Below are 115,343 nucleotides of genomic sequence, written 5' to 3'. Positions count from 1 at the left end.
CACTTGGGCGATGTACGAGAAATACCCTCATATCAAACAAGTGGGTTTGTGCCATTCCGTGCAAGGGACGGCGGAAGAGCTGGCTCGCGACCTTGATATCCAATACTCAGACCTTCGTTACACCTGTGCAGGCATTAACCACATGGCTTACTACCTGACGCTCGAAAAGAAAAACGAGCAGGGGGAGTATGTCGACATTTATCCTGAACTGCTTAAGGCATTTGAATCGGGCAAAGCGCCGAAGCCGGGTTTGCACCACAATGGTCGCTGCACCAACCTAGTCCGCTACGAGATGTTTAAGAAGTTGGGCTACTTCGTAACGGAATCTTCAGAACATTTTTCTGAATACACGCCATATTTCATTAAGCCAAATCGCCCAGATTTGATTGAACGTTATAAAGTGCCACTTGATGAATATCCTAAACGTTGTGTAGAACAAATTGCAGACTGGAAAAAAGACCTCGAAGACTTCAAAAACGCGGATCAAATCACCGTCAAAGAGTCGCATGAATACGCGAGCACTATCATGAACTCGATTTGGACAGGCACGCCGAGTGTTATCTACGGCAACGTGAAGAACGAAGCGTTGATTGACAACTTACCGCAAGGTTGTTGTGTGGAAGTGGCTTGTTTGGTGGACGCAAACGGCATTCAACCTATCAAAGCAGGACGCTTACCAAATCACTTAGCGGCATTAATGCAGACCAACATTCATGTTCAAACGCTGCTGACAGAAGCCATCCTCACGGAAAACCGTGACCGCATTTACCATGCCGCCATGCTTGACCCTCACACTGCAGCAGTGCTTGGACTCGAAGAGATTTATGCCCTTGTTGATGACTTGATAGAAGCACACGAAGGTTGGTTGCCAGCGTGGGTGCATCAGTAAATCCAGACTCACAAAACCAATATCAATAAAAACGACAATAACGTGAATATACTGCGCCTTCTCGATGAGGGGGCGTAAGGAGTAACAAATGAGTATCTCTATGAATACCAAGCTGAGCTACGGCTTTGGCGCATTTGGTAAAGACTTCGCTATCACCATCGTTTACATGTATCTGATGTTCTATTACACCGACGTTGTTGGCCTCTCGGCTGCTGCGGTGGGGACCATCTTCTTAATCGCGCGTATTTGGGATGCTGTGAACGATCCGATTATGGGCTGGATCGTGAATAACACCCGCTCTCGTTGGGGTAAGTTTAAACCTTGGATCTTAGTCGGCACGCTCACCAACTCAGTTGTGTTAATCATGCTGTTTAGTGCGCATCACATAGAAGGGCCATGGCTGATCGCTTACGCCGCGGTTACTTACATCTTATGGGGCATGACTTACACCTTGATGGACATTCCTTTTTGGTCACTGGTTCCGACATTAACATTGGATAAACGTGAACGTGAAGAGTTGGTTCCTTATCCACGATTTTTTGCCAGCCTTGCATGGATTGTTACCGCTGCTATTGCTATGCCGTTTGTGAATTATGTTGGTGGCGACGACAAAGGGTTTGGTTTCCAAGTGTTTGCCATTTTGCTTGTCGGTTGTTTCCTCGTATCCACTTACGTCACGTTACGTAATGTGAAAGAGCGTTACTCAACCAGCAACCTTGACGTGACGAAGCCTGAAGAAAAAGTCTCACTGAAGAAGCTCCTTTCTCTTATCTACAAAAATGACCAACTGACCAGCGTGCTTTGTATGGCACTGTCATACAACCTCGCTACCAACATCATCACAGCCTTTGCGGTTTACTACTTCACCTATGTAGTCGGAAACGAAGAACTTTTCCCTTACTACATGGCTTATGCTGGTATTGCGAACCTAATTACACTGGTGTTGTTCCCTAAATTGGCGCAAATGTTCTCACGTCGGGTTTTATGGGCGTGCGCATCGAGCTTCCCGATCCTAGGCAGTGCGGTACTTATCTATGTAGGCATGTACGACAAACAAAGCATTCTGCTGATTTCTACTGCGGGCGTGTTATTGCAAATCGGTACGGCGCTATTTTGGGTACTCAACGTCATTATGGTGGCGGATACAGTGGACTATGGTGAGTACAAACTGGGATCTCGCTGCGAAAGTATTGCTTACTCAGTACAAACGCTGGTGGTTAAAGCAGGGTCTGCTTTTGCGGCTTTCTTTATTGGTATCGCACTTACCGCAGTGGATTATGTACCGAACATGGAGCAAAGCCCTGAAACCGTGTTTGGCATGCAATGCATCATGGTTGGTTTGCCTGCGTTCTTCTTCGCTATCGCTTTGGTTGTGTACTTCCGCTTCTACAAACTCAACGGTGCTTACCACCAAAAAATTCAGGATCATCTGACCGAGAAATACGACCATATTGTGGCCAATGATTCTGATGAGAAAACGAAAGTCTCTCCAGAATCCATTCAAGCGGTTTAACGCACCTTACAGCTATTAAAAATTAACATGCCGGTGTCTTCATTTCATGTCGCCGGCAGCATCCCGAATAAACGTTATCCAATAACCACGCTATCCCTACGAGAAAAAAATGAAACTGAAAATACTTGCTTCAGCGATTCTTGTCGCCCTTGTTTTGTCCGGTTGTAATAGCTCGTCTGATGATGATTCTTCGAAAGGCGATAACCTTGTCTCAAATTCTACCTTTGAAAATGACGGTTTAGGATGGAGCTACTGGTTTGCCAATGTGAAGTATGAAGATGCTTATGTTGGTGAGTCGATGGCGAGGATTGCCACCGGAACCAACCATCATGTGAGCCAAACAGTCACCATTCCAGAGACGGGTTTTTATGATTTATCCGCCCACATCAGCAGCCCAAGTGATGACGCCATTCTTGGCTTAAGTAACCTGATCGATGAGGTTCTCGTCAGCCAAACGATTGAAAAAACCAAAGACGAAAATACAGAAGGGGAACTATATAAGCCAAATACTCTGCCTGCTATTCCACTAGAGAAAGGTGAGCAAATTAAAGTCTGGTTTACAGGGTCTGATGTCGGAGGGGTGAGCGTCGACAGTGTGTCTTTAGTAAGAGTGAACAAGAGCCAGCCTGTTAGTTTTAATCAAATCATCCAATTTAAAGCCGCGCAACAGGTCGGTGTGACGGGCATTGATAAAACTCAGCGAACCGTCGAGTTCCAAGTCCCTTATGGCACCGATTTAAGTGCCATAACGGTGAGTACACTTTTGGTTTCTGAACAAAGCCGACCAAATTTGGATGTGGGTGAAGTTGTGGACTTTACTCAACCAGTGCAAGCGGTAGTAACAGATGCAAGTGGTAAAGAAGAAAAATGGACATTAACGGCGATTGAAAAAGAGAAGCAGGTTGTCGTCACTTCGTCCAATCAGAAGCTTCAAGATTCGTTTGAATGGGCAATTGATAAAACACGTCGTTTTGTTATGACTGGGCAGCATGATCTGGTTAACCGTGATGAGAATAATAATGATGGTGATGGTACGGCTGATTACATCCCATCTTATTGGGCTGGCTATTTTGACCGAACGGCTTTCTACTCTCGCGACTTCTTACATCAAGCTAGCGGAGCCAAAATCGCAGGTCTAGATGCCGAAAACTTTTCGATGTTTAAGACCTTCGCTAAGCATTCTACCGAATCGAGAAAATGGTATACCTTGTGGGCGGTTAACTTTGATGGCACGCCACATACCATTGACTACAAAGATGACAGCTGGTTTGTACGTGAAGTACCTGCTCAATTTGAGTTTGTAGAAAAAGCATGGAAGCAATATCAATGGACAGGAGACAAGCGTTACATCGAAGACCCAGATTTATGGCGTTTTTACACCAAGGTGCTAACGGACTATATCGCGCTTCACGACGATCAAGACCCTAACGGTATTGCCGAAGGTTATGGTGGTATTTTTGAAGGCTCCGCAACTTACAATGAGCGTGGCGAATTCCCAATCGAAGCCGGTGATGGCATCGGCTCTCAATACCAAGCTACGGTAGCGTATGCTGCAATGTTTGGGGCTCGAGAAGAGTACAGCGAGGCGGCGCTTTGGCAAGAGAAAGCACAGCAACTTAAAGACTTCTTTAATGAAGAATGGAGTATTGCGGATCCAAATAAACCGTTGGATAACTACGTTAACATCGTTCAGCGTGATGGTTTCCGTATGAATGACTTCGGTAAAGAAAACAGTTGGTTCATGCCAATGAAGCTGATCACTGAACCTGGAGAGCGTAACAACCGCTACTTAGACTTTATTGCAGAAAATCTGGGTGATGGAATTGGAAGTACGACGGAAGCGCCATACAACATTGAGGCTTACACTTATATCCCTGAAACCTACTTCCCTTACAATCGCAATGCGGAAGCATGGAAATGGATGCAGTACATCATGGATATCAAAGACGAGCCCCATGAGCGTCCAACTCAAGGTACCAACGGTGACTATCCTGAAATCTCATTTACCTTTATTTCGAATACCATTGAGGGGTTGATGGGCATCAAGCCTGATGCGGCAAACCATCGAGTCGTAACTGCATCTCACCTCACGGATGATATTGACTGGTTGCAAGTTGAGCAGCTTCCGATGGGAGAGCACGAGCTAACTTTACGTCATGATGGCTTAGAGCGATCGACACTTACCAATACCTCTGAGGAAAACTTAGAGTGGGAAGCTTGGTTCTATGGCGATTACCCGACACTTATCGTTGACGAACAGTCTGTTTCTGCCAAGCACAAATACGTGAACGGACAGAAGGTGAGTTATGTAATTGTCACGCTTACCGCCAACTCAAGTGTTGAAGTTCGAAAGTAGTCTGAGTCACCACTGCGAATAACCACAAAGCCTAGTGCACCATCACTAGGCTTTTTGCTATTCGCTGTCTCGTCGGGAAATGCGCAACCGCATCACTTTTCTTAAAAAAACACTAAACGTTTCTTTAATTTGGTCGATAAGTATCCAAAGCCTTAATTTCAGGACCAATATTTGTGGCGATCACCGTTAATACCAATGTGGCAGCACTTGTCGCACAGCGTCATTTGACCAGTGCAACCGATATGCTGAACCAATCCATGGAGCGTTTGTCTTCAGGGAAGCGTATTAACAGCGCGAAGGATGACGCTGCGGGTCTGCAAATCTCCAACCGCTTACAATCGCAAATGCGTGGTTTAGATGTTGCCGTGCGCAACGCGAACGATGGCATTTCCATCATGCAAACTGCGGAAGGCGCGATGAATGAGGTGACTAACATCATGCAGCGCATGCGTGATTTGTCGCTCCAGTCAGCCAATGGCTCAAATAGCAAAGCGGAACGCACTGCGTTGCAAGAAGAGGTCTCTGCACTTAACGATGAGCTAAACCGCATTGCGGAAACTACTTCTTTTGGTGGGCGTAAACTGCTCAATGGCAGCTTTGGTAAGTCGGCATTTCAAATCGGCGCTGCGTCAGGTGAAGCCGTGCAAGTTGAATTAAAGTCGATGCGCAGTGATGGCATTGATATGGGCGGCTTTAGTTACATTGCAAACGGACGTGCAAGCTCTGATTGGAAAGTAAAAGACGGTGCGAATGATCTTGGTATGTCATTTACGAATCGTTTTGGTGAGACGGAAACCATTCAAATTAATGCCAAAGCTGGCGATGATATCGAAGAGCTTGCGACTTATATCAATGGTCAAACTGACAAAGTCACGGCATCTGTGAATGAAGAAGGTCAGTTACAGCTATTTATGGCTGGAGAAGAAACTTCAGGAGCTTTATCGTTTTCAGGTGATTTAGCCAGTGAACTGGGGTTACAGCTAAAAGGTTACGATGCGGTTGATAACATCGACATTACGTCTGTCGGTGGTGCGCAACAAGCCGTGGCCGTCCTAGATACAGCGATGAAGTACGTTGATAGCCATCGTGCCGAGCTAGGTGCCTATCAAAACCGCTTTAATCATGCGATCAATAATCTGGATAACATCCACGAAAACCTAGCGGCTTCGAACAGCCGTATTCAAGATACCGACTACGCCAAAGAAACCACGCAAATGGTGAAGCAGCAGATCTTACAACAGGTCAGTACTTCTATTCTGGCACAAGCAAAACAAGCGCCAAACCTTGCTTTGACGCTGCTTGGTTAATGGTTCGCACCACACGAATTTAACGCAAAATCAGCCTGTATCGACAATTCGAAAAGAAGCTTTAGCGAAAAATGAAAGTTTTTTTGCTTTTTTATCCGCTTCGTCACGATTACCCCTCCAAACGAATTATTTTCAAAAAAATCTAAAAATTTTTCTAAAGAAAACAGGGCATGCGCCGTTAATAAAAGTAACTTTGAGAGAACTACTTGGTTTTCCGAGACGTCGGAAACCGCTACATCGGAAAATCAATTGGAGAAATCACCATGGCAGTGAATGTAAACACAAACGTATCAGCGATGACCGCTCAGCGTTACCTAAACAACGCAAACTCAGCACAACAAACTTCTATGGAGCGTTTGTCTTCAGGTTTCAAAATCAACAGCGCAAAAGACGACGCTGCGGGTCTTCAAATCTCGAACCGCTTGAACGTACAAAGCCGTGGCCTGGATGTGGCTGTTCGTAACGCGAACGACGGTATCTCTATTGCACAAACTGCTGAAGGTGCAATGAACGAGACAACCAACATCCTGCAACGTATGCGTGACCTATCTCTTCAATCTGCGAACGGCTCTAACTCAAAATCTGAGCGTGTTGCGATTCAAGAAGAAGTAACAGCACTAAACGACGAACTAAACCGTATCGCTGAAACGACATCTTTCGGTGGTAACCGCCTACTTAACGGTACTTACGGCACTCAGTCTTTCCAAATCGGTGCGGACAACGGTGAAGCAGTAATGCTTAACCTAAAAGACATGCGCTCAGACAACCAAATGATGGGCGGCGTGAGCTACCAAGCTGACAACGGCAAAGACAAAAACTGGAACGTTGCTGCTGATAAATCAGACATGAAAATCAGCCTAACAGACAGCTTTGGTCAAGAACAAGAAATCAACATCAGCGCGAAAGCGGGTGACGATATCGAAGAGCTAGCGACGTACATCAACGGTCAAACAGACCTAGTGAAAGCGTCAGTAGACCAAGACGGTAAGCTGCAAGTGTTTGCGGGCAACAACAAAGTGGAAGGCGACGTTGAATTCTCTGGCGGCCTATCTGGTGAGTTAGGTCTAAGCGACGGTAAGAAAGTAACGGTTGATACTATCGACGTAACATCAGTAGGTGGTGCACAAGAGTCTGTAGCTATCATTGATGCGGCATTGAAATACGTAGACAGCCACCGTGCAGAGCTAGGTGCTTTCCAAAACCGTTTCAACCACGCAATCAGCAACTTGGATAACATCAACGAGAACGTGAACGCGTCGAAGAGCCGTATCAAAGATACCGACTTCGCGAAAGAAACGACTCAAATGACCAAGTCACAAATTCTATCTCAAGCGTCAAGCTCAATCCTTGCGCAAGCGAAACAAGCGCCTAACTCAGCGCTAAGCCTACTAGGTTAATTTTCAACCTAAAGGCAAGAACCTCATTGGCTCGTGGTGAGAGATGAGCGAGTAAACCCAGCTTCGGCTGGGTTTTTTTATGTCTGATTTTTTATTTTAATCGAGTGTTATTTATCCCCAATCGTAATATTAGAGATTCATCACACTTCATTAAGTCGAAGAAAATAATCGCAAAAAATTGAAATTTTCTCCTAAAGGATATTTATAGGCCGCCGTTAAAGGGACTGAGAGAAATGAGATGTACCTAAGTGAGGTGAGAGACACGACGGTACATCAACTAAAGCCTTAAGGAGATCAACTATGGCGATTAACGTTAATACTAACGTTTCTGCGATGACCGCACAGCGTTACCTAAATCAGGCGGCTGAAGGTCAACAAAAATCAATGGAGCGTTTGTCTTCGGGTTATAAAATCAATAGCGCGAAAGACGATGCTGCCGGTCTACAGATTTCTAACCGTTTGAACGCACAGAGCCGTGGTCTAGACATGGCTGTGAAAAACGCGAACGACGGTATTTCTATTGCACAGGTTGCTGAAGGTGCAATGAATGAATCTACCAACATCCTACAACGTATGCGTGACCTATCGCTTCAATCTGCGAACGGTTCGAACTCAAAATCAGAACGTGTAGCGATCCAAGAAGAAGTTACAGCGCTTAATGACGAACTAAACCGTATCGCTGAAACAACCTCTTTCGGTGGTAACAAGCTTCTTAACGGTACTTACGGTACTCAATCTTTCCAAATCGGTGCGGACTCTGGTGAAGCGGTCATGCTTTCTATGGGTAACCTACGTTCTGATACTTCTGCAATGGGCGGTAAGAGCTATGCAGCAGAAGACGGTAAAGATGCATCTTGGGCGGTTGGTGACAACACTGAACTTAAGCTGAACTACACCAACAAGCAAGGTGAAGAGAAAGAGCTGACTATCACTGCAAAGCAAGGCGATGATATTGAACAGCTAGCAACTTACATCAACGGTCAAAGCGACGACGTTAAAGCGTCTGTTGGTGAGGACGGTAAGCTGCAAGTATTCGCTGCTACTCAAAAAGTAACAGGTGATGTTGAGTTCTCTGGCAACCTAGCAGGTGAAATTGGCTTCGGTGATGCTAAAGACGTAACGGTTAAAGACATCGACGTAACGTCAGTTGCAGGTTCTCAAGAAGCGGTAGCTATTATCGATGGCGCACTAAAATCAGTAGACAGCCAACGTGCGTCTCTTGGTGCATTCCAAAACCGTTTCAACCACGCAATCAGCAACCTAGACAACATTAACGAGAACGTTAACGCGTCTAACAGCCGTATTAAAGATACTGACTACGCGAAGGAAACAACGGCGATGACTAAGTCGCAGATCCTTCAACAAGCAAGTACTTCAATCTTGGCACAAGCGAAGCAGTCACCATCTGCGGCGCTGAGCTTGTTGGGCTAATTGGGTCGACTCAGCCTAGTGATACCATCACCAAAGCGATAGACCTAATCGTTAGCTCATAAGGTGGAAGGGAGATTGTAATGGAAATATCCTCCTACGCATCGAACATCCAGCCTTACGGCACACCGAGTGGCACAAAAGTTGCTAAAGAAAATGGCATAGGCACGCCTAGCACAGCAAGTTCAACCGGTAATACTTCGCCTGTAAAAGCGAAGGAAACCGAACGTGACCTCTCTGTTCAAGCTGCGATTGAAATGGCGGAATCCCGCCAAGAGCTGAACAAAGAAGAGCGCGAGAAAATGGTTGAGCAAATGAATGAATTTGTGAGCGCCATGAATAAAGGAGTGGCGTTTCGAGTCGATGAAGAATCGGGTCGAGACGTCGTGACGATTTACGAAGCCACAACCGGTGATGTAATTCGTCAGATTCCTGATGAAGAAATGCTAGTGGTATTGCGTCGCCTAGCTGAGCACACAGCTAACCGCGGTTTGTTAGTTGAAAAGGTGTAAGTCGTTTTTGAGGTGATTTGATGAGTTTAGGCCCTTTGGGGATGTCTGGTGGCATGGATATCAATTCCATGGTCAGCAAAATTGTAGATGCCGAGCGTGTGCCAAAGCAGCAACGCATCGACAACGAGCGTACGACAATTGACGCCAGCATCAGTGCCTACGGGCGACTCAGAGAATCGTTGGATACGATGAAAAATCTCATGACGAACTTTCGTCAGGAGAAGGCGTTTGCCGTTCGTTCTGTAGAGACAACGGACGACGCAGTCGTATCTGCGACCGCAACTACTGACGCTATAGCCGGTAAGTATGCTATCGATGTGTTGCAGCTTGCACAGAGCCATAAAGTGGCTTCTGACGTTCTGCCAGAAGACGCTAAGTTTGGTCCTGGTAAGCTGCAGATTTCTCTTGGTGATGACACCTTCGACGTTAATGTCCGTTCTAGCTCTAAGCTAGTTGATGTCGTTCGTGGAATTAACGGCGCTAAGGATAACCCTGGCGTACGTGCTTCCTTAATTAACGACGTAGAAGGGCCGCGTTTGATCCTTGCTTCGAACCTGTCGGGCAAGGACCATCAACTTAAAGTCAGTGTGGACGCCGAAGCCGGCAGCCCTCTGAAACATTTCGAATACAAAACACTGGAAGACCGAGTGAATGCGCTTGAAGAAGCACGTGAAGCGGCTGAAGCAGTGTTAGGGCCTCTAAAAGCGCCTGAAACCGATGCAAACCAACCGGAAGCGTTGGATGCAGACGGCAATCCTATACCTCCTGAAGAACAACAAGCGGCAGAGAATGTGCCAGATGGCGCAACGGATGAATCGATCTCTGCGGCCGGTGCTGCCGCTGCGAAAGCGGGTCAAGAAGCGATAGAAAAAGCCAATCAACGAGCGGGTATGCGTCCGCAAGACAGTATCCCTGGCTGGACTGAAACCGCTTCAGGTACACTCCTCGATTCTTACCGTCCACCGGAATTAGAGTTGGACGAAGATGCGATCGCCAAAGCGCCAGACGTACCGGGCTGGAACAATACCGCCTCAGGTACGTTGACTGATTCTTACGTCACAACCAAAGAAGCCAAGCAGCAATTAGAGCAAGAAAAAGCCGAGATCGAAGAAAAGATTGCGGATGAAAAACAAGCGCTTGACCAAAAAGTGGAACGTGGAGAACTGACAGAAGAACAAGCAAAGACCATCCATCGCGCTAAATTAGAACCCGAAGAGCGTGAACGTCTTGAAAAGATAGATGTAGCAGAAGCTAAAATTGCTGAGGCTCAAAAATCCTTCGAGGCTTACACCGGTATGGCTCAAGTCCAAGCAGGACAAGACTCCATGGTGATGCTGGATGGTGTTGCGCAGTTGTCGAGTCACAACAACGTCATTGAAGATGCGATTGAGGGCGTGAACCTCACTTTGAAAGGCAAATCAGAGCTGGGTAAACCGCCTGCTGAAATTGGTGTTGAATATGACCGTCAAAGCGTGCGCTCAGATATCGAAAGCTTTGTTTCGGCTTACAACGCGTTCTATCAAACATCCAAAGCATTAGCGAATGTCGACCCAACGACAGGTCAACGCGGGCCTTTAGCGGGTGACAGTACTGTTCGTAATGCTGATTCTCGGTTGAAATCGGTCTTTTCGACCAACATTGAAAAAGCACCAGAAGACCTAAAATCGCTGACTGAATTTGGCATTACTACGACTCGTCAAGGTACGCTAGAAATCAACTACGACATGCTTGATCGTCAGCTGAACAACAACTTCAACGAGTTAGAGAAGTTCTTTGGTGGCAATACCGGTTTTGCCAAACGTGTGGAAGATGCGATTCAAGGCATCACGGGTTTCACTGGCAGTATCCGTACTCGTGAAAAAAGCCTGACTGAACAAAATTATCGTCTGAGTGATGATCAAGCGGCACTCGATCGCCGCATGGACAGTTTAGAGAAGCGCACTCATGCAAAATTCGCTGCCATGCAAGACGCTACTGGCAAGATGCAAGGCCAACTTGGAGCGTTAATGAACGCGCTGGGCTAATAGATGCGAAATGAAATTATTGAAATAAGTGATATTGATCAACTAATTACGCAAGAACTGGAAAAAGTCGACGTTAATGCTGAAGAAATTCAACGTTTGGTCGATATCAGGGAACGGTTATTGCAAAACCTGCTACCCATTGTCGAGAGCAATCCGGTGCTAAAGCAGGAAGCAGAATGGCAAAACTTGCTTATTCGTACCAAAAGAATTGTCGAGCTGATGCAGGCAGAGACTTCTAACGTGGGTAAAGAACTTCATAAGTTCCGTTATGGTCAGCGTTCGCTTCAGCAGTACAAAAAATTTATATAAAAGAGGAATACTATGCGCGGTTCTTTGCAAGCATACAAAAAGGTATCAGTCGACAGCCAATTGAGCGCGGCTTCTCCGCACAAAGTCATTCAAATGCTAATGGCGGGTGCAATTGAGCGTCTGATCCAAGGTAAAGCAGCAATGCAAGCAGGCAATATTCCTGCAAAAGGTGAGCGTCTGGGTAAAGCATTGGACATCATCATCGCACTGCGCAGCTGTCTGTCGATGGACGACGGTGGTGATATTGCATCAAACTTAGATTCACTTTACGAGTTCATGATCACTCAGATCTCGGCAGCGAACCACCAAAACGATCCTCAACCGATCGACGACGTTATCGACATTATTCGTGAGATAAAATCAGCTTGGGACCAGATCCCGGCTGAATTCCACAACCTAACAGCTGCTGAAGTAGGCATTTAATAATCAAAACAATACCTTACTTAAATAGTAGGGTATTGCGTCTGATTGCACAGAAAGTTATTCAGTAAAGTTACAATCAAGTTCACACCTCTTTATTGCTTGGTTGCCTTATTTTTTTATTCAAATAAAATAGAAGTCATTAGTGGCCCCTAATGGCTTTTTTTTGTTGCTGATTTTCCTATTTTGTCTATCGTTAATTGAGAGTGGTCCCCCCTTTTTACACTCAATTGCGCAAATCAAGGTCTGGCCGCAACACACCCATAATAAAGGCAATCATTCTTACTTATGCAAGGTTTGGCAAAGCTGCTTGTAATTGATGACGATGCACCAAGTCGTTTAAATATAAGCAATATATTGGAATTTGTTGGAGAAAGTTGCGAAGCGGTCAGTTCTGACCAGCTAGGCGATGTAGACTGGTCTAGCGTGTGGTCAGGTTGTATTGTCGGTAACATCTCGGCGGGTAGTGCTGCGACAACAGTGATGGCTCACCTTAATGAAGCCTACCATATCCCACTTCTCATCTTGGGCTCGTTTCCGCTGCCTGTTGATGACTTGCCAAATTTCGTTGGGGAGTTAGAGCAACCGCTGAACTACCCACAACTTAGCGAAGCACTGCGTCACTGCAAAGATTTCCTTGGTCGCAAAGGCGTTAACGTTGTTGCAAGCGCACGCAAAAATACTCTTTTCCGTAGCCTTGTAGGCCAAAGCCGTGGCATTCAAGAAGTTCGTCATTTGATTGAACAAGTTTCTAATACTGAAGCAAACGTCCTGATCTTGGGTGAATCTGGCACGGGTAAAGAAGTCGTCGCACGCAATATTCATTACCATTCTGCTTACCGTAATGGTCCGTTTGTGCCAATTAACTGTGGCGCAATTCCGCCAGAGCTGTTGGAAAGTGAACTGTTTGGTCATGAGAAAGGTGCTTTCACGGGGGCATTGACCTCGCGTAAAGGCCGATTCGAATTGGCAGAAGGCGGTACGATCTTCCTTGATGAAATTGGCGATATGCCAATGTCGATGCAAGTGAAGTTACTGCGCGTTCTACAAGAGCGTTGTTTTGAACGTGTAGGTGGTAACACCACGATTAAAGTAAACGTTCGTGTTGTAGCAGCAACGCACCGCAACCTAGAGAACATGATCGATGATGGCACATTCCGTGAAGATCTGTTCTACCGCCTCAATGTATTCCCAATCGAGATGCCGGCGCTGAAAGCACGTAAGCAAGATATTCCATTGCTACTGCAAGAACTGATGACGCGTTTGGAAGCCGAAGGTGGGCAACCAATTTGCTTTACGCCTCGTGCAATTAACTCCTTAATGGAACACAACTGGCCGGGTAACGTTCGCGAGCTTGCGAACCTTGTTGAACGCATGATTATTCTGTACCCGAACAGTTTGGTCGACGTAAACCATCTGCCAACCAAGTACCGTTACAGTGATATTCCTGAGTTCCAACCAGAAGGTAACCCATTTACTTCGGTTGAAGAACAAGAGCGTGACGTGTTCCAAGATATCTTTTCTGAGAACTTCAGTTTTGAAGATCAAAGCGATCTAGACCACAACATGAATGCGCCTCAAGCACTGCCGCCAGAAGGCGTGAACTTGAAAGAGCTATTAGCCGATATGGAAGTCAATATGATCAGCCAAGCGTTAGAAGCGCAAGGTGGTGTGGTTGCACGAGCAGCAGATATGCTTGGAATGCGACGCACGACTTTGGTTGAGAAAATGCGTAAATACAACCTACAACGATAGGTAAAGTCTGACGTTCATACGCTTAAACTCTGAACGTTTTGTTATCTTTTCTGACAATAAAACCGCACTTTTCTTAGTGTCAACTTCTTGTCGATAACATAACGCTATGATAAATATAGAAAACAGCTTGGTATGCTAATTGCTTACCAAGCTGTTTTAGTATTTAAATGGCGATATTTCGACAGGCAGTGAATGGACAATAACACCAACCAATCCCATTTAGACTCAGTAGAGAATCAAGTAGAGCGTTACAAACAAGTTTTGGACGTGATGCCTGCTGGTGTGATCTTGCTCGATACACACGGTGTTGTGCGCGAAGCGAACCCAGAGGCACATCGAATTCTAGAGATTCCACTGGTCAACGAGAAATGGTTCAACATCATCCAAGCGGTCTTTGATCCGCGTGAAGATGATGGTCATGAAATCTCACTGCGTAACGGACGTAAAGTTCGCTTGGCGATCTCCGCTTCGGCGACGGGACAGCTGATTCTGATCACCGACTTGACCGAAACACGCTTGCTGCAATCACGCGTGAGTGATTTGCAACGACTGTCCTCCTTAGGTCGCATGGTGGCGTCTTTGGCTCACCAAGTAAGAACGCCGTTATCAAGTGCCATGCTATATGCATCAAATTTAGGTGCGCCAAATCTCCCTCCAGCGACAAGAGAGCGATTTCAAAGCAAATTAATGGATCGACTGCACGATTTGGAGAAGCAGGTTAATGATATGCTGCTTTTTGCCAAGGGTGGTGATAATAAAGTCATTAAGCCATTTAACATTGCTCAGCTTGTTGCGGAATACCAGCCGATGGTGGAAACCGCGCTGAAGAACAATAACATTGACTACTTCTTAGAAGTGGAAGAAGAACAGACTGAGCTGTTAGGCAATGCTAACGCCATTGCATCCGCACTGAGTAACTTGGTGATGAATGCGATTCAGATGTCTGGAAAGGAATCACAAATAGATGTCTTTTTCCGCCCGGTTAACGGTGAACTGCGCATTTCTGTGCAAGACAGCGGGCCGGGAGTACCAAAAGAACTACAAGCCAAGATTATGGAGCCGTTTTTTACCACGCGTTCTCAAGGAACCGGGTTGGGGCTCGCTGTAGTTCAAATGGTTTGCCGTGCCCATGACGGTCGATTGGAACTCATTTCAGAGCAGGGCGATGGAGCCTGCTTTACTATGTGCATTCCGCTAGAGCGAGTGCAAGCAGATACTGGAGAATCATAATGGCGCAAAGCAAAGTGCTGATCGTAGAGGACGATGAAGGTCTTCGTGAAGCCCTAGTAGATACTCTGGCTCTGGCAGGGTACGAATGGTTAGAAGCCGATTGTGCAGAAGATGCGTTAGTAAAACTAAAGTCAAACGCGGTCGACATCGTGGTTTCTGACGTACAAATGGCAGGCATGGGCGGTTTGGCTCTGCTACGCAATATCAAACAGAATTGGCCGAACTTACCCGTTCTTCTTATGACGGCTTACGCAAACATTGAAGACGCAGTATCAGCAATGAAAGAAGGTGCTATTGATTACATGGCGAAGCCATTTGCACCAGAAGTACTGCTGAACATGGTGAGCCGTTACGCACCAATTAAGAGTGACGATAACGGTGACGCGGTCGTGGCGGACGAGAAAAGTCTGCGCCTACTGGCTTTGGCTGACAAAGTCGCGCGCACCGATGCAAACGTGATGATCTTGGGCCCAAGCGGCTCTGGTAAAGAAGTGATGTCCCGTTACATCCACAATGCGTCTAATCGCAAAGATGGCCCTTTTGTCGCAATCAACTGTGCAGCAATCCCAGACAACATGCTTGAAGCGACGTTGTTCGGCTACGAGAAAGGTGCGTTTACCGGTGCGGTTCAAGCGTGTCCGGGTAAGTTTGAGCAAGCACAAGGCGGTACGATTTTGCTGGATGAAATCAGTGAAATGGACTTGAGCTTACAAGCGAAACTGCTACGTGTTTTACAAGAGCGAGAAGTGGAGCGTTTGGGTAGCCGCAAGAGCATCAAGCTCGACGTGCGCGTTCTTGCCACTAGTAACCGTGACCTCAAGCAGTACGTCTCAGAGGGCAACTTCCGTGAAGACTTGTACTACCGCTTGAACGTATTCCCAATTTCATGGCCAGCACTTTGTGAACGTAAGGGGGATATTGCGCCACTTGCAACGCATCTTGCTGAACGTCATTGCAGCAAAATGGGCATGCCAGTACCTAAGTTCTCACCAGTTGCATTAGATAAACTGCTTCAATATCCATGGCCGGGTAACGTTCGTGAGTTGGATAACGTGGTTCAGCGAGCACTCATTTTGAGCGAAAACGGTGACATCGATGCAGAACACATTTTGTTGGAAGGTGTAGATTGGCAAGATGCAAGCAGCCTACAATCTGTTGTGCAAAATGCTGAGGTTTTGGTTCCCGATGTTAAGCCTGTCGCGCAAGTGGATCCGATCAATCGTGTTGCCGCTGGTGGTGAAGGCCTTGGTGGTGAACTACGTGACCAAGAGTACGCGATCATTTTGGAAACCTTGATCGAATGTAACGGCCGCCGCAAAGAGATGGCAGAGAAATTAGGTATTAGTCCACGTACCCTGCGTTACAAACTCGCCAAAATGCGTGACGCTGGTATCGATATTCCTGCTTAGTACTCACATCAATAGCCATAGGACAAAAGTGTGGGTACACTACGGCACTATTGTCTTATGGCACAGTAATTGCTGTGTCAATAATCAGTTTTAGTTAATAGTCAAACTTTTGGCTTAGAGGTGACAATGAAAGTTGATGGTATTCAAGCACAAATGCGCGCCATGATGGTGGAAGCGACCAACACCGCTCCCGTTGCAACTGGTGCGAAAGTAGGGGCGGATTTTGGCGATCTCCTCACTAAAGCCATCAATAACGTTAACTCACTTCAAAAAACATCCGGCGACCTGCAAACGCGTTTCGATCGTGGTGACGCTGATGTTTCCCTTTCTGACGTTATGATTGCTCGTAACAAGTCCAGTGTTGCATTTGATGCCACTGTACAAATCCGCAATAAGCTCGTTGAGTCCTATAAGGATCTCATGAACATGCCAGTGTAATTTAGGTAATAAGTGTGGCAGACAAGTCTACAGATTTAACCGTCACCGATGGCGGCGCAGATGGTGCACTGATCGCTGGCTCAGATTTGGATGTGGATAGCCAAAACCCAGATCTTGAAGAGCGTAGTGCGTCAAAATTCGATATGGCAGTAGGTGACCTCGATTTACTTCGACAGGTTGTGCTTGTGCTGTCTATCTCTATCTGTGTTGCGTTAATCGTGATGCTGTTCTTCTGGGTGAAAGAGCCGGAAATGCGCCCTCTAGGTGCGTATGAAACCGAAGAATTGATCCCAGTGCTGGATTATCTTGATCAGCAAAAAATCAACTACAAGCTTGATGGCAACACCATCTCGGTTGAGTCGAGTGATTACAACTCGATCAAACTCGGCATGGTGCGTTCAGGTGTGAACCAAGCGACTGAGGCGGGTGATGATATTCTGCTGCAAGACATGGGCTTTGGTGTATCACAACGTTTGGAGCAAGAACGTTTGAAGCTCAGCCGCGAGCGCCAACTTGCGCAAGCGATTGAAGAGATGAAGCAAGTGCGTAAAGCACGTGTGCTTCTTGCTTTGCCAAAACACAGTGTGTTCGTACGTCACAACCAAGAAGCGTCTGCTTCGGTATTTTTGACACTCTCTACTGGCACAAGCCTTAAGCAACAAGAAGTTGACTCCATCGTAGACATGGTGGCGAGTGCTGTTCCTGGCATGAAGACGTCACGTATTACGGTGACCGATCAACACGGTCGTCTATTGAGCTCAGGCTCACAAGATCCTGCCTCTGCGGCTCGTCGTAAAGAGCAAGAACTTGAACGCAGTCAAGAACAAGCGCTACGAGAAAAAATTGATTCCGTCCTGCTGCCAATCCTAGGTTTTGGTAACTACACCGCGCAAGTAGACATCCAAATGGATTTCAGTGCGGTAGAGCAGACTCGCAAACGTTTCGACCCAAATACACCAGCGACACGAAGCGAATACGCACTCGAAGATTATAACAACGGTAACATGGTGGCAGGCATTCCTGGCGCTTTGAGCAATCAACCGCCCGCGGACGCGTCTATCCCACAAGACGTCGCGCAGATGAAAGATGGCTCAATTACCGGCCAAGGCTCGGTGCGTAAAGAATCAACGCGCAACTTTGAACTCGATACCACCATCAGTCACGAACGTAAACAGACTGGTACATTGGCACGCCAAACCGTTTCTGTAGCTATCAAAGACCGTCGCAGCGTGAATCCAGACACGGGTGAAGTCACTTACACTCCAATGTCAGAATCTGAAATTAATGCGATTCGTCAAGTGCTGATCGGTACGGTTGGTTTTGACCAAAATCGTGGTGACTTACTCAATGTCTTGAGTGTGAAGTTTGCCGAGCCAGAACTTGAGCAGATGGTCGATCCACCGATTTGGGAACATCCGAACTTCAATGATTGGGTTCGTTGGTTCGCAAGTGCATTGGTGATCATCGTTGTGGTCTTGGTGTTGGTTCGCCCAGCATTGAAGAAACTGCTCAACCCAGCGAGCGACGACGAAGACGAAATGTACGGACCAGATGGCTTGCCAATTGGTGCGGATGGCGAAACCAGCCTGATTGGTAGCGACATCGAAAGCGGTGAACTGTTTGAGTTTGGTTCAAGCATTGATTTGCCTAACCTTCACAAAGATGAAGATGTATTGAAAGCGGTTCGCGCTCTGGTTGCAAACGAGCCTGAACTTGCCGCTCAAGTTGTGAAAAATTGGATGAATGACAATGGCTAACGATATCGTTCCTCAAGATGAAAATGGCGGATTGCCGGTAGAATTTGATGCGTCCACCATTACTGGTGAAGAAAAAGCAGCCATCTTATTGCTCAGCCTGAATGAGAGTGACGCCGCTGGCATTATTCGTCACCTAGAACCCAAGCAGGTTCAGCGTGTGGGCAGTGCAATGGCAAAGGCAAAGGACCTTAGCCAAGACAAAGTCTCAGCGGTTCATCGAGCGTTTTTGGAAGACATCCAGAAATACACCAACATTGGTATGGGCAGCGAAGACTTTATGCGTAATGCTCTGGTTGCTGCACTGGGTGAAGACAAAGCGAATAACTTGGTTGATCAAATCCTATTGGGTACCGGCTCGAAAGGTCTGGATTCATTAAAATGGATGGACCCTCGCCAAGTGGCAAGCATTATTGTCAACGAACACCCGCAGATCCAAACGATAGTTTTGTCTTACTTGGAAGCAGACCAGTCCGCAGAAATCTTATCTCAGTTCCCAGAGCGTGTGCGCTTGGACCTGATGATGCGTATTGCCAACCTAGAAGAAGTTCAACCGTCTGCACTGGCAGAGCTGAACGAAATCATGGAGAAACAGTTCGCAGGCCAAGCGGGTGCACAAGCCGCGAAGATTGGCGGCCTGAAGGCAGCGGCAGAAATCATGAACTACCTAGACAACAACGTCGAAGGTATCTTGATGGAACAAATTCGCGACCAAGACGAAGACATGGCGACACAAATCCAAGACCTTATGTTCGTATTCGAGAACTTGGTGGAAGTGGACGACCAAGGTATTCAGAAATTGCTGCGTGACGTTCCACAGGACGTTCTGCAACGTGCACTTAAAGGTGCCGACGACTCTCTACGTGAGAAAGTCTTCAAGAACATGTCTAAGCGTGCAGCTGAGATGATGCGCGACGATATCGAAGCAATGCCTCCGGTTCGCGTAGCAGACGTAGAAGCGGCGCAGAAAGAAATCTTGGCGATTGCTCGTCGTATGGCTGACGCTGGCGAAATCATGCTGTCTGGCGGCGCAGACGAGTTCTTATAATCCTTTCTTATTCCTCCTGCTTAAGTGGGAGGAATGCACTTCCTTAGTCGCGCATTTTTCAAAGCACTTTATTTTTAATATCAATTTCAACATAGACAGATTGTAGGTTAAGCATGGCTGGCGATAGAAAACGTGGATTTATCCGTCCTGATGAAGACGATGCGATGATCGAACCGCAGCGCTGGGGGTTGCCTGATTATGGTGAGCCGAAAGCAAAGCAAGCCAAGCAAACTGCGTTCAACTACGATCCAGGTTGGGTGCCAAACTTTGACGAACCAGAAGAAGAGCAAGCGCTTGAGCTGACAGAAGAACAGATTGAATTGATCAAGCAGGGCGCTTATCAAGAAGGTCTGTATCAAGGTCAAGAAGCAGGCTTTAAACAAGGCTACGACAAAGGCAAAGAAGAAGGCATTCAAGCAGGACATGCAGAAGGTCTGGAGCTCGGCAAAGTTGAAGGCGTGACGGCAGGACAAGAGTACATTCAGCAGCAAGTCGAAACCTTCATGAACTTGGCAAACCAGTTCGCTCAGCCTTTGGAGCTCATGAACGCTCAGGTTGAAAAGCAGCTGATAGACATGGTGTTGTGCCTAGTCAAAGAAGTCGTACACGTGGAAGTGCAAACCAATCCTCAAATTATTCTCGATACGGTGAAGCAGTCTGTCGAAGCGTTGCCTATTTCTGGTCATCCAATCACCTTGCATTTGAACCCCGATGACGTCGCGATCATCCGTTCTGCATATGGTGAAGAAGAGCTCGATTGCCGTAACTGGACGTTGGTCTCTGAACCGGCGCTAAACCGTGGCGATGTACAAATTGCAGCGGGTGAATCGAGCATTAACTACCGCATGGAAGAACGCGTAAAAAGCGTGTTGAACAGCTTTTGTGGTGCAAATCGCCATCAAGGGAGCGAGTAATCCATGCAAGCCTTGGCCGACCGCTTAAAAAACTACAAAGTTGAAGGTTTAACCACACGCCCTGTTGCTTCCGGCAAGCTTGTGCGTGTTGTTGGCTTAACTTTGGAAGCGACGGGTTGCCGTGCGCCAATTGGCAGTTTGTGTTTGGTCGAAACCATGTCCGGTCATATGGAAGCGGAAGTAGTGGGCTTTTCTGGAGACAATCTTTTCTTAATGCCGAGTGAGCAAATCACAGGCATCTTACCAGGGGCGAAAGTGACACCTTTGACCAGCGAGGCCGGTCTGCCTGTTGGTATGGAACTACTAGGTCGCGTGATCGACGGTGTGGGTAACCCACTGGACGGTCTTGGTCCGCTTTACACCGAACAACGGGCTTCGTTCAATGCCGAACCTATTAACCCATTGGCACGTAAACCGATATCCGAACCACTCGACGTCGGCCTGAAAGCTATCAACGGTTTATTGACGGTAGGTAAAGGCCAGCGTATTGGTCTGTTTGCCGGTTCTGGTGTGGGTAAGTCCGTTACTCTAGGTATGATGACACGAGGCACGACGGCGCAAGTTGTTGTCGTTGGTCTGATTGGTGAGCGTGGACGTGAAGTAAAAGAATTCATTGAAGAGATTCTGGGTGAAGACGGACGCCGTCGCTCTGTTGTGGTGGCTGCTCCTGCCGATGCTTCACCTTTAATGCGTTTGAAAGGCTGTCAAACTGCCCTGACGATTGCCGAATACTTCCGTGACCAAGGGTTAGATGTTCTTCTATTGATGGATTCACTGACTCGTTTTGCTCAAGCACAGCGCGAAATTGCACTGTCAGTCGGTGAGCCTCCTGCAACCAAAGGTTATCCGCCTTCGGTGTTTGCGAAACTACCGGCGTTGGTAGAACGTGCGGGTAATGGCAGTGATGACCAAGGTTCGATTACCGCTTTCTTTACTGTTTTAACCGAGGGTGATGATCTACAAGATCCGATTGCCGATGCGTCACGTGCGATCCTCGATGGCCACATCGTGTTATCCCGAGAAATGGCCGATGCGGGCCACTACCCAGCGATTGACGTTGAGAAATCGGTGAGCCGCGTTATGCCGCAAATCACCACCGAAGAACACGTATTGATGTCGAAAGCTGTGCGCCAAGTGCTCTCCATTTGCCGTAAAAACCAAGACTTGGTGTCGATTGGTGCGTACAAGCCGGGTACTGATCCAGCGATCGATGGTGCGTTTACCCTCAAGCCAAGATTGGACGAATACCTACAACAACGTATGAAAGAATCCGTACCATACGATATGTGTGTCAATATGCTGAAAAGCATTTTAGGTGGGTAATAGCGCATGAATAACGCGATGGAATTCCTACTTGATCAAGCGAAAGAGCGTGAAGACCAAGCGGTGTTGGCACTGAACAAAGCACGCTCAGAGCTTGAAGATTACTACCGCCAAGTCGAACAGATTGAAAAGTACCGTTTAGATTACTGCCAACAATTAGTCGATCGCGGTATGGCAGGTCTGACGGCCAGTCAATATGGTCACTTAAACCGATTCTTAACCCAACTTGATGAGACTCTATCCAAGCAAAAGCAAGCGGAAAACCACTTCAAAGAGCAAGTCGTCAACTGCCAAGACTATTGGTTAAACATGCGTAAAGAGCGAATGTCTTATGAGTGGATGATTGATAAGCGTGAGAAAGAAAAGCAAATTGCGGAAGCTAAGCGAGAGCAAAAGCAAATGGATGAGTTCTCTACTTTACTGTATAGCCGAAAACCGCAACGTTTTTAAGCGTCTCCTGTCGCTATGTAGTATTGTTTTTGTTGGCTACATGTCGACGGATTCAAGCAAAGTGACTTTAACCGAGTCTTGCTCGATCAACTCAAACACTTTTGGACGAATGTTGCTAATCCACCAATCATTGTAAGTGTCCGCATAAAGTCTCTGACGATCGGCTTCGCTATCAAATTCTCGTAACCACACAAAATAATCGTGCCCATCTTCGCCAGTGTGAACGTAAGTGTTCAATACGCGCATGCCTTTTGAACGTTGGTAGGGTAACAACTCGTTTTTCATCCACGCTAACCATTGTTCTGTTTTGCCTGTTTTGATTTTGTATTGGCGTAATTCTGTTACTTTCACAGTCGGTCCTCGTCGGTTGAGCAAGGTTACTGTTTACGCCTTGAAAGCGTTTGAGTCAAATTCATCGCACTAAGCCGTTTCTTCTAAGGTTGATCTTGATTCCATCATTCAATCTGGCCTGATGAGCGTCAGAAAACTCACGTTATGCGTTGGCGTGATTTTTGCAATTCTATTTGCCAAACGGGTTCTCCAATCACCTAATTTTGCCATGCAAGGCAATCCGGCAGCTGAATGATTCACGCTGACGATAACGAGAGTGTCTATATGAATGTGAATTTGTCGAATGTTTCTGCAACCAGTAAGTCATCGGTTTCCGATGCGTCTTCAAAAATTGATGCAGAAAACCCTGAAAGCAAAGGTTTTTTTGAAACCTTAGCTGGGGTATTTACGGATTCACAAAAAGCAGAAAAAGCCGTCGCGAAGTCTGACACGCCAGAAGCATCAACAGAAATTGAAAGCGAAAGCCTGAAAGTGGCCTCGACAGGCTCCGAAGGTGAGAGCCAAGAAAAAGTCACAACAGAAGGTGAGAAGACCACGTCAACCGAATCGACCGATGCGTTGCTGATTCAAGGCGAGACAAAGGCAACAAGCGATCAAGGTAGTAAAGCGACGCCTGCAGACTCTGATGTTGACACTGTTGGGGTAAATTCATCGGTTTCACAGAGCGGCAGTGAAGTCCCTGTTAATACAAAATTTGATTCTGGCCACGCAGGGCATACGTCCGTGGTGGCGAGTGAGACTCAAAAGAACATATCCGATACTCAAGTACAAAGTGATAACGTAAAGAGTGCGATGGGAGAAGGTCAACAGTTGCTTGGTCGAATTGAGCAAGCAAACCAAGCGCTAAAAACTAATGAGTCTTTAGTTGATAGCGGCAAAGCATTGCCACCAGAGGCAGCATTTGCAGCAAAGTCAATGATGACAGTGGATGGTAAGCCGTTATCACCAGAGCAAAAGATCGAACTAGCAGCGTCAAGTACGTTACCGCAAGGTGAGATTACCGTGTCGAAACGAGGTGAAACGGTGACTTTGGATGCCGACGGTAAACCAATTGGCCCACACCCTAAGACAGAAGCACAAATTGATTGGAATTCGCCGAACACTCAAGCCATGCATGCAGAAGCAACCGTAAACGCGACGACGCAAGCCGCGGTTAACGGCCAAGTTGTCACACAAGGTGAGCAGCCGATTATTGGATCTGAGGCGTTTCAAAAGACCTTGTCAGCCGACACTGAAACGGTTGACGTAAAACGTATCTCTATCGATGAACTACACGTCATCGATACAAAGTTAGCGCAAGGAAAGCCGCTTTCTAAGCAAGAGAACGATATCATTGAAGGGCTAAAAACGGGCGAACTTATTGCGGATATTCCAGAGCAAGAGTTGGCTCAGTTTGTTGCCTTACCGAGTGATGTAAAAGTCGCAATGGCAGAACATCAAGCAGCTCAACACAATTCTAGAACGGTTGCTTCAACGGTGACCGCTCAGCAAGCGCATCAACTTGCCGCACAGGAACTAAAGCATACGACCGCACAAGTGAACGCTCAAACTGCAGCTACGCTAAATGTCGATAAAGCTGCAATGTCTGTGATGCCAGAGGCACTAGCGGCTTCAACGATTAATCCTGTGAATCAAGCAGCATCGAGTGCTGAATTGAGTAAGAAGGTCATGAATGCTGGCCTTGCTGCTGGCGCATTAAAAGGTGCTGCGAATAAGCAAGATAAACCGGAACCACAACCTAGTTTAGCGGGACAAATTCAAGCGGCAACAGGTCAACAAGGTATGACAGGTCAGCAACAAACAAGAGTGGATGCCGCTCAGCAAGCTCAGTTGCCGTTGCAACTAACCAAAGAGCTGGCGAATGATCAAGTCGCTGAGAAAGTGCAAATGATGATGTCGAAGAACTTAAAGAACCTCGATATCCGTCTTGACCCACCAGAACTTGGTCGTATGCAGATCCGCATGACAATGAACAACGATCTTGCCAACGTTCATTTTACGGTAGCAAACCCACAAGCACGCGACTTGATTGAACAAACACTGCCTCGTCTAAGAGAAATGTTGGCGCAGCAAGGCATGCAACTGGCGGATTCTTCAGTGCAACAACAAAGCAGTGGTCAGCAGCAAGGTGGCTATGCGAATGCGGATCAAAATGGTCAAAGCGGACAAGGTCGTGGATTTTCTGGCCAGTCAGATGAAAACTTTGATGCCGACGTGAATCTTGATTTGAATGTGGCCTCAAAGCGTGATGGAATTAGTTTTTACGCATAAAATAACGGCCTAGAAAAAGCAGAACAATAAGAGACAGTAATGGCAGAAGAACAGCTACAAGGTGTTGATGCACCGAAAGGAAAAGGCAAACTACTGGTCATCATCATTGCGGTAGTGGTGTTGCTTATCGGTGGTGGTGCAGCAGCCTTCTTTTTAATGGGTTCTGACGAGCCTGCGCAAGCCGCTCAAACTCAGCAAGCGCAAGCCACGACCGCTGCAGAGCCCATTGCTTACGTTAACATTGCACAACCGTTTATTTTTAACGTGACGGGTGACCGTCGCGACAGACTGGTACAAATCAAAGCACAGCTGATGGTGCGCGGTAGTGAAAATGAGCAATTAGCTCGTTACCATTCCCCACTAATTGAAAGCTCTTTGTTGTCGACTTTCGCATCGGCAACCGTAGAGCAGCTTCGTTCACCTACGGGTCGTGTGGAACTGCGAGATCGCGCTTCAGACGACATCAAAGCGGCATTGAACGCGGCAGTTGGTAAGCCAGTGATTGAGAAAGTACTGTTTACAGATTTTGTAATTCAATAGGTAAAACGTGACCGATCTATTAAGCCAAGACGAGATTGATGCGCTCCTGCATGGGGTTGACGATGTTGATGACGTCGATGAACCCATAGATGCCGGCGACGAAAGTGCCGTCAGTTTCGATTTCTCGTCTCAAGACAGGATTGTCCGTGGTCGGATGCCGACGCTCGAACTTATCAATGAGCGCTTTGCACGACACATGCGAATCAGCCTGTTTAACATGTTGCGTAAAACCGCTGAGGTGTCGATTAACGGCGTACAGATGATGAAATTTGGTGAATACCAAAATACGCTGTACGTTCCGACCAGTTTGAATATGGTGCGTTTTCGTCCACTCAAAGGCACAGCCTTGATCACCATGGAAGCACGTTTGGTGTTTATCTTGGTTGAAAACTTCTTCGGTGGTGATGGTCGTTTCCACGCCAAAATCGAAGGCCGAGAATTCACGCCAACCGAACGTCGCATCATTCAGCTTCTGCTGAAAATTGTTTTCGAAGATTACAAAGAAGCGTGGTCGCCAGTGATGGGGGTGGAATTTGAATACCTCGATTCCGAAGTGAACCCAAGTATGGCAAACATCGTGAGTCCGACCGAAGTGATTGTCGTGAGTTCATTCCACATCGAAGTTGATGGCGGTGGCGGTGACTTCCACGTAGTGATGCCTTACTCCATGGTTGAACCAATCCGCGAACTGCTTGATGCAGGTGTGCAATCCGACAAGATGGAAACTGACGTTCGTTGGAGCTCTGCTTTGCGCGAAGAAATTATGGATTGCCCAGTTAACTTCCGTGTGAACTTGTTAGAGAAAGACATCTCTCTTCGCGATTTGATGGAACTGCAGCCGGGTGATGTTATCCCGATTGAAATGCCAGAACACGCGACTATGTTCATCGAAGATTTGCCGACTTACCGTGTGAAAATGGGACGTTCTGACGACAAGCTTGCCGTGCAAGTTTCTGAAGAAATCGAGCGTCCACACGTAGTCAAAACTGATTTAGCCTTCTTGGGTAAAGACATCATGTCTGAACTTGAGAATGACGACGATACAAACGATTAAAAATCCTTGCTAAAACAAGCCGCCAAAATGTCTCTCTCAATGTCATTGATGGCGAGACTCAAAAAGGCGTAAGCAAGGCTTAACACAGGACAGAAAAATGGAACCAAGTGACGATCAAAAGCTAGCAGACGAATGGGCAGCCGCTCTTGGTGAAGACCCGTCAGCACCTTCAATCGATGTTGATGAGATACTGGCAGCGCCACTGGAAGAGTTAAAAGATACTTCTGCTCCAATTACGGAAGATGAGCGTCGTAAACTCGACACCATCATGGATATCCCAGTGACCATCTCGATGGAAGTGGGTCGCTCGCAAATCAGTATCCGTAACCTGCTGCAATTGAACCAAGGTTCGGTTGTGGAACTTGACCGTCTAGCTGGTGAGTCATTAGATGTATTGGTTAACGGTACTTTGATTGCTCATGGTGAAGTCGTTGTCGTCAATGACAAGTTTGGTATTCGTCTGACCGACGTGATCAGCCAAACTGAACGCATTAAAAAGCTGCGCTAATATGAGCAGTTCAATCAAAACGCGATTGAAGCAAATTACAGGAGCACTCGGCTTAATGCTGAGTGCTCCTTATGCATTTGCAGCCGCGCCAACGAGTCTAGATTTAGCAACCACGTTAGGTTCTTTAGTGCTTGTGATTGGTGTGATTTTATTACTGGCTTGGTTGCTAAAACGCATGCAAGTTCCAGCGATGGGGCAACAGAAAGGGCTGCGTATTGTCAGTCAGTTACCAGTCGGTACCAAAGAGCGCATTGCGGTTGTTCAGGTTGGTGAAGAACAGTTCTTGGTTGGCATTACAAGCCAATCTATCCAAACCTTGGCCAAGCTTGAAACGCCATTGAAAGAGGAAGCGTTGGCGACCAGCGCATTTGCTAGTCAATTTAGCCAACTGATAAAAAAACATGACAAAGGATAATTCAATCCGCCTGATGCTGAGCACCTTTATGTTGCTCATTGGCGTGCTGTTTTCTTCGCTTTCTTTTGCACAAGCAGAGGAATCATCATTGCCTGCCAATTTAGCGCAGGGCGACAGTGTGACGGTTAAGGCAATGGAGGGTGAGTCAGGCTCAAGCCGCAGTATGTCGGTGGGTAATGGTGGCGGTATTCCTGCCTTTACCATGACGACCAACGCCGACGGCAGTGAAGACTATTCAGTGACGTTACAGATTCTTGCCTTAATGACCATGCTTGGCTTCTTGCCAGCGATGGTGATTTTGATGACGTCGTTTACCCGTATTGTGGTGGTGATGTCGATTCTGCGACAAGCCATGGGTCTACAACAAACGCCTTCTAACCAAGTCATCATCGGTATCGCGCTCTTCCTGACTTTCTTTATCATGTCGCCTGTTTTGAATGAGATTAACGATCAAGCGGTTCAACCCTATTTGAATGAGCAAGTGACGGCTCGTGAAGCCTTCGACGCTGCACAGGCGCCGATGAAAGCTTTTATGCTCAAACAAACTCGCATCAAAGATTTGGAAACCTTCGTGACTATGTCAGGTGAAGAAGTGACCAACCCAGAAGATGTCTCGATGGCGGTCTTGATCCCAGCTTTCATTACCTCTGAACTTAAGACGGCATTCCAGATCGGCTTTATGCTGTTCTTACCGTTTTTGATCATCGACCTGGTTGTTGCTTCTGTTTTGATGGCAATGGGTATGATGATGCTATCGCCAATGATCGTATCGCTGCCATTTAAGCTGATGCTGTTTGTACTGGTGGATGGGTGGAACTTGATATTGTCGACACTTGCCGGCAGTTTTGCCCTTTAGATTGGCCACGGAGAGAAGAGGGTAAGACATGACTCCAGAAATGTTTGTCGAGCTTTTCCGTGAGGCACTTTGGATGGTGCTGATCATGGTGTGTGCCATCATTATCCCCAGCTTGCTGATTGGTCTAGTCGTGGCGATTTTCCAAGCGGCAACCTCCATCAATGAACAGACGCTGAGTTTCTTGCCGCGTTTGATTGTCACTTTGTTGGCTCTGATGTTGTTCGGCCACTGGATGACGCAAATGCTGATGGAATACTTCTACGGCCTGATAGAACGCTTACCACAGGTGCTTTACTAGAGGCGCGTATGGAGTATCCAACTCATATCGTCCTCGACTGGATCGCAAACTACTTCTGGCCCTATACCCGTATCTCTGCCATGTTGATGGTGATGACGGTAACTGGGGCACGCTTCGTCTCACCTCGAATTCGCTTATACCTTGGCTTAGCGATCACCTTCGCGGTTGCGCCTGCTATTCCCGCTGTGCCACAAGACATTGAATTGCTCTCTTTCCGTGGTTTCATGACCATCGCTGAGCAAATCATTATTGGCGTTGCCATGGGCATGGTGACTCAATTTATGATCCAAACCTTTGTTCTGCTTGGTCAGATCCTCGGTATGCAATCGAGCTTGGGTTTTGCCTCCATGGTTGACCCTGCGAATGGACAGAACACGCCACTGCTTGGTCAGCTCTTTATGTTTTTGGCAACTATGTTCTTCCTTGCCACCGATGGGCACTTAAAAATGCTGCAGCTGGTGGTGTTCAGTTTTAAAACCTTACCAATTGGTTCTGGCTCATTAGGAAGTGTCGACTTCTATGAGATGGCGAGTTGGCTAGGCATCATGTTTAAAACGGCATTGAGTATGTCTTTATCTGGCATCATCGCATTGCTTACCATCAACTTATCATTTGGTGTAATGACGCGTGCTGCACCGCAGTTGAATATTTTCTCACTCGGTTTTGCATTCGCTTTGATGGTGGGCTTGCTGCTTTGTTGGTACATTCTGGCGGGTTTATATAGCCATTATGAATTGTTCTGGGCTGTGGGTGAGGAGCAGATTTGTAACCTCATTCGCTTGAATTGCTAGGAGGCTGGATTGGCAGAGTCAGACGGTCAAGAACGCACCGAAGAAGCCACCCCCCGACGGTTACAACAAGCCAGAGAGAAGGGGCAAGTTGCTCGATCTAAAGAGCTCGCATCCGCCTCTGTGCTGATTGTGGGCGCGATCGCCTTAATGTGGTTTGGTGATGCTTTAGCACGCTCACTGTTTTCTATCATGAGCCGTTTATTTGATCTCAAGCGAGAAGAGATCTTTGATACTGCAAAGTTGTTTGATATTGCGTTTGGCGCGATGACAGATTTGCTGTTTCCACTGTTTTTGATTCTCATCACCTTGTTTGTTGCTGCCATGATTGGAGCCGCAGGGGTCGGGGGCATCAGTTTTTCTGCTGAAGCGGCAATGCCAAAACTGTCCAAAATGAACCCGCTTAGCGGTTTAAAACGTATGGTTGGTATGCAGAGTTGGGTGGAGCTTATCAAGTCCATCCTGAAAGTCGCACTTGTTACGGGGATGGCAATATACCTCATTCAAGCCTCACAAGCGGACTTGATTCAACTCAGTATGGATGTGTATCCGCAAAACATTTTCCATGCTTTGGATATCCTACTCAACTTCATTTTGCTTATCAGTTGTTCGTTGTTAATTGTGGTCGCGATCGATATTCCCTTTCAGATCTGGCAGCATGCCGATCAACTTAAGATGACCAAGCAAGAGATTAAAGACGAATACAAAGAGACCGAAGGCAAGCCAGAAGTAAAAGGGCGTATTCGCATGTTGCAAAGGGAAGCCGCACAGCGTCGAATGATGGCGGATGTCCCGCAAGCGGACGTTATCATTACCAACCCTGAGCACTTTTCGGTAGCACTGCGCTATAAGCAGAAAACGGACCGTGCGCCTGTGGTGATCGCCAAAGGTACTGACCACATGGCGATGAAAATCCGAGAAGTGGCGCGCGAACATGACATTACCATTGTACCCGCTCCACCACTGGCGCGTGCGCTTTATCACACCACTGAATTAGAACAAGAAATACCCGACGGACTGTTTACTGCCGTTGCACAAGTTCTCGCATTTGTGTTCCAGCTTAAGCAATATCGTAAACGTGGCGGTCAGCGACCTAAGATCCAAGATTACGATTTGCCAATCCCACCGGAACATCGCCACTAATGAAAATAATTGCATGGGTGAAGTAGACAAAAATTCGCATTAGATCAAAGGATTGTGATTTCTTTGAGCGATTAGTCATTATTTTGGCGTTAATCATGGTACACACATTGCTTATAACGCGTTAATCAACAACAATACCTAAACTTTTAGGCTAAAGCCGTCGCGTAGTACTCATTATAAGCGTTTAATTACTGCTTTCAGTTACGTGATGCTCCAGACCGATTGAGACACCTCGCAGTATGAAGTTAAGCCTGCCATTTGCAGATAAATTGCCAAAGATCCCACAGCGTTCCATGCCTGCCATTGGTGCGCCTGTTATGGTACTGGCCACCCTTGCGATGGTGGTTTTGCCTATTCCTGCGTTCCTGCTGGATTTATTCTTCACCTTTAACATCGCCTTAGCCATGGTGGTGTTGTTAGTGACCGTTTACACACGTCGTCCACTCGACTTTGCTGCATTCCCAACTGTACTGCTTATTGCAACCTTATTGCGCCTTGCATTGAACGTGGCGTCTACGCGTGTGGTACTTCTTTACGGTCATGAAGGGGGCAACGCCGCTGGTAACGTAATCGAAGCATTTGGTAACGTTGTGATTGGCGGTAACTACGCCGTGGGTTTGGTCGTATTCCTAATCTTGATGATCATTAACTTTATGGTCGTCACCAAAGGTGCGGGTCGTATTTCTGAGGTAAGTGCTCGCTTCACACTGGATGCCTTACCGGGTAAGCAGATGGCGATCGATGCAGACTTGAACGCCGGTTTGATTGACCAAGACCAAGCACGCATACGCCGTTTTGAAGTGACCAAAGAAGCCGACTTCTACGGTTCAATGGATGGTGCGTCTAAGTTTGTTAAAGGCGATGCGATTGCCGGTATCTTAATCCTGTTCATCAATATCATCGGCGGTTTGTCGATTGGTATGGCACAGTATGGTTTGGGCTTCTCTGAAGCGATGCAAATCTACACGCTCCTGACCATTGGTGACGGCCTGGTGGCACAAATTCCATCGTTGCTACTGTCTATCGCTGCAGCGATGATGGTAACGCGTCAAAATACTGATGAAGACATGGGTGAACAGCTGATTTTCCAGATGTTCGACAACCCGAAAGCCCTCATGATCACCGCTGCCATTCTTGGTGTGATGGGTATCGTGCCTGGTATGCCGCATTTCTCGTTCTTGTCATTAGCCGCTGTTGCTGGTGGTGCTGCTTACTGGCTTGATAAGAAGCAAAAACAAAAAGCCAAAGAACCGGCCTTACCCGCCAAAGCGGAAGATGGCAGCGAACCCATTTCTCAACGCGAATTGTCATGGGATGATGTACAACCAGTCGATATCATCGGTCTGGAAGTGGGCTACCGTTTGATCCCATTGGTGGACCGAGACCAAGGTGGTGAGCTGCTTGAGCGTGTCAAAGGCGTGCGTAAAAAGCTCTCTCAAGATTTTGGCTTCCTAATCCCGGCAGTACATATCCGTGACAATCTCGAACTGACGCCAAACAGCTATCGCATTACCTTAATGGGCGTTGCTGTTGGTGAAGCCGAAATTCGCCCTGACCAAGAGCTGGCAATCAACCCTGGTCAGGTTTACGGCATGATTGAAGGCGAACCAACCATGGACCCAGCGTTTGGTCTTGAAGCGGTTTGGATTCGTGAAGAGCAACGTGAACATGCACAAGCTCTTGGTTATACCGTTGTTGATTCTTCAACTGTATTGGCGACGCACCTAAGTCAACTACTCACCAACAACGCATCACAGCTGATTGGTCATGAAGAAGTACAGAACCTATTGGAAATGCTTGGTCGTAGCGCACCTAAGTTGGTGGAGAACTTCGTCCCTGATCAACTGCAATTAGGTGTGGTGGTCAAAGTGCTACAAAACCTACTTAACGAAGCCATCCCTATTCGCGATATCAGAACCATAGTGCAGACCTTGGCCGAGTACTCGAGTAAGAGTCAAGAACCTGACATTTTAACGGCAGCGGTGCGCATTAGCTTGAAGCGACTAATTGTTCAGGAAATCAATGGTATAGAACCAGAGTTGCCGGTGATAACACTCATTCCTGAACTGGAACAAATATTGCATCAAACCATGCAGGCATCAGGGGGCGAATCTGCGGGCATAGAACCGGGGTTAGCCGAGCGACTTCAGTCCTCCTTGAGCCAAGCGACACAAGAGCAAGAACTGAAAGGTGAGCCTGCGGTTCTGCTGACGTCTGGCGTATTGCGTTCCACACTGGCGAAGTTTGTTAAGAACACAATACCTAACCTCCGCGTACTGTCTTACCAAGAAATACCGGACGAGAAACAGATCAGAATTGTGCAAGCCGTGGGTAACTGATCCCGCGCATCATTAATGGATTCATAGTTTGAAGATTAAACGATTTTTTGCCAAAGACATGCGAACGGCGCTGCTCCAAGTGAAAGAAGAACTTGGTGCAGAAGCGGTGATCATGTCGAATAAGAAAGTGGCGGGCGGTGTTGAGATCGTTGCGGCAATAGATGGTGAGTCGAATGCGGCACCGTCTTCGCAAGCGCAGTCGCTTCCTAATCGCAGCGCAGCTCAATCGAATCGTTATAGCGAACCTCGTCAAATGTCATCATCTGCGTCTGAGCGTTATCAAGATCGCCGTTTAGATGAAGACAGAATCAGCCTAAACGCGAACAATGAAAAATCAGGCTCGATGACAAAACGTTTCGCGAACATGCTCAAGCAATACAGTGGCGGTGCCGCTGAGTCAGATGACCACGTAGCGGAAAATGAAGATTCGCTATCGGCATTGTTGCAACGCCAAAATAAGCATCGTGAAAGCTATAACCAAGAAAAGCCAGCGCCTTACCAACCAGACTCGCCCTTGGCGAAGTTGATTGCTCAAGACAGCCGTTTTGAGCGTCCGACGCCAAAGTTGGACCCAACCCGCTACGATCGCCGCCGTCCTTCGGATGAGCGTGAAGACGCAGCGGATGAGCTGGAGAACATGCGAGAAGAGATGACATCAATTCGTCGTCTGCTTGAGCACCAAGTCTCTGGTTTGATGTGGCAAGAAGTTGAGCGCCGTGAGCCTCTAAGAGCCATGCTGATCAAACGTTTAGAGCGAATGGGTGTGTCCCCGGAGCTTGCGGATCAAATGGCATGCTATATCCCAGAAGACACTAAACCAGCGCGAGCGTGGAAAGCACTGCTTTCTCTTGTTGCAGATCAAATCACGATTCCAAAACAAGATATTTTAAAGCGTGGTGGCGTGGTTGCACTGCTTGGCCCGACAGGAGTGGGTAAAACCACGACCGTTGCGAAGCTGGCAGCACGTGCGGCGATGGAGTTTGGTGCCGATAACGTAGCCCTTGTGACAACAGATACATATCGCATAGGTGCACATGAGCAGCTCTCAATTTACGGAAGAATTATGGGTTGTCCCGTAAGAGTTGCTAAAGATTCTAACGAGTTAGCCGATGTTATATATCAGCTACGAAACAGAAGACTGATTTTGGTCGATACGGCAGGGATGGGGCAGCGAGATGTAAGGCTCTCTGAACAGCTTGATACCCTGATGCAAGAGAGTGGTGAAGTGATTCACAGCTACCTTGTTTTGCCAGCTACCGCTCAACGTCGAGTTTTGCAAGAAACACTGGATCATTTCCGACGCATTCCGCTGTCGGGCTGTATTTTGACTAAGCTTGATGAATCATTGAGCTTGGGTGAATTTATCAGCGTCGTGATTCAGAATGCGATGCCAGTGGCATACATCGCCAATGGTCAGCGCGTGCCAGAAGACATTGTGATAGCACAACCAAAATACATGATTGCGAAAGCAAATGAACTGTTAGAGAAGTCGACAGAGAACGAACCTCACTTTTGGAACAGTGACAGCGAAGGACTCTAGGGCGGCGGACTACTATGACTGAGAATATGATACACGATCAAGCAAGCGGCCTCCGTCGCTTAACACAACCATCATTGACTAAAGTAATTGCTGTTACTGGCGGCAAAGGTGGTGTGGGTAAATCAAACGTAACACTGGGTCTGGCGATCTGTATGGCTCGCCAAGGCAAGAAGGTGATGGTTCTCGATGCTGACCTAGGTCTAGCCAATGTTGACGTTATGCTCGGAATCCGTTCAAAACGTAACCTTGGGCATGTCCTTGCGGGTGAATGTGAGCTAAAAGATGCGATTGTTGAAGGCCCTTATGGTATAAAGATAGTCCCTGCAACTTCTGGCACACAAAGCATGACCGAGCTATCTCCTGCTCAACATGCTGGACTCATCCGTGCATTTGGTAGTCTTGAAGAAGAAATGGACGTACTGCTGATTGATACAGCAGCGGGCATTTCTGACATGGTGATTAGTTTTTCACGAGCAGCTCAAGATGTTGTGGTTGTTGTCTGTGACGAGCCGACTTCTATCACAGATGCCTACGCATTAATCAAGTTGTTGAGTAAAGAACATCAGGTCCAACGCTTCAAAGTTGTTGCAAATATGGTCAGAAGCTACCGTGAAGGCAGAGAATTATTCGCAAAGTTGACGCTAGTCACAGAGCGCTTCTTGAATGTCAGCCTTGAACTCGTAGCATGTATTCCATTAGATGATAAAGTACGACAAGCCGTTAAACGACAAAAGATCGTTGTGGATGCATTCCCTCGTTCTCCAGCGGCTTTAGCAATCAGCTCATTAGCGAATAAAGCACTAACGTGGCCACTGCCGAAAACACCAAGTGGACACCTAGAGTTCTTTGTAGAAAGATTGCTAAATCGTACCGAATTCACAGAGGACCCTTTTGGTGAATAAAGCGATTACCTATGACCAACATGGCAAGTTTAATAGCCAGCAGGCGTTCATTGAACGTTATTCTGTGTTGGTCAAGCGTATTGCTCACCACCTGTTAGGCCGTTTGCCGCCGAGTGTTCAGGTAGAGGATTTAATTCAGGCCGGCATGATCGGTCTTATCGAAGCTCAGCAGAATTATGATGGTTCTAAAGGTGCGAGCTTTGAAACTTATGCAGGTATCCGTATTCGCGGTGCAATGTTAGATGACATTCGCAAAGGCGACTGGGTACCTCGTTCTGTTCATAAAAATAATCGTGAAATTAACCAAGCGGTAGCGGAGCTGGAAGGCATCTTAAATCGCGACCCGTCTGACTCTGAAGTCGCAGCGCATCTTGGTATGACACTAGATCAATACCACAGTGCGTTGACCGACATAAATTGTTCAAGGTTAGTGGGTATCGAAGATTTAGGTGTTTCTGATGATGTGATTTCACCAGCGGACGAAACCGATGACAGCAACCCATTTAAGGGCGTAGCTGATGAATCGTTTCGAAAAGCACTGGTTGAATCAATAAAACAGCTTCCGGAGCGTGAAGCTTTGGTACTTTCGCTTTATTATGACGAAGAACTCAATTTGAAAGAGATTGGCGATGTGTTGGGCGTAAGCGAATCTCGCGTAAGCCAAATACTGAGTCAAGCGATGCAACGTTTACGCACCAAGCTCAGTGCGTGGACACAAAATGACTAAACACACTGATTTTACGATTCAGTGGAGGCAATTTTGAATAAAAACATGAAGATCCTTATTGTTGACGATTTCTCAACAATGCGCCGTATTGTTAAAAACCTGCTTCGTGACTTGGGTTTCAATAACACTCAAGAAGCGGACGACGGTTTAACTGCATTACCAATGCTGAAAAAAGGTGACTTCGATTTTGTTGTAACTGACTGGAATATGCCAGGTATGCAAGGTATCGACTTGCTTAAACACATCCGTGCAGATGCAGAATTAAAGCACCTTCCTGTTCTTATGATCACAGCAGAAGCTAAACGTGAGCAGATCATTGAAGCAGCACAAGCAGGCGTTAACGGCTATATCGTTAAGCCATTTACCGCTGCAACACTAAAAGAAAAATTAGATAAAATTTTCGAACGTTTATAACTCTCTCTTTTTCTTTGTTACTCGAGTCATCACTCCTAATACCTAATACAAAAGGGTGGCTCGGTTGACGCTCAAAAAAGCAAAAGAAAGCACTAAACGTAAAAAAGGGTCTATTCAGGATGATCTCACTAGAGCAGGCGAAGTCGCTCGTTCAGATGCTAGAAAACGGGGAACAGGACCAAGCTAACACGCTTGTTGCCTCGATATATGAAGGCGACGGGAATCCGATGCTTAAAGAAATCGGAACATTAACCCGTGACCTTCATGATTCACTTAAGCAGTTCAACCTCGATCAGCGCATGACAGAAATTGCAAAAGCCGAGATACCGGATGCAAGAGACCGTCTGCAATATGTGATTGATAAAACTGAGCTGGCAGCAAACAAAACGATGGATGCGGTTGAGTGCTGTTTACCTATCGCTGATAACCTGCATGAGTGCCTTCAACAAGTTCGACCTCAGTGGAACGAACTCATGTACGGACGCATTGAATTAAGCGATTTCAAAACACTTTGTCACCGTATCGATGAACTGTTAGTTCAAGTCGAAGGTGACAGTACTGAGTTGCGCGGTCAACTGACCGAAATTCTTATGGCACAGGACTTCCAAGACTTAACGGGTCAAATTATTCGCCGTGTGATCACGCTTTCTAATGAAGTGGAAGATCGCTTGGTTGAGATCTTGACCGTCTTTTCTGCAAATAAACCAGAAGAACAGACTCAAGTTTTGCCAGAACCGTCAGATAAAAAGATTAAACAATCAAGCGAAGCTGAAGGCCCTATTCTGAATCCGGAACTTAGGGAAGATGCGGTTTCATCGCAGGACGAAGTCGACGATTTGTTGTCCAGTCTTGGATTTTAAAGGTAACGTATGAGCTACGATTTAGACGAAGATATTCTTCAGGACTTTCTCATTGAGGCTGGAGAAATCCTAGAGCTGCTGTCTGAGCAGCTGGTTGAACTGGAAAATAACCCAGAAGACAAAGATCTCCTAAACGCGATTTTCCGCGGCTTCCACACCGTAAAAGGTGGTGCTGGTTTCCTATCATTAGCAGAGCTTGTTGACACTTGTCACGGTGCTGAGAACGTGTTTGACGTGTTAAGAAACGGTCAGCGTTCTGTATCGCCAAGCTTGATGGACACCATGTTAAAAGCGCTGGATACAGTCAATACGCAATTCCAAGCGGTGCAAGATCGTGAGCCACTAGATGCGGCAGATCCAGCATTGTTGGAAGAGCTTCACCGTTTGTGCAAGCCAGAGTCAGAAGACGAGGTTGTTACGGTCGCAGAAGCACCAGTTGCAACGCCAGAAATTCCTGAACCTGCTATCGAGCAGCCTGCTGTGCCAGTAGAGGCAAGCACAGCTCCAGTGAGTGTTGGGTCCGTGGATGAAATTACTCAAGACGAGTTCGAGAAACTGCTTGATGAACTGCACGGCAAAGGCTCAGCACCAGGTGCATTGACGCCTGTACCGGCTGCTCCTGCAACGCCTACTCAATCGAATGCTCCGGCAACCGATAGCGGTGATATTACTGACGATGAGTTCGAGAGGTTACTCGACGAGCTACATGGTGTTGGTAAGAGCCCATCTGCTTCTGAAATTGCTCCAGTTGAGCCGCCAAAAGCGGCAGAACCTGCTGCGCCAGCCGGCTCTGCATTTTCGAACGACAGCGATTTGATGACGGATGAAGAGTTTGAAAAACTCCTCGACGAATTGCATGGTTCAGGCAAAGGTCCTTCTCTTGAAGAGCTCGATTTTGCGACTAAGCCTGCATCAGCAAACGTTGTTCCAGAAGCGTCAAAAGCGGAACCCGCTCCAGCTCCTCAACCATTTCCAGTAGCGGCTGCGCCTTCTCCTGCACCTGCTTCTGCTCCTAAGCCAGAAGCAAAACCGGTTGCGGTAAGAGAAGAAGCGAAAGCGCCAGCGGTTAAGAAACCACAAGCAGAAGCTACTGTACGTGTTGATACTTCGACGCTAGACACCATCATGAACATGGTTGGTGAGCTTGTATTGGTGCGTAACCGTCTACTAAGCCTGGGTTTGAACAGCAACGACGAAGAAATGTCGAAAGCGGTAGCAAACCTAGACGTCGTGACTGCAGACCTTCAAGGTGCAGTGATGAAAACGCGCATGCAGCCAATCAAGAAAGTATTTGGTCGTTTCCCACGCGTTGTTCGCGACTTGGCGCGTAACCTAAATAAAGACATCGTGCTTGAAATGCGCGGTGAAGAAACCGACCTAGATAAAAACCTAGTAGAGGCGCTAGCGGATCCATTGATCCACTTGGTGCGTAACTCGGTTGACCACGGCATTGAAATGCCAGACGACCGCGCGAAAGCAGGTAAATCTCGTACTGGTAAAGTTATCCTATCTGCGTCACAAGAAGGCGATCATATCGAACTGGCTATCGTTGATGATGGCGGTGGTATGGATCCGAACAAACTTCGTGGTATCGCCGTGAAACGCGGCATGATGGACGAAGATGCTGCAGCGCGTCTGTCTGACAAAGAGTGTTTCAATTTGATCTTTGCTCCTGGTTTCTCAAGCAAAGATAAGATTTCTGATATCTCAGGTCGTGGTGTTGGTATGGACGTGGTAAAAACCGCGATCAATACACTAAACGGCTCTATCGATATTGACTCTGAATTAGGTAAGGGTACGAAGATTACGATCAAAGTACCGCTGACACTGGCAATTCTACCGACGCTAATGGTTGGCGTTGGCGGTCACCCATTTGCACTACCTTTGGCTTCCGTTAACGAGATCTTCCACTTAGATCTTAGCCGCACGAATGTGGTAGATGGCCAGTTGACGATCATCGTACGTGATAAATCTATTCCACTGTTTTACTTGCAGAACTGGTTGGCTTCTAAGTCTCCACGAATACAAGAACGTACGGGTCACGGTCATGTTGTTATCGTACAGATCGGCAGCCAACGTGTTGGTTTCGTGGTGGATACGCTTATCGGCCAAGAAGAAGTGGTTATCAAGCCATTAGACAATCTATTGCAAGGCACGCCAGGTATGGCAGGTGCGACGATTACCAGTGATGGCCACATCGCATTGATTCTTGATGTGCCAGACCTACTTAAGCAATATGCTGCGGCTTCACGCATTTAAGCGAAGCTGGGGTTTATAAAAGGAATAAAATGGCGATTAAAGTACTAGTCGTTGATGATTCGAGTTTTTTCCGTCGTCGCGTAAGCGAAATCATCAACTCAGAATCGCGCCTAGAAGTGATTGACGTTGCGGTTAACGGCAGAGAAGCGGTAGAAAAAGCCAAATCTCTCAAGCCGGACGTCATCACGATGGATATTGAAATGCCAGTCATGGACGGTATCACTGCCGTTCGTGAAATCATGGCTGCGTCTCCTACGCCAATCCTGATGTTTTCGTCCCTGACGCATGATGGGGCGAGAGCGACACTTGATGCACTAGACGCTGGTGCGTTGGATTTCTTACCGAAGAAATTCGAAGACATCGCACGTAATCGTGATGAAGCGGTATCGCTGCTTCAACAGCGTGTGATCCAAATCGCTTCCAAGCGTGCGTTTATGCGCCGTCCTATTGCGAAACCAGCGACGACAACAGCTAATTCGACAACTCGTCCGTTAGCGTCTCGTGCGGCCACGCCAATGGCATCTGCGCCAAATCGCTCTATGGCAGCGAAATTCCGTGCGTCTGGTAAGAAGTATCAGTTAACGGCTATTGGCACTTCAACCGGTGGCCCCGTTGCGCTGCAAAAAATTCTAACTCGTTTACCTGTAAACTATCCGCACCCAATCGTGCTTATCCAACATATGCCTGCGACTTTTACCGCGGCGTTTGCGAGTCGTCTAAACACGCTATGCAAAATCCAAGTGAAAGAAGCGCAAGATGGTGATGTGTTGCAAGCTGGCGTTGCTTATCTTGCCCCAGGCGGCAAACAGATGATGGTTGATGGTCGTGCTGGTGCTGCTCGTCTTCGTATTATTGATGGTGGCGACCGTATGAACTACAAACCTTGTGTTGACGTAACGTTTGGCTCGGCGGCAAAAGTCTACGGCGACAAAGTCTTGTCGATGGTACTGACTGGCATGGGTGCTGATGGTCGTGAAGGTGCGCGTATGCTGAAATCGGCTGGCTCAACTATTTGGGCTCAAGACGAAGAAAGCTGCGTCGTCTACGGCATGCCTCAAGCGGTTGCGAAAGCGGGTATATCCACTGAAGATTTACCTCTCGACCGTATTGCTGAGCGCATGCTGGTCGAAGTCGGCTTAGCGTAGGAAAAATCATGATCGTTTGGAGTGTAGCAAACCAAAAAGGTGGGGTAGGCAAAACGACATCAACTGTGACGTTAGCAGGCCTATTAAGCCAAAAAGGTCATCGTGTCTTAATGGTGGATACGGACCCACATGCGTCACTGACCACGTACCTTGGTTATGATCCTGATGCTGTGACGTCGAGCTTGTTCGACCTTTTTCAGCTCAAGACGTTTACTCGTGAGACGGTAAAACCGTTGATCGTAGAAACGGGTCTTGACGGCATGGACATTATCCCTGCGCACATGTCATTAGCCACGCTCGACCGTGTAATGGGTAACCGCAGCGGAATGGGGTTGATCTTAAAGCGAGCTCTACAAGCCGTTGCTCAAGATTATGATTATGTGTTGATCGACTGTCCGCCAATTCTTGGTGTGATGATGGTGAACGCACTAGCAGCGAGTGATCGCATTTTAATTCCGGTACAGACTGAATTTTTGGCCATGAAAGGTTTAGAGCGCATGATTCGCACGTTAACCATCATGCAAAAATCTCGTCCGGGCGGGTTCAAAGTGACTATCGTGCCGACTATGTACGATAAGCGCACGAAAGCTTCGTTGCAGACGTTAACACAGCTGAAAAAGGATTATCCGAATCAGGTGTGGACCTCAGCGGTGCCGATTGACACAAAATTCCGTGATGCAAGCTTGAAGCATCTGCCAGCATCGCATTTTGCTTCTGGTAGTCGTGGCGTGTTTGCATACAAGCAACTGCTAATTTACTTGGAGAGGTTAGCGTTCGATGAGCAATAACGACGTACTTTCCAGTGAACAAGCACTTGATGACTACTTCAGTGCTTTGCTTGGCGAAGAGGTCGAAGTTATTGAGCAAGAAGAAGCACTTGACTTGCTCGCTCAAGAACTATCATCTGCAGAGCCAGAGCCAGAGCCAGAGCCAGAGCCAGAGCCAGAGCCAGAGCCAGAGCCAAAATTGCAACTGCATTATGCTGAACCCGAGTCTTACCAATACAGCGAAATGTATTCTCCAGCATTGGAAGCGCCCAATCTGGAGGATGTACAACGATTATTAAGCCAGCTTGAATCTACAAATGTCGTAGCAGAGTTGGATATCGATGACATTCTGGAACAAAACACCATTGATATAGCTGCTGAAGCAAAGTCAATCGTACAAGAACCAGTTATCGAAATCGAAACGGCGGTTGAAGCCGTGGAAGAAATCCAAGAGTGGAACATTGAAGAAGATTCAGTGCCTGCGATTGAGGTTGAACAACCCGAACCAATCTGGGTTCAACCAGAAGTTGAAGTGGTTGAACCAAAGTTTGATGCCGATGTGGAAATTGAACAACGCATCGAGACAGAAACAGAGCTGGAGACCGAAGCGGGAGCAAAGCTTCCTGATGCTTGGGAAAGCACACAACGTAGTGAAGACTTTCAAGTGTTGTACTTTGATGTAAACGACGTGACGTTCGCTGTACCGCTTGATGAGCTTGGTGGTATTCATCGCATCACAGAGCTCAATCACTTAATCGGTCGACCTGCTTGGTATTTGGGTTTACAAACCAGTCGCGAACAGCAATTTGATGTCGTAGACACTGCAAAGTGGGTGATGGCAGATAAGCTTCGTGATGAAGACTACAAAGAGAATTACCAATATGTCGTCATGCTTGGTGAAAGCATGTGGGGGTTGGCAAGTAACCAGTTAATGGGAACTGAAACACTCAATATCGACAAAGTCCGTTGGCGTGAACAAGCCGGCAAACGCCCTTGGTTAGCGGGTATGGTGAAAGAAAAAATGTGTGCTTTAATTCATGTCCAAGCACTTATAGACATGCTAAACGCCGGTTTAGATGTAAAATCACTGAATTAGATTTTGGTCGGGAACGACATTAACGAGGATTAACTATGTCTCAAGCTTTTGAAGTTGAAGTGAAGAAAGATACATCGAACGACGAAGTTCTTCAGTGGGTGACGTTCCAACTTGAAGAAGAAACTTATGGCATCAATGTGATGCAAGTTCGTGAAGTGCTTCGCTACACAGAAATCGCTCCAGTTCCGGGTGCGCCAGATTACGTACTAGGTATCATCAACCTGCGTGGTAACGTGGTTACCGTTATTGATACTCGCTCTCGTTTTGGCTTAATGGAAGGCGAAGTGACTGACAATACACGTATCATCGTGATTGAGTCTGAGCGCCAAGTTATCGGTATCCTAGTCGACAGCGTTGCTGAAGTGGTTTACCTACGTTCTTCTGAGATCGATACAACCCCATCTGTAGGTACTGACGAAAGCGCTAAGTTCATTCAAGGCGTAAGCAACCGTGATGGTAAACTGCTTATTCTTGTTGATTTGAACAAGCTACTAAGCGATGACGAATGGGATGAGATGGCTCACCTATAATTGGCTGATGAATCATGGCTGAAGAAACCTTCCTATCTTTGCCGCTATTTGCAGGCGGCTTGGCTTTTGTATTTCTGATTCTGCTTTTAATGCAGTTACGCGTGCGTGCTGGCTTACAAAAGCAAATGGATCAGCAGCGCGCTCATGCGCGAAATGCTGAGAAAGAAGTACAAAAGCTGAACAAACAACTGTTGGAAGTGCGTTCTGTGGTGGTTGGTTTAGGCCAAAAAGTCACTGAACAACAAGATGTAATTCAACATCTTAATGAACGCATTCGCGAACTAGAACACGCAGATACAGACGGAAGACTGTATAGTCGCGCTTCAAAAATGGTTCAACTTGGTGCTGATATCAACGAGTTGATTGAAGAGTGTGAATTGCCGAAAGCGGAAGCTGAATTAATGCTGTCTTTGCAGAAGAAACTTGCAGGGAAAGAGAAAATTCCACCACTAAGCAGTCAACCCTCTGATGACCCGACTTATCCACCTCGTGGAAGACGTCGATAAAAGATGAAAAAAGAAGCTTCGGCTTCTTTTTTTATTTTTAAAATAAAAACTTATAATCATTTATGGTTAATTTTATTAAAATGTGACTATAAGTTAACAAAAACTCACGAACTTACATACATCATCGCTTTCTTATCCTGTTTTGTCACAACTAAGCTGTGTTAATATAGCCGCTCATTCATTTTTTAGTTGAAGCCCTATGTTAGAAGTCTCTAACCTAACTGCGATCCGTGACGAAAGGGTCCTGTTTGAAAACCTGCAATTTGAAATTAAGCCTGGTGAGCTTGTCCAAATAGAAGGACGAAACGGCACAGGTAAAACGACATTGCTGCGAATCATTATCGGGTTAGGGGACAGAGAAGAGGGCATCATCAAATGGAAAGGCGAAATCACGGAAAAATCTCGTGACGTCTTTCATCAAGACTTGCTCTTCCTTGGGCATCAAACTGGCGTAAAACGCGAGTTGACGGCATTCGAAAACCTACGCTTTTATCAATCTATTCACAATAACCGTTCTTCTGATGACGAAATCTTTGCTGCATTGACTCAAGTTGGTCTTGCAGGTAGAGAAGATGTGCCTGTAGCACAACTTTCTGCCGGTCAGCAACGACGTGTTGCGCTTGCTCGATTGTGGTTGAGTAAACAAATTCTATGGATTTTAGATGAGCCGTTGACGGCAATTGATAAACAAGGTGTGAAGGTGCTTGAATCATTGTTTGCAAATCATGCTGATAATGGTGGCATCGTTATTCTGACTACACACCAAGATATGTTTGCAGATAGCTCTAAACTTAGAAAAATAAAATTGGGTGATTAGTATGATTTCGTCCATGACCACCATTATCCGCCGTGAGTTGTTGATTGCATTTCGTCGTCAGGCAGACATCCTGAACCCGCTGTGGTTCTTCATTATCGTGATCACACTTTTCCCTCTTAGCATCGGTCCAGAGCCTAATTTGTTAGCACGTATTGCAGCTGGCATCGTTTGGGTTGCTGCGTTGCTGTCTGCCTTATTATCATTAGAGCGTCTATTCCGTGATGATTTTCAAGACGGTGCGCTAGAGCAAATGATGCTGATGCCAATTCCGTTGCAACTTGTTGTGATTTCTAAGGTCATAGCACATTGGTTGTTAACTGGATTGCCGCTAATTCTGATTAGCCCATTATTGGCGATTCTGCTTTCTCTTGATTTCAATACTTGGTTGTCTGTGGTTTTGACACTCGCGATCGGAACTCCGACGCTAAGTTTTATCGGTGCCATTGGTGTGGCGCTGACAGTTGGGTTACAAAAGGGCGGCGTTCTTCTAAGTTTGCTTATTCTGCCGCTCTACATCCCAATTCTGATTTTCGCTACATCCGCGATTGATGCTGCAGCATTAGGTATCGCGTATAACGGACAACTGGCTATTTTAGGGGCCATGTTGATGGGGGCCGTCACCCTCACCCCGTTTGCTATCAGCGCGGCGCTAAGAGTTAGTGTTAACTAACTCAGTAAAGTGCGGATTAAGCGTCGTTTGATCAAAGAATTATTATTAAAGCACTGCTACGGTCTCGACCCTCTAGACAGTGTCCCTGAAGTAAGAGTGAGAACTTAACATGTGGAAATGGCTACATCCTTATGCCAAGCCTGAAGCAGCTTATCACCTAAGTGGTAAGTTTCTCCCTTGGTTTTCTGTTTTGGCCCTCGTATGCCTGTCGGTTGGTACCGTATGGGGGCTTGCGTTCGCGCCTTCGGACTACCAGCAAGGCGACAGTTTCCGAATCATCTATATTCACGTGCCTTCAGCCATTTGGTCGATGGGTGTTTACATGTCGATGGCCATTGCCGCATTTATTGGTTTGGTTTGGCAGGTTCGCCTTTCAGAAATGGCCGCACTCGCTATGGCACCAATTGGTGCAGTGTTTACTTTTATCGCTTTGCTTACTGGCGCGGTGTGGGGAAAGCCAATGTGGGGCACTTGGTGGGTATGGGATGCACGCCTAACCTCAGAACTCATTCTTCTATTCCTGTATCTTGGTGTTATTGCGCTGTATCACGCGTTTGACGATCAAAAAACCGCCGCAAAAGCCGCTGGTATTCTTGCGATTGTTGGCGTTGTTAACCTACCTATCATCCACTTTTCTGTGGAGTGGTGGAACACGCTACATCAAGGCGCAACCATTACGAAATTTGAAAAGCCATCCATTTCATCCAACATGCTTTGGCCGCTGTTGTTGAACATCTTTGGCTTTGCGTTCTTCTTTGGTGCAGTGACTATGGTACGTTTCCGTAATGAAATCATCAGTAAAGAAAGTCACCGTCCTTGGGTTCGCAAACTCGCATCTGAAAAAACTCAGTGAGGTAATTAATCATGCATTTTGAATCTCTGAGCGAATTACTTGCCATGGGTGGCTACGCATCATACGTATGGAGCGCGTTTGGTATTACTTTCTTGTCTATGCTGATTCTTTTGATTTCAAGCGTCCGTCGTGGGGATGCGTTATTGAAAGAAGTTCAAGCAAAAATTGACCGCCAAGCGCGTATCGACGCGGCGAAGAATATGGAGAACACGTTATGAACCCGAGACGTAAAAAGAGGCTGGGCATTGTCCTCGCTATCTTTATCGGCATCAGTGCAACCATTGGTTTGATGTTGTATGCGCTTAACCAAAATATGGACCTTTTCTATACTCCAACAGAGTTAGTTAATGGTAAGCCTGATGGTACGAAACCGGAAGTCGGTCAACGCTTGCGTATCGGCGGTATGGTTGTTGTGGGTTCAGTTCGCCGCGACCAAGACTCTCTGAAAGTGCGTTTTGATCTACACGACGTGGGTCCAAAAGTGACGATCGTGTATGAAGGTATCCTTCCAGATTTGTTCCGTGAAGGTCAGGGTATCGTAGCTCAAGGCGTACTTAAAGATGCAACAACGGTTGAAGCGTTTGAAGTGCTAGCGAAGCACGACGAAGAGTACATGCCACCTGAAATTGCAGAAGCGATGAAGAAAACCCATGAGCCTTTGCAGTACACCACTGAACAAAAACAAGGAAGCGACCAATGATTGCTGAAATCGGTCACTTTGCCCTCATTTTATCGCTTGCGATGGCAGTACTGCTAAGCGTACTGCCGTTATGGGGCGCATCAAACAATAACACGATGCTGATGAATACAGCACGACCGCTATCTTGGTCGATGTTCATCATGCTATTTTTCTCATTCGTGATCTTATGTTGGGGTTTCTATACCAATGATTTCACGTTGCAATACGTGGCAAGTAACTCAAACAGCCTACTACCTTGGTACTACCGTCTAACGGCAGTTTGGGGCGCGCACGAAGGTTCACTGTTGCTTTGGGTGCTTATCCAAGCTGGTTGGACTGTGGCTGTAGCGACATTTAGCCGCGGTATGCCACAAGAATCGGTTGCACGTGTGCTTGCTGTAATGGGCATGATTTCAGTTGGTTTCTTGCTGTTCATCATTCTTACTTCAAACCCGTTCCTACGTACGTTGCCATTCTTCCCTGTTGATGGTCGTGACCTGAACCCACTTCTTCAAGATCCGGGTTTGATTGTTCACCCGCCAATGCTTTACATGGGCTATGTAGGCTTCTCGGTTGCGTTCTCGTTTGCGATTGCTTCTCTAATGACAGGCCGTCTTGATACGGCTTGGGCTCGTTGGTCTCGCCCTTGGACTACAGCTGCATGGGTTTTCCTAACACTAGGTATCGCACTAGGCTCTTGGTGGGCGTACTATGAACTTGGCTGGGGTGGCTGGTGGTTCTGGGATCCAGTAGAAAACGCATCATTCATGCCTTGGCTAGCGGGTACGGCTCTCATGCACTCTCTAGCGGTGACGGAAAAACGCGGTACGTTTAAAGCATGGACAGTATTACTGGCAATTTCTGCATTCTCATTAAGTTTGCTTGGTACCTTCTTGGTTCGTTCCGGTATTCTGGTGTCGGTACACGCATTCGCGTCTGACCCATCTCGCGGTATGTTTATCCTAGGTTTCCTCGTTTTCGTCATTGGTGGTTCACTCCTGTTATTTGCAGTGAAAGGGGCGGCGGTTCGGGTTCGCGGTAACTTTGATTTGGTTTCGCGTGAGAACGCGCTACTTGGGAACAACGTGCTTCTGATTGCTGCACTGGTCGTCGTACTAGTTGGTACATTGCTGCCATTAGTTCACAAACAAATTGGTCTTGGTTCAGTATCTATTGGTGCGCCATTCTTCGACATGCTGTTCGCATGGTTGATGATGCCGTTTGCCTTCCTGTTAGGTATTGGTCCTATGATTCGCTGGAAGCGCGATAATCTATCTAAGCTTATTAAGCCGATGATTGTTTCCGGTGTGCTTGCCTTCGCATTAGCGGCAGTGTGCGTGTTCCTGTTCGCAGACTTCTTCTCAGTGATGGCTTACATCGGTTGGGTAATGGCAATCTGGATCATTGCAATGCATTGCTTTGAATTGTACGAGCGTGCGACGCACCGTCACAGCTTTGGTGAAGGTGTTCGTAAATTGCAACGCAGCCACTGGGCAATGATGCTTGGTCACATTGGTTTAGCCGTTACTGTGATTGGTATTGCGATGGTGCAAAACTACAGCATCGAACGTGACGTACGTTTGGCGCCTGGTGAGCACTTCAAGATTTACGGTTACGATTTCTACTTCTCAGGTCTACGTGACAAAGATGGTCCAAACTACGATGGTTACATCGCGGACTTCGAAATCACCAATGATGGTAAGTACGTGAACACGCTACACGCTGAAAAACGTTTCTACCGCACGGCGAAGTCGATGATGACTGAAGCGGCTATTGATCGCGGAATTACTCGTGATTTGTACATCGCGATGGGCGAGCGTCTAGACGACAACCGTTCGTGGGCAGTACGTATTTACTACAAACCATTCGTTCGTTGGATCTGGGCTGGTTCATTGATCATGTCTTTAGGTGGTGCGCTTGCTATCTCTGATAGACGTTACCGCTTCCGCAAGACGGCTAAGAAAGACGGAAAGTCAAAGCTAGCGGAAAAGGAAGCATAATATGAATAAGAAAGTCTTATTTATCCCGTTGGTCGCTTTTATGGTTTTGGCGGGTATCTTCGCGACTCAGTTGGTTCGTAACCAAGACGGCGACGATCCAACAAAATTGGAATCAGTACTGGTAGGTAAGCCAGTACCTGAGTTCCACCTAGAAGATTTAGCGGAACCGGGTAAGCAATACGACCAGTCGATCTTTAAAGGTGAGCCGCTGTTGCTTAACGTTTGGGCGACTTGGTGTCCAACTTGTTACGCTGAGCACAAATACTTAAACGAACTTGCAGGCAAAGGCGTGAAGATCATCGGTATGAACTACAAAGATGATCGTAATAAAGCGATTGGTTGGTTAAACGACCTTGGTAATCCATACCTAATCAGCTTGTTTGATGGAAGCGGCATGTTGGGCCTAGACCTTGGTGTTTACGGCGCTCCTGAAACGTTCATCATCGATGCCAATGGTGTGATTCGCTACCGTCATGTTGGCGACGTGAACCCTCGTAACTGGGCTGAGACCCTAGAGCCGCTTTATACCAAATTGGTTGAGGAGGCGAAGCAATGAAAAAGTTTATTCTAGCGGCGCTCGCTGCGATGACATTTTCGCTTGCAGCACACGCTGCAATCGAAGTGTATGAGTTTGATAACTTAGAGCAAGAACAACAGTTCAAAGAGCTCGGTCATACGCTTCGTTGCCCTAAATGTCAGAACAACACGATTTCTGACTCAAACGCAGAGCTTGCTCAAGACCTGCGTCACAAGGTTTATGAAATGACCAAAGACGGTAAGTCTAAAGATGAAATCGTTGACTACATGATTGCCCGTTACGGTAATTTTGTGACTTATAACCCTCCGTTTACCATGGCAACCGCGATTCTTTGGCTTGGTCCATTTGCTGTTGTTTTAGGTGGCTTTGGTTTGATCGTGCTTCGCAGCCGTAAAGCCAAAGTAAAAACTGTTCAAGATAGCGATGAAAATTGGGATGAGAACAAAGAAGCTCGTCTTAAAGCGCTACTTGATGAAGAGAACAACGGAGATAAGAAGTAATGACACTATTTTGGATTTCTACCGTTGTTTTAACGCTGATTGCTTGCGTGTTGGTCGCTTTGCCACTGCTAAAGCAAAAAGCAAACAACGATGAAGTATTACGTGACGAGCTAAACAAAGCGTTCTATAAAGACCGACTTTCTGAGCTTGAAGAAGAAACCGATGAAGGCTTGGTCGAGAGCCAAGACGAGTTGATCTCTGATTTGAAACAGTCGCTACTGGATGACATCCCAAGTGAAAAAACACAAGGTGAAACCAAAGTTTCTCCAATGGCGGTATTGATTCCTTCGGTTATTTTAACAGTGGTATTGAGTTACGGTCTTTACTACAAGTTTGGTGCTTCTCAGGACGTTGTTAAGTGGCAGGAAGTCACGTCAAACCTACCTGAACTTTCGAAGAAGTTGATGTCAGCATCGTCTGAGCCTTTAAGCGAAGACGAAATGGATGACTTATCGTTAGCACTTCGTACGCGTCTGCATTACCAACCAGATGATTCAACAGGTTGGCTGCTTCTTGGGCGTATCGCTCTGGCTAATCGTGATGTCACAACCTCGATTGATGCAATGGAGAAAGCGTACAAGCTGGAGCCGAAAGATCCTGACGTACAACTCGGTTACGCTCAAGCTTTAATGCTGTCTCAAGACGAGATGGATCAAGCGACAGCACGTTCTCTGCTTGGCAAGCTAATGCAGCAAGACTATGTCGACCTACGTGTATTCTCGCTGTTGGCATTCGATGCGTTTGAGCGCCAAGATTTCCCTGCAGCGATTAAATACTGGGGCATCATGCAGCAGATGATTGGTCCAGAGGATAGCCGTTACGAAATGCTAGGTCGCAGTATCGAAAGTGCGCGTAAGCAAATGGGTGAGGCGGTGTCTCCAGATAAAAGCGTGGCAGTGACGATTAACGTTGCTCCAGAAGCTCAATTGGACCCAAATGCAGTATTGATTGTATCTATTCATCGCGCAGACGGCTCCCCAATGCCAGTTGCAGCAGCGCGCTATCCACTAGGGACTTTCCCTCGTACCGTGGTTTTAGACGACGGTAATGCGATGATGGAAGGGCAGAAGCTGTCGTCGTTAGAGAAACTGATGGTACGTGTTCGTATCGACTCTGACGGTAACGTAGCGACTCGTGACCATGATTGGTACGGCGAAAGTGAAGCGGTTGAATTTGGTCAACCAGTGGATGTGATGATCGATAAGCAGTATCAATAAATCTATCCTGTCTCTGATAGTGGACACTTTGTGATTGTCCTATCGCTTTTGTGGTATGACTACCAACTATCGAGTAGAATGATGAAGGCCAGCGCTTGCTGGCCTTTCTTTATTTATATACCCAAGTGACTTTTTAAGAGCAGTATCGCGTACATCAATCTTTAAGGTTGCTTAGGTATATTAATCGTCGTTATGGAACGCAGAATGTATAACAAGGGTAAATCCACCTTCTTGTTGTTGTTTGCAGTTGGAATGGTTGGCTGTTCGACTGCGCCTGAAGAGGCGGCAACAGAAGAAAACGAAACGAATCAAACGACTTCTGGTGTTTATGATCCGTTAGAAGGCTTCAACCGCGCGATGTGGGAAATCAACTACGATTACCTTGATCCGTATTTGGTTCGTCCTATCTCTCTTGCGTATGTGGACTACACGCCAGTCCCAGTTCGCTCAGGTATCGCAAACTTTTTGGCGAACTTAGATGAGCCAGCAAGCGTGGTTAACAATTTGGTAATGGGAAACGGCACTAAAGCGGTCGATCACTTTAACCGATTCTGGATTAACTCGACTTTTGGTGTACTTGGCTTATTCGATATCGCGACAGCGGCGGGTATCACCAAATACGATAACAAAGAGTTCAGTAGTGTGGTGGGTCATTATGGAGTAGGAAATGGTCCTTACTTCATGGTACCTGGCTACGGCCCATATACGTTGCGCGAAGTAACAGATACGGTAGATGGTATGTATTTGCCGCTTTCTTACCTTAACTTCTGGGCTGGTCTTGGTAAGTGGGCATTGGAAGGTATGGAAAAGCGTGCACTGATTGTTCCACAAGAAGCGCAGTTAGAAGCCTCTCCAGACCCATACGTATTAACGCGTGATATTTATCTTCAGCGTCAAGATTTCAAAGCAGAAATCAACAATACGGATGAAGTGAATGAGGACGAAGAAGCGTACTTGGACGAGTACTTAGAAGAAGACTTCTAAACGTTTTCTACAGACAAACAAAAAGGCTTGGTGAAAACCAAGCCTTTCTTTTTTATCGGTAACTTTCTTTTATCGATAAATAGCGTTTAGATTAGAACTTGTAGTTCGCTTGAACACCGATTAGCCAAACGTTGCCCGTTACCTCACCTTCAAATGCACCACCGAAAACGGCTGCTTCGTTATCAGATGCATCACGAGGTTCGCTGATTGGCGCATCTTTCGCAAAGATGTAAGTAAAGCCAGCGTCTAGAGTTAGGTTTTTAGACCATTCATAGCCTGCACCAACACTTAGCCATAGACGGTCAGTCTCTGGAATTGTTGTTGTACGGTACTTGTCATCAACTGCAGACATGTCGTAAGCAACGCCTGAGCGCAATGTCCATTTTTGGTCAAGCTTGTAAGTCGTACCTACAGCAAAGCGGTAGTTATCTTCCCAGTTTTCCGATTTGATTAGATCAGATGAATCAGGGAAATCTGCCACTAGCTCTTTAAAGCTGCTCCAATCTGTCCAGTTAATGCTTGCGTGTACTGCTAACTGGTCATTTAGTTGGTGGAAGCTCGCTAGTTCAGCTGTCGCTGGCAAGGTAAGGTCCATTGAACCTGCTTTTTTCGCGTTAGGGTTCACTGGGTTGAACGCAAGACCATTCGCGTGACCTTCTAGGGTCAGATCTACCGCTGATTTATATGCGAAACCGATGCGGTTGTTATCATTGATCTGCCATGCAGTACCCACTTGCCAACCCCAAGCGGTGTCATCACCTTCCATGTATTTAAGTGTTTGACCCGGTAAAGTCGGTTTCACTAAACCCATCTGAGGTGGCATTACCGCGCCAATGCTACCATCTGCGATGATGTAACGGATACCACCACCAATGCTTACCGCTTCATTTAGTTTGTAAGCCGCGTTCAGGTTCGCTTCCATCGACGTTACGCTAGCTTGGTTACCAAAGTTTGCTGCAGCAAAATCTTTACCTAGGTCCGTTTCCATACCGTAGTTAGTGCCAAATGCTAGACCAATAGCAAACTTGTCGTTGTACTGGTGAGATAGGTAGAAGTTAGGGATAACAGCATCGTGTGCAAAGTCATGTGAACTTGCTTTATTAGAACCATTTACAAATGTCGATGTGCCATCAACATCAATATTAGGGTTTACATAAATAGCGCCAACAGACACTTGTGTGCCTTCTAGGTACGTTAGCATTGCTGGGTTACGCCACTGTGCACCTGCGTTATCAGCCATCGCTGCTTCACCAGCGTATGCACGACCTAGGCCAGTCGCAGAGTATTCTGCAAGTTGGAAACCTGCTGCGTTTGCAACGCCTGAAGTGCTTAATAGGCCGAATGCCACTGCTGCTGAAAGGAGAGTCTTGTTGGTTTTCATTGTAATGTTCGCTGAGTTATTTATAACGTGGGGCGAAAGTTTACGTCTAGAGTTATTACTTTAAAAATGAAAATCCAATAAAACAGTGTTTTCAGGTTAATTATCTATTGGTAGTTAAATATGCAGTTAATTTATCTAACTGTAAAGGCGTTGTGAAGAAGTTTCAGCGAACAAGTGTGAGTCCTAATAACCGCATTTAGTTACACGTGTGCGCTCAGATTAGGTGAGGGGTAAATGATAGATAAGAAAAAAGGCTGGAATTCCAGCCTTTTATATAGAGAGTGTTTATATTAGCTTCATGCGTAATGCTTAGAAGCTGCGGCTGTATTGTAAGCCGAATAGAATCGCATCTGCGCGAGTTGTACCTGTAAAGGAGCCTGTTGGAGCACTTGTCTCTACAACATCTACATCTTTACCTACCAGATATGTAAAGCCAAGATCGATGTTCGAGCTTGAATCTAGATGATAAGTGAAGCCACCAGAGAACCATTGACGATCAGAATCAGGTACAGAAACTGAAGTTAGGTCAGCTTGAGCACTTGTGTCGTACATGTAGCCCGCACGTAGTGTCCAATCATTATTTAGGTAGTAAGTACCACCAATAGCGTAGTGCCAACCATCTTGCCATTCATACGGCTTGTCGTAGCTACCAGTTAGAACGGAGTCTTTTAGATTGCGGAATTCGATTTGATCGAACGTACCCCAACCGATGTATTGGATGCTGTAGTGAACCGCAAATTTAGTATCTTGAATTTTGTGGTAGCCAGAGAACTCTGCCATATCAGGTAGCGGAAGAGTAATCTTTTGGCCCTTATCGTCTTTAGCTTCCATTTCTGGGCTGTAACGGTAAGAGAAACCAAAACGGTTGTTTTCATCTAGCTCAAATACAGTACCTACGTTGAAACCAACAGCCCAACCATCTGCACCATCTACATCTAGAAGAGGCATTGGTAGAACTTCTGCTTCACGTTTCATTGTACCTTGACCGTAGATTAGGTCGATGCCAGCACCGAAGCTCCATTGGTCGTTTAGACGGTAAGAACCCGCTAGACCAAAGTTTGCGCTTTTCACATCTGTAAGGCCGCCGTATTCGCGAGCAGCAAAGCTGTCATCAAATTCAGTTTTAGTACCGAAGTTTGAGTATGCGTTTACACCCCAAGCGAATTTGTCATTAACAGGAACGATTAGGTGGATATTTGGTGCGATAGAAGTGTCACCTGCATCGTCATAGTTAGATGATGTACCTAGAGGAGCTGTTACGCCGCGGTACGTCGCATCTTTAACTTCAATCATTGAAGTAATGCTTTCAAAACCAAGCGACAGTTCCATTTTATCAAATAGAGCCATTGCTGCTGGGTTACGAGCCATTACAGATGCGTTGTCTGCAATTACTGCATCACCTGCGAATGCACGACCGATACCAGTCGCTGATTGTGCGTTTAGCTGGAAACCAGCTGCCATTGCTTGACCAGATGCCATTGCAACCGTCACTGCTAGGAGAGTCTTTTTAAACAGACGCGTATTCTGAGTCATTTTTTATTCCTTATGGGTTTCGTCTCTTTGGACGATAAGTTGAGCATTTGCTCAGTGGCGCAGATAGTAGTATTAAGAGTGGACCATACAAATCCGACCATTGGATAAATTTGAATAAAAATTGCAGAAATGATGTCTAAATGTCGGGAAATTGCATCTAAAGTGCATAATTTAGAGTTTTGACTCTAAACTTAATTGGTGGGATGAATGTTTTTATTGGTATCTATAAGAAAAAGCCGCTAAATTTCGAGATTTAGCGGCTTTTCACGTTTTATCGATGCGGTATTAAGGAACTTGTTACATAGGTTCCATCATCGGAGCAAGCTTAGCTGCGATAGCATCGATATCTTCGCCATTGCTACCAACAAGAATCATACTGGCTTTGCCCACCGGTTTCACAACACCACTCATACCATCTTTATCAAAGTCGACTTTCTGGTCACTCTTCACATCAGTCACAAACATGGTGACTCTGCCTTCTTTACCTTGGAAGACGACATGAAGAGCATTGTTCGACTCACCAAAACCACAATGGTTTAGGTAGTAAACGTGATATGGAAAATCACCGTTTATTTGGTAATGGAAAGGCATCATTTTCGCGTTGACTTGTTTATTCGAAACATCTTCATCGATGTTACGGACAAACGGTTCTTCTGCCACTACGTGTTTCATTGCGGTGTCTGCCAGACTTGCTTGCGCTGGAGAAACAATAACGTTACCCCAGTTAATCTGACCTACAAGTAAACCAGCAGTAAATGCAACGGATGCCGCCAAAGCCATCGCTTTACGAGCGAAATTAGGTCTGACTATCTTTTCATCTTCTAATGCATTTGATGTTTGGTTAAACAAAATCTTGTCGGCGAGATCTTCTGGCACATCCACATTCATGGCTTGCTTAATCTTTAGATCGAGGTCCAAAACGTCTTCAACAAACTTACTGTTAGCGTCGTTCTCAGCTAAAGCTTGCAGAATCTCTTCATCCTTCTGTTTTGGATCCGACAAAATACGACGACGAAATTCTAAATCATCCATTTTTTTGTCCTCTCTGAGTATCTTGAGAATCCAACATCTCTTTTAGTTGATTGCGGGCGCGGAAAAGGCGCGTCATTACCGTGTTTTTGTTCAGCTCCAAAATGTTACCGATTTCTTCTCCGCTGAAACCGCCTACAACTTGGAGGAACAAAGGTTCACGATATTCGACATCAAGCTTCATTATTTGAGCTTGTAGCCATTCCTGCTGATGATGTGGGTCATCGCTGACTTTAGCATCATTGCCATAGTCATCGATATCAACCAAATCAAATTGTTTGCGTTCGAAGCGGCGCGCATTTTCTCGTCTCAGAATGGTAATAAGCCAAGATTTCGCAGCCTTTTCATCTTGAAGGCTATCGAGAGACTTCCACGCACGCAGACAGGTTTCTTGAACCAAATCTTCTGCAACCGCCTTTTCCTTGCATAACCAGTATGCGTAGCGATATAAGTCTCTGTGATAGCCCCGAACAAGAGCTTCGTATTTTCTTTGTCTGTCCATATCAGAGTTGACCGGACTGTCGGAATTTTTCTTTCCAAACATTTTAAATATTGCCACAGGAGCCTCCGTCTTGCTCTGTGAGGTCATATATACCGCTTATATTTATAATCGATCCGACTACACTTTTTGTAGTTTAGCAGCAGCACAATATACGTCTTCAACGATCAAGCACTTATTTGAAGTGATGATAATTTATTTTTTATTGTTGTCAGTGAGGCGTTTTACCTCATTTGGTTGACTACTTGGTCAGTCTTCAAATCCTATTCCTGCAAGAAACCATAAAATCACCATAAAAATTGATCTATTTCAAAATATCATACAGTGAAGGGGCTATAGTACATCTTGTCATCTAGTTAGTCATTGCGACTAACATGTTGAGCAAGATGACACTTCCTTTTGAAGGCTGACTTTACTTTCTCCTAATCAGGAAACTGATTAATTTTACAATTGGCGTATGTTAATTGTTTTATAGATATTCCGACCACACAATATTGTGTGGTTTTTTTTTGCTTCAATTTTACCCACAGCACACTTCTTCTCTTTTTAAGTCACTATAGTTAAGCAATCTTAATCGCATAAGAATCAATGAACTAGAGTAATAGATCTACTCGCTTCACGTTTATTTAAACGCACGTTTGATAAATTTAACAAGTTGATTACAATGCATGAGGTCAGACCTCTTGTATTTAAGGAGAAACAATGGGCAAGCAGGAAGTAAAAACACGCCATGGTGAACGTGTTGCTATTGTCGCAGGGCTCCGAACTCCCTTTGCTCGTCAAAGCACTGAGTTCAGCCAGGTGCCAGCGGTCGATTTAGGTAAAATGGTAGTGAGCGAAATGCTTGCTCGCACAGATATCGACCCTAAGTTAATTGAACAAGTGGTATTTGGACAAGTGGTTCAAATGCCAGAAGCACCAAACATCGCACGAGAAATCGTATTGGGGACGGGTATGCACATTCATACCGACGCTTACAGTGTGACTCGCGCATGTGCGACCAGCTTCCAAGCTGCTGTCAATGTTGCCGAAAGTATTATGGCTGGCAGCATTGATGTGGGGATTGCTGGTGGTGCGGACTCTTCTTCTGTGTTGCCTATTGGTGTATCAAAAACGCTGGCTGCTAATTTGCTGGCGCTCAGCAAAACCAAAACGCTGGGTCAAAAGCTCAACATTCTTAAAAAACTCAGCTTCAAAGATTTGATGCCAGTGCCGCCGGCAGTGGCTGAATACTCGACGGGTCTCTCAATGGGTCAGACTGCCGAGCAAATGGCGAAGTCACACGGAATTACTCGTGCAGAGCAAGATGCGTTGGCGCACCGTTCTCACTCTCTAGCTTCGCAAGCTTGGAAAGACGGCAAAATCCAAGACGAAGTGATGACTGCTTTCCCAGAACCTTACAAAAAATGGATCTCTGAAGATAACAACATTCGTCATGATTCGACATTAGAAGGTTATGCAAAATTGCGTCCGGCTTTTGACCGCCAATACGGTAGTGTAACAGCCGCAAACAGTACGCCATTAACCGATGGTGGTGCCGCTGTGATGCTAATGCGTGAAGGTAAAGCGAAAGAGCTTGGGATGGAAATTCTTGGCTACATTCGCGGTTATGCATTCTCGGCTATTGGCGTCGAAATGGATATGTTGATGGGGCCAACTTACGCGACATCGAAAGTATTAGAAAATACCGGATTGGAACTTTCAGACCTCACGCTTATTGATATGCATGAAGCGTTTGCTGCTCAAGCACTTGCAAATGTGAAGATGTTTGCTTCTGATAAATTTGCCCAAGAGAACCTAGGTCGCTCGAAAGCGATTGGCGAGATCGACATGGACAAATTCAATGTCCTTGGCGGTTCAATTGCTTACGGTCACCCATTTGCTGCGACTGGCGCTCGTATGATGACACAAACGTTACGTGAGCTGAAACGTCGTGGTGGTGGTCTTGCGTTGAATACTGCGTGTGCCGCAGGTGGTCTTGGTGCAGCAATGATTTTGGAGGTTGAGTAATGAGCGAGCAAAAAGCATTTAGTCTAAAGATTGATGAGCAGAACATTGCTTGGCTAGCCATCGATGTGCCAAACGAGAAAATGAACACGTTGCAAGCGGCATTTGCAGATGAGATGAAAGAGATTTTCGCTCAACTGAAAGACACCAACGGCGTAAAAGGGATGATCATCCATTCCTTAAAACCAGATAACTTTGTTGCGGGTGCCGATGTACGCATGCTCGAAGCGTGCACGACGGCAAGTGAAGCTGAAGCCTTAGCCAAGCAAGGCCAAGACTTGTTCCAGCAGCTGTCTGAGCTGCCTTACCCGGTTGTCGCAGCGATTCATGGTCCATGTCTGGGTGGCGGTTTAGAGCTTGCTCTCGCGTGTGACTACCGAGTGTGTACTGATTCCGATAAAACGCGTCTTGGTTTGCCTGAAGTGAAACTTGGTTTGCTGCCTGGTTCTGGTGGTACTCAACGTCTTCCACGTTTAATTGGTCTGTTGCCCTCGTTAGATTTAATCCTTACAGGTAAACAACTGCGTGCGAAGAAAGCGAAAAAATTGGGTGTGGTTGACGCATGTGTGCCAGAGACTGTCTTGCTTGATGTCGCGAAGATGCATGTCGAAAAAGGCAAGAAGAAAGGCAAACAAAAGCAATCGACCAAAGAGAAATTGATGTCGGGCAGCGGCTTAGGTCGTAAGTTTGTGTTTGAGCAAGCAGCGAAAAAAACTAATGAAAAAACGCGTGGTAACTACCCTGCAACCGTGGCTATCCTAGAAGTTATTCAACACGGTCTTGAGAAAGGTTTTGCTCAGGGCCAAGAACTTGAAGCAAAGCGCTTTAGCGAATTGGTGATGAGCTCTGAATCAAAAGCATTACGCTCTATTTTCTTTGCTACCACTGAAATGAAGAAAGAGAATGGTACAGAGGCTGAGCCCGCATCGGTCGGTCGAGTTGGTGTACTTGGTGGTGGTTTGATGGGGGCGGGTATTAGCCACGTTTCCGTCGCCAAAGCAAAAGTGCCAGTGCGTATTAAAGATGTTAGTAACGACGGTGTGCTTAACGCATTGAACTACAACTACAAGTTGTTTGATAAGCAACGTAAGCGCCGTATTATCTCGAAAGCGGGTCTGCAAGCGAAGATGCTGCAACTGTCTGGCGGTATTGACTTTACAAGCTTCAACCATATTGATGTAGTAATTGAAGCTGTGTTTGAAGATCTTGACCTTAAACAGACGATGGTTGCGGATATTGAAGCGAATGCGAAACTAGACACTATTTTTGCGACCAATACGTCTTCTTTGCCGATTCACAAAATTGCGGAAAAAGCAGAGCGTCCAGAAAACATCGTCGGTTTACACTATTTCAGCCCGGTAGAGAAAATGCCGCTGGTGGAAGTGATTCCTCACGAGACGACGTCGGATGAAACCATTTCTACCGTGGTTGCGCTTGCGAAGAAACAAGGTAAAACGCCAATCGTTGTGAAAGATAAAGCAGGCTTTTACGTAAACCGTATTCTTGCACCTTACATGAATGAAGCCGCACATATCTTGTTGGCAAATGAGCCAATCGAACAACTGGACAATGCACTACTCGATTTTGGTTTCCCGGTTGGCCCAATTACTTTGCTTGATGAAGTTGGTGTCGATATTGGCGCGAAGATCATGCCAATCTTGGTTAACGAATTGGGCGAGCGATTTAAAGGTCCAGACGTATTCGAAACACTACTGAACGACGGTCGTAAAGGTCGTAAGAGTGGTAAAGGTTTCTATACCTATAAAGGTAAGAAGAAGGAAGTTGATAAGTCAGTGTACAAACTGCTGAACTTAACGCCTGAATCAAAACTGAGCGACAACGACATTGCTTTGCGCTGTGTGCTGCCAATGTTGAACGAAGCCGTTCGTTGTTTGGATGATGGGATCATCCGCTCGCCACGTGATGGTGATATCGGCGCGATCTTCGGTATTGGATTTCCCCCATTCTTAGGTGGCCCATTCCGTTACATGGATCAATTCGGTTTGAAAGAATTGGTTGAGAAAATGAACGAGTTTGCATCGAAATATGGTGATCGTTACGCGCCATGCGATGGCTTACTCACTCGTGCGGGTGAAGGTCGTAACTTCTACGATTAATGGCTAGCGCTAAAAATAGAAAGGCTTGCGTGATGCAAGCCTTTTTTGTGTTTAAGATTATGAGACGTTATTTCTTCTTGTCTTTTTTGTCCTTGTCGTGACCTTTGCCTGGGTTGTTATCACCGTGGACACTAGAATTACCTTTGTGGTCTTTGTCATGCTTCCCTGAGGAGCAATCGTCAGACTTTATTGATACGTTATCACCATCAAGGCGCAAACAGTCTTCACTTAGTTCGAAATCGTCACCCTTAATTGTGATGTCTGCATGGGCAACAGGCGCGAGTGGTATAAGTACAGCAGCAAGTAAAAGTAGCTTTTTCATTTAGTCCTCGTGTTTGCATATTTATTGAACAAGGTAATTACAGCATAAACTAAATTACTACTTTTACCATTTCATGCCAATTATGCATTTGAGTCTCTTATCCGAGACCACAATCTTTTGGTCGTAATTGAAACTCTTCAATCGACCCAATTTCTAAACCAAGATTAACTCGCGGAGCATCTGCGTGTGCTATACCTTGCGAGTGCATGACCAAACGGTTTGCGGTGCGCGGTTTTAACTCGTTGACAACAAAGCGGATCATATCGGTACGAGTAAGCCCTTTAAGCTCTTCTAGTACTTTTTCACGTTGATTGAAATCCGTGTCTTTGTTGCCAATAGCGACCCACAAGCGCTGAGCTCTACCACGCAATGTTGTGTCGGGCGTTGCTATTTGATTCCATAAACCTCGCTTGCTGCTGTGCCACTGGTATTCATTTAGCTCTAGCAATACCATGTAGAAAGCGTTCAAAAACTCATCAATTGATGTGACCAATTCAGCGGGAGCGGCATTTGGAGACTGAACGTACAGCACAATACCTGGATGGCGATTGAGAGGCATATTTCCCGTACCGACCATATAGCCAAGTTGCTGCTTGGTGCGGATTTCATGGAAGAAGGTCGCCGACATCAGATGGTTAGCCAGTGTATACAAGGCGATATTGCGTGGCTCGATATCTTCACATTGGTGGTAAATCACCACCGCGGAATCTTGCTGATTACAGTGGACTTCACGTTGGAAACTGCCATTTTCGCCAAGCATGACCAACGGACGGAGTGCCTCTTCGTAGCGTTGTTCTTTTACTCTAAGGGCATCTTTCAACGTTGTTGCCATCTCTTTTGCGTGCTGACGCTGCCAGTCGCCGTAAACGAACATTTCTACATGCAACTCGGCCAAAATTGATTCAACAAACACCGACAGTTCATCCACTTCTATTTCTTCCAGCGCTTCAACGAGTGTTGCGAAAGGCGGATTGTTGGGTTGAAGAAGCCCAGTCAGTGCATTGAATAGCTGCGAAATAGGGCGGTCCTGAGATGAATTTCGCCAATTACGTAATAGTTGTTGTTTGATGGTTTCGAATCGAGCAGGGCTGAACTCACGTGCCGCGAAGCGATGCAGAATCATTTCTAACAGCTGAGGCAATTTCTCGCTAAAACCTGATAGCGTCAGAGTAACACCACCTTGGTGAGCGTACATGTTGTAACCCATACCTGCGATTTCAGCTTGATAGGTCTCTTTCGCTAATGAATCAAGGAACATCTCAACACATAGGCGTGTTTTCACGATGTTTTTCGGTGAAGCGACGGCGTGCGAGCTGTCGATAGCGACATACACGACGCCTTTTGGCACTCGGAATTCGTCATCTTGCAAATGCCATAAACGGAAGCCTTCGACATCTTCCACTAATTCTGGCAATGAGCCACCATTTTCAAACGGTTTTGGATCGAGCTCGTAGCAAATGTATGGGTTCTTTTCTGGGAGAACGAATTGCCAACTAGGATCGATTTGTTGATATAAACGACGTTGTTCATCGTTGAATGGATGCACTGAGTAGGGCGTGAAATACCATTCTGCGGTTTGGTTGTACTCTAATCCTTTGGCAATCAGAGTCACACGAACATTTTCGATGTTGAGGTAGTGCAATAAAGAGCATTGTAGCTCTTCATCATACCCTGTCATTTTGTAGTCACCGTAAACCGTGTCTTCCGGCTGATAGTGCTGCATGTTGATCACAAGGTGGCTGACCAAATCCATCGGACGAGATGGTTCTTGAAAGCGGAAGGCAGACTCCAGCACTGCTTGTTTTTCAAGGTAACGCCATTCATCCATCCCATCTTGTTTGATCATAGACAGGTACTGGAATACGGCTTGAATGATGTTATCGACATAATCCAAGCCATCTTGGGTCAATGTGCAGCTGACTGTGAAGTCTCGGTAATTGCTGCCGCTTGCACCTCCTCCGGCAGATAAGGATGTAATCCAACCTTTGTTTTTCAGCTCTAGCATCAAACTGCCTTCGCCTTCATAACCCAACAAATGCGCAAAGTAGGAGAGGGGTTTCGCGCCGTAATGCTCATCCATCCCTGGCATCGAGAAGGTTAAGATCAGTTTACGAAATTCTTTAATCGGTTCGACTTGAACCAAAATGCCGGTGCTGTCTTCGTTACCTATAGGTACATCAATCGATTTTCCGTGTAATTGATGATTTGGAATGTCAGCAAACATGGTTTCTACCCAAGCTTGCTGTTCATCAAGAGATTGAGGACCAAACAAGGTCAATGTCATCAAATCAGCGGAATATTGCGAGTGGTGAAACTCGACTATCTCGTCGCGAATCGATTTGCCATCGCGATCGCCGAGGGTTTCCAAGTTGCCGACAGAGAACTTAGAAAACGGATGATCAGGGTTGATGACCTCTTTGTTTACTTGATATAGACGGCGAGAATCGTCGTTCAGTTTGAGCTTGTATTCGGAGTCGACAGCTTGGCGCTCTTTGTCTAACGCTTCTTCATTAAACAACGGTGCGGTGAAGAATTGGCTGAAACGGTCAAGCGCGGTTTCAAACGCTGTGGGGGTGACGTCAAAGAAGAAACAAGTATGCTCTGTTCCCGTCCAAGCGTTATTTGTGCCACCGTGTTGACTAATATAACTTTGAAACTCGCCAACTTTAGGGTATTTTTCCGTTCCCAAAAAAAGCATGTGTTCTAGGTAGTGTGCCAGACCTTGACGATCATTTGGGTCATCAAAGTGTCCAACATTTACTGCCAAGGCTGCTGCCGACTGTTGAGCGGTGTCGGAGTGGATCAGCAACACGCGCAGTGCATTACTCAAGGTAATGTAGCGGTATTGATTTGAATCGTTTGGACTTAAGTGCACGATGCGTCTCCAGATTTCGCATTACAGTAATGATGAACCCCGAATGGGGCGGCGCAAAGTTTGCGCTTCGACAAATACTGCTTGCCGTATTTTTGTTATTCGTAAGAGTACTGCATAAGCCCAATAGCCAATGCTATGGGGTTCGAGCTATTTGAAGGAATGCACTGAGTTCATAACTTCATCGTAGAATGTGATGAACTGAGTCTATTCTTTTTAATAGATTGTTAAGAAAGTCGCTATCTTTAGCAAGCGAATTGGTATAATGAACCGATAATTATATCAGTATTTTTGTTTCGACATTATTAAAGTTAGCCCGCTATCCGTATAAAGATAGCAGTCAACCTTTTGGTAGCGTTAGCTATCCCTAGGAAATAACATGAAAATATTTATCTTGCGTCACGGTGAAGCGGAACATTTCGCGGATACCGATGCAGAAAGACAACTGACCCAAAGAGGCAGAACTGAATCGGAAGCAGTTGCCCGAGCATGTAAAGAGCAAGGTTTTGCTCAATTCGATAAAGTGCTAGTCAGTCCATACATCCGAGCGCAACAAACATGGCAAGAGATCAGCGTCCATTTCTCGGCGAAAAGTATTGAGACTTGTGAAGACATCACGCCATACGGTCAATCGGACCATGTATTTGATTTTGCCAATGCATTGATTGAGGTTGAGAAGTTGGAATCACTTCTGTTTGTGTCGCACTTACCGCTGGTGGGGTATCTCACTTCTGAGTTTGTGAAAGACATGACACCACCGATGTTCCCAACATCTGGCTTGGTGTGCATTGAATACGATCCGCAAACACAACGCGGTGAAGTGTTGTGGCATATCACGCCATAGAACACTCGCTCTCGGGATCAGGACTCGAGAAAAACAAAAAGGCAGGGTTAACCTGCCTTTGTCGTTCTTGTTCGTCAGCGAAACACTTTCGCAGTCGGTGGTTTATTTCTCTGGAATAGACAGTAATACCAGTAGCGCACCGTCTCCGCCAAACTCTAAAGGCGCTTGGTGGAATGCCATCACGTCTGGGTGTTGAGCAAGCCACAGCGGTGCTTTCTGCTTCAAGATGTGCTTACCAATGCCGTGTTGAACACACGCACAGTGGATTTCGTTTTTGACACAGTAAGCGATCATCGCGCCGAGCTCTCGCTTAGCTTCCAGTTGGGTCATACCATGCATGTCTAGGAAAACATCAGGTACGTACACACCACGGCGCAGACGTTTCACTTCATAAGTTGAGACATCATCACGCGCGTAGCGAGTTGGTCCATCCGCATTTAAGAGCGGGACAAACTCATCGGAAAAGTAAAACTCAGAATCACTCGCTTCACGGTTTGAGCGCGTGATTTCTTTTTGCTTAGTATTTTTTTTTGGTTGCTGGATTATGGTATCCTGTCGCAACTTTTTTACGCCCTGTACTGCATCCTTAAACAAGGCGAAATCGTCATCGTGTTCGGTGTCTTTTTTGCTCATTAGGTAAACAATTTCATTTTTACAATTTATGGCAGTATTGTAGCGCTTTTCGGAGGCAATTTTGGATAAGATTTTTGTAGAAGAGGCGGTATCGGAACTGCATACCCTTCAAGATATGATTCGTTGGACGGTCAGCCGCTTTAACGCCGCTAACTTGTTTTACGGTCATGGTACTGATAATGCGTGGGATGAAGCGGTTCAGCTTATCCTACCGACATTATACTTGCCGATTGATGTGCCTCCGCATGTATTGAACTCTCGCCTAACGACAAGCGAGCGTCTACGTATTGTTGAGCGCGTAGTAAAACGCATCAACGAGCGTACACCAACTGCATACCTAACGAACAAAGCATGGTTCTGCGGTCTTGAGTTCTTTGTTGATGAGCGTGTACTTGTGCCACGTTCTCCAATCGGTGAATTGATTCAAGCGGAATTCCAACCTTGGTTGGTGGAAGAGCCAACTCGCATCATGGACCTATGTACGGGTTCTGGCTGTATCGCGATTGCTTGTGCGCACGCTTTCCCTGAAGCAGAAGTCGACGCGATCGACATCTCTACAGACGCCCTACAAGTGGCTGAACAAAATGTACAAGATCACGGTATGGAGCAGCAAGTGTTCCCAATCCGTTCAGATTTGTTCCGTGATCTGCCAAAAGAGAAGTACAACCTGATCGTGTCTAACCCACCTTACGTGGACGAAGAAGACATGAACAGCCTACCAGACGAGTTCACGCACGAGCCTGAGCTAGGTCTAGCCGCGGGTACTGACGGTCTAAAACTGGTTCGTCGTATTCTTGCCAACGCTCCAGACTACCTAACAGAAAACGGTATTCTTATTTGTGAAGTCGGTAACTCGATGGTTCACATGATGGAACAGTACCCTCAGATCCCATTTACTTGGGTCGAGTTCGAGAACGGCGGTCACGGCGTATTCATGCTAACACGTGATCAGTTAGTTGAATGTGCAGAAGAGTTCAAACTGTACAAAGACTAAGTCTGTCTAAGCAAACCAGTCGAACAAACAATGAAAACACCGAGCCTAGTGCTCGGTGTTTTTTTATCCGCTTCGCAGTGAGCTTGAAAATTCAGGCTGATTTGTTTTTTCCGCCAAAACGGGCTTTACATCAAAACGTAATACCGCCACTATGAATTCACGAAGAATTGATAAGCAGTTGCGCTCCCACAGTTCGAGCGTGGCGACAATAATTTGAGGAAGTAATGGCAGGAAACAGTATCGGACAACATTTCCGAGTGACGACATTCGGGGAAAGTCACGGTATCGCACTAGGATGTATCGTAGACGGATGCCCTCCAGGTTTGGAAATCACTGAGGCAGATCTGCAAACGGATCTCGACCGTCGCCGTCCTGGCACATCACGTTACACCACACAGCGTCGTGAACCGGACGAAGTAAAAATTCTTTCTGGCGTATTTGAAGGTCAAACTACAGGTACTTCAATTGGTTTGATGATTGAGAACACTGACCAGCGTTCTAAAGACTACTCAGACATTAAAGACAAGTTCCGTCCAGGACATGCTGATTACACTTACCACCAAAAATACGGTGTGCGCGATTATCGAGGTGGCGGCCGTTCGTCTGCTCGTGAAACGGCAATGCGTGTGGCGGCTGGTGCAATCGCTAAGAAATACCTGAAAGACGAGTTCGGTGTAGAAATCCGTGCTTACTTGTCGCAAATGGGTGACGTTTCAATCGATAAAGTGGATTGGAATGAAATCGAAAATAATGCGTTCTTCTGCCCAGATGCAGACAAAGTAGAAGCATTTGACCAACTTATCCGTGACCTGAAAAAAGAAGGCGACTCCATTGGCGCAAAAATTCAGGTTGTGGCAACCAACGTGCCTGTTGGTCTTGGTGAGCCTGTATTTGATCGTTTAGATGCAGACATCGCACACGCGCTAATGAGCATTAATGCGGTGAAAGGCGTGGAAATCGGCGACGGTTTTGACGTGGTAAACCAAAAAGGCAGCGAGCATCGTGATACGCTTTCTCCAGAAGGCTTCGGCAGCAACCACGCAGGCGGCATTCTGGGCGGTATCTCTACCGGCCAAGAGATTGTGGCAAACATCGCGCTTAAGCCAACCTCAAGCATTACGGTTCCAGGCGAGACTATCACTAAAGAAGGTGAACCAACTCAGTTGATCACTAAAGGTCGTCATGACCCATGTGTGGGTATCCGCGCCGTGCCTATCGCGGAAGCGATGCTGGCTATTGTCGTTATGGATCACTTGCTACGTCATCGTGGTCAAAACCATGGCGTAAAAACCGAGACTCCAAAGATTTAAGTTTGAAACTTAACTCGATAGAAACGCAAAAGGCTGCTCAGTGAGCAGCCTTTTTAATAGGGTTTCAATTGGTTTCGAATCCAATTAGTGAATCGAACCTTCGGTTTCCAAGTGGAATGAAGGTAAGCGCCATTTGAATCGAACTGCAGCCATACGGAGCATATAACCAGTAATCAGAGTCACAATCGTCGCGGTTACGTCAGGTACGTTGAACTCAAGTAAAGCTAAGTACAAGCCCGATGCAATAAGTGCCACAGAGGCGTAAAGCTCTTCATGCAACACAAGCGGTGTTTGACGACAAATCAAATCGCGTAGCAGACCGCCAAATACACCAGTGACTAGTGCAGACACCATACAAATGCCAGGGTGTAAGCCCATGCCAATCGCTACCTTGGTACCGATGATGCTAAATACGATCAAGCCCAGCGCATCCAAACGGATAAATAGCCCTTTGAATTTAATCACCCATTTCGCTAAGCCAGTCGTCAGTACACCAGCTACACAAGTGATTGCCAAAAACTCGGGATTTTTCACCCAACCTAGTGGGTAGTGGCCAAGAAGAATGTCGCGCACCGTACCGCCGCCAATAGCCGTTGCACTCGCTACCAACATAACACCAAACCAATCCATTTTTCTTCGGCCGGCACTCAATGCACCAGTCATGGCTTCAGCCGTGATACCAATGATGTACAACACACTTAGCAGCATAAGGGGACACTCAAATAAAAGGGCTCTGTCATGGTCCTTGAGATTAAGGAAAACAGCAGCAAAACTTACCAACAAGATTTAAACCTTGGGGAGAGGCTTAAACCCAAAAGAATCTCGCTTCAAGTGGCGTTGAAGTCGCCATCGTTAAGCGTAAAAATAAGGCGTGAGTGTAGTGGGAAATGTGATCTGTGACGAATGAGAAATTGTATGGAGAAAGCGACTTTCAGATTAACTCAGCTAATAACCAAACATGTTGTGTGGCTTTACCTGTGTAAGAAAAACAGCGACAATGCGCACCGCATATCAATTTGACGTACAGAATCGATGATGAACCACGAATATCAAGACCTTATCGCTATTTTCAATGACACATTTCTTGGGCCTTTTAACACTGAGTTAGAGCTAGGCGGCGATGAGCCAATTTACTTGCCAGCAGATGAAGAACATCCGCATCATCGGATTATTTTTGCTCGTGGCTTTTATGCGTCAGCACTGCACGAGATTGCCCATTGGTGCGTAGCAGGACCAGAGCGTCGTTTGCTGGAAGATTTTGGTTATTGGTACGAACCAGATGGTCGCACAGCAGAGGTTCAAGCTGAATTCGAAAAAGTTGAAATTCGCCCTCAAGCTTACGAGTGGATTCTAGCGAAAAGTGCTGACTTCCCTTTTAACGTCAGTTGTGACAATCTACACGGCGATTTTGAACCAGATCGTCTTGGTTTTATGCACAAAGTGCACAATGAAGTAATGGGCATTCTAGAAAGCGGTCTTCCGCCTCGCGTGAAAATGCTATCGGATGCATTACGTGCCTTTTACCAAACCAAGCCGCTGGAAACGTCTGACTTTATCGTTAAATAACCTCAGAGAAACGCCATGATTATTGAATTTGAAGAAAAACTACTAGAACTGATTGATGCTCGCATTGAAACGGCATCGGATGATGAATTGTTTGCTGGTGGTTATTTGCGTGGTCACATTTCTCTGTCTGCTGCAGCGTGTGAAGAAGAAGGCATTAACGATGTAACTGAGCTGAAGTCTCGCATTGAAAACAGCCTTGAAGAAGCGCGTTCAGAATTGACGCCTGCCGATCGCGTGATCGTGAGCGATCTATGGCAAGAGCTTCAAGCGCAAGCTTAAGTCTCATTCAGTTATATATGCTTCGATTGGCAGCTCTAAGCCTCTGGTTGAAGCAAAAAGAGTTGAAATAAACTCCTTCGAAATTTTCGAATCTCTCCTTAAAATTTTTGTGGTTGTAGCACACTCGTTCACCTTTTACTCTTGTTAGTACAAAACGTGAACAAAGGATTACAACCATGAAAATTATCGCATTCGGCGCTTCTACTAGCTCTACTTCTATCAATAAAACCCTTGCGACTTACGCTGCTAACCTTGTCGAAGGTGCAGACGTGCGGGTGTTAGACCTCAATAGTTACGATGTTCCTTTGTTCAGTGAAGACAAAGAGAAGGAAATTGGTCAGGCGGAAGGCGCAAAAGTGTTTCTTGCAGATATCGCAACGGCGGACGCTTTGGTGATTTCTTTTGCTGAACACAACGGCTCTTACCCAGCAGCGTATAAGAATCTATTCGATTGGGCGACACGTATCGATCGCAACGTATTCCAAAATAAACCGGCGGTGTACTTAGCGACTTCACCTGGCCCTGGTGGTGCACAAACGGTACTCGCAGCGGCGACAGGCTCTGCGCCTTACTTTGGTGCTGAAGTGAAAGCATCGCAATCTATTCCAAGCTTCTACGATAACTTTGATTTGGAAACGGGAGAATTCCGTAATGCTGAAATTGCAGATCAGGTGAAAGCGGCCGTGGCGGCATTGAATTAAAAAACTTGTAACCCCCTCTAACTCCCCCTTAGAAAGGGGGAGGACGAATGCAGAGTTCGCAGCTTGTTCCTCCCCTTTTTAAGGGGAGGCTAGGAGGGGTTCTTTACGCATTCGAAACGCGTTATAACTCAGTAATCGCCTTACCTTTACGTAGCTTTCTTACCCACATACGGCTTGGGTGCAGTTCAGTCAGCACATCAACAGGCAGTGGTAACGGGTCGCCACAAATTTGTGATGCCAACACTTCGGCCATTAGAGGCGCAGAGCTCAAACCACGAGAGCCTAAACCAAGGAAACAGAATAGGTTAGGGAACTGGTGAATCGCTTCAACGTCTTGTTCTTGTTGATTTTGCAGATCCGCATATTGCGTTTTGATGGTTTCAAAGTCACCTACGTTACCTACAAACGGCAGGTGGTCACGGCTAACACAGCGAATGCCTTGGCGTGATAAATTACCAGAGGTATCCACTTCTTTCGTCCAAGCTTGGTTTGGCAAACACTTCACCAATTTCTCTGCATTGTCTTTTTGTGCTTCCTCGTCAAACTCGTAATCGAGGTGGCTGCGGTCGTAGCTTGCACCGATGCATAAGTGCTGATTATTCGGGTTAACAGGCGTCATGTAACCGTCATAACACAGTACCGTTTTCAGCTTAGACAAGGTTTCTGTCGCTGGTGCGTGGCTAACTTGACCTTTTACCTGACCCATCGGTAGATCCGCGGTTTGGCTTAGTGTTTGGAATTCACTGCCGTTAGCAACCACTACAGTGGAGTGTTCAAAGCTTTGACCGTTTGCTTTCAATGTCCATAGTTGGCGCGCTTCATCCCAAGTTAGTGACTCGACTTGATGCTCGAACTTAACTTCAAAAAGTTCTGTTTTCTCCAGTTGAGCAATCAAACCACGGGTCAGTTCTGCAGGGCATAACCAACCGCCAAGAGGGTAATGAACCGATGCCATATCGATCGGCAAGCCAATCTTCTCTGCGGTCTCTTCAGCAGATAGTTTATGAATTAACTCTGGCGTGAAATTACCAGCAAGCATTTTTTCCAACTTGTCTGCAGATTTGTCATCCCACATTAACTGAGTGATGCCGCACCAATCGTGATCGAATTGGATATTTTGCGCAGCCTGGTCAACAAACTGACGGGCAAACAAAAAGCCCGGAGCGAACACACGAGAAACGCCTTTGTGGGGACCATTTAATAATGGGTACACTGCGCCTTGGCGGTTGCCTGATGCGCCTTCTGCGGGTTGAGCGTCTTTGCAGTAGAGTGTGACATTTTGACCGCGGCGAATCAGCGTTTTAGCCAAAGCCGCGCTTGCGATGCCGCCACCAATAATCGCGATGGAATCATGATTGGCCGACGCAGTGCGGTTAAACCAAGGTTGGTGGTTTGAATGCGCTTCACGCCGCTCCATCGAACCCGCGATCATTTCGCGTTTGGTACCGAAGCCTTTGACTTTCTTCATTGAAAAGCCTGCTTCGTTTAAGCCGCGACGCACAAAGCCTGCTGCCGTAAAGGTTGCGACCGTACAGCCTTGTTTTGCCAATTTTGCCATGCCGTTGAATAGGTTTTGGTTCCACATTTCTGGGTTTTTGCTTGGTGCAAAACCGTCTAAGAACCAAGCATCAATCAAGCCTTGCTCCCCATAAGGAACAAGCGGCATGCAGTCTTTTATATCGCCAAACCAAAGGTCGAGTGTGATGGCGCCGTCTTCTAAAACAATGCGATGACATTCAGGCACTGCGGCTGGGTAGTGCTGTTGCAGCTTTTCGGCAAATTCTGCCAACTCTGGCCAAGATTGATGTGCTTTTTCTAGATCAGCTTTGCTGAGTGGGTACTTCTCAAAACTAACGAAATGCAATTCTTTTAACGCTGCCTCTGGATATTCGCGACGAAATTCGGTAAACCATTGCCACACGGCTAAGAAGTTCAACCCCGTGCCAAATCCGGTTTCGCCAATAACAAAGCGTCTTTGGTCAAATTCCTGCCATCTTTCTGGTAGATGATTTTGTTTGAGGAACACGTAACGCGTCTCTTCGAGACCGTTTACGTTGGAGAAATAAACATCATCAAATTGGTCAGAAACCGGTGTACCAGCTTCGTTCCAACCAAGTTCTGCGTTTTTAATCGAAGTCATAATGGTGCAAATATGTGATTTGGCGCGGTTAGAATTCGGCAATTGTACGAATTTCTGGGAAAGCTGACCACTTTTGTTGACTATCTTAGTTATTATCTAGCGGATTTTTGAATTATAGGAATGTCATAATGAAACGAGTCGTAATCACCGGTATGGGTATTGTTTCAAGTATCGGTAACAACGTCGAAGAAGTTCTAGCGTCTCTTAAAGCGGGCAAATCTGGCATCACTGCGTCTGAGCAGTTTAAAGAAAACGGTCTGCGTTCGCAGGTATGGGGTGATCTGAAAATCAACCCAGCAGAATTTATTGACCGTAAGCAGATGCGCTTTATGGGTGATGCGGCTGCTTATGCATACCTATCAATGCAGCAGGCGATTGAAGACGCTGGTCTATCTGAAGAACAAGTTTCAAACGATCGTACAGGTATCGTTGCTGGTTCTGGTGGTGCTTCTGCATTAAACCAAACAGTGGCAACTGATACGATGCGTGCAAAAGGCGTAAAACGCGTAGGTCCATACATGGTGCCGCGTACTATGTCTTCAACAGTATCAGCGTGTCTTGCAACACCATTTAAGATTCGTGGTGTGAACTACTCAATGAGCTCAGCTTGTGCAACATCTGCACACTGTATCGGTCATGCGATGGAGCTTATTCAACTTGGCAAACAAGACATCGTATTTGCAGGTGGTGGTGAAGAGCTAGATTGGTCTCAAACGATGATGTTTGATGCAATGGGCGCACTATCTACCAAGTACAACGAAACACCAGAAAAAGCATCTCGTACTTACGATTCTGATCGTGATGGTTTCGTTATTTCTGGTGGCGGCGGCATGCTAGTTATCGAAGAACTAGAGCACGCACTAGCTCGTGGCGCGAAAATCTACGGTGAGATCGTAGGTTACGGTGCGACTTCTGATGGCTACGACATGGTAGCACCATCAGGTGAAGGCGCAATCCGTTGTATGAAGATGGCAATGCAAGACGTTGATAACATCGATTACATCAACACGCACGGTACTTCTACTCCTGTAGGTGACGTGAAAGAGCTAGGCGCTATCCAAGAGCTATTCGGCAACAACAGCCCAGCAATCTCTGCGACAAAAGCGATGACTGGCCACGCACTAGGTGCAGCTGGTGTTCACGAAGCAATTTACTCAACGCTAATGCTAGATAATGGCTTCATTGCTCCAAGTGTGAATATCTCTAACTTGGATGAAGCAGCACAAGGTCTAGACATCGTAATGGAAGCTCGTGACGCTGAACTGACGACAGTTATGTCAAACAGCTTTGGTTTTGGTGGTACAAACGCGACATTGGTAATCAAAAAGTACCAAGCATAAGCGACCCAAAGCTAACTGAATTTGTTGGGCTGTGATTCTCTTCGTGGAGTGAACCGACCAACAAACCAGTTTCCAGAGCTTGATCAGGTTAACTGATCGAACAGACGCAGACTTTATCCCAAGGAGAGCGGGATAGGATCCTTTTGTTCTGGAACTTTGCCCGGCTAATTTAGCCGGGCTTTTTCTTTTCTGAAACCTGCTTTTGAAAGTCACTTAGGTATAGTTGTTGAGATTTTTCAAGAAAAGGGCACAATCGCTTTAGCTTCGCATCTTGCGAATAAACGAACTCATACAAATGGATGTTAAACGCTGGCGCTATGAAAATTATTGTTGATGAAAATATGCCGTACGCTGAAGAGCTATTCAGCCAACTCGGTGAAGTGATTCTAAAACCCGGTCGTACACTGACAGCCGATGATTTAGTGGATGTAGATGCGCTAATGATTCGCTCAGTCACCAGAGTAAACGCAGAACTGATCAGCAAAGCAAATAAGCTTAAGTTCGTTGGCACGGCGACGGCGGGCATGGATCATGTTGACCAAGCGCTTCTAAAAGAGAAAGGTATTTTCTTCACCGCAGCACCAGGCTGTAACAAAGTCGGCGTTGCTGAGTATGCGTTCAGCGTCATGATGGTACTTTCCCAACAGCAAGGCTTCTCTGTTTTCGATAAAACTGTTGGCATCATCGGTGCGGGTCAAGTGGGTAGCTACCTTGAGAAATGTTTGAAAGGCATGGGCATTAACGTGCTCATCAACGACCCATTCAAGCAAGAAGAGGGAGATTCTCGCAGTTTTACTCCGCTAGCAGAGTTGATCGAACGTTCTGACGTCATCACGCTGCACACACCTATTACCAAAGATGGCCTACACCCAACGCATCATTTGATTGATGATAAGGTGTTAAATGGTCTTCGTTGCGATCAAATTCTTATCAATGCGGCACGCGGTCCTGTTGTGGACAACCAAGCATTGAAGCAACGTTTAATGAAAAACGATGGCTTTACGGCGGCATTAGATGTATTTGAATTTGAACCAGAGGTTGATATGGAGCTTCTGCCTCTGCTAGCATTCGCAACCCCTCACGTTGCAGGCTATGGTCTGGAGGGGAAAGCTCGCGGTACGACGATGATTTTCAACAGCTACTGTGAGTTCTTAAATAACGAATTACGTGCGCATGCCAGCGATTTACTGCCGACCGCGCCTGTTCCTACAATGGTATTGGACAGAGCATGGGATGAAGCAACGCTGCACAACATCACGCAGTTAATCTATGATGTGCGTAAAGATGACGCTCTTTTCCGCCGCGAAATCAGTAAGCCAGGCTCTTTTGACCTGATGCGTAAAAACTACTGGGATCGCCGCGAATACAGCGCTGTCACGCTAGTGGGTAACGAAACATGCAATCTTGCACCATTAGCAGAACTAGGTTTTCAGGTTGAGGTAAGTCAATGAGCCAGCAATACAATGTTGCCGTATTAGGTGCGACCGGCGCGGTCGGTGAAACAATTTTGGAAGTGCTTCAAGAGCGCAAATTCCCAGTAGGCGAAATCTTCCTGTTGGCAAGTGAACGCAGTGAAGGTAAGACTTACCGCTTCAACGGTAAAACAATTCGCGTTCAAAACGTAGAAGAGTTTGATTGGTCTCAAGCGCATATTGCGTTGTTTTCAGCTGGTGGCGAGTTGTCTGCTAAATGGGCGCCAGTTGCCGCAGACGAAGGCGTTATCGTGATCGACAACACGTCTCATTTCCGCTACGAATACGACATTCCTTTGGTGGTGCCAGAAGTTAACCCAGAAGCAATTGCTGAGTTCCGTAACCGTAACATCATTGCGAACCCGAACTGTTCAACCATCCAGATGCTAGTGGCACTAAAGCCTATTCACGATGCTGTTGGTATTGAGCGTATCAACGTTTCAACTTACCAATCAGTGTCTGGTGCGGGTAAAGCTGGTATTGATGAGCTTGCAGGTCAGACTGCGAAACTACTGAATGGTCTTCCTGCGGACAAGAAAGAATTTTCTCAACAGATCGCGTTTAACTGTATTCCACAAATCGACCAGATGATGGAAAACGGCTACACCAAAGAAGAAATGAAAATGGTGTGGGAGACGCAAAAGATCTTTAACGACCCATCAATCACTGTAAACCCAACGTGTGTACGCGTTCCGGTATTTTACGGTCATGCAGAAGCATTACATGTTGAAACTCGTTCACCAATCGATGCACAAGAAGTGGTTAACCTGCTTGAGCAAACGGATGGCATCGAAGTGTTCCACGGTGAAGATTTCCCAACACAAGTGCGTGATGCAGGCGGCAAAGACCACGTAATGGTTGGTCGTATTCGCAATGATATTAGTCATCACAGTGGTGTAAACCTATGGGTAGTTGCTGATAACGTACGCAAAGGTGCAGCGACAAACGCCGTACAAATTGCTGAAGTTTTGATTCGCGATTACTACTAAGCCACGCTGACGAATGAATCCAAAGCCTCGCACACTGCGAGGCTTTTTTGTTCGAACGGCGTAAATTTGTGTGAGATTAGTACGAATATGGTGAGAGCCACACATTTTTTACCCTCAAAGCTATAGTTTTGCGTGTGTTATCCGATATATTTAACCGATCACCATTTCAAATTGTTTCTAGCACCAAACTGAGCCTTCTATGCGTCAAAATTATAAGCGTTTGTTAGCAGCCCTTGTGTTGATGAGCGCGACTCAGACATCGTCAGTGGTTCAAGCCGAAGGAATTCGACTTGTAGGACCCTCTGGTGAAGTGCAAACGTCTCCTAGCTACGCTGAGGAGATTGAGCGAGCGTTACCTGCTCCGCCTGAAAATAACCAACCGTCGCGCTTTTATGGTCCGACGAATAAAAACGAGACTTTGTGGTCGATTGCTTCTCAATTGCGACCTTCTCGTAATGTTTCTGTTCAACAGACGCTTCTCGCCATTTACCGAATCAACCCTCAAGCGTTTGATAACCAGAATATTCATGAATTGATCCCGGGCAGCCGACTTCGCGTGCCTTCATTAGAGCAAGTTCAGAGTGCTACCACGCCTCAGGCAATTGCCGTGATGAATGCTCATGAAATTCGATTAGCTCAACAAAAACCAGCAAAAACATCGCCTGTTAAGCCAAAGCCGGAAACACCAAAGCCTACGGCTGAAGTTACGAAACCTCAACCTAAGCCAGAAGTTGCTCAAATTGAGCCGTCTAAACCGGAATTGGCAAAGCCAGAACCAATCAAGCCGGTTGAGTCTACGACCCCCGTACCTGAAGTCGTGACTTCACCGGAAGGTGAGAAACAAGTAACAGCACTTAAAGATAAACTGCAAGGCTCACAAAGTGAGTTGGACTCTCTCGAAGAGAAGAACCATCGTTTACGTTTGATGCTGTCTGAAGTGCAGAGCGAGGTCGCAACGCTTAAAACTTCGCTCAACGATGAAGAACGAATTCGCTCTGAAGTTGAAAAACTACTAGCGGAAGAACGTCAGCGTCTTGCAGAGCAGCAACGAATGCAGCCAAGTACGATGGACAAGGTTCTGTCTAACGGTTGGCTAGTAGGCCTTGCAGCACTTATTCCAGGTGCATTGATTGCCATGTTAATCGTCATGTTGCTTGGTCGTCGCTCTAAAGAGAAAGAGGAAGAAGCTGCTGCACAAGAACAGCAAAGTGTTGATCCACTTGCTGCGCCAATCGGATTGGCAGCGGCAGATGAGTTGGATGAAGAATTAAGTCTAGACGACGATTTGTTTGGTGACGATGACGACACGGAACAACTATTCGGCCAAGAAGAAGCGCAGCCAGAAGAAGAGGATGTCTTTGCTAATCTGGATGACGACGATCTCGATTTCAACCTCGAAGGGGATGATGGCGAAGACCCATTCGCGGGGATTGGGGATGATGGCGATCTCGACGTTGGCTTCGATGAATTTGACTCTTCAAGCAATGGCATAAAAGTAAACGGCGAAGAAAAAGCGCTCGGTCTTGAAGAGATGGAGCGTGCACTTGATGAAGTCTCTCCAGAGCTTGAAGTTTTGGATGATGACGATGAAGTCGGTTTCGATCTTTCAGATGAAGATAACGCTGATGTGATGTCGGATGATGCATTTGCCGAGTTACTCTCTGCTGACGACCCATCTGAAGAGTTACAAAGTGACGCGGTTGATCAAGCCATGCTTGATGACTTATTTGCTGACCTTGATGGTGACGACCTCAATCTTGATGTTGAGGACGAGAAGCCATCTCAAGTGTCAGAGAGTGCTTTCTCCGCTGGTGAAGCAACCGACGATGACATCGATAAACTGCTTGCTCAGTATGAACAGCCAGTAAGTGCGGATGCCGATGACCCACTACTTGATGAACTAGAATCATTGTCTGGTCTGTCTGATTCAGACTTAGAGCAGGATGATGCATCAGCACTCCTCGATGAGTTGATGGGTGACGACGAAGGTGAATCAATCAATGAGCGAGATCCTCTTGACGATCTAGAAGACATTGCAGGCTTGAGTGAAGAACCTTCCATTGATGAAGACAGCACAGATTTGCTTGACGAGTTGATTGGTTTTGATGATGAGGATGCATCTGACGATGATTTTGATCCACTTGATGAACTAGAGAAACTGTCTGGTTTTGAGGGCGATGACGCATTAGAAGATCTTGATGAAAACAGCGTCGATTTGTTGGATGAGCTACTTGATGACAGCGGCGATGAAACAATAGACGAACAAGAGCCTACGGACGTTGACCCATTCGATGATTTGATTCGTGAAGATGATGAGCCAGAAATCGCGAGTGCGCAGCAGAGTGACGATGACTTATTGGCCTCGTTAGGTTTTGATGATCTTGAGCCAGAAGCGACTCAACCTGCTGAAACTCAACAACAGGTTAAATCTGCTTCTGAATTGGAAGACGAAAAGGCGCTTGGTCTGGATTCAGGCTTAGATATCGATGCATTATTGAACGAGAACCAACCAGAGGTTGAGCCGAAAGTAGATGCGTTGAGCCGCGAATCAGAGGCTGGATCAGCACTAGAACAAACCGTTGAAGATTTTGACAAAGAGGATTTCTTTGGTGATTTAGAAGATTCAATCCCAGAGCACGATCCTTTGATGTCGGAATTGGATGAGTTGTTTGAATCTAATGAAGACGATCTAAAACAAGCAGAGCAAGAGCGCGCCGATTTCGCTGCGGAACTGGATGCGCTTATTAGTGAGCAAGCGACAGAAGAAGATGAGTTAGATTTTGAACCTGAGTTGATTCAAGAACCTTCTATCGAATCAGAACCGCAAGATGCGATCTTAGAAAAAGCGGACTCAGACGTTGAAACATCACTCAGCAAAACAGAAGAAGAGCCCGCGTTCACTCCGACGCCAAACACCGTCGAAAATGAATTTGGTATTCCGCAAGAAGAAGACTGGCTTGTTGATGACATAGAGCCCGAGACGAAGACGGAACAAGAACCCGTAGCGGCAAGTTCAACTGAGACAGCTACCGAAGACGAAGAGTTCAACTTCGATGAACTGGATCTTCCGGAGTTCAACGAAGAAGATGCACTAACATCAATGGTGCAAGAGCCAGAGTTAGCTGAATCTGAAACCGCTGAACCAGAAACTGCGGCGAATGAGCCGACGGCCGAAGACGAAGAATTCAACTTCGATGAGCTAGACCTTCCAGAGTTCAACGAAGAAGATGCACTAACGTCAATGGTGCAAGAGCCAGAGTTAGCTGAATCTGAAACCGCTGAACCAGAAACTGCGGCGATTGAGCCAACGGCTAAAGAGGAAGAGTTCAATTTTGATGATCTAGAGCTTCCTGAGTTCAGCGAAGAAGATGCACTAACGTCAATGGCGCAAGAGCCAGAGTTAGCTGAGTCTGAAATTGCTGAACCAGAAACTGCGGCGATTGAGCCGACGGCCGAAGACGAAGAATTCAACTTCGATGAGCTAGACCTTCCGGAGTTCAACGAAGAAGATGCACTAACGTCAATGGTGCAAGAACCAGAGTTAGCTGAATCTGAAACCGCTGAACCAGAAACTGCGGCGAATGAGCCAGTGGCTGAAGATGAAGAGTTCGACTTCGATGATCTGGATCTTCCGGAGTTCAGCGAAGAAGATGCTCTTGCATCAATGGCTGACGAGCCAAGATTGTCAGAAGCAGAAACTTCACAGCCAGCCGCCGGCATGGCGAGCGATGAGGAGTTCAACTTTGATGATCTGGACTTGCCAGAGTTCAATGAAGAAGATGCATTGGCTTCAATGGGCGATGCAGAACTAGAAACGCCGGTAAAGCACCCTGAAGCGTCTCAAACTGTTATTCAATCAGACAATGACCATGATGCTTTGTTTGATGTATTCGCGCAGCCAGAGGCTTTCAGTGTCGAGCCTGATCCCGTTCCCGAAGCACAAGCAGACTTAGAGTCTGAACTCAATGATTTTGAAGAATCTGCAATGGCGAACCTGTTGTCAGAAAACGCAGACTCAGAAGTGTTTGATGGAAAATTGGACAATGACACCATCGCAAGTGCGGGAATGGATTTCGAAACCATGCTGGATGTGGGTGATGACTGGGATGGTTTTAAACTGTCATCAGACAGCGCGGCGTCAACAACGGAAGTCCCAGAAGATCAAAGAGACGTTTGGAGCTCGACAGAAGCACTTGCGCAACCAGAAATCGCTCAGGAAAACTGGGGTGAGCAGGATGATCTGACCGACTTCGACCCGAAGAAAAATCAATTCATGACGATTGATGAGTTGATGGCTCAAGTGGATAAAAATGGCGGTGACTTCGAAGAGCAAGAATTAAAGCTCGATGTTGGTTTGAATGAGTTCCCTGATGTGATTGGTGACATCGGTGATGTGGATGTAGACACCAACGCAGAAGCCGCAGGTAAGCTTGATTTAGCAAAAATCTATCTAGAAATGAACGATCCGCAAGGGGCGATCAAATTGCTAGAAGAGGCCATCGTCTACGGTGAAGATGATATTCGCCGTGAAGCGAAAGGGCTTATCGACGCCATTAACGGTCGATAAAGAAAAATGGGTAGCAAATGCTGCCCATTTTTGTATCTGGAAGGACTTACGTATATACTTCCCGCCCCATTTTAGAGTTCGAAGGTTAAAATGAGAATCGCATTAGGTATCGAGTATAACGGTACAAATTACTTTGGTTGGCAACGCCAAAGAGAAGTGAAAAGTGTCCAAGAAGCGCTGGAAAAAGCACTTTCTGTAGTAGCAAATCACCCTGTAGAAGTTCAGTGCGCTGGTCGTACCGATGCAGGTGTACACGGCACAGGACAAGTTGTTCACTTCGACACCAATGTAAATCGAAAAATGGTTGCTTGGACAATGGGCGCAAATGCGAACATGCCAAGTGATATCGCTGTCCGCTGGGCGGTAGAAGTACCTGATGACTTCCATGCACGATTCTCAGCGACGGCGCGTCGTTACCGCTACATCATCTTTAATCACGCATTGCGTCCTGGCATCTTAAATTCTGGAGTGAGCCATTATCACGGTGACTTGGATGAAAAGAAAATGCACGAAGCAGGACAATACTTGCTTGGTGAGAATGACTTCAGTTCATTTCGTGCAGCACACTGCCAATCGTTGAGCCCTTGTCGAAATATGATGCACTTGAACGTGACTCGACATGGTGACTACGTCATTATCGATATTAAAGCGAATGCTTTTGTTCACCACATGGTGCGTAACATTACAGGCAGTTTGATTAAAGTGGGTCGTGGTGAAGAAAAGCCTGAATGGATCAAGTCACTTTTAGAAGCAAAAGACCGCAAATTAGCGGGTGCAACGGCCAAGGCTGAAGGTTTGTATTTGGTTGATGTGGACTACCCAGAAGCGTTTGGATTACCACAAGTGCCGATCGGTCCGCTATTTTTACCGGATAATTTGAACTAAATTTGCGAATTTGTTTCAAATTATCGGTAGTTTAGACTGGAAATGCGCAGAAACTATGCGTTATTAATGATATCAAAAATAGGTACAACCAGTTTTTTATCTACAGTCGCGGCAAGATATGTTTTAATCCATCCGCAATATTCCGAATTTATATCTTTCGCAATGAAGCGGAAGAATTGAGAGAAAAGGTCTTCCATGAGTTGGCTTGAAAAGATTTTAGAAAAAAGCAACCTAGTAAGTTCACGCAAAGCTTCTATCCCTGAAGGCGTGTGGACGAAATGTACCTCTTGTGAGCAGGTTCTTTACCATGCTGAACTTGAGCGTAACCTAGAAGTTTGCCCTAAGTGTAATCACCACATGCGCATGAAAGCGCGTCGTCGTCTAGAAACATTCTTAGATGAAGGTGAGCGTGTAGAGCTAGGCACAGAGCTTGAGCCACAGGACAAACTGAAATTTAAAGATTCTAAGCGCTACAAAGAGCGTATCTCTGCTGCTCAAAAGAACAGTGGCGAGAAAGACGCATTGGTGGTTATGCAGGGTGAACTGCTTGGTATGCCATTGGTAGCATGTGCGTTTGAATTCTCTTTCATGGGTGGTTCAATGGGTTCCGTTGTTGGTGCTCGTTTCGTGAAAGCAGTTGACGCCGCAATTGAAAACAATTGTGCACTGGTGTGTTTCTCTGCAAGTGGTGGTGCGCGTATGCAAGAGGCGTTAATGTCTCTAATGCAAATGGCGAAAACCAGTGCGGCGCTTGAGCGTTTGTCAGAAAAAGGCCTACCATTCATTTCGGTACTGACTGACCCAACAATGGGTGGTGTATCGGCAAGTTTGGCGATGCTAGGTGACATCAACATTGGTGAACCTAAAGCATTGATCGGTTTCGCTGGCCGTCGTGTAATCGAGCAAACAGTACGCGAAGATCTTCCTGAAGGCTTCCAGCGTAGTGAGTTCCTGCTAGAGCACGGTGCGATTGACATGATCGTTGACCGTCGTGAAATGCGTCAACGTGTGGGTGGTCTGATCGCTAAGATGACTAACCACAAATCTCCGATGGTGGTTTCCGTTAACGAATCTCCAAATGAAGAGCCATATTCTGTACCAGAAGCGGACGAAAAAGGGTAAAGTATCAACTAACATAAAAACCAAAGAAATTAATGGTTAAAGTTAGATGACACAAAACGCAATTCCTCAAGCCACATCCACTCTAACGATGTGGCTTGATTATTTAACAAATCTCCACACATCAGCTATCGACCTCGGCTTAGACCGCGTTCAAGCGGTAGCGAAAAAAGCCAACCTCACCAAACCAGCCCCTACTGTGATTACTGTTGCCGGCACCAATGGCAAGGGGTCGACGTGCGCGTTGATGGAAGCGATTCTATTAGATGCCGGCTACTCAGTCGGAGTTTACAGTTCACCTCACCTTATTCGCTACAACGAGCGTGTTCGTATTAACGGCGTAGATGCAGAAGATCGTACACACTGCGAAGCATTCGATTATATCGAGCAACAACGTGGTGATATTAGCCTAAGCTTGTTTGAATTCGGTACGTTGGCTGCACTTCGTATTTTCCAAGTTGAAAAAGTGGATGTGGTGTTGTTAGAAGTTGGCCTTGGTGGTCGATTAGATGCAACAAATGTCGTAGATCATGATGTCTCTGTTATTACCAGCTTGGCTATCGACCATGTGGATTGGCTAGGTGATGACATCAATGTAATTGGCTTTGAGAAAGCGGGTATCTACCGTACTGGTAAACCTGCGATTTGTGGCCAACCGACGCCGCCAGCAACCGTTGCTGCGCACGCTGATGACATTCAAGCTGAGTTCTTCCAAGTTGGCATCCAGTTCGATTACCAATTGACTGAGAAAGGTTGGAAGTGGACCAGTGGAGCGTTTGGCCTAGATGACCTTCCATTGCCTTCTCTGCCCTTACCGAATGCAGCAACTGCTCTGATGGCACTTGGCGCTTCAGAATTGCAAATCACTGACATTAATATCGTTAATGGCTTGAATAATGCTCGCCTAGCTGGCCGAATGCAGGTTTTGCAAACGGAACCAGACATTGTGCTTGATGTGGCGCACAATCCTCACTCTGCAGAATACTTGGTAGAGAAGGTGAAGCACCAATACGTGAATAAAAACATCCATGTCGTGGTGGCAATGCTGCACGATAAAGACATCAAGGCAACAATTGAAGTATTAGCGCCAATTGCAACCCAATGGTACCCAGCATCACTGACTGGCCCTCGCGCGGCAACTGCCGACGAGTTATGTCAATATTTACCCGAAGGCCAGATTCAGTTCCAAACTCCAGTAGAGGCATTTGAGAGCGCGAAAACTCATGCGGCTCATGATGATGTCATTTTGGTGGTGGGTTCATTCCACACAGTGGGTGAAGTGTTGGAGTATTGGCAATCAAATAATGAGTAATCAAAGGTAATTTGATGGCAAGTAAATTTCAAAGTCGTTTAGTCGGCACCATCATTCTAGTGGCGGTGGGGGTCATCGTACTTCCAGACGTACTGGATGGTAAGAAACTGCACTATAAAGAAGAGTTTGCCAGTATTCCTATCAAACCTGAACTTGATAGCGATGTGGAGAACTTCGAAATACTAGAGCCTGTTGAAGACGACGTTTCATTACCGGAATCTCCAGTAACTGCAACAGTGAATGAATCTCAAGAGCCTCAAGTCGCGGTTTCTCAGCCAGAAGAAGTCAAACAACCTGAACAGGTTGAAGTTGCCGTTCGTCCGGTTGAAGAAAAAAATCAATATGAAGATTCAGCCTGGATCATTCAGTTGATGGCACTAAAAAATCATGAAAATGCGGTTGCACTTGTAGAGGATCTTCAGAAGCGTGGCTACCAAGCTCATGTAAAAAAAGAGACAGCCTTTACTCGAGTGATTGTTGGTCCTGATGTGTCAAAAAGTAAACTTGAACGACAGGTCAAGGAATTACAAAAAATTACAGGCTCAAAAGGTCAATTGCTTAAATTTAAGCCATTAAATCCATAAGAAAACGTTTGCGTCAGCGTTTTTTCTGTTAAAATGCGCGCCAACTTAAGATGAAGAAAACATGAATTGGTTAGATTTTGTCATTTTAGGTGTGATCGGATTTTCAGCTCTGATCAGTTTAGTTCGCGGTTTTGCTAAAGAAGCTTTGTCTTTGGTGATTTGGTTTGGAGCATTTTTTATCTCCAGTAATTACTACGCCAAATTGGCGGTGTATTTCACCAACATCGAAGATGAAATGTTTCGTAACGGAGCCGCAATAGCGGCGTTATTCGTCGCTACCTTAGTGGTTGGTGCAGTGGTGAATTACGTCATTGGTCAACTGGTACAAAAAACAGGGCTATCAGGAACCGACCGAATTCTCGGTGTGGTGTTTGGTGGTTTACGCGGAGTACTGATTGTTTCTGCGGTGCTGTTTTTTATGGATGCGTTTACTGCATTCCCAAGCTCGGATTGGTGGAAAGAGTCACAGTTGGTCCCAGAGTTCAGCCGTATCATCGCCCCATTCTTCGAGCACTTAAAAGCAACATCAAGTTTTCTGTCTGGCACTATCTAGTAGTGCCAGCTACTGTCGCAAATCGAGGATTAGGACATGTGTGGTATTGTTGGAATCGTGGGCACAACGCCTGTAAACCAGTCTATTTATGACGCGTTAACGGTGTTACAGCATCGTGGCCAAGATGCCGCTGGTATTTGTACCATAGAAAGCAATCGTTTTCGTCTGCGTAAGGCGAACGGTTTAGTGAAGGATGTGTTCGAAGCAAGACACATGCAACGCTTACAAGGTGAGGTTGGTATCGGTCATGTTCGTTACCCAACCGCAGGCAGTTCAAGTGCCTCTGAAGCTCAACCTTTCTACGTAAACTCTCCTTTCGGTATTACACTTGCCCACAATGGTAATTTGACTAACGCTCATGAAGTTCGTCAAAAACTGTTTGAAAAAGACCGCCGTCATATCAATACGACTTCAGATTCTGAAGTGCTTCTGAATGTACTCGCTCACGAAATCGATACAGTAAAAGGCAATGTGACAGCTGACGATGTCTTCCGTGCGGTTACGAATGTTCACCGTACAATCCGTGGTGCTTATGCTGTTGCTGCGATGATTATTGGCCACGGTATGATTGCGTTTCGCGACCCACATGGTATCCGCCCTTTATGCTTAGGTAAGCGTGAAGTGAACGGAAGAACAGAATACATGGTGGCGTCAGAGTCAGTGGCGTTAGATGCTGTTGGTTTTGATTTTGTTCGCGATGTCGCTCCTGGTGAAGCGATTTACGCAACGTTTGATGGTGAACTATTTACGAAACAATGTGGCGACAATCCAAAACTGAATCCGTGTATCTTTGAATTCGTTTACTTTGCACGTCCGGACTCTTTCATCGACAAGATTTCTGTTTACAGTGCTCGTGTTGAGATGGGTAAAAAGCTTGGTGAGCGTATTCGTGAAGATTACGCAGAATTGGATATCGACGTGGTTATTCCTATTCCTGAAACGTCTTGCGATATTGCTCTACAAATTGCCCAAGCTATTGATAAACCTTACCGTCAAGGCTTTGTGAAAAACCGTTACGTAGGTCGTACTTTCATTATGCCGGGTCAACAACAGCGTAAGAAATCGGTGCGCCGCAAACTAAACGCGATTCGTTCTGAATTTAAAGGTAAGAATGTCCTGCTTGTGGATGACTCTATTGTTCGCGGTACAACATCAGAGCAGATCATTGAGATGGCTCGTGACTCTGGCGCAAACAAGGTGTTTATGGTCTCGGCGGCACCAGAAGTACGTTTCCCGAATGTCTACGGTATCGATATGCCAAGTGCAACAGAGTTGATTGCTCATGGCCGCGATAACGAAACCATCTGTAAGCAAATTGGTGCTGACGCGCTTATTTACCAACGCTTGGATGATTTGGTTGAAGCAGTTGGTTTAGGCAATCAAGACATCACTCAGTTCGATACATCAGTATTTAACGGTGAATATGTGACGGGTGACATCGACCAACAATACCTCGACTTCCTTGATGGTTTACGTAACGATGATGCAAAGACACAAGCAGAAATTCAGCAAGATCTTGCTAATCTAGAACTGCATAACGAAGGCGCTTAATCTGCCCGAAAATCCAAGACATAAAAAAACCAGAGCTCGCGCTCTGGTTTTTTGTATCTGCTATCGAGTTTAGTGAATGTTGTAAGCGATCACGAAGTCGATAAAAAGACGCACTTTCTCAGGAAGGTGGTCTTTGTGATTGTACAGCATGTAGATGTCGCGCGGGTTAGCGCTCCAATCTGGTAATACACGCAGTAGATCGCCACTTTCAATATACTCTTTGATCATCACGTCAGGCATTAATGTAATCCCCAACCCTTCAGAGCAAGAGCTACGCACGACATTCAGTGCATTGGCTTGAAAACGACCACGTTCTGCATTCACCACAGACTCTCCCTTGCTGTTGATTAGTGTCCACTTGATCAGTGGGTAGCCTTTCAGCAAAGAATGGTTAGAGAGCTCTTCAGCGTGGTTTGGTGCCGGATTTGCGGCGAGATAGTCAGGACTTGCGACGAGAATATCCTTCACTTCACCAATTTTACGAGCGATCAAGCTTGAGTCACGCTGTGGTCCAACGCGGAAAATCACGTCCCACTCAGTAGGATCAAGTTGATCGGCGTTGTTTTCTGTCGTCAGCTCGATGTTGATGTCAGGATACTGCTTCATGAACCCATTAAACATAGGCATCATCATGCGCTTAGTCAGGTTGTACGGTGCAGAAATCTTAATCTTGCCCGATGCGCCACGACAGTCATCCGTAATCTCCTCAGCTGTCGATGTTAGGCGTTGTAGCAGAGGTGAGCATTCATGGTAAAAGCGTTCTCCGGCCTCGGTCAGAGAAAGCTTACGCGCATGACGGTTCAGCAATCGAAGATTGACAGAGTCTTCTAGCGCTTGAATGCGTCGGGTGATGGTTGCCACCGGAATCATGGTTTTTCGCGAAGTTGCGGTATAGCTCCCATTTTCGACAACCAATCGAAACAGGTTTAGATCATCTAATTTCATATTTCCAGACACATTAAACTACCGTTTATGGCTAATTTATAATTAACTTTGTGATCAAAGTTTGCTTTAAGTCAACATGTTGCGTCATTTGAACACAGCAAGGCTCCCTGAGTAAATACTGATAGACCATGGAATATTTGTATAAACGTCAATTTCAGGCTACGGTTTATAACAAGGTGAAAGGGCCTGATGTCTTGCTGCATAACGTTTTGTAAGATGTGAATACAACAAAAATAACGACATATAAATTTGTTTTTTTGACTGAGCTTTGTGAGGTGCAAAGGTATGTTTAAGACTCACAGTCAAACGGCAATGGTCTCGGCGCAGGAAGTGGTCAATCATAAACTCATCATGTTAGTGGACGATGATCCGATATTTCGTAGCGTGACTAATGCCTATTTGGAAAGTCAGGGTTTTAAGGTGGTCGAAGCAGAAAACGGCCTAGAGGCGCTTCAACAACTAAGGGAATGCCAACCTGATTTGGTCTTATGTGATTTATCCATGCCCGTGTTGGACGGGATAGAATTTGTCGAGGAAGTTAGCTTAGAGTATCCGTCTATGCCACTGATTGTTGTGTCTGGAACGGATGAGATGTCTGACGTCGCGAAAGCGCTTCGTTTTGGTATTAAAGATTTCTTACCTAAACCAATAGGAAACTATCAACATCTATCTCAAGCGATCGACAACACGCTTGAGGAATCAGACTGTCACTACTCTGACCATCGAGATTTTTCGAGCCAATGGTTTAGGGTTGATGACGGTGGGGAAATGCCAGACGATCAAGAACTGCACTGGCACCTAGAATATCTACAACAACACCCAAATGCAGCAAGAGACTTGCTACACGCTTTATTGCCAGAAAAAGACGCATCACAAGGCGATTGGAAATGCTCTTATCGTTTATTGCAATCAACCGACGTTATGCCTTTAGTGTTTGATTACCGTTGGCTGATGAACGGGCAATTTGCCTTTTATCTCGTTGATTCAGCGTCATCAGCGCACGATGGTGTGGCAACAACGCTGCTAGTGCGTGCTTTGTTTGATGACTACTTACGTAACTTAAAGAGTTTTAGTGCAGACCTGAAAGACATGGTCGACATTATTGAAAAAGGTATTCAGTGCTCTGATAGTACCGGTGCCGTAAATGCCGTTTTCGGTGTCGCAGATCTTGCTTCGTCTTCTGTCTCTATACTACCAGCGGGTTTGGATAGTCAGTGGTCAGACGGCCATTCAAATCAGCACATAGCCGCTGGTAATCAATTAGGTGACGGCAGTATGAAAAACTTCATCACCCGAGATTTACCAATCAGCACTAACGGGCAGCTTTCAATTGGTTGTCTTGGGACATCCAGCTTTAGCCTCAATATGGTTCGTCTGAATCGATTGATATAACGAGCAGCAGGTAAAAACATAGATACATCAACAAAAGCAGCGTCCATTACGCTGCTTTTTTATTTCTATCTGCTTGGCTTCGAACTAATGATACTTCGCTTTATAACCCTACTTTTTGTTGGTGTTTAGCGTTAATTGTTTAAGGTATAGTCATCGCTTAAAACAATAATGACCCATTTATGCAACGATAACTTAACGATGTAAGGTGGGGGAAGCGAAGTCAACTCAACTCTAGTGAGAAGAAACATCATGGCAGACAAAGATTTTAAAGAGCCTTATAATATTTTTTACTTTTTAGGTTTCATTGCAGTCCTTTTGATCCCAACTTTACCTGCAACGTTAACCTGGCTTCGTGTAATGAATGGTTACGCGGGCTTTTAATTTAGCGTTAGTTTATTGGAGTCCACCATTCGTATTAAGCGTTACCTTTTCAATATAGCTGGTGGACTCTGCATGCTGCTTGGCATTGCCGGCATCGTTCTTCCTCTTCTTCCTACCACACCCTTTATTCTTTTAGCGAGTGCCTGTTTCATGCGAGGCAGCCCTGCATTTCATCGTTGGCTGCATGAACATAAAACGTTTGGACCTTTACTCGAAAACTGGCATAAACACCGAGCAGTCACACGCAAAGTGAAACAACGTGGCGCGGTCTTCATCGTACTCAGTTTTACTTTCTCCATCATTGTCGCTCCAATGGTTTGGGTAAAAATTGCGCTTTTAGTGATGCTAATCGTTTTACTGAGTTGGTTTATGCGTCTCCCTGTGACTGAGTTGGTTGCTGACCGAGAAGAAAATCACTAAGATTGTAGAGAATAGTGTGCCCGCTCTTCGAGTGGGCGTTTGTATTTTCAGCGCTTGTGACTTTTACGAAAGTAAGCACATAGTGATGAAAACCTATTGTTTGTTGCCCTCATATATACTGCGATTAGAACAGAGGGTGATGAGCCAATCTAAGTAAATCGGTATTATGACTACAGAAACAATCTCACTGATCAAATCTAGCATCAAAAGCATCGAAGATTACCCGAAACCAGGCATTCTTTTCCGCGACGTAACCAGCCTTCTTGAGGACGCGAAAGCGTATCAAGCAACAATCAATCTTTTGGTTGAGCGCTACAAAGATATGGGTTTCACGAAAGTTGTGGGTACAGAAGCTCGTGGCTTCTTGTTTGGTGCACCACTAGCACTAGAACTGGGTGTTGGTTTTGTCCCTGTGCGTAAGCCAGGCAAACTGCCTCGTCCTACTGTGGCTCAATCCTACGAGCTTGAATATGGTGTTGATACGCTAGAAATCCATACTGATGCGATCGTAGAAGGCGATAAAGTATTGGTTGTAGATGATCTACTTGCTACGGGCGGTACGATCGAAGCAACAACAAAGCTTATCCGTCAACTAGGCGGTGAAGTAGAGCACGCTGCATTCGTTATCAACCTGCCAGAAATTGGTGGTGATAAGCGCCTAGAAGGTCTAGGTCTGAACGTATACAGCATTTGCGAGTTTGAAGGACACTAATACATTCAATGAGTTATTTAGCTTTAGCGCGAAAATGGCGTCCGAATAAGTTTGACCAAGTCGTAGGGCAAAGCCATGTCCTTACGGCTCTGGAAAACGCGTTGGCGCAAAATCGCTTACACCATGCGTATCTCTTCAGCGGTACGCGAGGCGTTGGTAAAACATCGATTGGCCGACTGTTTGCTAAGGGCCTGAACTGTGAAACAGGTATTACTGCTAACCCTTGTGGTGAGTGTGATACTTGTCGTGAGATTGATGAAGGTCGCTTTGTTGACCTACTAGAGATCGACGCGGCTTCTCGTACTAAAGTTGAAGACACTCGTGAACTATTAGATAACGTTCAATACAAGCCCGCTCGCGGACGTTTTAAAGTGTACCTCATTGATGAGGTACACATGCTTTCGCGTCACTCTTTCAATGCGCTGTTAAAAACGTTGGAAGAGCCGCCAGAGTATGTGAAGTTCTTGTTGGCTACGACGGATCCACAAAAACTGCCGGTAACGATTCTGTCGCGCTGTTTACAGTTCCACCTTAAGCCAATCAGTGTTGATGACATTCATCAGCAACTTGACCATATTCTGGAAAAAGAACAAGTCTCTGCAGAAGCAAGAGCACTTGGCATGATCTCGCATGCTGCAGATGGCAGTATGCGTGATGCACTGAGCTTAACTGACCAAGCTATCGCCCTAGGTAACGGCACGATTCAGACCGATATCGTTAGCCACATGCTTGGTACGATTGATACTGACCAAGCGATTCATTTGCTGGAATCGGTCAGCAGTAAGCAGCCGCAACAGGCGATGGACAAAATCCAACAACTTGCATCAAACGGTGTCGAGTGGGATGGATTGCTACAACAATTGGCATCCCAGCTTCACCGCATCGCGATGTACCAAGCTCTGCCATCGACCTTAGATCAGACTCAACCTGATGCTGAAAAAATCGAATTATTGAGTAAAGCGTTAACACCACAAGATGTTCAGCTTTACTACCAAATTGCTTTAAAAGGCCGTGAAGACCTAACGTTGTCACCGAATGGTCGCGTTGGGATGGAAATGATCGTTTTGCGCATGATGGCATTTCGTCCATCTGCAAGTAACAGCGCCACCGTCATCTCAACCCCATCGCAGACACAAGGCTTGCCTGCGCAAAGTGCAGTGCAAACACAAGCAGTATCGGTGGCAAAACCGCAAGCGCCAGTTCAGCAAGCACCTGTACAGCAAACGCAAAGTCAGCCTAGACCAAGCCAGTTAGCGCCGAATATGGCGTCACAACCGCTGTCTCAGGCAGCACAGCCGCCGACGAATGAAGCACCATCATACCAACCTGAATATCAAGGTGGTTATGATATGGCTCCGCCACAGTATGACATGGCACCACCAATGAGTGAGAATCCTGTGCCTACACAGCAGGTTCCTCAACAAGCTCAACCTATGCCAGAGAATGCGCCAGCGCCTGCTCGAGGTAATTTGAGTGGTCTTCGTCATCAATTGCGCTCGCAACGCCAGGGTCAGCAACAGGCGACGACGCAAAATGGTGGCCCAAAAAAGCCTAACGCGACATCTGCTCAAAAAGAGTCGGTCATTGACCGTCTAGCGCAATTGCATGGCAATTCCGCGCAGGTGTCGCTACCATCCTCTTCTCAAGCGGAACAACCTGTCATTGAGGATGAAGCATATCGTTGGCGTCCAACCAAGCAACCGGTTGAAACAAAAACGAATACGCAACTGACACCTACGCAGCTCAAGAAAGCTCTTGAGCACGAAAAGACGCCAGAAATGGCGCAAAAGCTTGTCGATGAATCATTGGAAAACAGTGAGTGGGCAAAGCTGATCAGCTTAATGAATACCCCCAAGCTGGTGGAGCAACTTGCACTAAACTCGCATTACAGCAAAGAAGGCTCGACAGTTTCGCTACAATTAAGAGACAGTCAGGCACACTTGAATACTGACAGAGCGCAAAGCGAGCTGTTGAACGCGTTAAATGGCGTGTTAGAACAAGAGTGCCATCTTAGTATTGATGTGGGCGAAAACGGTGAGACACCCCTTGAGCTTAGAGACAGGCTGTATCAAGAAAAATTGCAACAAGCTCTGAACAGTTTAGAAAACGATCCGCATGTTCAGTTCATCGAACGTCGTTTCGCTGCAGAGCTCGATAAAGATAGTGTAAGACCTATCTAAATTTTGAACGGAATGGGGTTGAAAACGTTCAGTGAAAACCCCATTAACAGATGCAACACCTAATTAAACCAGAGAGATAAACATGTTTGGTAAAGGCGGTATGGGCAACCTAATGAAGCAAGCCCAGCAAATGCAAGATCGCATGCAAAAGCTTCAAGAAGAAATCGCGAATATGGAAGTAACTGGCGAGTCTGGTGCTGGTCTAGTTAAAGTTACAATCACTGGTAGTCACAGTGTGCGTCGTGTTGATATTGACGAGAGTCTAATGGAAGACGACAAAGAGATGCTAGAAGATCTTATCGCTGCGGCATTCAACGATGCAGCACGTCGTGTTGAAGAAACTCAAAAAGAGAAAATGGCTTCAGTAACTGGCGGTATGCAATTACCACCAGGTATGAAAATGCCATTCTAATCTGCTGAATTCTAACTAAGCGGATTTTTAATGCGTACCAGTCATATGCTGGAACAATTGATGGAGGCCTTACGTTGTCTACCTGGGGTTGGCCCCAAGTCGGCGCAGCGTATGGCCTTTCATTTGTTACAGCGTGATAGAAAAGGCGGTCTGCAACTGGCAGATGCGCTGAGTCAGTCAATGACAGAAATTGGTCATTGCACCGAGTGCCGTACCTTCACTGAAGAAGACGTTTGCCATATTTGTACGAACCCAAAGCGCCAAGAAAATGGCCAAATTTGTGTAGTAGAAAGTCCAGCAGACATCGCGGCAGTAGAAGCGACAGGTCAATACTCGGGTCGATACTTTGTACTAATGGGGCACTTATCACCACTGGACGGAATTGGTCCAAGTGATATTGGTCTTGATGTACTGGATTACCGTCTGCGTCGCGGTGATGTTTCTGAAGTGATTCTTGCAACCAATCCAACGGTTGAAGGGGAAGCAACAGCGCATTACATCGCGGAGCTGTGTAAAGAACACCAAGTGGATGCAAGCCGTATCGCGCACGGTGTACCAGTGGGGGGCGAGCTTGAGCTCGTGGACGGGACAACCTTGTCTCACTCTCTTCTAGGTCGACACAAGATTTAATAAAAAAGCCGCTGAATTTGAAGTGACCCCGTAAAGCTGGACATTTCTGTTAAGCGGCTTTCAAGGCCTGAGTTCGATACTCTATCGGAGTAAGGCCTTTTTAGCTTCACCTTTATACGTTTTGTATTGTAGTACTCGATGTATTCTTTAATTTGCTCTATCAGAGAATCTGCATCTTCAAAGCTCTGGTTGTGATACATCTCTGTTTTAAGTAAAGCAAAAAAGTTTTCTGCAACAGCATTATCCAAGCAGTTACCTCTTCTCGACATACTTTGTATTAACCCACTCTCTTCGATTTTTTGCTGATATTGTCGATGCCGATATTGCCAACCTTGATCGCTATGTATAATTGGTTTTGAGTTCGGTCTAAGCTTTGATATCGCTTCCGTCAACATATCAATGACAAGCGGCAAACAGGCATTTTTAGCTACTCTATAAGCAACCACCTCTTGAGTAAACAAGTCGACAACCGGAGACAAGTACACTTTCTGCTCTTTGACTTTGAACTCCGTAACGTCAGTTACCCACTTTTCATCTGGCTGGGACGCACTAAAATCTCTTTCAAGTATGTTGGGAGCTGTTCTTCCAGACTCACCTCGATATGAACGGTACTTTTTAATCCTGACCGTTGATTTAAGGTTTAGCTGAGCCATAAGCCTTTGAACCGTCTTGTGATTCAACATGAAGCCTCGCTTTTTTAGTTCCAAGTGAATACGGCGGTAGCCGTATCGCCCCTTATGCTCATGATAAATTGACTTTATCATGAGCAGTTCACTTTCGTAACTATCAGTACGCTTGCTCGCTTGAGCCTGATAATAAAAGACACTTTTCGCCAGTTGCAGAGTTTGCAGCAGGTGCTTCAGTGGGGACTTACCTTAAAGAGTTAGAGCTATGACCGCTTTTTCTTTGTTCGACGGTTCTTTTCTTGCTCCAACTCTTCCAACTTTTTTAGAACTGCATTCTCAGTTCGTAAGTAGACCAACTCCTCTCTTAGCTCCTCAAGTGTCATTTCATTATCTGGTTTAGTGGTACGTTGAGGCTGCTGTTTCATTGAAGGTCTTCCTTTACTGGCGAATTTTGAGCCCTTTGATACCGAGCTCGTTAAATCTTTTGAGCCAGACAGAAAGTATCCCTGGGGGCGAGAGGTTAAATACTGCGCTAGTGTGCGAGAGAGACCAGTCATTCGTCCACATTAAATTTAATGCTTTTAGTTTTGTTTGAGCCGAAACAGCATGTTTAGTTAGTAAAAATGAAGCTGCACCATGGATAGCAAAAACTTGGGCCCAATACCGAATCTGTCTCGAAGAAACTGAATATTGCTTTTCTAAATAACTAGATGGCGTACCATTTAAGCATTGTTTAGCAATGACACATTTTAGCTCGTGGCTATATTTGGACATAAAAAGACCCCCAATAATTGGTGTCCAACTATTGGGGGTCAGTTCAATTCAGCGGCTTTTTTGTACTATTAGAGTTTACGTAGCTTATTGATATGCAGCTTATTCTGATAGGATTTCTACACCTCGAAACTCTAAGCCTAGCCCTTCTCTACAGGTGTCTTTTACCAAAAGCATTATTTTTTTATTTTGAGCTTGTGCTGCGACAGCCAAGGAAGTTAGGTTTGTTGCAAGCACTGTACCTGAAGATTTCCAAGCAAATTTTTTCATGCTATTTGTTACTTCACATGCTGTTTCAGGAGTTTCTTTTACATGGATAGTCAAAAAGTAGCTCGAGCCATCATAAAAGTAAGCAGCCTTATCTATTGTAAATGGACCGTACCAATTTTGATTTGTAGGAGTATAACTTTCAGATAGGCAGTTGAAAGAAAGTAATATACCAAATAAGCCGATAAGTAATTTTTTCATTTTTCTATTCTAGTAAATTTTGAGTTTAGCTATCATATTTATTTTTTATATAAAATAAACCATTCTAATGAATATCCTATAATTTTTGAGATTGAATTCATAATTTTGATTTATTTTCCTTCATCCTGCTGCTGCTTTTATTATATTTGCCATTTTTATGAAAAGAGTGGTTGTATGTAAATGTTACGCACTTCACAAAAATGGTGGTTCATTCTTTCTGCACTATTACTAGTACTTTCTCTTATGAGTTTACGTTTCTTAAACAAATCTGAAGAAAATGAGACTCAAATCGATAGCTCTTCTCTGCTTACAACTAAAACTTCTTCACAATTGAAAAGCTATAAGCCATTTACAGAGAGTAGTGAGATAAAAAATCTTAGATCTGAAGTTTTAGGAAACCATGTTTCAAATAGTTCCGAAAATGCTCAAGAAAAAAACATAAATAAAAGAATTGCTAATTTAGAAAATCAAATAAAAGAATTATCTAATTAAAAGGTATGGAAATGAAAAATTGGTTAGGTGTAATATTTGCGGGTTTGTCTATGCCTGCCATATCACAAACTATAGGTACCTTGCCCGGAGAGTTATCGATAGATAAAGGCGTCGCGTACTATCAAATACCGCTTACCTTCCCAAGTGGTAAAGGAGGAATTACTCCGACTCTGGCGATAAGTTATTCAAGCTCTGGACCAGTAAGCTCGTCTCTTGGTGCTGGGTTTTTACTTAATGGTTTGTCTTCGATAAAAAGATGCGGTGACCATCAAGCGATCGAAAGCGAGACAAGTTCAGTAACTTATAGTTTAACTGACAATTTTTGTTTGAATGGGACACGCTTAATCGGCACAGAGGGCGTAATTGGCAAGGATGCCTCTGAATATCGTTTGCATGTAGATAGTCAGTCAAAAATCATCTTGAACGGCGATTCAAGTACTTTGACAAGCTACTTCGTCAAGTATGACAAGAACGGTGCAGTTGAAGAGTATCGTTATAACAGCCTTTCTAAGAGTTGGTTATTAAGTTCATATAAAATCAATCCAAATTCAGAGAGTATCGCCTACAGCTATGATGATTTAGGTCAAATATCATCGATATCTTACGATTCTTTTAATATTGCCTTTAATTATAGCGCTACCAATAAGGTTGTTCCCACAAAACATTTTAAGATGGATGGGATAGTTCAGACATCTGAGTCAAACTTAGTTAGGATTGATATTAATGTAAATAATAAAATAAAAAATTATTATCAACTGAGCTACAAAGAGATAACGGAAGATATCGGTATTTCATTTATTGATAATATTAAATATTGTGATGCGGCGGATAGTTGTTTGCCTGCCACCAAATTTTATTGGAAGACGACTAAAAGTCCGGTGCAAGGTCAGATATTCTTTGGTGAGAACATCGCCAATATTGATTTTGCTCATTGGGGGAAAAGCACGACCCCTAGTGATTGGGGTAATTCCAATCGTAGTTGGTGGGTTGATATTGATGGAAATAGCATCGGAGATTTTTGTAAGACGGATAGTCATGGCTTGACTTGTCATATGGATGTTTCTCAATCAAATATGACCCGTACCTACAACATCAGTAAGTGGGGAGACGAACATAGTCACTGGTGGTTAGATATTAACGCTGATAGCAAAACTGAGTTTTGTCATATTGATAATAGCAAATTACTTTGTGACGCTTTTCTTTCAAATAATACAACGGCACAGCACTCTTGGAATGTTTCGAACTCAGGGATAAAGGACTTCCGTTGGTGGAAGGATATGAATGGTAATGGCGTGCCAGAGTATTGTCGTCGTATCGGCGATGAGCTTTTGTGTAGCGAACCAAAAGAAGGCGGTGTGTGGACTGATTCAGTGCACGTTCGTGGTATCGAGTGGGGGAAGGCCAAAGACACTTATTGGACCGATATAAATGGTGATGGTGGTAGCGAACTCTGTTTTGTGAAAGGTAAAACGATCAAATGTACTTCCTTCTCGGGTAAAGACTTACTTCAAAAGAACATCGGTTATCCAATCAGCTCTATCGGTGAGCCTGACTCTCGTTGGTGGGTTGATGTGAATGGAGATGGCGCCAGTGATTTCTGTCGCATGACGGACAATGACGCAGGTCAAGCTGTAAATTTGACATGCTCCCTTGGGTCAATCGGAACATTTGACAAATTTGAAGATGATATTGTGCTTTTGAAGAACCAGCACTGGATGGGAGAGTTAGGTAGTTCTGACAAACGGTGGTGGCTTGACTTAGATCAGGACGGTGTTACCGACTTTTGTCGTGGTGTGGGTAACAAAGTAAAGTGCATCAACATTTACAAACATCAGTATGAATTTGATGTTGATAATTGGGGGAGTGGCTTTAACTCGTTCATGGATTTGAACCAAGACGGTAGATTTGAACTCTGTAAAAAGAAATCTAACCGACTAGAGTGTCATACTGCAACTCAAAGCAACCATGCTCCATTATTGCTCGAAAAAGTAACCAACGGTTTGGGGCACACTTCTTCAGTATGGTTTGGGCCATACGGTAATCATACGCCTACTATCTCGTTTGAGTCTGATGATTCTGGTCTTTTTAATTTACCAGGCTCTTTCCCTGTTGCTTATCGCCTTGAAACCGATAACGGGTATGGAAAAAACAATTACCTATTTCAGTATGGCCCAGCAAAGCGCTCGAAGGATGGTTTAGCGCGAAACGGTTTTGAATGGATTCGTCAAAGAAGCTTTGTCAATGGCAAAAATACCTCCAACCAAGAGTTTCAGTTTAATACACAGTTTCCTTACTCTGGCACATTGAAAAAGCAAACGGACTATGTTGCTAATGGGCAAATGTGGGCAAATGATTGTGGTGATTGTACTGCTGATGATTTTTGGAACTTTAGAGAGCTTAATAAAAGGTCTGAAGCTGAATTCGAATTCAAGACTCTACAAACGGAAGTGAGGTCAACGCAAACCGTAAGGAATCTTCAACAACTCTCTTCTTCGGCGCAAAAATATTTGACTGGCTATAAGCTTGTTGAGCACAAGGGGAAAAAATACGCAGCAGATGCGGATAAATTTGTTCCTGTTGGAGGCTCTCCAATGATGCCAATTATGATCCCTTCCACACAGTTTTCTTTGGTTGAAGAACAAACAACGGCGCTAGAAAATCAAATACCGGTTTGGTCTATGACACCGGTCTCAGATGACTTAAATCTCGAATTATCAGAATTGTCTGGTCAAGCGACATTTGTGAAGGCGATTACCGTACAGGAATATGATGAGATCATCGAATGGGTTGAGGCACCAATAATGGGCAGTACGTTCGCGTACTACACCTCGAAACGAAAGAATTCACAATACTCTGAGAGTGGTGAGTTATTGAGTACAGTTATCGTCGAGCAGAGTGATGTCGATGCATTTCTCAATGTAGGTAATATAACAACGACGACGACAGGGCTAAACCCTATTACTGGAGAAAGTGATACGTTCGTAGAAATTACTGAAAACAAGTATGTCAACAAAACAGGTGCTTGGTTAATTGGACTTCTTGACTCGACTAAAACAACTTACATCCATAGTGACGGTAGTAGTATCTCTCAAGAGGCGACGTTTAAATATGACAATGAAACCGGCCTATTACTCGAGCATACGATATTACCGAATACACCTTATTCATTGATTACCGCCAAAGAACGAGATGACTATGGCATCGTTACTAAAGAGAGTATTACGGCGACCAATGGAGGTCAGTTAGAAACTCGCTCGACTTCATTTAAGCATTCTTACCTTGGAGACACGGTTACCACTGAAGTAACCAATCAAGCTGGACATGTCTCTTCTCAGACGGTTGACTTATTGTCAGGCGTGGTCGTGAAAGTTGATGAAAATGGCCTGTCGACCTCGACAACACTGGATGGTTTTGGCCGAGAAACTGAGATAGCTGTAACGAACACTTCTGTACAATCTGAGATAAGTCGCTTACCTGCAGCAGACAGCCGTTGCTTATTCGATGTTAGTAAGGCGAGTTACTGTATCATCAACCAATCAAAAAACTCTGGTAAAAAGATTAGTTTCTTCGATTTCTTAGAGCGAGAAGTGAGAAGAGCTTCTTTATCGGTAAATGGCAGGTGGGTTTTTGTTGACTCAGAGTACGATGCATTTGGTAATTTAGTCTCTGCTTCAAAGCCTTATTATCAAGGTGATATCCCTCAGTTTATTGTCACTCAGTATGACAACTCGGGCAGGGTCATTTCGATAAAAGAACCTGGACCAGCAGGTAAAGAAGACAGCTGGATCTCTTATTCTTACAATCCATTTACAGTCACTAAAACAGACGCTAAAGGCCACACTTCTAAAACCTATACGAATGTATTGGGCTGGGAGATAGAGAAACAGGAGCCTAATGGTGGCAAAGTTACCTACGACTTCTACGCCAACGGTATGTTGAAATCTGCTATTGCATCTGAAGGAGAAACAGTTCGTACGGAGTATAATATTCAGGGTAATAAGTCTTTAGTTGATGATCCTGATTTAGGGGTGTGGAGCTATCGATACGATGGTTTTGGTCAACTCGTTCAACAAACGGATTCAAAAGGCCAAAGCACCTACTTTACCTACGACAAACTAGGCCGAAAAATCTCTGAGACTGTTGAGTCAAAAGTTAATCACGGTGAGAAAGAAGTAACACAGTCAACAACTAAATCATGGATTTATGACCGAGCGGATGGACGAGTTTGGTTCGGAGGCCTTTTAAAAGCGACAGTTGAAGGAGAACTTGTTAAAAATTTCTTCTACAACGATTTAGGCTTATTGGAGCGTGAAGAAACGATCACTTCGGAACATACTTTTGCCCGAGACCTAGAGTATGACGCCAACGGACAGTTAATTCGAGAGCATCGACCTAACAACTTCACTCTAAACTACACGCGAGATCCGTTAACGGGCATCAATACGGAGGTTTGGGGAGATATATCGCAAGCTCAAGTTAATTACACGGCTGATGAGTATCGTAACGTAATTGAACCTCTCATTAATGAGGCTCTAAACAAAGCGAATGACTACTTAGTAAAAATTAAAGATCTTCAAGAGCAGCAATTCTTCTACAAACGACGCAAAGATGAGTATCAGGCGCTCAAAGATCAGCTTATCTCTTTCGATGGTGAGGCTGAGACTGAGGTGTTTGCTCGTCAGATGATGGCAGAGCTGCACACAAGACCATTGCAGGTGTTTATCAACGAGTTTGGTGAACGCTACTTCAAAGTATCACCGAGAACAGTCATTGTTTCCGGAAGTGGATTAATCCCTGTTGTACAGCAGCCTAATTTTCATCTTAAAGTGGAAGGTAACCTATTGAGGGAGGTGAGCCTTGAGGAATGGGCTGCTGCTGAAGCTGGGTTAGTTAATCAACATCAAATTGCTTACTACGGTAATTATTCTGATGATGGGAGCATAAGTTTAGCGACCTTTGATCTGGAACGGGATGACCCCTTATATGATCAAAGAATGCGTCAAATGTTTAATGAGCTTAATTTGCTTTCTGAAGAGGTTGATAGACTTGAATATGTTCAAGATGCAACAGAGGAACGCGTAAATAGCTACCTGCTTGCGGCAGAGCAACTGGTTAAGCTTGTTAAGCAAGTAAAACTTGTCTCACAAAAATACCAAAGTTTGGCTCAGCAATCTGAGGATGAGTCAGATGCATTGAGCTCGCTCAAAGATGACAACCCTGATGCTGGACGTATTTCATACTGGAAGCTCAATGATATGGACGCTGAAGGTCGAATAACGTCAGAGGTTTTGGGGAATGGCTTGGTGAATAGCTTCGATTATCACGAGAGCAATGGCCAGTTACTCAATATTTATACAAGACAGGGTTCCAAACTGATACGTGGCGTTCACTACACCTACGACAGAATGGATAACGTTCAAAGTCGCCGTGACCTTGTAAATGATATTCAAGAAAACTTCTATTACGACGATCAAGATCGATTAACGGATTATCATTTATTTGGTGTCGGCGGAGCGCATGCTGAGAACCCGTTATTCAATAAGAAATATTCGATGTCTTATGCATCGAATGGCAACATCAAATACAAGTCTGACGTCGGTCACTATATTTACGCAGACCCTCTACACAAGCATGCTGTCACCCAAGCTGGGGATAACGCTTATCGCTATGATGCGAATGGAAATATGCTGTCTGGCGGCGGGAGAAAAATTGAATGGACTGGCTTTAACAAGCCTTCTCGAATTCAACAAGATAAAGGCTGGGTTGATTTTAAATATGATGAGTCGAATCAGCGGATCAGCAAGCGCAGTAGCGATGGGAGCACAACGTGGTATCTCGGTAAGTCTTATGAGTTAAAAGAACTAGCATCTGGAGGTATGCTTCAAACTCAATACATTTACGCTGCTAATAGTCTAGTCGCTGTAAATGTCAACTCGTTGAAGACTGATGGACAGGGCAATTACGCATCCGTAGATCGTCAAATTCGCTACAGCCACACAGACGCGCTTAAATCAGTAGATATGGTGACTGATATGTGGGGCAACATTGTCGACCGTAAGCTCTATGACCCTTGGGGCAAAGAAAGAGCCTTTACGTGGAAGAATGACAATGTGTTGCTACCACAACCCGTATTGCTGAACCGTGCATTTACTGGGCATGAGACGCTGAATGAGGTTGACCTAATTCACATGAATGGCCGTTTGTATGATTCAACGTTAGCTCGTTTTATCAGTGCAGATGTTTACATACAGGCACCTGATAACAGCCAATCATTCAACCGGTACAGTTATGTGCTCAATAACCCTCTTAAATACAACGACCCTTCTGGTCATTTCTTTAAGAGAATTAAAAAAGAACTCAAACGTCAATGGAATGACGTACGAGAGTTCACATCTCGTTACTCAAGAGAAATCGTAGGTATCGTTGTTGGGATCGTAGTCACTGTAGCCAGTGGTGGTACGTACAGTGTGCTGCTAGCAGATGCTGGCGCAAGTTTCTTCTCTGCAGGGTCTCTTACTAATGCCATTGCTTCCGGTGCACTTGGTGGTGCAACTGGTGGGGCTGTTACTGGTGGGATCATTAGTGAAAGTTGGGCTGGAGTTGGTAAAGGTGCGGCTATTGGTGCAATCACTGGTGCGATAGGTGGTTACAACGGCTTCAAATCAACAAAAAGCTTTGCCGATGCTGCTACAAAAGTCAGCGTTGCTGCCGCTGGCGGCTGTGCTACAGGTGAAATAGCGGGTGGTTCATGTGAAAAAGGTGCGAAATTTGCCGCATTATCACAAGTGGTCGTGCTTAGCTTTGAGTACATGAAAAATGTTACGGACCGCTATAAGCTCCGGTCTTGTGAAGTTGTTAACTCAAGTTCAGTCTGTAAGTATAATGTTGATGGTGAATTACTGACTGATGGTACTCGTGGTAGTAAGCCTATGTGGAGTGAGAAGCCTACTCCGACTTTATTTACAGAGGGAGGTATGGCACCGGAGGCTTCTGGCGCTCACCTGTATAATGAGAATGGACTCATAGGACGCTTCATTAACAAAGTATCTAAGGTTCATGACTATTTTAATTCAGATGTATCTAGGTTATTTGGTTTTCATGGATATGATCAGGTAACGGGACTCTGGTTAGAAGGGGGGACAATGTACAACCATTTGTTCCAAGCCTATAGTTTCTCAGGGATGCTGCCTGCCGCTATATTTACGGGAGGCGCACTAGTCGCACCATATCCTATCTATCCTTATTCACAATTAGGAGATTAGGAAAAGACAAAAGCCGCTGAATTCAGCGGCTTTTTTGATCGTGAGGTTCGAGAATCAATTAATCGTTTGATTCTGTACCAAGAAGGTTCTTGTAGATAAGTGCACCTAGAATACCACCAACGATTGGTGCTACCCAGAATAGCCAAAGCTGAGAAACCGCCCAGTCGCCAACGAATACGGCAACACCAGTACTACGTGCTGGGTTAACCGATGTGTTAGTCACTGGAATACTGATTAGGTGGATAAGAGTCAAACATAAACCGATCGCGATAGGTGCAAAACCTTGTGGTGCGCGTTTGTCTGTGGCACCCATGATCACGATTAGGAACATCATTGTCATCACAACTTCAGTCACTAAAGCAGCAACCATAGAGTATTGGCCTGGAGAATGCGCGCCGTAACCGTTCGCAGCAAAGCCAGAACCAACTACGTCAAAGCCTGCTTGACCGGTTGCGATTACGTAAAGTACGCCACCCGCAATAACACCACCAATCACTTGCGCGATGATGTAAGGCACTACGTCTTTAGTCTCAAAACGACCACCGGCCCATAGACCGATAGTTACTGCTGGGTTTAGGTGACAACCTGAGATATGGCCAATAGCAAATGCCATTGTGAGTACGGTAAGACCGAACGCCAAAGAAACGCCCAACAAGCCAATGCCGACATCAGGGAAGCCAGCCGCTAACACTGCACTACCACAGCCACCAAGCACTAACCAAAAAGTACCAAAAACCTCTGCCATGTATTTATTCATATTGTTTCCTATTGCGGATTTAGATTACCCGCTGAACATAGTAGAGAATTGTCAGAAAAGTGTGAGTTGAAGCACGGAAATTAACCAAAATGCCAGATATGAGCGTTTCTGTCTCATACATGAAACGAAATGAGTAAGGAGAGGGTAGGTGGATGAGTTGAAAGGAAAACCTCGGCTATCGTTATAGAGTTTGATAACCGAGGCGAGAGGAAGCGTTAGCTAAAAGCAATAAATGGTGAGATACACAACAAGATGCCCGTCGCGATGATTAGGTATAGTGAAGCACCTTTGTATTTATGTAGAGAAGGCACTTGATACACCAAGTAAGCAGGAATCAAACAGCCAATCAAACCAAAGATAGGGCTACAAACCGAAGTGAAGCTCAAAACCGGTAGGTTGAGTACGATAGCGCCCCATGCCATCAAAATCGCGAATAGAATGATGCCTTTCGTCACGAGATCTTTGTTGATTTGCTCTTCAGGCATCACTTTTTTCAATGCCAACATCGCAAGGCCTTGGCAAGAATCACGGAAGCCAAGGTAAACACCAAAGAAGGCTGTCATTACAGAAAAGATGTTCAACATCAGGCTAAGCAGTTTAAGCGTCGTGCCGTCCATGCCTTGTGCTACCATCGCAAGCGCAGAGATGTTCTCGTTTGCTGCACGGACTGCTTGTTCATGAGACATCGCCAACGTGAAAGAAATCGCGTAGAAAAACACGGTCACAAACAAAATGCCAAAAGCGATATTCATGGCGCGCATCGCTTTAAAACGGGCAACTTCAATAGACTTCTCTTTCGAACGGTAAGAGATCACCATCGGACTCAAGCTTTGAATAAACAAAATAGAAGTGAGGGTGAACGGCAGCAGTTCAATCGCATCTTTTAAGCCAGCACCCGCTGTTGGGACGCTACCTACATTCGCCAGATCCCATTTTTCAATCATCATGAAGCCTAGCAGTGCTACGGTACAAAGTTTTACCAATACTAATCCGGTGCTGACCTTAAATAGGACCTTTTCACCACGCGAAGCGATTGCCACCAAAGCGCAAACCAATGCTAGACCATACAACGGGTTTTCCGACAACAGCCCCTCAGTGATACCAAAGCTGTGTAGGAAAGAGGCTGAGTCATTATTGATTGCCGTCGAGTATACGAATACCCAGATCACCAACATGATGAAGTAGAGCACGCCTAACAAGGCGCCCCATTTATTGCCAAGGTAGCCTGAGATAACGCCCGCATAGTCTTGACACTTCGGAGAGGTGGAAAGCGTGTTAATAAATAGGCGTTGGAACAAGTACATCGCTGGATAACCAATCACCGCGGAGGCAAGAAATACCCATATGCCAAGTACGCCCACCTTTACTGGAAGAAAAACAATACCAGCACCGATTGCCATGCCGATGCTCATGATTACCCAGCCCCAGTCAGTGCTATCAAATTTAGTCGCCGCTTTCCATTCTGTGGCTGTCATTCCGGCTTTAACGTGAGGTGGTTCTTTAGTTATTGGAAGAGTTTGTGTAGGTACAGTAACGCTCATCGTCGTTTTCTCTTTGTTAGTATGAATTTTTCTCAAATCTATTTGAGAAAAAGATTAACAACAATTTTTTTGTGGAAAATTCAGATAAATTTGAGATCTCGACAAAATTACTCAATAAAATCTGAATTTAGATCGATTTGTGTGATCTGTAGTGGTTGTTTTGCTCATATATAGTTGAAAGAATAGCTTTGAAACGAAAGCAAAAGCTGAGTTTTACGACTAAAACTAAAAACTATGTGAGGATTAACATGAAAGAATTGATCACTTCAGAGCACGCTCCTGCCGCAATTGGCCCATATTCACACGGAACCACTTACGGGGATTTGATTTTTACGTCTGGCCAACTCCCAGTTGATAGCGCGACAGGTAAAGTAGTAGAGGGAGGGATTACTGCTCAAAGTCATCAATCTCTAACGAACTTAAAACATGTGCTTGAAGCGGGTAACGGGAGTTTAGATACGGTTCTAAAAACGACGTGTTACTTGGCAAACATCAGCGACTTTGCGGAATTCAACAAAGTGTATGCAGAGTTTTTCCAAAAAGATTGCCCAGCACGAAGCTGCTTTGCGGTGAAAGATCTTCCGCTAGGTGTTTTGATTGAAGTTGAAGCGATTGCTAGTAAAAAGTAATACGGAGAAGAAGCATGAATCAGCAATGGAACCAATATATCCAAATCATTAAGCAAGTTGTGAAACCTGCCCTCGGATGTACCGAACCCATTGCTGCTGCATATGCGGCAGCAGTTGCAAAGCGTGAGCTTGGATGTCAAACCCCGGACATGATTGAAGTACGTGTCTCAGATAACTTGTTTAAAAACTCAATGGGGGTTTACGTTCCCGGCACTGGGAAAATTGGCCTCAAGATTGCCGCGTCTGTTGGCGCATTAGCGGGAGACCCAAACGCAGAACTGGAAGTACTCGCTAAAATTAATCAAGACGATGTGACTGCAGCCCAGCAACTTATTGATGAAGAGCGAGTCAGTGTTGCTCGCATTGATACACAAGAATTTATCTTTTGCAGTGTCACCATGAGCGTTGGAGAAGACACCGTCTCGGTGACTATCAGCGGTGGACACACTAATATTATCCAGATCACTCGCAATGGAGCGGTGACGTTCAAGGCCCCTTTGCAGCAGCGAGTCGCGACAGGATCAGTATGTGAAGGGGTGGATATCTCTATTAAGCAGATTTACGACTTTGCCCTTCAAGCGCCATTTGATGACATCAAATTCATTCTGCAAGCGGCTGAACTCAACTCTTCCTTAGCGCAAGAGGGTATCGACCGAGGTTACGGCTTAGAAATTGGCCGAACATTAAAAGGCAATATCGAACAGGGGTTGCTTGGTAATGATCTGATGAGCAGAATCCAAATGATGACCTCTGCAGCATCCGATGCTCGAATGGGCGGTGCGACGCTGCCAGCGATGAGTAACTTTGGCAGCGGTAACCAAGGTATTGCCGCGACGATTCCGGTTGTTATCGCAGCAGAAGCGTTTCAAAGTAACGAAGAACAACTCGCTCGCGCACTAATCATGAGTCATTTAGGCGCGATCTACATTAAGTCATACTACCCACCTTTATCTGCATTCTGTGGTAACACCGTCACTAGTGCTGCCGCATCCATGGCACTAGTGTATCTAGCAGGCGGCTCGTTTGAGCAATCTTGCTCTGCAATTCAAAACGTCATTAGTGACAGTTCAGGCATGGTGTGTGATGGCGCGAAGTCATCTTGTGCAATGAAAGTTTGCACCTCATCAACGACGGCAGTTCGCTCATATTTGATGGCGATGGGTAACCACAGTGTGAAGAATCAAGGTATAGTAGGCGATGAAGTCGAACAAACTATAAGAAACGTAGGCTCTATGGTTAGACTTGGTATGCCGTATACTGATAAATCTATTATCGATATCATGTCGGCCTAGCCTCAAAGTTTTTGCTAAGGGAAGTAAATTGCAGCTTAAGAAACTCACCAAAAGTGATTTAGATATTTTGAATTCGATGAAGAACGTCGTCGATGGCATTGCGCGCATGTATGGCAAGCATACCGAGGTCGTTCTTCACAGTCTTGATGCAGAAGCTCCGGAAATCATCAAAATTGCCAATGGCCATGTTACTGAGCGTGGAGAAGGTGCACCGATTACCAACTTAGCAAGAATGAAGCTGCTTGAAGGTAACGACGTTTCAGATTCGTATGTGACGAAAACCGTAAGCGGTAAAACCTTGCATTCCATCACGACCATTGTCCGTAACCCAAAGAACAAACCTATTGGGTTATTGTGTATCAACGTCGACATGGATGTACCGATGCAGGATTTTTTGAGATCGATTATGCCAACTCAACAAAATGACTGCTGTGTGGGCGCTCGTTCACCAGAAACCTTCGCTCGTAACATCGATGAAACCATTATTAGTACCATTGAGACCGTACAAGCAGAAGTGTGGTCGAACGAAGCGATTTCCCCTTCAAAACGCAACCGCGAACTGGTCACGCGTTTACAAGGTTTGGGGATTTTTAAATACAAAGATGCGGTATTGATGGTGGCAAATCATCTCGGTATTTCACGCGATACTATTTACCTTTACTTGAGAGAATTGGGTAGTAACGACTAGGTCAGTTGTTCAAGTTCGGTGATATTATTTATCGCTTCTTGATTCGTTTTGCCGCACACAACTGGGCAAGGTTTGAAGTCGTGGCAAACTTTTGGGCGTTCAGGCATTCCGAAAAGCTTACATAAGTTGTCGTCATTTAATTGAATGCAGCGCTCTCCAGCAGGTTTGCCTTTTGGCATGCCCGGAATCGGAGAAGAGATACTTGGTGAGATACAACACGCCCCACAACCTAATCGACAATCCATCTAAAAGCCCTCGTAAAAATGAAGGGGGCATTATGGCCATTTCTCGCCAGATTGGAAGAGGCGTGCGTGAATTCACGCCAACAAAGTTAGCCCTTTCTACTCGTCATTAAGTCCTTTTTACTCATCATTAAGTAAAGCAGCGACTTCAAAATTCTGATCGCGTTTAGCCTGTTGGATATAACGGTTGCACTCTTGCATGCTTAAACCCCACGTTCCAGCCTCGGTACGAGTGGTCATTTCTGTTAGAAACGTTGCTTGACCTTCTTGAACATTAGAGGCGATATCCTTGCCGTATTGCTGACAAAGTTCTGCATCGGTACTTGCCGCAGCTCCGAACGAAACAAGAGAGATAATGGTGATCATTGCGAGCTTCATAATATTGATTCCTTTATTCACACTATGAGCTAAAACCATAGGATAGGAATCACTATTAGTAAAAATATCAGTGTTGAGTGTCCTTATTGATGAAACAGAACAAACGTTGATAATAGTTCGTATTACGAGGCGTAATTCGGCAAAACTTGAACTTTTGTTGTCAGAGGGGTATAAAACGCACCCAATTCATTCCCATTCGAGAAATAAGTAGTAAGCGTATGAGCACTCCATTTTGGCAAAGTAAATCGTTAGAGAACATGACAGAAGAAGAATGGGAATCTCTCTGTGATGGGTGTGGCAAATGTTGTCTGCACAAGCTAATGGATGAAGATACGGACGAAATCTACTATACCAACGTGGCGTGTAGTTGGCTGAACAGCAAAACTTGTTCGTGCAAAGACTACCCGAACCGTTTTACTTCAGGCGAAGAGTGCACCAAGTTGACGCGTGAAGATATTGATGACTTTACGTGGCTGCCACACACTTGTGCATACCGCTTGTTGGCAGAAAGCCAGCCACTGCCAGAATGGCACCCATTAATCACTGGCTCTAAGTCTGCAATGCACGCAGCTGGGGAAAGTGTACGAAATAAAGTGGTGTATGAAATCGATGTGGTGGACTGGGAAGACCACATTTTAAATCACCCAAATCGCCCATAGCCGAATGTAAAACAAGCCTTTCATTGAAAGGCTTGTTTATTTTGGGGTGAGGCAAAAGTACCTAACCTTTTAAGAAACGGTTATAGACAAACAATATAACGAAAGCACCTAAAGTCGCAGTGACGATACTGCCGATGTTTACACCGTCTGCACCGCCTAGGCCAACAAAGCTGCCTAAAAAACCGCCAACGAAAGCACCAACGATACCTAGCACCATAGTGGCAATCCAGCCACCGCCATCGTTACCAGGCATCAGCCACTTAGCCAATGCTCCTGCAATCAAACCTAGAATAATCCAAGATAGAAAGCCCATAATTTCTCCTTACTCATTATTGTGTTAGGTACGTGTCGTTACGCATTCATGGTTACGTTTCAATCATAGACCATTCATCCAAAAGCGTAGATTTAACTAACTGATGACCATCGCGATGTAACCTAGTATCAGGACTAAAACTGAAGTTAATGCGTATGGCACGGGGTAGCCAATCGCTGGCATGTCACTGTGGCTTGCATCTTGGGCTCCTTTCATTGCAGGGGTACTGTTTCTCCCTCCGGCACAGGCTCCCGCTAAAATAGCAGGGTTCATTTTGCGGAAGTACAATCCGTATAACCAAGCTAGCAGAGGTGGTACGAGTGCTGCAGTCACACCCAGTAAAGCTATCTTGATGACAATGATGCCTTGGAATGACGCTAAGATTTTCGGCCCCACGGTTGCCGCTAATACCGCGACAAATAGGTTTAGGCCGATGTCTTGTAGAAAGCTTCTTGCCCCTTCACTCATGGGGCCGCCAAAGCTAGGGTTACGAGTTCGTAGGAATGAGAAAACGATCCCGGTTAACATGCAACCCGCCGATGTGCCAAGGGCAAAAGGGATACCTGCAACGGTGACACTCAAATGTCCAAAGACATAGCCAATAAGAAGGGAGAGGGCGAGGTAGAAGGTTTCAGTGACCGTACTCTCTACAATCGGAACGCTATTGAGTTTGGATGCGGTTTGTTCTACGCACCATTGGGAGCCTGCAATACGCACAACATCGCCCACTTCGACCTTAGTTTGTGGCAATAAAGGTTGCTGGTGGCCTTGTCGAAATATCGCTTTGAAATAAACACCAAAGCCGACTTCAGCATGCAATTGTGCGACAGTTTTCCCTGCATGCTCAGATTTACCAACGTGAATATCAGCCACTTCAATGTCGACATTTCTTGCGCGTGGCTCATCGACTTCATTTCCGATATCGGCTTCACCTTCCGCGATCAAGACGCGATATTCTCCCCGAATGCCAATAACATCATTTAACTCAAGCGTTGGGTTATCGGAAGCATCAATGACTTGCTCACCTCGAACCACTTTAAGCACGGCCGCATCAGGGAATTTCTGATACAACTCTTGCACTGAACGGCCAACTAACTCTTGGTGTGTGACTTTATAGGCACGAACATCAATCGGTAGGACGCCCACGTCTGAAAAACCAAAGGTGCTTGGGAGTTTCTCGTTGTCATCGCCAGTTGAGAATTCCGCTTCTGCCTCTTTACCTGCTTTGACGGGGTCAATACCAAAGAGCGAAGGGAGGTACTTAATGAACAAGATGATGAGGACGGTCGAAAGGACATAACTTATCGCGTAGCCCGCGGCAATATTGGCACTGACGTGATCAATGCTCATCCCTTCAGGTGGCGTAAATGCGCCTGAACTAATTGCTGACTGCGCTACGCCCATTACGGCGGTCACTGTGTAACTGCCAGAAATGATGCCAGCGGCGTAGCCGGGCTCCAGACCCATTAGCTTGGCGCCGATGACAACAATCGCAAAATTGCTGAACACGACAATCAAACCAATGACGACGAAGTCGATCCCTCCTCTAGCAAGACCGGAGAAAAATTGTGGCCCAACTTTCATCCCAATCGCGTACATGAACATCATTAAGAAGATATCTGAGACCAGACCCGGCTCTTCAATTTTTAGCCCATAAACCGAAAAGGAGGTAAGAGCTAAAGCAACACCAACAACTAAAGTGCCAGCTGTTGTTCCTAGGCTCACTCCTTTGAATGTGAGTCGACCAAGCGGGTATCCAATAGCGAGAGATAGAAAGAGAAAAACGAACGGATTTTCTGACAAGTAACTAAATAGAAAGGACATAGTGTCACCTGTGAATTTGTTGATATAGGAGCAAGGAACCATGAGAGTTCCTTGCTTTAAGTGGAAGGGGACAATTAGCCGTGGTTAAAGTTATTCGACTCATCAGCGTCGCTACCGTTGACGACAGGATGCTTGTCGAAGAAGTCCACGCAGTGTTGTAAATCGGAAATCAAAAGATCCGCCATGTCTCGGCTAAATCCATGTCGAACCAAAATACGCATGATCACTAGATCTTCGCGTTCGGCAGGCATAGCGTAAGCCGCAATTTGCCAGCCACGAGATCGAATGCGATCAGAAAGATCGTAAAGATTGAAGCCTGGGTTTGCGCCATCTTTTATTGACCAACTCAGTGCAGGGATACCACCATGTCCATCATAGATGATGTGGAACATACCCATTTTTTCGACTTCTTTGGCAAGGTAACGAGCTGTGTCATAACAAGCATTGTGGATCTTACGATAGCCCTCTTTGCCAAGACGCAAGAAGTTATAATATTGAGCAACGATTTGACCACCAGGGCGAGAGAAATTGAGTGCAAAGGTGGGCATGTTGCCACCGAGGTAGTTGACGTTAAAGATCAAGTCTTCATGTAGAGCATCGGCATCTCGCCAAACAACCCAACCAACGCCGAGTGGGGAAAGGCCAAACTTATGTCCAGAGGCATTGATGGACTTTACTCTTGGTAAACGGAAGTCCCACACTAAATCTGGATCGCAGAATGGGGCAAGAAAGGCACCACTCGCACCATCAACGTGAATCGGAATATCTAGCCCGGTATCTTCTTGTAGCTTATCTAACGCTTCGTGCACCGCTTGTACTGGCTCGTATTGGCAAGTAAAGGTCACGCCTAACGTTGGGACAACACCAATCGTATTTTCGTCACAACGTTTGATTACTTCCTCTGGGGTCATGATAAGACGGTCGCCTTGCATTGGGATTTCGCGAAGTTCAATGTCCCAGTAGCGCGCAAACTTATGCCAACAAACTTGAACTGGGCCACAGATAAGATTCGGGCGATCAGTTGGTTTGCCTTGCTTCTTCATTTTTTCGCGCCAAGCCCATTTTAGCGCCATGCCGCCTAGCATTGCCGCTTCACTTGAGCCTGTTGTTGAACATCCCATAGGGTTTTCAGCATCCGGTGCATGCCAAAGGTCGGCAAGCATATGCACACATCGAGATTCGATTTCCGCCGTTTGAGGGTATTCATCTTTGTCGATCATGTTTTTGTCGATGCACTCGTCCATCAATTTGTGGACTTCGTCTTCGACCCATGTTTGACAAAATGTCGCAAGGTTCTGACGCGAATTGCCATCAAGCATGAGCTCATCATGGACAACTTGGTAAGCATGATCGGGAGCATGCTCATGCTCTGGAATACGGTACTTAGGCATAACAATGGAAAGATCTTTAGACGAATACACATCGTCTAGGATTGAGCCACGAACGGTTGATTTTTTATGAAGAGGCATGGTGAATCCCTTATCTTATTGAATTAAATCCACTTATTGCTATTTTTTTGTAGGGTTAATAGCAATGACGGCAGCAAAATAAACATAGCAGGGTTTTCTATAATGTCAGGAAAAATAAGCATTTTGTTGCTTATTTCACGTTGTTTTATTTTATTTTGTGCTCGATTAGGCAAATATCAGAGACGTACACCATGTGGCACATGAATTAAGTTGTCATAAGAGGAGAATTGTGAATTTAGTACGCACTTTTTATTAGTGCTCGTTTTCTATTTCGTGGTGTAAACTTACAGCATCTACTTTCAAGGATTTATATCCTGGCGCTTGACCATCCCGTTCAAGTTCGTCTCTTACGAGGTAAAAATGACGTTACTATCCCCCCTAACAGTGCGTTTTACACCATTCAAGGTGTTGTTTATGGCGTTTGTTTTGACGATGAGTTCCTTCATTGTTAATGCAACAGAAAGCACAGAAAAGGTCGTAGAAGTGCCAGAGGTTTCTGCCGCTGAAAAAGCGATCGATAATATCAATCAAGATATCATCGATTTGTCCGAAACCTTAAAAATAGCAAGTGGCGATGAGCGCGATGCGCTTCAGTTGCAACTGTTCCAGAAAAATGAAGAACTGAGAAGCCGCCTTGCGACAGCGATCAGCAATAAATCGATCGCTCATGATAAATTGATTGAATTAGTTCAAACTCAAGAAAAATATTCAGAAGGCGCGATCGCTTATCTGGATGAAAAAATCAAAGTTTTGAATGAAGAAATCAACAAAGCAAAAGACGCCGATAAACTCTCTCTTTTGAATGAGTACCGTGAATTACAGCAGTACCTAGACGTCAGCTACCAGTCAAGTTGGCAAAACTTGAGCTGGTTAAGTACGTTAGGTGTTCAAGATGAAGATGCAGATATCGCGTTTAAAGACAATGTTGATAAGCGTATGCGTTTGCTTTCTGCATCCATTGAGTATCTGAACCAGCAAAGCGGGATCATTGGATCTCAAGTTTCCTCTAGTCCGGAATCAGAGAAAGCATCGCTGCAATTAAGTCAGTTAATTTTGAAGCAGAGATTGAACATTGCAACGGACAGTCTGCGCACTCTGATCGCGATTGGCGATAAGGTTGGTTTAGAAACCTCTGAATATAAACGTCAGATTTTTGAAGTAACAGGCAGCATTACTCACGACTTGCTGAACACCAAAGTAATTCTGTCTATCTTGAGCCATTGGTCGAACTCAATGGTGGATTGGTTTGCTGAGAACGCACCACAGCACATCTTCCAGTTGTTTGTGTTTGCTCTGATCCTGCTGATTGCCCGCGCACTGGCGAAGCTAACGCGTAAAGTGGTTAGCAAGACGGTGGCATCGAAGAACTTGAAGCTGTCACACTTGATGCAAGACTTCTTTATCTCGATGTCAGGCAAAGCCGTGTGGATCATCGGTATCATGGTTGGTCTATCTCAAATCGGCCTTAACCTTGCTCCAATCCTGACTGGTTTCGGTATTGCTGGTGTGATCATCGGTTTCGCATTACAAGATACGCTATCAAACTTCGCTGCGGGTATGATGCTACTGATCTACCGTCCGTTCGATGTTGGTGACTTTGTTTACGCAGGTGGTGTAGACGGTAAGGTAAGCCACATGAGCTTGGTGAACACAACAATCCGTACTTTCGATAACCAAATCATCATCGTGCCAAACAGCAAGATTTGGGGTGACGTGATTAAGAACGTGACACATGAGCGCATTCGCCGTGTCGATATGGTTTTTGGTATCGGTTACTCAGATGACGTACTAAAAGCAGAAGAAGTATTGGCAGATATCGTGACGTCTCACCCTTCAGTACTTCGTTCTCCAGAGCCAATGATCAAGCTTCATACACTGAACACTTCTTCAGTTGACTTTATTGTTCGTCCTTGGGTTAAAACGGATGACTACTGGGATGTTTACTGGGATGTAACCCGAGAAGTGAAACTGCGCTTCGACCGTGAAGGCATTTCGATTCCATTCCCACAACAAGATGTGCATTTGCACATGGTGGAAAAGAAAGAAGCATAAATTTCTTTTACTTGAATCCAAAATCAACAAAAAGGCGCTCAATTAGAGCGCCTTTTTTATCGGTTTAGTAGTAAACCTGAACTCGGGATAAAAATAGAAGTGAACTAAAAGCTGGTTCTGCGATCAGATCTTTCAACCAAGAGAGAACAATCACAAAGGAACCAGC

At 45.7% G+C, this 115,343-nt stretch carries 104 protein-coding genes (1 of these 104 running past the window's edge); 82 read left to right on the top strand and 22 right to left on the bottom strand.

What is annotated here, in order from left to right:
* From OQJ86_RS09380 to fliJ, 19 genes are all read left to right on the top strand, one after another.
* Positions 1–889 carry the 3' portion of an alpha-glucosidase/alpha-galactosidase gene (locus OQJ86_RS09380; protein ID WP_265987561.1) on the top strand. 464 nt of this gene lie to the left of the window's left edge, so the window shows 889 of its 1,353 coding nt (coding positions 465–1,353); its start codon lies off the left edge, out of view; the stop codon is at positions 887–889.
* A gap of 88 nt (positions 890–977) precedes the next feature.
* Positions 978–2,402 carry a melibiose:sodium transporter MelB gene (gene melB, locus OQJ86_RS09375; protein ID WP_045421120.1) on the top strand — a complete coding sequence of 475 codons (1,425 nt, stop codon included), beginning with the start codon at positions 978–980 and terminating at the stop codon, positions 2,400–2,402.
* 109 nt (positions 2,403–2,511) lie between these two features.
* On the top strand, positions 2,512–4,758 hold the full coding sequence (locus OQJ86_RS09370; protein WP_265987559.1) for a hypothetical protein: 2,247 nt from the start codon (positions 2,512–2,514) through the stop codon (positions 4,756–4,758).
* A gap of 173 nt (positions 4,759–4,931) precedes the next feature.
* Entirely contained in the window at positions 4,932–6,065 is a 1,134-nt protein-coding gene (locus OQJ86_RS09365; RefSeq protein WP_265987557.1) for a flagellin, read from the top strand.
* Between the two features lie 263 nt (positions 6,066–6,328).
* Positions 6,329–7,462, top strand: coding sequence for a flagellin (locus tag OQJ86_RS09360; RefSeq protein ID WP_265987555.1), 1,134 nt, complete (start codon positions 6,329–6,331; stop codon positions 7,460–7,462).
* A 300-nt stretch (positions 7,463–7,762) separates the two neighbouring features.
* A complete protein-coding gene (locus OQJ86_RS09355) occupies positions 7,763–8,893 on the top strand; it encodes a flagellin (RefSeq protein ID WP_038872117.1) in 1,131 nt (376 codons plus the stop codon).
* A gap of 80 nt (positions 8,894–8,973) precedes the next feature.
* The gene (gene flaG / locus OQJ86_RS09350) at positions 8,974–9,402 is read left to right on the top strand and encodes a flagellar protein FlaG (protein ID WP_265987553.1); all 429 of its coding nucleotides are present in this window, start codon (positions 8,974–8,976) and stop codon (positions 9,400–9,402) included.
* Positions 9,403–9,422: 20 nt separating this feature from the next.
* On the top strand, positions 9,423–11,426 hold the full coding sequence (fliD, locus tag OQJ86_RS09345; protein ID WP_265987551.1) for a flagellar filament capping protein FliD: 2,004 nt from the start codon (positions 9,423–9,425) through the stop codon (positions 11,424–11,426).
* Between the two features lie 3 nt (positions 11,427–11,429).
* Positions 11,430–11,735 carry a hypothetical protein gene (locus tag OQJ86_RS09340; RefSeq protein WP_063344132.1) on the top strand — a complete coding sequence of 102 codons (306 nt, stop codon included), beginning with the start codon at positions 11,430–11,432 and terminating at the stop codon, positions 11,733–11,735.
* A 12-nt stretch (positions 11,736–11,747) separates the two neighbouring features.
* On the top strand, positions 11,748–12,158 hold the full coding sequence (gene fliS, locus OQJ86_RS09335) for a flagellar export chaperone FliS (protein ID WP_104040526.1): 411 nt from the start codon (positions 11,748–11,750) through the stop codon (positions 12,156–12,158).
* A 285-nt stretch (positions 12,159–12,443) separates the two neighbouring features.
* Positions 12,444–13,910 (top strand): sigma-54 dependent transcriptional regulator, encoded by a 1,467-nt coding sequence (locus tag OQJ86_RS09330; RefSeq protein ID WP_038872109.1) that lies wholly within the window; start codon positions 12,444–12,446, stop codon positions 13,908–13,910.
* 192 nt (positions 13,911–14,102) lie between these two features.
* Positions 14,103–15,140 (top strand): sensor histidine kinase, encoded by a 1,038-nt coding sequence (locus OQJ86_RS09325; protein ID WP_038882126.1) that lies wholly within the window; start codon positions 14,103–14,105, stop codon positions 15,138–15,140.
* On the top strand, positions 15,140–16,549 hold the full coding sequence (locus OQJ86_RS09320; RefSeq protein ID WP_038882128.1) for a sigma-54-dependent transcriptional regulator: 1,410 nt from the start codon (positions 15,140–15,142) through the stop codon (positions 16,547–16,549). The genes OQJ86_RS09325 and OQJ86_RS09320 overlap by 1 nt, the downstream gene beginning before the upstream one ends.
* A 126-nt stretch (positions 16,550–16,675) precedes the next feature.
* Complete coding sequence (gene fliE, locus OQJ86_RS09315) at positions 16,676–16,987, top strand: flagellar hook-basal body complex protein FliE (RefSeq protein ID WP_038872101.1); 312 nt, start codon at positions 16,676–16,678, stop codon at positions 16,985–16,987.
* 14 nt (positions 16,988–17,001) lie between these two features.
* Complete coding sequence (gene fliF / locus OQJ86_RS09310) at positions 17,002–18,744, top strand: flagellar basal-body MS-ring/collar protein FliF (RefSeq protein ID WP_095760607.1); 1,743 nt, start codon at positions 17,002–17,004, stop codon at positions 18,742–18,744.
* Positions 18,737–19,789, top strand: coding sequence for a flagellar motor switch protein FliG (fliG, locus tag OQJ86_RS09305; RefSeq protein WP_038872096.1), 1,053 nt, complete (start codon positions 18,737–18,739; stop codon positions 19,787–19,789). Before fliF ends, fliG begins: the two co-directional genes overlap by 8 nt.
* A gap of 113 nt (positions 19,790–19,902) precedes the next feature.
* Entirely contained in the window at positions 19,903–20,703 is an 801-nt protein-coding gene (gene fliH / locus OQJ86_RS09300; RefSeq protein ID WP_038872093.1) for a flagellar assembly protein FliH, read from the top strand.
* A 3-nt stretch (positions 20,704–20,706) separates the two neighbouring features.
* Entirely contained in the window at positions 20,707–22,026 is a 1,320-nt protein-coding gene (gene fliI / locus OQJ86_RS09295) for a flagellar protein export ATPase FliI (protein WP_038872090.1), read from the top strand.
* A 6-nt stretch (positions 22,027–22,032) separates the two neighbouring features.
* Positions 22,033–22,476 (top strand): flagellar export protein FliJ, encoded by a 444-nt coding sequence (gene fliJ, locus OQJ86_RS09290; RefSeq protein WP_039974184.1) that lies wholly within the window; start codon positions 22,033–22,035, stop codon positions 22,474–22,476.
* Positions 22,477–22,512: 36 nt separating this feature from the next.
* On the opposite strand, the gene OQJ86_RS09285 is transcribed toward fliJ, so the two are convergent.
* Positions 22,513–22,827, bottom strand: coding sequence for an NIPSNAP family protein (locus OQJ86_RS09285; protein ID WP_265987549.1), 315 nt, complete (start codon positions 22,825–22,827; stop codon positions 22,513–22,515).
* A 264-nt stretch (positions 22,828–23,091) separates the two neighbouring features.
* Between OQJ86_RS09285 and OQJ86_RS09280 the strand changes: the two genes are divergently transcribed.
* The 31 genes from OQJ86_RS09280 (at position 23,092) to OQJ86_RS09130 (ending at position 52,043) form a co-directional block, all read left to right on the top strand.
* Complete coding sequence (locus OQJ86_RS09280; RefSeq protein WP_265987565.1) at positions 23,092–25,098, top strand: flagellar hook-length control protein FliK; 2,007 nt, start codon at positions 23,092–23,094, stop codon at positions 25,096–25,098.
* Positions 25,099–25,137: 39 nt separating this feature from the next.
* A complete protein-coding gene (fliL, locus tag OQJ86_RS09275) occupies positions 25,138–25,638 on the top strand; it encodes a flagellar basal body-associated protein FliL (protein WP_038872085.1) in 501 nt (166 codons plus the stop codon).
* 7 nt (positions 25,639–25,645) lie between these two features.
* A complete protein-coding gene (fliM, locus tag OQJ86_RS09270) occupies positions 25,646–26,692 on the top strand; it encodes a flagellar motor switch protein FliM (RefSeq protein WP_038872083.1) in 1,047 nt (348 codons plus the stop codon).
* Positions 26,693–26,789: 97 nt separating this feature from the next.
* A complete protein-coding gene (gene fliN / locus OQJ86_RS09265) occupies positions 26,790–27,200 on the top strand; it encodes a flagellar motor switch protein FliN (RefSeq protein ID WP_005438697.1) in 411 nt (136 codons plus the stop codon).
* A 1-nt stretch (position 27,201) separates the two neighbouring features.
* Complete coding sequence (gene fliO / locus OQJ86_RS09260; protein WP_038872081.1) at positions 27,202–27,615, top strand: flagellar biosynthetic protein FliO; 414 nt, start codon at positions 27,202–27,204, stop codon at positions 27,613–27,615.
* Positions 27,602–28,471: a flagellar type III secretion system pore protein FliP gene (gene fliP / locus OQJ86_RS09255; RefSeq protein ID WP_038872079.1), complete on the top strand. Its 870-nt coding sequence runs from the start codon at positions 27,602–27,604 to the stop codon at positions 28,469–28,471. The genes fliO and fliP overlap by 14 nt, the downstream gene beginning before the upstream one ends.
* A gap of 28 nt (positions 28,472–28,499) precedes the next feature.
* Positions 28,500–28,769: a flagellar biosynthesis protein FliQ gene (gene fliQ / locus OQJ86_RS09250; RefSeq protein ID WP_005380488.1), complete on the top strand. Its 270-nt coding sequence runs from the start codon at positions 28,500–28,502 to the stop codon at positions 28,767–28,769.
* An 8-nt stretch (positions 28,770–28,777) separates the two neighbouring features.
* Positions 28,778–29,560 carry a flagellar biosynthetic protein FliR gene (gene fliR, locus OQJ86_RS09245; protein ID WP_038872076.1) on the top strand — a complete coding sequence of 261 codons (783 nt, stop codon included), beginning with the start codon at positions 28,778–28,780 and terminating at the stop codon, positions 29,558–29,560.
* A 9-nt stretch (positions 29,561–29,569) separates the two neighbouring features.
* The gene (gene flhB, locus OQJ86_RS09240; RefSeq protein WP_038872074.1) at positions 29,570–30,700 is read left to right on the top strand and encodes a flagellar biosynthesis protein FlhB; all 1,131 of its coding nucleotides are present in this window, start codon (positions 29,570–29,572) and stop codon (positions 30,698–30,700) included.
* Positions 30,701–30,939: 239 nt separating this feature from the next.
* Positions 30,940–33,039, top strand: coding sequence for a flagellar biosynthesis protein FlhA (gene flhA / locus OQJ86_RS09235; RefSeq protein WP_038872072.1), 2,100 nt, complete (start codon positions 30,940–30,942; stop codon positions 33,037–33,039).
* Positions 33,040–33,067: 28 nt separating this feature from the next.
* Positions 33,068–34,579: a flagellar biosynthesis protein FlhF gene (gene flhF / locus OQJ86_RS09230; protein WP_038882133.1), complete on the top strand. Its 1,512-nt coding sequence runs from the start codon at positions 33,068–33,070 to the stop codon at positions 34,577–34,579.
* Between the two features lie 14 nt (positions 34,580–34,593).
* Positions 34,594–35,481, top strand: a complete 888-nt coding sequence (locus OQJ86_RS09225; protein WP_038882135.1) for a MinD/ParA family protein — start codon at positions 34,594–34,596, stop codon at positions 35,479–35,481.
* Positions 35,474–36,208 carry an RNA polymerase sigma factor FliA gene (locus tag OQJ86_RS09220; RefSeq protein WP_038882136.1) on the top strand — a complete coding sequence of 245 codons (735 nt, stop codon included), beginning with the start codon at positions 35,474–35,476 and terminating at the stop codon, positions 36,206–36,208. Before OQJ86_RS09225 ends, OQJ86_RS09220 begins: the two co-directional genes overlap by 8 nt.
* A gap of 45 nt (positions 36,209–36,253) precedes the next feature.
* Positions 36,254–36,622 (top strand): chemotaxis response regulator CheY, encoded by a 369-nt coding sequence (gene cheY / locus OQJ86_RS09215; RefSeq protein WP_017635949.1) that lies wholly within the window; start codon positions 36,254–36,256, stop codon positions 36,620–36,622.
* A gap of 119 nt (positions 36,623–36,741) precedes the next feature.
* Complete coding sequence (locus tag OQJ86_RS09210) at positions 36,742–37,482, top strand: protein phosphatase CheZ (RefSeq protein WP_265987547.1); 741 nt, start codon at positions 36,742–36,744, stop codon at positions 37,480–37,482.
* Between the two features lie 9 nt (positions 37,483–37,491).
* Positions 37,492–39,741, top strand: a complete 2,250-nt coding sequence (locus OQJ86_RS09205) for a chemotaxis protein CheA (RefSeq protein ID WP_265987546.1) — start codon at positions 37,492–37,494, stop codon at positions 39,739–39,741.
* A gap of 29 nt (positions 39,742–39,770) precedes the next feature.
* Positions 39,771–40,886 (top strand): protein-glutamate methylesterase/protein-glutamine glutaminase, encoded by a 1,116-nt coding sequence (locus OQJ86_RS09200; protein WP_265987545.1) that lies wholly within the window; start codon positions 39,771–39,773, stop codon positions 40,884–40,886.
* A gap of 8 nt (positions 40,887–40,894) precedes the next feature.
* Positions 40,895–41,674, top strand: a complete 780-nt coding sequence (locus tag OQJ86_RS09195) for a ParA family protein (protein ID WP_045495098.1) — start codon at positions 40,895–40,897, stop codon at positions 41,672–41,674.
* Positions 41,664–42,749, top strand: coding sequence for a chemotaxis protein CheW (locus OQJ86_RS09190; protein ID WP_265987544.1), 1,086 nt, complete (start codon positions 41,664–41,666; stop codon positions 42,747–42,749). The genes OQJ86_RS09195 and OQJ86_RS09190 overlap by 11 nt, the downstream gene beginning before the upstream one ends.
* Positions 42,750–42,784: 35 nt before the next feature.
* Complete coding sequence (locus tag OQJ86_RS09185; RefSeq protein ID WP_038864816.1) at positions 42,785–43,279, top strand: chemotaxis protein CheW; 495 nt, start codon at positions 42,785–42,787, stop codon at positions 43,277–43,279.
* Between the two features lie 14 nt (positions 43,280–43,293).
* Positions 43,294–43,785 (top strand): DUF2802 domain-containing protein, encoded by a 492-nt coding sequence (locus OQJ86_RS09180; RefSeq protein WP_038882173.1) that lies wholly within the window; start codon positions 43,294–43,296, stop codon positions 43,783–43,785.
* Positions 43,786–43,984: 199 nt separating this feature from the next.
* Positions 43,985–44,602 carry a cytochrome c biogenesis heme-transporting ATPase CcmA gene (gene ccmA / locus OQJ86_RS09175; protein ID WP_038864813.1) on the top strand — a complete coding sequence of 206 codons (618 nt, stop codon included), beginning with the start codon at positions 43,985–43,987 and terminating at the stop codon, positions 44,600–44,602.
* A 1-nt stretch (position 44,603) separates the two neighbouring features.
* Positions 44,604–45,272 (top strand): heme exporter protein CcmB, encoded by a 669-nt coding sequence (gene ccmB / locus OQJ86_RS09170; protein WP_038864811.1) that lies wholly within the window; start codon positions 44,604–44,606, stop codon positions 45,270–45,272.
* Between the two features lie 109 nt (positions 45,273–45,381).
* Complete coding sequence (locus OQJ86_RS09165; RefSeq protein ID WP_038864810.1) at positions 45,382–46,125, top strand: heme ABC transporter permease; 744 nt, start codon at positions 45,382–45,384, stop codon at positions 46,123–46,125.
* Between the two features lie 11 nt (positions 46,126–46,136).
* Entirely contained in the window at positions 46,137–46,343 is a 207-nt protein-coding gene (ccmD, locus tag OQJ86_RS09160; protein ID WP_265987543.1) for a heme exporter protein CcmD, read from the top strand.
* Positions 46,340–46,825: a cytochrome c maturation protein CcmE gene (ccmE, locus tag OQJ86_RS09155; RefSeq protein WP_038864807.1), complete on the top strand. Its 486-nt coding sequence runs from the start codon at positions 46,340–46,342 to the stop codon at positions 46,823–46,825. The genes ccmD and ccmE overlap by 4 nt, the downstream gene beginning before the upstream one ends.
* Positions 46,822–48,804 carry a heme lyase CcmF/NrfE family subunit gene (locus OQJ86_RS09150; RefSeq protein ID WP_038882174.1) on the top strand — a complete coding sequence of 661 codons (1,983 nt, stop codon included), beginning with the start codon at positions 46,822–46,824 and terminating at the stop codon, positions 48,802–48,804. The genes ccmE and OQJ86_RS09150 overlap by 4 nt, the downstream gene beginning before the upstream one ends.
* A gap of 1 nt (position 48,805) precedes the next feature.
* A complete protein-coding gene (locus OQJ86_RS09145) occupies positions 48,806–49,360 on the top strand; it encodes a DsbE family thiol:disulfide interchange protein (RefSeq protein ID WP_010449576.1) in 555 nt (184 codons plus the stop codon).
* The gene (locus OQJ86_RS09140; RefSeq protein ID WP_038882176.1) at positions 49,357–49,842 is read left to right on the top strand and encodes a cytochrome c-type biogenesis protein; all 486 of its coding nucleotides are present in this window, start codon (positions 49,357–49,359) and stop codon (positions 49,840–49,842) included. Before OQJ86_RS09145 ends, OQJ86_RS09140 begins: the two co-directional genes overlap by 4 nt.
* A complete protein-coding gene (gene ccmI, locus OQJ86_RS09135) occupies positions 49,842–51,059 on the top strand; it encodes a c-type cytochrome biogenesis protein CcmI (RefSeq protein WP_265987542.1) in 1,218 nt (405 codons plus the stop codon). The genes OQJ86_RS09140 and ccmI overlap by 1 nt, the downstream gene beginning before the upstream one ends.
* A gap of 204 nt (positions 51,060–51,263) precedes the next feature.
* On the top strand, positions 51,264–52,043 hold the full coding sequence (locus OQJ86_RS09130) for a VacJ family lipoprotein (RefSeq protein WP_038871377.1): 780 nt from the start codon (positions 51,264–51,266) through the stop codon (positions 52,041–52,043).
* 91 nt (positions 52,044–52,134) lie between these two features.
* Here the strand turns inward: OQJ86_RS09130 and OQJ86_RS09125 are convergent, their stop codons facing one another.
* From OQJ86_RS09125 to OQJ86_RS09110, 4 genes are all read right to left on the bottom strand, one after another.
* Positions 52,135–53,424, bottom strand: coding sequence for an outer membrane protein transport protein (locus tag OQJ86_RS09125; RefSeq protein ID WP_038871374.1), 1,290 nt, complete (start codon positions 53,422–53,424; stop codon positions 52,135–52,137).
* A gap of 309 nt (positions 53,425–53,733) precedes the next feature.
* Positions 53,734–54,957 carry an outer membrane protein transport protein gene (locus tag OQJ86_RS09120; protein WP_038871371.1) on the bottom strand — a complete coding sequence of 408 codons (1,224 nt, stop codon included), beginning with the start codon at positions 54,955–54,957 and terminating at the stop codon, positions 53,734–53,736.
* Positions 54,958–55,254: 297 nt separating this feature from the next.
* Complete coding sequence (locus OQJ86_RS09115) at positions 55,255–55,989, bottom strand: DUF3379 domain-containing protein (RefSeq protein WP_038871368.1); 735 nt, start codon at positions 55,987–55,989, stop codon at positions 55,255–55,257.
* Positions 55,982–56,530 carry a sigma-70 family RNA polymerase sigma factor gene (locus OQJ86_RS09110; RefSeq protein ID WP_038871392.1) on the bottom strand — a complete coding sequence of 183 codons (549 nt, stop codon included), beginning with the start codon at positions 56,528–56,530 and terminating at the stop codon, positions 55,982–55,984. The genes OQJ86_RS09115 and OQJ86_RS09110 overlap by 8 nt, the downstream gene beginning before the upstream one ends.
* Positions 56,531–57,187: 657 nt before the next feature.
* Between OQJ86_RS09110 and fadI the strand changes: the two genes are divergently transcribed.
* The gene (fadI, locus tag OQJ86_RS09105) at positions 57,188–58,495 is read left to right on the top strand and encodes an acetyl-CoA C-acyltransferase FadI (RefSeq protein WP_039974172.1); all 1,308 of its coding nucleotides are present in this window, start codon (positions 57,188–57,190) and stop codon (positions 58,493–58,495) included.
* Positions 58,495–60,609, top strand: a complete 2,115-nt coding sequence (gene fadJ / locus OQJ86_RS09100) for a fatty acid oxidation complex subunit alpha FadJ (RefSeq protein WP_265987540.1) — start codon at positions 58,495–58,497, stop codon at positions 60,607–60,609. The genes fadI and fadJ overlap by 1 nt, the downstream gene beginning before the upstream one ends.
* Positions 60,610–60,676: 67 nt before the next feature.
* Here the strand turns inward: fadJ and OQJ86_RS09095 are convergent, their stop codons facing one another.
* Both OQJ86_RS09095 and OQJ86_RS09090 read right to left on the bottom strand, forming a co-directional pair.
* A complete protein-coding gene (locus OQJ86_RS09095; RefSeq protein ID WP_038882183.1) occupies positions 60,677–60,931 on the bottom strand; it encodes a hypothetical protein in 255 nt (84 codons plus the stop codon).
* A gap of 97 nt (positions 60,932–61,028) precedes the next feature.
* Complete coding sequence (locus tag OQJ86_RS09090) at positions 61,029–63,806, bottom strand: insulinase family protein (protein ID WP_265987538.1); 2,778 nt, start codon at positions 63,804–63,806, stop codon at positions 61,029–61,031.
* Positions 63,807–64,182: 376 nt separating this feature from the next.
* On the opposite strand from OQJ86_RS09090, the gene sixA reads away from it, so the two are divergent.
* Complete coding sequence (gene sixA / locus OQJ86_RS09085) at positions 64,183–64,647, top strand: phosphohistidine phosphatase SixA (protein ID WP_038871355.1); 465 nt, start codon at positions 64,183–64,185, stop codon at positions 64,645–64,647.
* A gap of 102 nt (positions 64,648–64,749) precedes the next feature.
* Here sixA and smrB read toward each other — a convergent pair whose 3' ends face one another.
* Positions 64,750–65,280 (bottom strand): endonuclease SmrB, encoded by a 531-nt coding sequence (smrB, locus tag OQJ86_RS09080; RefSeq protein WP_038871353.1) that lies wholly within the window; start codon positions 65,278–65,280, stop codon positions 64,750–64,752.
* Positions 65,281–65,341: 61 nt separating this feature from the next.
* On the opposite strand from smrB, the gene prmB reads away from it, so the two are divergent.
* A complete protein-coding gene (prmB, locus tag OQJ86_RS09075; RefSeq protein WP_038871350.1) occupies positions 65,342–66,274 on the top strand; it encodes a 50S ribosomal protein L3 N(5)-glutamine methyltransferase in 933 nt (310 codons plus the stop codon).
* 224 nt (positions 66,275–66,498) lie between these two features.
* Positions 66,499–67,584, top strand: coding sequence for a chorismate synthase (aroC, locus tag OQJ86_RS09070; RefSeq protein ID WP_042606319.1), 1,086 nt, complete (start codon positions 66,499–66,501; stop codon positions 67,582–67,584).
* A gap of 84 nt (positions 67,585–67,668) precedes the next feature.
* Here aroC and OQJ86_RS09065 read toward each other — a convergent pair whose 3' ends face one another.
* Entirely contained in the window at positions 67,669–68,292 is a 624-nt protein-coding gene (locus OQJ86_RS09065; RefSeq protein WP_009707348.1) for a trimeric intracellular cation channel family protein, read from the bottom strand.
* A gap of 327 nt (positions 68,293–68,619) precedes the next feature.
* On the opposite strand from OQJ86_RS09065, the gene OQJ86_RS09060 reads away from it, so the two are divergent.
* The 3 genes from OQJ86_RS09060 (at position 68,620) to OQJ86_RS09050 (ending at position 70,130) form a co-directional block, all read left to right on the top strand.
* Positions 68,620–69,150: an elongation factor P hydroxylase gene (locus OQJ86_RS09060; protein ID WP_045405690.1), complete on the top strand. Its 531-nt coding sequence runs from the start codon at positions 68,620–68,622 to the stop codon at positions 69,148–69,150.
* Positions 69,151–69,165: 15 nt separating this feature from the next.
* Positions 69,166–69,429, top strand: coding sequence for a YfcL family protein (locus OQJ86_RS09055; protein WP_005433127.1), 264 nt, complete (start codon positions 69,166–69,168; stop codon positions 69,427–69,429).
* Positions 69,430–69,605: 176 nt separating this feature from the next.
* Positions 69,606–70,130: an NADPH-dependent FMN reductase gene (locus OQJ86_RS09050; protein ID WP_105068624.1), complete on the top strand. Its 525-nt coding sequence runs from the start codon at positions 69,606–69,608 to the stop codon at positions 70,128–70,130.
* Positions 70,131–70,251: 121 nt separating this feature from the next.
* On the opposite strand, the gene mnmC is transcribed toward OQJ86_RS09050, so the two are convergent.
* The gene (gene mnmC, locus OQJ86_RS09045) at positions 70,252–72,270 is read right to left on the bottom strand and encodes a bifunctional tRNA (5-methylaminomethyl-2-thiouridine)(34)-methyltransferase MnmD/FAD-dependent 5-carboxymethylaminomethyl-2-thiouridine(34) oxidoreductase MnmC (RefSeq protein ID WP_045405692.1); all 2,019 of its coding nucleotides are present in this window, start codon (positions 72,268–72,270) and stop codon (positions 70,252–70,254) included.
* Positions 72,271–72,398: 128 nt separating this feature from the next.
* On the opposite strand from mnmC, the gene fabB reads away from it, so the two are divergent.
* The 10 genes from fabB to purF all read left to right on the top strand — a co-directional run bounded on the left by fabB (position 72,399) and on the right by purF (position 86,642).
* Positions 72,399–73,610 carry a beta-ketoacyl-ACP synthase I gene (gene fabB, locus OQJ86_RS09040; RefSeq protein ID WP_105068626.1) on the top strand — a complete coding sequence of 404 codons (1,212 nt, stop codon included), beginning with the start codon at positions 72,399–72,401 and terminating at the stop codon, positions 73,608–73,610.
* 317 nt (positions 73,611–73,927) lie between these two features.
* Positions 73,928–75,061 (top strand): 4-phosphoerythronate dehydrogenase, encoded by a 1,134-nt coding sequence (locus tag OQJ86_RS09035; protein WP_045405804.1) that lies wholly within the window; start codon positions 73,928–73,930, stop codon positions 75,059–75,061.
* Positions 75,058–76,071 carry an aspartate-semialdehyde dehydrogenase gene (locus OQJ86_RS09030; protein ID WP_038878778.1) on the top strand — a complete coding sequence of 338 codons (1,014 nt, stop codon included), beginning with the start codon at positions 75,058–75,060 and terminating at the stop codon, positions 76,069–76,071. Before OQJ86_RS09035 ends, OQJ86_RS09030 begins: the two co-directional genes overlap by 4 nt.
* Before the next feature lie 199 nt (positions 76,072–76,270).
* A complete protein-coding gene (locus tag OQJ86_RS09025; RefSeq protein ID WP_265987537.1) occupies positions 76,271–80,638 on the top strand; it encodes a FimV/HubP family polar landmark protein in 4,368 nt (1,455 codons plus the stop codon).
* A gap of 90 nt (positions 80,639–80,728) precedes the next feature.
* Entirely contained in the window at positions 80,729–81,523 is a 795-nt protein-coding gene (truA, locus tag OQJ86_RS09020; RefSeq protein WP_038871331.1) for a tRNA pseudouridine(38-40) synthase TruA, read from the top strand.
* Between the two features lie 195 nt (positions 81,524–81,718).
* Positions 81,719–82,645: an acetyl-CoA carboxylase, carboxyltransferase subunit beta gene (gene accD / locus OQJ86_RS09015; protein ID WP_038871328.1), complete on the top strand. Its 927-nt coding sequence runs from the start codon at positions 81,719–81,721 to the stop codon at positions 82,643–82,645.
* Between the two features lie 46 nt (positions 82,646–82,691).
* Positions 82,692–83,954, top strand: coding sequence for a bifunctional tetrahydrofolate synthase/dihydrofolate synthase (gene folC, locus OQJ86_RS09010; RefSeq protein ID WP_038871327.1), 1,263 nt, complete (start codon positions 82,692–82,694; stop codon positions 83,952–83,954).
* 14 nt (positions 83,955–83,968) lie between these two features.
* The gene (locus OQJ86_RS09005) at positions 83,969–84,538 is read left to right on the top strand and encodes an SPOR domain-containing protein (RefSeq protein WP_039974149.1); all 570 of its coding nucleotides are present in this window, start codon (positions 83,969–83,971) and stop codon (positions 84,536–84,538) included.
* Between the two features lie 61 nt (positions 84,539–84,599).
* Positions 84,600–85,091 carry a CvpA family protein gene (locus OQJ86_RS09000; RefSeq protein WP_005432921.1) on the top strand — a complete coding sequence of 164 codons (492 nt, stop codon included), beginning with the start codon at positions 84,600–84,602 and terminating at the stop codon, positions 85,089–85,091.
* Between the two features lie 36 nt (positions 85,092–85,127).
* On the top strand, positions 85,128–86,642 hold the full coding sequence (purF, locus tag OQJ86_RS08995; RefSeq protein ID WP_038871321.1) for an amidophosphoribosyltransferase: 1,515 nt from the start codon (positions 85,128–85,130) through the stop codon (positions 86,640–86,642).
* Between the two features lie 69 nt (positions 86,643–86,711).
* Here the strand turns inward: purF and OQJ86_RS08990 are convergent, their stop codons facing one another.
* Complete coding sequence (locus tag OQJ86_RS08990; protein ID WP_038871318.1) at positions 86,712–87,587, bottom strand: LysR family transcriptional regulator; 876 nt, start codon at positions 87,585–87,587, stop codon at positions 86,712–86,714.
* Positions 87,588–87,872: 285 nt separating this feature from the next.
* On the opposite strand from OQJ86_RS08990, the gene OQJ86_RS08985 reads away from it, so the two are divergent.
* From OQJ86_RS08985 to recR, 7 genes are all read left to right on the top strand, one after another.
* Positions 87,873–88,979: a response regulator gene (locus tag OQJ86_RS08985; protein WP_038871316.1), complete on the top strand. Its 1,107-nt coding sequence runs from the start codon at positions 87,873–87,875 to the stop codon at positions 88,977–88,979.
* Positions 88,980–89,228: 249 nt separating this feature from the next.
* On the top strand, positions 89,229–89,360 hold the full coding sequence (locus OQJ86_RS08980; protein WP_005380608.1) for a hypothetical protein: 132 nt from the start codon (positions 89,229–89,231) through the stop codon (positions 89,358–89,360).
* Between the two features lie 15 nt (positions 89,361–89,375).
* A complete protein-coding gene (locus tag OQJ86_RS08975) occupies positions 89,376–89,780 on the top strand; it encodes a YbaN family protein (RefSeq protein WP_038871313.1) in 405 nt (134 codons plus the stop codon).
* 166 nt (positions 89,781–89,946) lie between these two features.
* Positions 89,947–90,492, top strand: coding sequence for an adenine phosphoribosyltransferase (apt, locus tag OQJ86_RS08970; RefSeq protein WP_038871311.1), 546 nt, complete (start codon positions 89,947–89,949; stop codon positions 90,490–90,492).
* Between the two features lie 8 nt (positions 90,493–90,500).
* Positions 90,501–92,672 carry a DNA polymerase III subunit gamma/tau gene (dnaX, locus tag OQJ86_RS08965; RefSeq protein ID WP_265987526.1) on the top strand — a complete coding sequence of 724 codons (2,172 nt, stop codon included), beginning with the start codon at positions 90,501–90,503 and terminating at the stop codon, positions 92,670–92,672.
* Between the two features lie 82 nt (positions 92,673–92,754).
* Positions 92,755–93,084: a YbaB/EbfC family nucleoid-associated protein gene (locus OQJ86_RS08960; RefSeq protein WP_005380618.1), complete on the top strand. Its 330-nt coding sequence runs from the start codon at positions 92,755–92,757 to the stop codon at positions 93,082–93,084.
* A 30-nt stretch (positions 93,085–93,114) separates the two neighbouring features.
* Positions 93,115–93,714: a recombination mediator RecR gene (gene recR, locus OQJ86_RS08955; protein WP_038871307.1), complete on the top strand. Its 600-nt coding sequence runs from the start codon at positions 93,115–93,117 to the stop codon at positions 93,712–93,714.
* Here the strand turns inward: recR and OQJ86_RS08950 are convergent.
* The 4 genes from OQJ86_RS08950 to OQJ86_RS08935 all read right to left on the bottom strand — a co-directional run bounded on the left by OQJ86_RS08950 (position 93,711) and on the right by OQJ86_RS08935 (position 95,579).
* Positions 93,711–94,550, bottom strand: coding sequence for an IS3 family transposase (locus OQJ86_RS08950; RefSeq protein ID WP_265987563.1), 840 nt, complete (start codon positions 94,548–94,550; stop codon positions 93,711–93,713). The genes recR and OQJ86_RS08950 overlap by 4 nt on opposite strands.
* Before the next feature lie 53 nt (positions 94,551–94,603).
* Positions 94,604–94,765, bottom strand: coding sequence for a hypothetical protein (locus tag OQJ86_RS08945; RefSeq protein WP_253823287.1), 162 nt, complete (start codon positions 94,763–94,765; stop codon positions 94,604–94,606).
* A gap of 13 nt (positions 94,766–94,778) precedes the next feature.
* On the bottom strand, positions 94,779–95,114 hold the full coding sequence (locus tag OQJ86_RS08940; RefSeq protein WP_253823288.1) for a helix-turn-helix domain-containing protein: 336 nt from the start codon (positions 95,112–95,114) through the stop codon (positions 94,779–94,781).
* A 99-nt stretch (positions 95,115–95,213) separates the two neighbouring features.
* Positions 95,214–95,579 carry a hypothetical protein gene (locus OQJ86_RS08935; protein WP_045424437.1) on the bottom strand — a complete coding sequence of 122 codons (366 nt, stop codon included), beginning with the start codon at positions 95,577–95,579 and terminating at the stop codon, positions 95,214–95,216.
* Positions 95,580–95,759: 180 nt separating this feature from the next.
* On the opposite strand from OQJ86_RS08935, the gene OQJ86_RS08930 reads away from it, so the two are divergent.
* Positions 95,760–96,071 carry a hypothetical protein gene (locus OQJ86_RS08930; protein ID WP_171374609.1) on the top strand — a complete coding sequence of 104 codons (312 nt, stop codon included), beginning with the start codon at positions 95,760–95,762 and terminating at the stop codon, positions 96,069–96,071.
* Positions 96,072–96,082: 11 nt separating this feature from the next.
* Positions 96,083–103,333: an RHS repeat domain-containing protein gene (locus tag OQJ86_RS08925; RefSeq protein WP_265987522.1), complete on the top strand. Its 7,251-nt coding sequence runs from the start codon at positions 96,083–96,085 to the stop codon at positions 103,331–103,333.
* A 58-nt stretch (positions 103,334–103,391) separates the two neighbouring features.
* Here OQJ86_RS08925 and aqpZ read toward each other — a convergent pair whose 3' ends face one another.
* Together aqpZ and OQJ86_RS08915 are read right to left on the bottom strand one after the other, a co-directional pair.
* Positions 103,392–104,090 carry an aquaporin Z gene (gene aqpZ, locus OQJ86_RS08920; RefSeq protein ID WP_009707332.1) on the bottom strand — a complete coding sequence of 233 codons (699 nt, stop codon included), beginning with the start codon at positions 104,088–104,090 and terminating at the stop codon, positions 103,392–103,394.
* 215 nt (positions 104,091–104,305) lie between these two features.
* Entirely contained in the window at positions 104,306–105,565 is a 1,260-nt protein-coding gene (locus OQJ86_RS08915) for an amino acid permease (RefSeq protein WP_038871389.1), read from the bottom strand.
* A gap of 314 nt (positions 105,566–105,879) precedes the next feature.
* On the opposite strand from OQJ86_RS08915, the gene OQJ86_RS08910 reads away from it, so the two are divergent.
* Genes OQJ86_RS08910 through OQJ86_RS08900 form a run of 3 tightly spaced genes read left to right on the top strand, consistent with a single transcriptional unit; the run spans position 105,880 to position 108,240 of the window.
* Complete coding sequence (locus OQJ86_RS08910; protein WP_038881906.1) at positions 105,880–106,260, top strand: RidA family protein; 381 nt, start codon at positions 105,880–105,882, stop codon at positions 106,258–106,260.
* Positions 106,261–106,274: 14 nt separating this feature from the next.
* A complete protein-coding gene (locus tag OQJ86_RS08905) occupies positions 106,275–107,552 on the top strand; it encodes a serine dehydratase subunit alpha family protein (protein ID WP_265987521.1) in 1,278 nt (425 codons plus the stop codon).
* Positions 107,553–107,580: 28 nt separating this feature from the next.
* Positions 107,581–108,240, top strand: a complete 660-nt coding sequence (locus OQJ86_RS08900; RefSeq protein ID WP_265987520.1) for a helix-turn-helix transcriptional regulator — start codon at positions 107,581–107,583, stop codon at positions 108,238–108,240.
* Here OQJ86_RS08900 and OQJ86_RS08895 read toward each other — a convergent pair.
* Together OQJ86_RS08895 and OQJ86_RS08890 are read right to left on the bottom strand one after the other, a co-directional pair.
* Positions 108,237–108,485, bottom strand: a complete 249-nt coding sequence (locus OQJ86_RS08895; protein ID WP_038871300.1) for a YkgJ family cysteine cluster protein — start codon at positions 108,483–108,485, stop codon at positions 108,237–108,239. The two genes, OQJ86_RS08900 and OQJ86_RS08895, sit on opposite strands and share 4 nt — an antisense overlap.
* Positions 108,486–108,602: 117 nt before the next feature.
* On the bottom strand, positions 108,603–108,860 hold the full coding sequence (locus OQJ86_RS08890; protein WP_265987519.1) for a hypothetical protein: 258 nt from the start codon (positions 108,858–108,860) through the stop codon (positions 108,603–108,605).
* A gap of 218 nt (positions 108,861–109,078) precedes the next feature.
* Here OQJ86_RS08890 and OQJ86_RS08885 point away from each other — a divergent pair, with 218 nt between their 5' ends.
* Complete coding sequence (locus OQJ86_RS08885) at positions 109,079–109,519, top strand: YcgN family cysteine cluster protein (protein ID WP_038871294.1); 441 nt, start codon at positions 109,079–109,081, stop codon at positions 109,517–109,519.
* 61 nt (positions 109,520–109,580) lie between these two features.
* Here OQJ86_RS08885 and OQJ86_RS08880 read toward each other — a convergent pair whose 3' ends face one another.
* The 3 genes from OQJ86_RS08880 to OQJ86_RS08870 all read right to left on the bottom strand — a co-directional run bounded on the left by OQJ86_RS08880 (position 109,581) and on the right by OQJ86_RS08870 (position 113,125).
* Positions 109,581–109,832 carry a GlsB/YeaQ/YmgE family stress response membrane protein gene (locus OQJ86_RS08880; RefSeq protein ID WP_005439775.1) on the bottom strand — a complete coding sequence of 84 codons (252 nt, stop codon included), beginning with the start codon at positions 109,830–109,832 and terminating at the stop codon, positions 109,581–109,583.
* 96 nt (positions 109,833–109,928) lie between these two features.
* Positions 109,929–111,656, bottom strand: a complete 1,728-nt coding sequence (locus OQJ86_RS08875; protein WP_038881908.1) for an aspartate:alanine exchanger family transporter — start codon at positions 111,654–111,656, stop codon at positions 109,929–109,931.
* A 74-nt stretch (positions 111,657–111,730) separates the two neighbouring features.
* The gene (locus tag OQJ86_RS08870; RefSeq protein WP_265987518.1) at positions 111,731–113,125 is read right to left on the bottom strand and encodes a glutamate decarboxylase; all 1,395 of its coding nucleotides are present in this window, start codon (positions 113,123–113,125) and stop codon (positions 111,731–111,733) included.
* A gap of 360 nt (positions 113,126–113,485) precedes the next feature.
* Between OQJ86_RS08870 and OQJ86_RS08865 the strand changes: the two genes are divergently transcribed.
* Positions 113,486–115,177, top strand: a complete 1,692-nt coding sequence (locus tag OQJ86_RS08865) for a mechanosensitive ion channel domain-containing protein (RefSeq protein ID WP_038881899.1) — start codon at positions 113,486–113,488, stop codon at positions 115,175–115,177.
* The last annotated feature ends 166 nt before the right edge of the window (positions 115,178–115,343 follow it).

The organism is Vibrio sp. Sgm 5, from assembly GCF_026241575.1.
Lineage (GTDB): Bacteria > Pseudomonadota > Gammaproteobacteria > Enterobacterales > Vibrionaceae > Vibrio > Vibrio jasicida.
The sequence above is the reverse complement of the archived record's forward strand: the minus strand, read 5'-3'. Positions and strand labels throughout refer to the sequence as shown.

Coding starts and splice junctions, on each gene's coding strand:
- melB (WP_045421120.1), top strand. CDS start 978: ATGAGTATCTCTATGAATACCAAGCTGAGCTACGGCTTTGGCGCATTT.
- OQJ86_RS09370 (WP_265987559.1), top strand. CDS start 2,512: ATGAAACTGAAAATACTTGCTTCAGCGATTCTTGTCGCCCTTGTTTTG.
- OQJ86_RS09360 (WP_265987555.1), top strand. CDS start 6,329: ATGGCAGTGAATGTAAACACAAACGTATCAGCGATGACCGCTCAGCGT.
- OQJ86_RS09355 (WP_038872117.1), top strand. CDS start 7,763: ATGGCGATTAACGTTAATACTAACGTTTCTGCGATGACCGCACAGCGT.
- flaG (WP_265987553.1), top strand. CDS start 8,974: ATGGAAATATCCTCCTACGCATCGAACATCCAGCCTTACGGCACACCG.
- fliD (WP_265987551.1), top strand. CDS start 9,423: ATGAGTTTAGGCCCTTTGGGGATGTCTGGTGGCATGGATATCAATTCC.
- OQJ86_RS09340 (WP_063344132.1), top strand. CDS start 11,430: ATGCGAAATGAAATTATTGAAATAAGTGATATTGATCAACTAATTACG.
- fliS (WP_104040526.1), top strand. CDS start 11,748: ATGCGCGGTTCTTTGCAAGCATACAAAAAGGTATCAGTCGACAGCCAA.
- OQJ86_RS09330 (WP_038872109.1), top strand. CDS start 12,444: ATGCAAGGTTTGGCAAAGCTGCTTGTAATTGATGACGATGCACCAAGT.
- OQJ86_RS09325 (WP_038882126.1), top strand. CDS start 14,103: ATGGACAATAACACCAACCAATCCCATTTAGACTCAGTAGAGAATCAA.
- OQJ86_RS09320 (WP_038882128.1), top strand. CDS start 15,140: ATGGCGCAAAGCAAAGTGCTGATCGTAGAGGACGATGAAGGTCTTCGT.
- fliE (WP_038872101.1), top strand. CDS start 16,676: ATGAAAGTTGATGGTATTCAAGCACAAATGCGCGCCATGATGGTGGAA.
- fliG (WP_038872096.1), top strand. CDS start 18,737: ATGGCTAACGATATCGTTCCTCAAGATGAAAATGGCGGATTGCCGGTA.
- fliH (WP_038872093.1), top strand. CDS start 19,903: ATGGCTGGCGATAGAAAACGTGGATTTATCCGTCCTGATGAAGACGAT.
- fliI (WP_038872090.1), top strand. CDS start 20,707: ATGCAAGCCTTGGCCGACCGCTTAAAAAACTACAAAGTTGAAGGTTTA.
- fliJ (WP_039974184.1), top strand. CDS start 22,033: ATGAATAACGCGATGGAATTCCTACTTGATCAAGCGAAAGAGCGTGAA.
- OQJ86_RS09280 (WP_265987565.1), top strand. CDS start 23,092: ATGAATGTGAATTTGTCGAATGTTTCTGCAACCAGTAAGTCATCGGTT.
- fliL (WP_038872085.1), top strand. CDS start 25,138: ATGGCAGAAGAACAGCTACAAGGTGTTGATGCACCGAAAGGAAAAGGC.
- fliN (WP_005438697.1), top strand. CDS start 26,790: ATGGAACCAAGTGACGATCAAAAGCTAGCAGACGAATGGGCAGCCGCT.
- fliO (WP_038872081.1), top strand. CDS start 27,202: ATGAGCAGTTCAATCAAAACGCGATTGAAGCAAATTACAGGAGCACTC.
- fliP (WP_038872079.1), top strand. CDS start 27,602: ATGACAAAGGATAATTCAATCCGCCTGATGCTGAGCACCTTTATGTTG.
- fliQ (WP_005380488.1), top strand. CDS start 28,500: ATGACTCCAGAAATGTTTGTCGAGCTTTTCCGTGAGGCACTTTGGATG.
- fliR (WP_038872076.1), top strand. CDS start 28,778: ATGGAGTATCCAACTCATATCGTCCTCGACTGGATCGCAAACTACTTC.
- flhA (WP_038872072.1), top strand. CDS start 30,940: ATGAAGTTAAGCCTGCCATTTGCAGATAAATTGCCAAAGATCCCACAG.
- OQJ86_RS09225 (WP_038882135.1), top strand. CDS start 34,594: ATGACTGAGAATATGATACACGATCAAGCAAGCGGCCTCCGTCGCTTA.
- cheY (WP_017635949.1), top strand. CDS start 36,254: ATGAAGATCCTTATTGTTGACGATTTCTCAACAATGCGCCGTATTGTT.
- OQJ86_RS09210 (WP_265987547.1), top strand. CDS start 36,742: ATGATCTCACTAGAGCAGGCGAAGTCGCTCGTTCAGATGCTAGAAAAC.
- OQJ86_RS09205 (WP_265987546.1), top strand. CDS start 37,492: ATGAGCTACGATTTAGACGAAGATATTCTTCAGGACTTTCTCATTGAG.
- OQJ86_RS09200 (WP_265987545.1), top strand. CDS start 39,771: ATGGCGATTAAAGTACTAGTCGTTGATGATTCGAGTTTTTTCCGTCGT.
- OQJ86_RS09195 (WP_045495098.1), top strand. CDS start 40,895: ATGATCGTTTGGAGTGTAGCAAACCAAAAAGGTGGGGTAGGCAAAACG.
- OQJ86_RS09190 (WP_265987544.1), top strand. CDS start 41,664: ATGAGCAATAACGACGTACTTTCCAGTGAACAAGCACTTGATGACTAC.
- OQJ86_RS09185 (WP_038864816.1), top strand. CDS start 42,785: ATGTCTCAAGCTTTTGAAGTTGAAGTGAAGAAAGATACATCGAACGAC.
- OQJ86_RS09180 (WP_038882173.1), top strand. CDS start 43,294: ATGGCTGAAGAAACCTTCCTATCTTTGCCGCTATTTGCAGGCGGCTTG.
- ccmA (WP_038864813.1), top strand. CDS start 43,985: ATGTTAGAAGTCTCTAACCTAACTGCGATCCGTGACGAAAGGGTCCTG.
- ccmB (WP_038864811.1), top strand. CDS start 44,604: ATGATTTCGTCCATGACCACCATTATCCGCCGTGAGTTGTTGATTGCA.
- OQJ86_RS09165 (WP_038864810.1), top strand. CDS start 45,382: ATGTGGAAATGGCTACATCCTTATGCCAAGCCTGAAGCAGCTTATCAC.
- ccmD (WP_265987543.1), top strand. CDS start 46,137: ATGCATTTTGAATCTCTGAGCGAATTACTTGCCATGGGTGGCTACGCA.
- ccmE (WP_038864807.1), top strand. CDS start 46,340: ATGAACCCGAGACGTAAAAAGAGGCTGGGCATTGTCCTCGCTATCTTT.
- OQJ86_RS09150 (WP_038882174.1), top strand. CDS start 46,822: ATGATTGCTGAAATCGGTCACTTTGCCCTCATTTTATCGCTTGCGATG.
- OQJ86_RS09145 (WP_010449576.1), top strand. CDS start 48,806: ATGAATAAGAAAGTCTTATTTATCCCGTTGGTCGCTTTTATGGTTTTG.
- OQJ86_RS09140 (WP_038882176.1), top strand. CDS start 49,357: ATGAAAAAGTTTATTCTAGCGGCGCTCGCTGCGATGACATTTTCGCTT.
- ccmI (WP_265987542.1), top strand. CDS start 49,842: ATGACACTATTTTGGATTTCTACCGTTGTTTTAACGCTGATTGCTTGC.
- OQJ86_RS09130 (WP_038871377.1), top strand. CDS start 51,264: ATGTATAACAAGGGTAAATCCACCTTCTTGTTGTTGTTTGCAGTTGGA.
- OQJ86_RS09125 (WP_038871374.1), bottom strand. CDS start 53,424: ATGAAAACCAACAAGACTCTCCTTTCAGCAGCAGTGGCATTCGGCCTA.
- OQJ86_RS09120 (WP_038871371.1), bottom strand. CDS start 54,957: ATGACTCAGAATACGCGTCTGTTTAAAAAGACTCTCCTAGCAGTGACG.
- OQJ86_RS09115 (WP_038871368.1), bottom strand. CDS start 55,989: ATGGATGATTTAGAATTTCGTCGTCGTATTTTGTCGGATCCAAAACAG.
- OQJ86_RS09110 (WP_038871392.1), bottom strand. CDS start 56,530: ATGTTTGGAAAGAAAAATTCCGACAGTCCGGTCAACTCTGATATGGAC.
- fadI (WP_039974172.1), top strand. CDS start 57,188: ATGGGCAAGCAGGAAGTAAAAACACGCCATGGTGAACGTGTTGCTATT.
- fadJ (WP_265987540.1), top strand. CDS start 58,495: ATGAGCGAGCAAAAAGCATTTAGTCTAAAGATTGATGAGCAGAACATT.
- OQJ86_RS09095 (WP_038882183.1), bottom strand. CDS start 60,931: ATGAAAAAGCTACTTTTACTTGCTGCTGTACTTATACCACTCGCGCCT.
- sixA (WP_038871355.1), top strand. CDS start 64,183: ATGAAAATATTTATCTTGCGTCACGGTGAAGCGGAACATTTCGCGGAT.
- smrB (WP_038871353.1), bottom strand. CDS start 65,280: ATGAGCAAAAAAGACACCGAACACGATGACGATTTCGCCTTGTTTAAG.
- aroC (WP_042606319.1), top strand. CDS start 66,499: ATGGCAGGAAACAGTATCGGACAACATTTCCGAGTGACGACATTCGGG.
- OQJ86_RS09065 (WP_009707348.1), bottom strand. CDS start 68,292: ATGCTGCTAAGTGTGTTGTACATCATTGGTATCACGGCTGAAGCCATG.
- OQJ86_RS09060 (WP_045405690.1), top strand. CDS start 68,620: ATGAACCACGAATATCAAGACCTTATCGCTATTTTCAATGACACATTT.
- OQJ86_RS09055 (WP_005433127.1), top strand. CDS start 69,166: ATGATTATTGAATTTGAAGAAAAACTACTAGAACTGATTGATGCTCGC.
- OQJ86_RS09050 (WP_105068624.1), top strand. CDS start 69,606: ATGAAAATTATCGCATTCGGCGCTTCTACTAGCTCTACTTCTATCAAT.
- mnmC (WP_045405692.1), bottom strand. CDS start 72,270: ATGACTTCGATTAAAAACGCAGAACTTGGTTGGAACGAAGCTGGTACA.
- fabB (WP_105068626.1), top strand. CDS start 72,399: ATGAAACGAGTCGTAATCACCGGTATGGGTATTGTTTCAAGTATCGGT.
- OQJ86_RS09035 (WP_045405804.1), top strand. CDS start 73,928: ATGAAAATTATTGTTGATGAAAATATGCCGTACGCTGAAGAGCTATTC.
- OQJ86_RS09030 (WP_038878778.1), top strand. CDS start 75,058: ATGAGCCAGCAATACAATGTTGCCGTATTAGGTGCGACCGGCGCGGTC.
- OQJ86_RS09025 (WP_265987537.1), top strand. CDS start 76,271: ATGCGTCAAAATTATAAGCGTTTGTTAGCAGCCCTTGTGTTGATGAGC.
- truA (WP_038871331.1), top strand. CDS start 80,729: ATGAGAATCGCATTAGGTATCGAGTATAACGGTACAAATTACTTTGGT.
- accD (WP_038871328.1), top strand. CDS start 81,719: ATGAGTTGGCTTGAAAAGATTTTAGAAAAAAGCAACCTAGTAAGTTCA.
- folC (WP_038871327.1), top strand. CDS start 82,692: ATGACACAAAACGCAATTCCTCAAGCCACATCCACTCTAACGATGTGG.
- OQJ86_RS09005 (WP_039974149.1), top strand. CDS start 83,969: ATGGCAAGTAAATTTCAAAGTCGTTTAGTCGGCACCATCATTCTAGTG.
- OQJ86_RS09000 (WP_005432921.1), top strand. CDS start 84,600: ATGAATTGGTTAGATTTTGTCATTTTAGGTGTGATCGGATTTTCAGCT.
- purF (WP_038871321.1), top strand. CDS start 85,128: ATGTGTGGTATTGTTGGAATCGTGGGCACAACGCCTGTAAACCAGTCT.
- OQJ86_RS08990 (WP_038871318.1), bottom strand. CDS start 87,587: ATGAAATTAGATGATCTAAACCTGTTTCGATTGGTTGTCGAAAATGGG.
- OQJ86_RS08985 (WP_038871316.1), top strand. CDS start 87,873: ATGTTTAAGACTCACAGTCAAACGGCAATGGTCTCGGCGCAGGAAGTG.
- OQJ86_RS08980 (WP_005380608.1), top strand. CDS start 89,229: ATGGCAGACAAAGATTTTAAAGAGCCTTATAATATTTTTTACTTTTTA.
- apt (WP_038871311.1), top strand. CDS start 89,947: ATGACTACAGAAACAATCTCACTGATCAAATCTAGCATCAAAAGCATC.
- dnaX (WP_265987526.1), top strand. CDS start 90,501: ATGAGTTATTTAGCTTTAGCGCGAAAATGGCGTCCGAATAAGTTTGAC.
- OQJ86_RS08960 (WP_005380618.1), top strand. CDS start 92,755: ATGTTTGGTAAAGGCGGTATGGGCAACCTAATGAAGCAAGCCCAGCAA.
- recR (WP_038871307.1), top strand. CDS start 93,115: ATGCGTACCAGTCATATGCTGGAACAATTGATGGAGGCCTTACGTTGT.
- OQJ86_RS08945 (WP_253823287.1), bottom strand. CDS start 94,765: ATGAAACAGCAGCCTCAACGTACCACTAAACCAGATAATGAAATGACA.
- OQJ86_RS08940 (WP_253823288.1), bottom strand. CDS start 95,114: ATGTCCAAATATAGCCACGAGCTAAAATGTGTCATTGCTAAACAATGC.
- OQJ86_RS08935 (WP_045424437.1), bottom strand. CDS start 95,579: ATGAAAAAATTACTTATCGGCTTATTTGGTATATTACTTTCTTTCAAC.
- OQJ86_RS08930 (WP_171374609.1), top strand. CDS start 95,760: ATGTTACGCACTTCACAAAAATGGTGGTTCATTCTTTCTGCACTATTA.
- OQJ86_RS08925 (WP_265987522.1), top strand. CDS start 96,083: ATGAAAAATTGGTTAGGTGTAATATTTGCGGGTTTGTCTATGCCTGCC.
- aqpZ (WP_009707332.1), bottom strand. CDS start 104,090: ATGAATAAATACATGGCAGAGGTTTTTGGTACTTTTTGGTTAGTGCTT.
- OQJ86_RS08915 (WP_038871389.1), bottom strand. CDS start 105,565: ATGACAGCCACAGAATGGAAAGCGGCGACTAAATTTGATAGCACTGAC.
- OQJ86_RS08910 (WP_038881906.1), top strand. CDS start 105,880: ATGAAAGAATTGATCACTTCAGAGCACGCTCCTGCCGCAATTGGCCCA.
- OQJ86_RS08905 (WP_265987521.1), top strand. CDS start 106,275: ATGAATCAGCAATGGAACCAATATATCCAAATCATTAAGCAAGTTGTG.
- OQJ86_RS08895 (WP_038871300.1), bottom strand. CDS start 108,485: ATGGATTGTCGATTAGGTTGTGGGGCGTGTTGTATCTCACCAAGTATC.
- OQJ86_RS08890 (WP_265987519.1), bottom strand. CDS start 108,860: ATGAAGCTCGCAATGATCACCATTATCTCTCTTGTTTCGTTCGGAGCT.
- OQJ86_RS08885 (WP_038871294.1), top strand. CDS start 109,079: ATGAGCACTCCATTTTGGCAAAGTAAATCGTTAGAGAACATGACAGAA.
- OQJ86_RS08880 (WP_005439775.1), bottom strand. CDS start 109,832: ATGGGCTTTCTATCTTGGATTATTCTAGGTTTGATTGCAGGAGCATTG.
- OQJ86_RS08875 (WP_038881908.1), bottom strand. CDS start 111,656: ATGTCCTTTCTATTTAGTTACTTGTCAGAAAATCCGTTCGTTTTTCTC.
- OQJ86_RS08870 (WP_265987518.1), bottom strand. CDS start 113,125: ATGCCTCTTCATAAAAAATCAACCGTTCGTGGCTCAATCCTAGACGAT.
- OQJ86_RS08865 (WP_038881899.1), top strand. CDS start 113,486: ATGACGTTACTATCCCCCCTAACAGTGCGTTTTACACCATTCAAGGTG.